The 115,343-nt window shown below is 42.2% G+C and carries 89 protein-coding genes, 2 tRNA genes and 6 pseudogenes (1 of these 97 cut by a window edge); 56 read left to right on the top strand and 41 right to left on the bottom strand.

What is annotated here, in order from left to right:
• Together cmr6 and RAM70_RS06100 are read left to right on the top strand one after the other, a co-directional pair.
• Positions 1-1,542: the 3' portion of a type III-B CRISPR module RAMP protein Cmr6 gene (cmr6, locus tag RAM70_RS06105; RefSeq protein ID WP_312672800.1), read on the top strand. It extends 441 nt beyond the left edge of the window; 1,542 of the gene's 1,983 nt are visible here — the last part of the coding sequence; the start codon falls outside the window, past its left edge; its stop codon occupies positions 1,540-1,542.
• Positions 1,543-1,636: 94 nt separating this feature from the next.
• Positions 1,637-3,022: a hypothetical protein gene (locus RAM70_RS06100; RefSeq protein WP_312672799.1), complete on the top strand. Its 1,386-nt coding sequence runs from the start codon at positions 1,637-1,639 to the stop codon at positions 3,020-3,022.
• Positions 3,023-3,272: 250 nt separating this feature from the next.
• Here the strand turns inward: RAM70_RS06100 and RAM70_RS06095 are convergent, their stop codons facing one another.
• On the bottom strand, positions 3,273-3,545 hold the full coding sequence (locus RAM70_RS06095) for a lipopolysaccharide assembly protein LapA domain-containing protein (protein WP_045359525.1): 273 nt from the start codon (positions 3,543-3,545) through the stop codon (positions 3,273-3,275).
• A complete protein-coding gene (locus RAM70_RS06090; RefSeq protein WP_045359524.1) occupies positions 3,542-5,098 on the bottom strand; it encodes an endo-1,4-beta-xylanase in 1,557 nt (518 codons plus the stop codon). Before RAM70_RS06090 ends, RAM70_RS06095 begins: the two co-directional genes overlap by 4 nt.
• 158 nt (positions 5,099-5,256) lie before the next feature.
• Here RAM70_RS06090 and RAM70_RS06085 point away from each other — a divergent pair, with 158 nt between their 5' ends.
• Entirely contained in the window at positions 5,257-7,722 is a 2,466-nt protein-coding gene (locus RAM70_RS06085) for an O-antigen ligase family protein (protein ID WP_045359522.1), read from the top strand.
• Positions 7,723-7,757: 35 nt separating this feature from the next.
• Here RAM70_RS06085 and RAM70_RS06080 read toward each other — a convergent pair whose 3' ends face one another.
• The gene (locus RAM70_RS06080) at positions 7,758-8,210 is read right to left on the bottom strand and encodes a hypothetical protein (protein ID WP_312675824.1); all 453 of its coding nucleotides are present in this window, start codon (positions 8,208-8,210) and stop codon (positions 7,758-7,760) included.
• Between the two features lie 231 nt (positions 8,211-8,441).
• Between RAM70_RS06080 and RAM70_RS06075 the strand changes: the two genes are divergently transcribed.
• The 5 genes from RAM70_RS06075 (at position 8,442) to RAM70_RS06055 (ending at position 13,472) form a co-directional block, all read left to right on the top strand.
• Positions 8,442-9,293, top strand: coding sequence for an alpha/beta fold hydrolase (locus RAM70_RS06075; protein ID WP_045359519.1), 852 nt, complete (start codon positions 8,442-8,444; stop codon positions 9,291-9,293).
• A 377-nt stretch (positions 9,294-9,670) separates the two neighbouring features.
• Positions 9,671-9,979, top strand: a complete 309-nt coding sequence (locus RAM70_RS06070) for a DUF6679 family protein (protein WP_002735547.1) — start codon at positions 9,671-9,673, stop codon at positions 9,977-9,979.
• Between the two features lie 286 nt (positions 9,980-10,265).
• A complete protein-coding gene (locus tag RAM70_RS06065) occupies positions 10,266-10,727 on the top strand; it encodes a cupredoxin domain-containing protein (protein WP_002741915.1) in 462 nt (153 codons plus the stop codon).
• On the top strand, positions 10,724-11,809 hold the full coding sequence (cax, locus tag RAM70_RS06060; protein WP_288002120.1) for a calcium/proton exchanger: 1,086 nt from the start codon (positions 10,724-10,726) through the stop codon (positions 11,807-11,809). Before RAM70_RS06065 ends, cax begins: the two co-directional genes overlap by 4 nt.
• Before the next feature lie 43 nt (positions 11,810-11,852).
• Positions 11,853-13,472 carry a S8 family serine peptidase gene (locus tag RAM70_RS06055; RefSeq protein WP_312672793.1) on the top strand — a complete coding sequence of 540 codons (1,620 nt, stop codon included), beginning with the start codon at positions 11,853-11,855 and terminating at the stop codon, positions 13,470-13,472.
• A gap of 88 nt (positions 13,473-13,560) precedes the next feature.
• Here the strand turns inward: RAM70_RS06055 and RAM70_RS06050 are convergent, their stop codons facing one another.
• From RAM70_RS06050 to RAM70_RS06020, 7 genes and pseudogenes are all read right to left on the bottom strand, one after another.
• Positions 13,561-14,829, bottom strand: coding sequence for a DNA cytosine methyltransferase (locus RAM70_RS06050; RefSeq protein WP_045359514.1), 1,269 nt, complete (start codon positions 14,827-14,829; stop codon positions 13,561-13,563).
• 85 nt (positions 14,830-14,914) lie between these two features.
• The gene (locus tag RAM70_RS06045) at positions 14,915-15,553 is read right to left on the bottom strand and encodes a HEPN domain-containing protein (RefSeq protein ID WP_312672790.1); all 639 of its coding nucleotides are present in this window, start codon (positions 15,551-15,553) and stop codon (positions 14,915-14,917) included.
• 14 nt (positions 15,554-15,567) lie between these two features.
• Positions 15,568-16,809 (bottom strand): GmrSD restriction endonuclease domain-containing protein, encoded by a 1,242-nt coding sequence (locus RAM70_RS06040; RefSeq protein WP_312672788.1) that lies wholly within the window; start codon positions 16,807-16,809, stop codon positions 15,568-15,570.
• An 88-nt stretch (positions 16,810-16,897) separates the two neighbouring features.
• Positions 16,898-18,523 carry a glutamine-hydrolyzing GMP synthase gene (gene guaA, locus RAM70_RS06035; protein ID WP_045359561.1) on the bottom strand — a complete coding sequence of 542 codons (1,626 nt, stop codon included), beginning with the start codon at positions 18,521-18,523 and terminating at the stop codon, positions 16,898-16,900.
• A 140-nt stretch (positions 18,524-18,663) separates the two neighbouring features.
• Positions 18,664-19,791: a cobalt-precorrin-5B (C(1))-methyltransferase CbiD gene (gene cbiD / locus RAM70_RS06030; protein WP_190380980.1), complete on the bottom strand. Its 1,128-nt coding sequence runs from the start codon at positions 19,789-19,791 to the stop codon at positions 18,664-18,666.
• Positions 19,792-19,849: 58 nt separating this feature from the next.
• Positions 19,850-20,987: pseudogene (locus tag RAM70_RS06025) on the bottom strand (IS630 family transposase).
• Positions 20,988-21,265: 278 nt separating this feature from the next.
• Positions 21,266-22,510 (bottom strand): annotated as a pseudogene (locus tag RAM70_RS06020) (type ISP restriction/modification enzyme); the annotation flags it as partial.
• A 108-nt stretch (positions 22,511-22,618) separates the two neighbouring features.
• Here RAM70_RS06020 and RAM70_RS06015 point away from each other — a divergent pair.
• On the top strand, positions 22,619-23,635 hold the full coding sequence (locus tag RAM70_RS06015) for an IS4 family transposase (protein ID WP_288016859.1): 1,017 nt from the start codon (positions 22,619-22,621) through the stop codon (positions 23,633-23,635).
• 83 nt (positions 23,636-23,718) lie between these two features.
• Here RAM70_RS06015 and RAM70_RS06010 read toward each other — a convergent pair.
• A pseudogene (locus RAM70_RS06010) lies at positions 23,719-25,461 on the bottom strand (N-6 DNA methylase); the annotation flags it as partial.
• Between the two features lie 128 nt (positions 25,462-25,589).
• A tRNA-Pro gene (locus RAM70_RS06005) sits at positions 25,590-25,663 on the bottom strand.
• A gap of 71 nt (positions 25,664-25,734) precedes the next feature.
• On the opposite strand from RAM70_RS06005, the gene lipA reads away from it, so the two are divergent.
• Positions 25,735-26,640: a lipoyl synthase gene (lipA, locus tag RAM70_RS06000; protein ID WP_312675822.1), complete on the top strand. Its 906-nt coding sequence runs from the start codon at positions 25,735-25,737 to the stop codon at positions 26,638-26,640.
• Here lipA and rdgB read toward each other — a convergent pair.
• Together rdgB and RAM70_RS05990 are read right to left on the bottom strand one after the other, a co-directional pair.
• Complete coding sequence (rdgB, locus tag RAM70_RS05995) at positions 26,603-27,196, bottom strand: RdgB/HAM1 family non-canonical purine NTP pyrophosphatase (protein ID WP_108935505.1); 594 nt, start codon at positions 27,194-27,196, stop codon at positions 26,603-26,605. The genes lipA and rdgB overlap by 38 nt on opposite strands.
• Positions 27,197-27,382: 186 nt before the next feature.
• Complete coding sequence (locus RAM70_RS05990) at positions 27,383-28,288, bottom strand: class II fructose-bisphosphate aldolase (protein WP_288016615.1); 906 nt, start codon at positions 28,286-28,288, stop codon at positions 27,383-27,385.
• A gap of 210 nt (positions 28,289-28,498) precedes the next feature.
• Here RAM70_RS05990 and hflX point away from each other — a divergent pair, with 210 nt between their 5' ends.
• Entirely contained in the window at positions 28,499-30,202 is a 1,704-nt protein-coding gene (gene hflX / locus RAM70_RS05985; protein WP_312672784.1) for a GTPase HflX, read from the top strand.
• A 200-nt stretch (positions 30,203-30,402) separates the two neighbouring features.
• Here hflX and RAM70_RS05980 read toward each other — a convergent pair whose 3' ends face one another.
• On the bottom strand, positions 30,403-31,515 hold the full coding sequence (locus RAM70_RS05980; protein WP_190381520.1) for an aminotransferase class I/II-fold pyridoxal phosphate-dependent enzyme: 1,113 nt from the start codon (positions 31,513-31,515) through the stop codon (positions 30,403-30,405).
• Positions 31,516-31,641: 126 nt separating this feature from the next.
• Here RAM70_RS05980 and RAM70_RS05975 point away from each other — a divergent pair, with 126 nt between their 5' ends.
• Positions 31,642-32,418, top strand: coding sequence for an ABC transporter permease (locus RAM70_RS05975; protein WP_045359500.1), 777 nt, complete (start codon positions 31,642-31,644; stop codon positions 32,416-32,418).
• Between the two features lie 5 nt (positions 32,419-32,423).
• Here the strand turns inward: RAM70_RS05975 and RAM70_RS05970 are convergent, their stop codons facing one another.
• Complete coding sequence (locus RAM70_RS05970) at positions 32,424-33,440, bottom strand: type I glyceraldehyde-3-phosphate dehydrogenase (RefSeq protein WP_312672779.1); 1,017 nt, start codon at positions 33,438-33,440, stop codon at positions 32,424-32,426.
• 456 nt (positions 33,441-33,896) lie between these two features.
• Here RAM70_RS05970 and murC point away from each other — a divergent pair, with 456 nt between their 5' ends.
• Both murC and murB read left to right on the top strand, forming a co-directional pair.
• The gene (gene murC / locus RAM70_RS05965) at positions 33,897-35,324 is read left to right on the top strand and encodes a UDP-N-acetylmuramate--L-alanine ligase (protein WP_045359496.1); all 1,428 of its coding nucleotides are present in this window, start codon (positions 33,897-33,899) and stop codon (positions 35,322-35,324) included.
• A 113-nt stretch (positions 35,325-35,437) separates the two neighbouring features.
• Positions 35,438-36,316, top strand: coding sequence for a UDP-N-acetylmuramate dehydrogenase (gene murB / locus RAM70_RS05960; protein WP_288001243.1), 879 nt, complete (start codon positions 35,438-35,440; stop codon positions 36,314-36,316).
• A 214-nt stretch (positions 36,317-36,530) separates the two neighbouring features.
• On the opposite strand, the gene RAM70_RS05955 is transcribed toward murB, so the two are convergent.
• From RAM70_RS05955 to RAM70_RS05940, 4 genes are read right to left on the bottom strand one after another with little or no spacing between them, the layout of a single operon-like run.
• The gene (locus RAM70_RS05955; RefSeq protein ID WP_002767514.1) at positions 36,531-36,818 is read right to left on the bottom strand and encodes a HigA family addiction module antitoxin; all 288 of its coding nucleotides are present in this window, start codon (positions 36,816-36,818) and stop codon (positions 36,531-36,533) included.
• Positions 36,818-37,096 (bottom strand): type II toxin-antitoxin system RelE/ParE family toxin, encoded by a 279-nt coding sequence (locus RAM70_RS05950; protein WP_002803252.1) that lies wholly within the window; start codon positions 37,094-37,096, stop codon positions 36,818-36,820. The genes RAM70_RS05955 and RAM70_RS05950 overlap by 1 nt, the downstream gene beginning before the upstream one ends.
• Positions 37,097-37,148: 52 nt before the next feature.
• Entirely contained in the window at positions 37,149-38,258 is a 1,110-nt protein-coding gene (locus RAM70_RS05945; RefSeq protein ID WP_045359490.1) for a hypothetical protein, read from the bottom strand.
• Positions 38,242-39,363, bottom strand: coding sequence for a DNA cytosine methyltransferase (locus RAM70_RS05940; RefSeq protein ID WP_149039030.1), 1,122 nt, complete (start codon positions 39,361-39,363; stop codon positions 38,242-38,244). The genes RAM70_RS05945 and RAM70_RS05940 overlap by 17 nt, the downstream gene beginning before the upstream one ends.
• Positions 39,364-40,045: 682 nt before the next feature.
• On the opposite strand from RAM70_RS05940, the gene RAM70_RS05935 reads away from it, so the two are divergent.
• The 9 genes from RAM70_RS05935 (at position 40,046) to RAM70_RS05895 (ending at position 48,970) form a co-directional block, all read left to right on the top strand.
• A complete protein-coding gene (locus tag RAM70_RS05935; RefSeq protein ID WP_312672768.1) occupies positions 40,046-41,779 on the top strand; it encodes a peptide ABC transporter substrate-binding protein in 1,734 nt (577 codons plus the stop codon).
• Positions 41,780-42,736, top strand: coding sequence for an ABC transporter permease (locus RAM70_RS05930; protein ID WP_312672766.1), 957 nt, complete (start codon positions 41,780-41,782; stop codon positions 42,734-42,736).
• 2 nt (positions 42,737-42,738) lie between these two features.
• Positions 42,739-43,101 carry a VOC family protein gene (locus tag RAM70_RS05925; RefSeq protein ID WP_288001254.1) on the top strand — a complete coding sequence of 121 codons (363 nt, stop codon included), beginning with the start codon at positions 42,739-42,741 and terminating at the stop codon, positions 43,099-43,101.
• 18 nt (positions 43,102-43,119) lie between these two features.
• Positions 43,120-43,848, top strand: a complete 729-nt coding sequence (locus RAM70_RS05920) for a cytochrome c biogenesis protein CcdA (protein ID WP_002736734.1) — start codon at positions 43,120-43,122, stop codon at positions 43,846-43,848.
• Between the two features lie 50 nt (positions 43,849-43,898).
• Entirely contained in the window at positions 43,899-45,242 is a 1,344-nt protein-coding gene (locus RAM70_RS05915; RefSeq protein ID WP_312672763.1) for a cytochrome c biogenesis protein, read from the top strand.
• A 222-nt stretch (positions 45,243-45,464) separates the two neighbouring features.
• Complete coding sequence (locus RAM70_RS05910; RefSeq protein WP_045359483.1) at positions 45,465-46,319, top strand: DNA-formamidopyrimidine glycosylase; 855 nt, start codon at positions 45,465-45,467, stop codon at positions 46,317-46,319.
• 397 nt (positions 46,320-46,716) lie between these two features.
• Complete coding sequence (locus tag RAM70_RS05905; protein WP_312672761.1) at positions 46,717-47,772, top strand: potassium channel family protein; 1,056 nt, start codon at positions 46,717-46,719, stop codon at positions 47,770-47,772.
• A gap of 93 nt (positions 47,773-47,865) precedes the next feature.
• Positions 47,866-48,087, top strand: a complete 222-nt coding sequence (locus RAM70_RS05900; RefSeq protein WP_312672759.1) for a DUF4278 domain-containing protein — start codon at positions 47,866-47,868, stop codon at positions 48,085-48,087.
• Between the two features lie 421 nt (positions 48,088-48,508).
• Entirely contained in the window at positions 48,509-48,970 is a 462-nt protein-coding gene (locus RAM70_RS05895; RefSeq protein WP_045359480.1) for a PPC domain-containing protein, read from the top strand.
• On the opposite strand, the gene cobS is transcribed toward RAM70_RS05895, so the two are convergent.
• The gene (gene cobS / locus RAM70_RS05890; RefSeq protein ID WP_045359478.1) at positions 48,967-49,725 is read right to left on the bottom strand and encodes an adenosylcobinamide-GDP ribazoletransferase; all 759 of its coding nucleotides are present in this window, start codon (positions 49,723-49,725) and stop codon (positions 48,967-48,969) included. The genes RAM70_RS05895 and cobS overlap by 4 nt on opposite strands.
• Positions 49,726-50,228: 503 nt before the next feature.
• Between cobS and RAM70_RS05885 the strand changes: the two genes are divergently transcribed.
• Positions 50,229-50,885, top strand: a complete 657-nt coding sequence (locus tag RAM70_RS05885) for a nuclear transport factor 2 family protein (RefSeq protein ID WP_288001262.1) — start codon at positions 50,229-50,231, stop codon at positions 50,883-50,885.
• A gap of 459 nt (positions 50,886-51,344) precedes the next feature.
• Here RAM70_RS05885 and RAM70_RS05880 read toward each other — a convergent pair whose 3' ends face one another.
• The 4 genes from RAM70_RS05880 to RAM70_RS05865 form a co-directional block, all read right to left on the bottom strand.
• Positions 51,345-54,044 (bottom strand): DNA methyltransferase, encoded by a 2,700-nt coding sequence (locus RAM70_RS05880; RefSeq protein ID WP_312672758.1) that lies wholly within the window; start codon positions 54,042-54,044, stop codon positions 51,345-51,347.
• Positions 54,045-54,328: 284 nt separating this feature from the next.
• Positions 54,329-55,144: a mechanosensitive ion channel family protein gene (locus RAM70_RS05875; RefSeq protein ID WP_045359474.1), complete on the bottom strand. Its 816-nt coding sequence runs from the start codon at positions 55,142-55,144 to the stop codon at positions 54,329-54,331.
• 198 nt (positions 55,145-55,342) lie between these two features.
• Complete coding sequence (locus tag RAM70_RS05870; RefSeq protein ID WP_045359472.1) at positions 55,343-56,512, bottom strand: HhoA/HhoB/HtrA family serine endopeptidase; 1,170 nt, start codon at positions 56,510-56,512, stop codon at positions 55,343-55,345.
• A gap of 295 nt (positions 56,513-56,807) precedes the next feature.
• The gene (locus tag RAM70_RS05865) at positions 56,808-57,476 is read right to left on the bottom strand and encodes a hypothetical protein (RefSeq protein ID WP_312672756.1); all 669 of its coding nucleotides are present in this window, start codon (positions 57,474-57,476) and stop codon (positions 56,808-56,810) included.
• Between the two features lie 208 nt (positions 57,477-57,684).
• On the opposite strand from RAM70_RS05865, the gene RAM70_RS05860 reads away from it, so the two are divergent.
• The gene (locus RAM70_RS05860) at positions 57,685-59,805 is read left to right on the top strand and encodes a tetratricopeptide repeat protein (protein ID WP_312675820.1); all 2,121 of its coding nucleotides are present in this window, start codon (positions 57,685-57,687) and stop codon (positions 59,803-59,805) included.
• 22 nt (positions 59,806-59,827) lie between these two features.
• Here RAM70_RS05860 and RAM70_RS05855 read toward each other — a convergent pair whose 3' ends face one another.
• Positions 59,828-61,210: an aromatic ring-hydroxylating dioxygenase subunit alpha gene (locus tag RAM70_RS05855; protein WP_312672754.1), complete on the bottom strand. Its 1,383-nt coding sequence runs from the start codon at positions 61,208-61,210 to the stop codon at positions 59,828-59,830.
• Positions 61,211-61,404: 194 nt separating this feature from the next.
• On the opposite strand from RAM70_RS05855, the gene RAM70_RS05850 reads away from it, so the two are divergent.
• On the top strand, positions 61,405-61,869 hold the full coding sequence (locus tag RAM70_RS05850) for a hypothetical protein (protein WP_002797922.1): 465 nt from the start codon (positions 61,405-61,407) through the stop codon (positions 61,867-61,869).
• Positions 61,870-61,910: 41 nt separating this feature from the next.
• Complete coding sequence (gene aroQ, locus RAM70_RS05845; protein ID WP_045359462.1) at positions 61,911-62,366, top strand: type II 3-dehydroquinate dehydratase; 456 nt, start codon at positions 61,911-61,913, stop codon at positions 62,364-62,366.
• Between the two features lie 220 nt (positions 62,367-62,586).
• Here aroQ and RAM70_RS05840 read toward each other — a convergent pair whose 3' ends face one another.
• On the bottom strand, positions 62,587-63,168 hold the full coding sequence (locus RAM70_RS05840; RefSeq protein ID WP_312672748.1) for a hypothetical protein: 582 nt from the start codon (positions 63,166-63,168) through the stop codon (positions 62,587-62,589).
• Between the two features lie 205 nt (positions 63,169-63,373).
• Between RAM70_RS05840 and pyrH the strand changes: the two genes are divergently transcribed.
• The 9 genes and pseudogenes from pyrH to RAM70_RS05795 all read left to right on the top strand — a co-directional run bounded on the left by pyrH (position 63,374) and on the right by RAM70_RS05795 (position 68,797).
• A complete protein-coding gene (pyrH, locus tag RAM70_RS05835) occupies positions 63,374-64,096 on the top strand; it encodes a UMP kinase (protein WP_045359458.1) in 723 nt (240 codons plus the stop codon).
• A 13-nt stretch (positions 64,097-64,109) separates the two neighbouring features.
• Entirely contained in the window at positions 64,110-64,631 is a 522-nt protein-coding gene (gene frr, locus RAM70_RS05830; protein WP_221634908.1) for a ribosome recycling factor, read from the top strand.
• Positions 64,632-64,973: 342 nt separating this feature from the next.
• Positions 64,974-65,270 carry a nucleotidyltransferase family protein gene (locus tag RAM70_RS05825; protein ID WP_502572677.1) on the top strand — a complete coding sequence of 99 codons (297 nt, stop codon included), beginning with the start codon at positions 64,974-64,976 and terminating at the stop codon, positions 65,268-65,270.
• Positions 65,267-65,494, top strand: coding sequence for a HepT-like ribonuclease domain-containing protein (locus RAM70_RS05820; protein ID WP_312672743.1), 228 nt, complete (start codon positions 65,267-65,269; stop codon positions 65,492-65,494). The genes RAM70_RS05825 and RAM70_RS05820 overlap by 4 nt, the downstream gene beginning before the upstream one ends.
• Positions 65,495-65,558: 64 nt before the next feature.
• Positions 65,559-65,714 (top strand): annotated as a pseudogene (locus tag RAM70_RS05815) (cobalt-precorrin-5B (C(1))-methyltransferase); the annotation flags it as partial.
• A 43-nt stretch (positions 65,715-65,757) separates the two neighbouring features.
• A pseudogene (locus RAM70_RS05810) lies at positions 65,758-66,330 on the top strand (IS1634 family transposase); the annotation flags it as partial.
• 155 nt (positions 66,331-66,485) lie between these two features.
• Positions 66,486-67,448: a capsular polysaccharide synthesis protein gene (locus RAM70_RS05805; RefSeq protein WP_312672741.1), complete on the top strand. Its 963-nt coding sequence runs from the start codon at positions 66,486-66,488 to the stop codon at positions 67,446-67,448.
• Between the two features lie 120 nt (positions 67,449-67,568).
• A pseudogene (locus tag RAM70_RS05800) lies at positions 67,569-68,536 on the top strand (IS30 family transposase).
• A gap of 111 nt (positions 68,537-68,647) precedes the next feature.
• The gene (locus RAM70_RS05795; RefSeq protein ID WP_190381201.1) at positions 68,648-68,797 is read left to right on the top strand and encodes a hypothetical protein; all 150 of its coding nucleotides are present in this window, start codon (positions 68,648-68,650) and stop codon (positions 68,795-68,797) included.
• Between the two features lie 513 nt (positions 68,798-69,310).
• On the opposite strand, the gene RAM70_RS05790 is transcribed toward RAM70_RS05795, so the two are convergent.
• The 3 genes from RAM70_RS05790 to RAM70_RS05780 all read right to left on the bottom strand — a co-directional run bounded on the left by RAM70_RS05790 (position 69,311) and on the right by RAM70_RS05780 (position 71,943).
• Positions 69,311-70,663: a TIGR03279 family radical SAM protein gene (locus tag RAM70_RS05790; RefSeq protein ID WP_045361962.1), complete on the bottom strand. Its 1,353-nt coding sequence runs from the start codon at positions 70,661-70,663 to the stop codon at positions 69,311-69,313.
• 293 nt (positions 70,664-70,956) lie between these two features.
• Positions 70,957-71,523 carry a Uma2 family endonuclease gene (locus tag RAM70_RS05785; protein WP_312672740.1) on the bottom strand — a complete coding sequence of 189 codons (567 nt, stop codon included), beginning with the start codon at positions 71,521-71,523 and terminating at the stop codon, positions 70,957-70,959.
• A gap of 171 nt (positions 71,524-71,694) precedes the next feature.
• Positions 71,695-71,943 carry a hypothetical protein gene (locus RAM70_RS05780; RefSeq protein WP_045361956.1) on the bottom strand — a complete coding sequence of 83 codons (249 nt, stop codon included), beginning with the start codon at positions 71,941-71,943 and terminating at the stop codon, positions 71,695-71,697.
• An 8-nt stretch (positions 71,944-71,951) separates the two neighbouring features.
• Between RAM70_RS05780 and fni the strand changes: the two genes are divergently transcribed.
• Positions 71,952-73,007 (top strand): type 2 isopentenyl-diphosphate Delta-isomerase, encoded by a 1,056-nt coding sequence (gene fni, locus RAM70_RS05775; RefSeq protein WP_045361953.1) that lies wholly within the window; start codon positions 71,952-71,954, stop codon positions 73,005-73,007.
• Positions 73,008-73,017: 10 nt separating this feature from the next.
• Here the strand turns inward: fni and RAM70_RS05770 are convergent, their stop codons facing one another.
• Positions 73,018-73,488: a pyroglutamyl-peptidase I family protein gene (locus RAM70_RS05770; protein WP_190381199.1), complete on the bottom strand. Its 471-nt coding sequence runs from the start codon at positions 73,486-73,488 to the stop codon at positions 73,018-73,020.
• Positions 73,489-73,596: 108 nt separating this feature from the next.
• On the opposite strand from RAM70_RS05770, the gene RAM70_RS05765 reads away from it, so the two are divergent.
• The 5 genes from RAM70_RS05765 to RAM70_RS05745 all read left to right on the top strand — a co-directional run bounded on the left by RAM70_RS05765 (position 73,597) and on the right by RAM70_RS05745 (position 78,068).
• Positions 73,597-74,652 carry a metallophosphoesterase family protein gene (locus tag RAM70_RS05765; protein ID WP_190381198.1) on the top strand — a complete coding sequence of 352 codons (1,056 nt, stop codon included), beginning with the start codon at positions 73,597-73,599 and terminating at the stop codon, positions 74,650-74,652.
• 15 nt (positions 74,653-74,667) lie between these two features.
• Positions 74,668-75,555 (top strand): ParA family protein, encoded by an 888-nt coding sequence (locus RAM70_RS05760; protein ID WP_045361944.1) that lies wholly within the window; start codon positions 74,668-74,670, stop codon positions 75,553-75,555.
• Between the two features lie 12 nt (positions 75,556-75,567).
• The gene (locus RAM70_RS05755) at positions 75,568-75,912 is read left to right on the top strand and encodes a TIGR03792 family protein (protein WP_045361941.1); all 345 of its coding nucleotides are present in this window, start codon (positions 75,568-75,570) and stop codon (positions 75,910-75,912) included.
• A 122-nt stretch (positions 75,913-76,034) separates the two neighbouring features.
• Entirely contained in the window at positions 76,035-77,117 is a 1,083-nt protein-coding gene (gmd, locus tag RAM70_RS05750; RefSeq protein ID WP_312672735.1) for a GDP-mannose 4,6-dehydratase, read from the top strand.
• A gap of 12 nt (positions 77,118-77,129) precedes the next feature.
• Positions 77,130-78,068: a GDP-L-fucose synthase family protein gene (locus RAM70_RS05745; protein WP_312672733.1), complete on the top strand. Its 939-nt coding sequence runs from the start codon at positions 77,130-77,132 to the stop codon at positions 78,066-78,068.
• 122 nt (positions 78,069-78,190) lie between these two features.
• Here the strand turns inward: RAM70_RS05745 and RAM70_RS05740 are convergent, their stop codons facing one another.
• Entirely contained in the window at positions 78,191-78,865 is a 675-nt protein-coding gene (locus RAM70_RS05740) for a hypothetical protein (protein WP_312672731.1), read from the bottom strand.
• A gap of 455 nt (positions 78,866-79,320) precedes the next feature.
• Between RAM70_RS05740 and RAM70_RS05735 the strand changes: the two genes are divergently transcribed.
• Together RAM70_RS05735 and RAM70_RS05730 are read left to right on the top strand one after the other, a co-directional pair.
• Positions 79,321-80,505, top strand: a complete 1,185-nt coding sequence (locus RAM70_RS05735) for an ATP-grasp domain-containing protein (protein ID WP_312672729.1) — start codon at positions 79,321-79,323, stop codon at positions 80,503-80,505.
• A 283-nt stretch (positions 80,506-80,788) separates the two neighbouring features.
• Positions 80,789-81,676 (top strand): succinate--CoA ligase subunit alpha, encoded by an 888-nt coding sequence (locus tag RAM70_RS05730; RefSeq protein ID WP_312672727.1) that lies wholly within the window; start codon positions 80,789-80,791, stop codon positions 81,674-81,676.
• A gap of 317 nt (positions 81,677-81,993) precedes the next feature.
• Here the strand turns inward: RAM70_RS05730 and RAM70_RS05725 are convergent, their stop codons facing one another.
• Entirely contained in the window at positions 81,994-82,686 is a 693-nt protein-coding gene (locus tag RAM70_RS05725) for a class I SAM-dependent methyltransferase (protein ID WP_312672725.1), read from the bottom strand.
• Positions 82,687-83,179: 493 nt separating this feature from the next.
• On the opposite strand from RAM70_RS05725, the gene RAM70_RS05720 reads away from it, so the two are divergent.
• The 9 genes from RAM70_RS05720 to RAM70_RS05680 all read left to right on the top strand — a co-directional run bounded on the left by RAM70_RS05720 (position 83,180) and on the right by RAM70_RS05680 (position 100,760).
• Entirely contained in the window at positions 83,180-84,103 is a 924-nt protein-coding gene (locus RAM70_RS05720) for a glycosyltransferase family 2 protein (RefSeq protein ID WP_312672723.1), read from the top strand.
• A 328-nt stretch (positions 84,104-84,431) separates the two neighbouring features.
• Positions 84,432-86,195: a hypothetical protein gene (locus tag RAM70_RS05715; RefSeq protein WP_312672721.1), complete on the top strand. Its 1,764-nt coding sequence runs from the start codon at positions 84,432-84,434 to the stop codon at positions 86,193-86,195.
• A gap of 245 nt (positions 86,196-86,440) precedes the next feature.
• Positions 86,441-86,608 carry a hypothetical protein gene (locus tag RAM70_RS05710; RefSeq protein WP_190380833.1) on the top strand — a complete coding sequence of 56 codons (168 nt, stop codon included), beginning with the start codon at positions 86,441-86,443 and terminating at the stop codon, positions 86,606-86,608.
• A 353-nt stretch (positions 86,609-86,961) separates the two neighbouring features.
• Complete coding sequence (gltB, locus tag RAM70_RS05705) at positions 86,962-91,566, top strand: glutamate synthase large subunit (RefSeq protein WP_312672718.1); 4,605 nt, start codon at positions 86,962-86,964, stop codon at positions 91,564-91,566.
• A gap of 68 nt (positions 91,567-91,634) precedes the next feature.
• Positions 91,635-91,967 carry a type II toxin-antitoxin system Phd/YefM family antitoxin gene (locus tag RAM70_RS05700; protein ID WP_002763237.1) on the top strand — a complete coding sequence of 111 codons (333 nt, stop codon included), beginning with the start codon at positions 91,635-91,637 and terminating at the stop codon, positions 91,965-91,967.
• Positions 91,968-92,146: 179 nt separating this feature from the next.
• On the top strand, positions 92,147-94,333 hold the full coding sequence (locus RAM70_RS05695; protein WP_312672716.1) for a DNA cytosine methyltransferase: 2,187 nt from the start codon (positions 92,147-92,149) through the stop codon (positions 94,331-94,333).
• A 241-nt stretch (positions 94,334-94,574) separates the two neighbouring features.
• Positions 94,575-98,042: a type ISP restriction/modification enzyme gene (locus RAM70_RS05690; protein ID WP_312672715.1), complete on the top strand. Its 3,468-nt coding sequence runs from the start codon at positions 94,575-94,577 to the stop codon at positions 98,040-98,042.
• Positions 98,043-98,768: 726 nt separating this feature from the next.
• The gene (locus RAM70_RS05685) at positions 98,769-100,595 is read left to right on the top strand and encodes a peptidoglycan DD-metalloendopeptidase family protein (protein WP_312675818.1); all 1,827 of its coding nucleotides are present in this window, start codon (positions 98,769-98,771) and stop codon (positions 100,593-100,595) included.
• A gap of 91 nt (positions 100,596-100,686) precedes the next feature.
• A tRNA-Met gene (locus RAM70_RS05680) sits at positions 100,687-100,760 on the top strand.
• Positions 100,761-101,564: 804 nt separating this feature from the next.
• On the opposite strand, the gene RAM70_RS05675 is transcribed toward RAM70_RS05680, so the two are convergent.
• A complete protein-coding gene (locus RAM70_RS05675) occupies positions 101,565-101,738 on the bottom strand; it encodes a hypothetical protein (protein ID WP_002748305.1) in 174 nt (57 codons plus the stop codon).
• Between the two features lie 164 nt (positions 101,739-101,902).
• Here RAM70_RS05675 and RAM70_RS05670 point away from each other — a divergent pair, with 164 nt between their 5' ends.
• Complete coding sequence (locus tag RAM70_RS05670; protein ID WP_312672711.1) at positions 101,903-103,000, top strand: pentapeptide repeat-containing protein; 1,098 nt, start codon at positions 101,903-101,905, stop codon at positions 102,998-103,000.
• Positions 103,001-103,145: 145 nt separating this feature from the next.
• Here RAM70_RS05670 and RAM70_RS05665 read toward each other — a convergent pair whose 3' ends face one another.
• Both RAM70_RS05665 and RAM70_RS05660 read right to left on the bottom strand, forming a co-directional pair.
• Positions 103,146-103,271, bottom strand: a complete 126-nt coding sequence (locus tag RAM70_RS05665) for a hypothetical protein (RefSeq protein WP_312672709.1) — start codon at positions 103,269-103,271, stop codon at positions 103,146-103,148.
• 295 nt (positions 103,272-103,566) lie between these two features.
• Entirely contained in the window at positions 103,567-104,775 is a 1,209-nt protein-coding gene (locus tag RAM70_RS05660) for an RNA-guided endonuclease InsQ/TnpB family protein (protein WP_045361903.1), read from the bottom strand.
• A gap of 340 nt (positions 104,776-105,115) precedes the next feature.
• Between RAM70_RS05660 and RAM70_RS05655 the strand changes: the two genes are divergently transcribed.
• Both RAM70_RS05655 and RAM70_RS05650 read left to right on the top strand, forming a co-directional pair.
• Positions 105,116-105,841: a 2-phosphosulfolactate phosphatase family protein gene (locus RAM70_RS05655; RefSeq protein ID WP_312672705.1), complete on the top strand. Its 726-nt coding sequence runs from the start codon at positions 105,116-105,118 to the stop codon at positions 105,839-105,841.
• 304 nt (positions 105,842-106,145) lie between these two features.
• Positions 106,146-107,384, top strand: a complete 1,239-nt coding sequence (locus RAM70_RS05650) for a bifunctional folylpolyglutamate synthase/dihydrofolate synthase (protein ID WP_045361999.1) — start codon at positions 106,146-106,148, stop codon at positions 107,382-107,384.
• Here RAM70_RS05650 and RAM70_RS05645 read toward each other — a convergent pair.
• The 5 genes from RAM70_RS05645 to RAM70_RS05620 form a co-directional block, all read right to left on the bottom strand.
• Complete coding sequence (locus tag RAM70_RS05645) at positions 107,367-108,956, bottom strand: DUF3352 domain-containing protein (protein ID WP_045361899.1); 1,590 nt, start codon at positions 108,954-108,956, stop codon at positions 107,367-107,369. The genes RAM70_RS05650 and RAM70_RS05645 overlap by 18 nt on opposite strands.
• A gap of 175 nt (positions 108,957-109,131) precedes the next feature.
• Positions 109,132-110,280: a quinone-dependent dihydroorotate dehydrogenase gene (locus RAM70_RS05640; protein ID WP_045361897.1), complete on the bottom strand. Its 1,149-nt coding sequence runs from the start codon at positions 110,278-110,280 to the stop codon at positions 109,132-109,134.
• A 105-nt stretch (positions 110,281-110,385) separates the two neighbouring features.
• On the bottom strand, positions 110,386-111,255 hold the full coding sequence (locus RAM70_RS05635) for a DnaJ C-terminal domain-containing protein (protein ID WP_312672701.1): 870 nt from the start codon (positions 111,253-111,255) through the stop codon (positions 110,386-110,388).
• A gap of 204 nt (positions 111,256-111,459) precedes the next feature.
• Positions 111,460-113,622, bottom strand: a complete 2,163-nt coding sequence (gene dnaK / locus RAM70_RS05630) for a molecular chaperone DnaK (RefSeq protein ID WP_312672699.1) — start codon at positions 113,620-113,622, stop codon at positions 111,460-111,462.
• A 507-nt stretch (positions 113,623-114,129) separates the two neighbouring features.
• Positions 114,130-115,077: an RluA family pseudouridine synthase gene (locus tag RAM70_RS05620; RefSeq protein WP_312675816.1), complete on the bottom strand. Its 948-nt coding sequence runs from the start codon at positions 115,075-115,077 to the stop codon at positions 114,130-114,132.
• Positions 115,078-115,343: the final 266 nt, after the last annotated feature.

Genomic DNA, 115,343 nt, shown 5'->3' with positions numbered 1-115,343 from the left:
GCCTTTGATGCCCTCGGAATGCCCTATATTCCATCTAGTACATTGCGCGGTGTTGCCAGAAACCAAGCCATCCGAGAAATCATGGCGGAAAATAATCTGGAATGGAAAGACGCGGAAAAAGAAATCGCTCCCTATTTTGGTGATATAAACGCCAAAGAGGAAAAAAATAAAACGGGTAAAGTTGTCTTTTTTGATGCCTATCCTTTACCTTCTAAAAACGGGGGGTTAGAAATGGACATGGCTAATAATATTTGGTCATGGAAAGATGATTCTATGGAATATTCTCCTAACCCTAATCCTTTTTTCTCTCTCAAAGAATCAACTTTTTTAATTGGTTTACGTCTAGCTAGTAACTGTCAAGATGAAAAGATACTTGAACAGGTAAAACAATGGCTGAAAAAAGGTTTACAGCTTGGCATAGGTTCACAAGTAAATAGTGGTTACGGTGAATTAAAGCCAATTAATGATAATATTCATCCTGATAATAATAAAAATGGCCACGATTCGGGGTTTTATCGCTTGGATTTCGAGCTAGAAGGTCAATTAATTCATGGTTATCAAAGATTCACCCAATGGCAATGGAATGACCGACGCAATGAATGGCAAATGCGGAGCGCACCCGTTGCAGAAGTTCGTCCGACAGCCTTTAAATCGATGATGCGATACTGGTTTCGTGTTTTTGCATCCGGAGTTTTACCTATTAACGAAGTTCAAGAGATTGAAGCTAAATTATTTGGAGGTATTAATCCTAAAAAATACGGTGTTCAAGAGATTGAAGCTAAATTATTTGGAAGTATTAATCCTAAAAATAAAAAATACGGTTATCTCAAAGTTAATACTACCGAAACTCCTAGTCATCACAACAATGAGCAACATGGTAGTGTAATTTTATCTCTATCGACCGAGACACCGACAAGTCAAATAAATTCCCTAAAAAAATTGTACAAACATTTACTTTGGTTCATTGTGAATATGGGTGGTATAGGTCAGGGTGCAAGACGACCGAAATACAAAAGAAGCAGTAATCCCCAAATTCGCGGTTGTACGATTTATATTAATAACGATGAAGAATTTTGGGAAACTCCCAATAGTATTCAGCGTGTGCAAAGACAATTTCAAGCTCGTTTAAGAGATTTTTATAACTCTCTAGGGCAAGTTGTCGGCGCTGACATCGATCCTAATAATCTTAGAACAGTGGGTCAAGTATCCCAAAATTTTTGGAATGATGTAGCGGATAGTAATTGTAAAATTTTGGTTTGTAAGGGTGAAAATAGTAGTAATAAAGTTTATGCGTTAAAAGTTCTTCATTCTCCAGAATTTAACCCTAACGGTAACTATAATCCAGACCTTTGTGGCAAAGTAGGTAGAAAAAAGGAAGACACTAAACCATCTCCAGTCTGGATTGCGAATGTAGGAGATGATCATTTTAGCTGTCAGATAGTTACTGTATTCGGTGCTAATCTGAATCCCCGTCAAGAGTTTATCAAACAATTAAGAAGTAATACAAGTCCTCAAAATTTTGCTCAAATATTCCCTTTATAATCTCATGAAATCAATTTTAGTTGCAACGATCGGAACCAGAGATTTAATGTTTCAAGTCACCACTGGTGACTGGTATAATATTGGCGATGATCGCATGAAAGGTGATATTCTCGGAGAACAGATAGAAGTAGTGTCTGATTTAGCTCTGACCGAAAAATCATCTTTTCGAGAAATATCCCAATACCTTTGGGAAAACATTGAATATTATGGCGATCGAGTAAAACCAGTCATTCTGGGTAAGCTTTTGGAAGATAAAATCAATGATCTCGAAAAAGTTTATTTAGTAGTAACTGATCAAAATGAAACAGTAAAAGAAAGAGAAAAAGATACTCTTTACTCAGGAGAATTAATTAAGTATTGGCTAAATAAATTAAATTCTGATTTGGTAGTAAATATTCTCTATATAGGTAGAAATGATGAAAACCCTTCTAACTTCGAGGAAATGTTCCGTTGGTGGCAACAAGTATGGAAAGAAAATATAAAACCTCAACCCGATCAACCCATTTTATTGTGCCTAAAAGGTGGGGTGGGGCAAGCTTCAGAAGCGTCGAGAATTTCGGGATTGAGTTTTTATGGAAACGATATTAAATTCTATGAATTTATTCCCACCCCTTCTAACAATCAAAAGGGAATTTCTTCAGATTACACAGGGCCTTTTTTAGGGACTAACTATCTTTGGGATCGCACTCGACAACAAGCCCTACAATTATTAGAACGCTATGATTATGCTGGTCTTCAGAACTTAGTTAAACCTTACTATGAACAAAATAAACAAAAATGGAAAGAAACTTATGCTCTAATTAAATCTGGAGTAAGCTGGAATCAAGGACAATTTGAAGATTTTTTTCAATCCGCTTCTTTTAGTTTCAATAATCAACAAAAAGAGCAGCATCAACAATATTGGTGGATGGCCTATGAACAAGCTTATACCGCAGTAGTTAGACTAAAACAAAAAAATACAACCGAGGCTATGCTTCATAGTTTCCGAGCGGTAGAAGGCTTAATTTATGAGTGTTTAAAACATGAATTTAAAGACTATATGGTTAATTCTGAATATACTTATTCATCTTTACAATCATCTGTGTTGAATAAATATCCTGCTCTTAAAGAACTTTTTGTTAATAATGGCAATCCTGTCCCTGAAATTAAGCTAGATAGTCGCACTCAACAGAGATTAATAGAGAAGTATATTGCTCTCACTTCTCCCCAGGCAAACTTTAAGGATTTAAAAGCTTGGGGTTCTGAAGAATTGCGTAATCATAGAAATCGATTATCTCATAAATTAGGTGGCATTAGTGAGAAGGAATTATTTCAAGCTTGGGGAAATAACATTCACAATCAACAGGACTGGAAAAAGCGAATTTTAAATTGTCTCAATCTAATCACAGAAAAGAAATTTAATTATTTATGGCAAGGAAGTTTATTTGCTTCTATTCATCAGAGAGTCCTAACAGCTATCAAAAATTGTAATCTTGTTTAAAGTACAAAATGCAATTAGCTCCTACAATATACACCCGGGATGCTGCCGATAAATGGCTCTCTTATTCTTGGTGTGATCTCGCGTAGCGAGCGCGTTGCGACCAGTTTAACTTATATAAGACCGATCGATCTTCGTGTCCTTTGTGTCTTTGTGGTTCTTTCCAGTCGCTCGCTGGCAAGACTGTATCTTAGAACACATTTTACCCACCAAACCCTAAGAGAGCCGATAAATTAGCCAGTCAAAAGACTATTTAAAAATCAAACTCGTCTAACCCCGATTCTGGGGGAGAAAAGCGACTGCGAGGAGATTTTTTCGACTTTCTCAAAAAAGCGGGAATAACTGCGGCGATAAAAAATCCCATTGCCAAAGAAAAAGCCAATAAAATGCCGATAGGTACTTTAATTGACTCAAATTGTAGAAACTTTAAAGAAACTGGTTGGATATTTTGGATAACAAAAACCGCCATAGTCATAATCCAACCGCCGACAATAGCACTAGCTAAAAAATTACTAATTGTATTCATGCTTGTCCTCGCCAGGTTTGTAGGAGATTTTTTAACCTTTTGTAGGCTAATTTCGGAGTTAGATCCCTATTAACTAAACCTCCGTGGGGCCAGAAATTACCGTTATCGGTTAAATCCCACCAACTAATTGCTTTGATATAGGATTTACTATAACAAAGGCTGTAGAATTGTTCCACCCAATCGGCTTGAATTGCCTCACTCCAGTCATCGCGCCACCGTCCTAGGGGTTCCTTTAAATAGGATAATTCATCGACGGTGGTGGCGGAAGAAATGCCTAATTCCGTGATATGAATTGGTTTTCCTAATTGACTAAAACGTTCCAATTGTCGATCGATCTCGAATAAATCTCGATCGGGATAATATAATTGTAGTCCGATCGCCTCAAATTCAATACCTGCCTCTAGACAAGTTTGCAGATATTCTAAAGGACTATGTTGGGGCGGTTGATGGTATGCCACATTTTCGCCCCAAGTGCAACAACTATTAACAATTCTATACACTTGCGGATTGCCGCGACGGGATTCTTGACAGGCAATCTCGGTTAATTCGATCAACTGGTTGAGGGAGAAATTTAAATCATTTGCCCATTTAATGCCGTTAGCCTCGTTAATCACGTCAAAATGGCTGATTTTTCCCCGATAATATGCCGTAACTTCCCTAACTCGCGTTGCCACTAATTTTTTAATCTCTGCAAAGGGTTGATTGCGGATAAAGTCGGGAATGCCCACGGGATGAAACCAGACGAGAGGATGACCTTTCGGGGTAATATTATGATTAAGTAGCCAATCAACTCGTTTATCCGTCTCATTTTGCTGAAAATATCGCCAATAAAAGGGTATTGTTGCAAAATTAAAGACTGCTTGGAATAATTCTTGGTATTTTTCTCCCTGTTGGGGATAGCCAAAAAAATTACAACCAAAGAGAAAGTCTGGTTTTAGAGAATTTTGGGCGATAATTTGGGTTGCTTTACTGATAACTGCCATTTCCCCCGCCCAGAGACTCTCAGTTAAGCTTTTATCACAGTACTGCACCCTTTCTCTATTATTATCGCTGGCATTGGCTAAATCGAGATAGCTTTTCGCTGTTTCCAGACGTTGCCAAATAGCGGGGGAAAATTGCCCCCCCTGTTGCTGCCAGACTTCGAGAGACTGTTTAACCCGATAAAAATGGGAGTCAGCGGCAGCTAAATTAAAATTTAAGGGAAAATCGGCAGCAGAGTAACCGAAACCCCGATTATCTGCCTCTAGGAACATTTCCCCGAAACCCTTCACCGGTAACTTAAGAGTTATCGCTACAGGGGAGGGGGGAAGGGAAGAAAATAATTTTCCCTCCTCCAGATTGCGGGGAGGATTTGGTAAAGGTTGGGCAGCAAGGGTGAGAAAATAGAGTTGATTGAGGGCTTTTTTATTTAAAGGTTGACCATCGGGGCTAAAAGCCTCTATTTCTATTTTTTTTGGCAATATTTCGGCTTTTAAACCGGTATTAATTGCTAAGGTGACAGTGAATCCCCCTGTTAGATAGAGAAATTGTCGTCGCGGAAACTGATTAAACATCTATTTAATTTCTAACCATCATTGGGGAATAGTAAGAATAAGAATCCTAACTCTATTGACTTGACTATCACTAATTTAAACCTGGAAACTGGCCGAGGTGGTTTTCAATAGAGAATAATTGAGATAACTTATTAATTTTAATCCTCGATCCACCCGCTATGACTGAGACGACTAACGATATTGCCACTTCCCGTCTGTGGTTACTGCTTACCGCTTTTCTCTACGCAATTTTCACCCTGATGGCCGATAGTCATAGTCTCATGGTACAGTGGCCTTGGGTCGCTATCTGGCAAATCGGTTTACTCTGTCCGATTTTATGGTTATTATCCCAGATTTGGCACCATAAAAGCTTGACTGGTTTGGGTAATGGTTTTGATCTGATAACTGGGATTATAGTTTTGGGATTAATTATTTCTAGTCTTTTCTCCCCATTTCCCAATCAAGCGCGCTGGTATAGTTGGGCAGCTATTGGTATTATCTGCGCTTTATACGCCCTGCATCAATGGATTATCACTGATAATTCTCCCCAGCGACGCTATGCTATCCTCAGTTTTCAAGGTTATCTCAGTCTGGCTTTTATTATTATCAGTCTTTTTTTGTGGACAAGCCAAACTTTATCACCGGAATTAGCAAGGATTAGGGAATTACAGCAAAATGGAGTCGAGATTTCTTTTGATTTTTCAGTCTTAGAGTTACGCAATTGGGCGCCCTTGGGTCATCAAAATTATGTGGCGGGTTTTCTCGTTCTTGCCTTACCTTTACTATTGGGATTAGCTATATTGGCTAAAAATTGGCAGCGTTGGCTATGGTTTACCGGTATTGGTTTAGGCATTCTCGATCTCTACACTACCAGTTCTCGGGGTGGTTGGCTAGGATTAATCGGGGTTTGTGTAATAGGATTAGGAATTTTAATTTTTAGAAGTCAAATTCCCCGACTCTGGTTAGGATTAGGAGGATTAGCCACTTTGCTGTTTTTATTTATTGTTATCTTCGCTAATAATCGTCTAAAAACCGTGATAACTTCCCTAGTACAGGGAGGAGGAGATAACGAATTTTCCTATCGTTGGATTAATACCCTTATCGGTTGGCAGATGGGCAGTGAAAATCTTTTGACGGGGATTGGTTTAGGCAATGTTCCTATCACTTATCAGCACTACCGTCCCCTGATAGCGGGAAGGGCATCAGAATTGATTTATCAACTGCATAGCACCCCCGCTCAATTATTTGCTGAATTAGGCATTTGGGGCATTTTAGCAGGGATTGGACTGGTTATAGTCCTGATTTTTCATTTTTTTCGTTCTCCCGCCCCTGACAATTTCAGCGATCAAATTTTACTGCCCTGTGTTTATACAGGATTATTCGGCTACGGATTAATGAGTTTAACCGATTATCAATTAGATAATATTGCTATTGCCGGAACCTTAACTATTTACCTAGCTTGTCTGACTTCTTCCTTACCTAGAAAAGAAACTAAGTTTTTAGCTATTCCCCCAAAAGGTATCTTTTTTACAGGATTGGGAATTGTGTTAGTCATGATAATTTGGTTACTTCCTATTCATCGCGCTTGGCAACTTTCTAGTTATGGCTTCGATTTTTTGGCAGAAAAAAAGATCGCACCTTTTCACGATACTCTGATTAAAGCCCATCAATTAGCCCCCTGGGAACCCTATTATCCCTATCAATTAGGTTGGAATTTAGGCGATTTAGCTATTAATACCAATAATCTTCAGGCTTTAAACGAGGGAATTAAATATTTTCAAGTAGGAAATCAGGTTTCTCCCTATCAAGAATTCGGCCACAGTAATCTGGGATGGTTGCAACTGAGGCAAAATCCCAGCGCAGCAACTAAATCCTTTATCGAATCAATAAAATTAATCCCCGCTAAAAGAGGAGTGTTTCAGGGTTTGGCCGTCAGTTTACTGGCCCAAAATCAACCCGATTTAGCTATAGAAGCTTTTGCTTTAGAAGCTGTGCGTGATCCTTTATTTATTACCAGTTCCCTCTGGCGTTTACCCAGCCTACAACCAATATACACAAAAATGTTAGACAGGGTTGATTCAATTTATAGTCAGCTTTTGCAAAGTAACCCTTCCGAGAATTTGAAAAATAATCTGCATTTTTATCGTGGGAGTTTGTCCTGGTGGCGCGGGGATGAACTGAAAGCGGCCCAAGATTGGCAAAAATCCGGGAAAGAAGTGGGAAAAGCTTTATTAAATCCCTCCCTAAAAAATCCCTTACCCGGAGTAGATTTACTGAAACAAGCTTGGTTAAATCCCCCTGAAAGAGGGAAGCTTTTACCACAAGCATGGTTACAATCTCAAAAAAGTTTTTTACCGACCGAGATAGAGAAAAATTTAGCCGATTCCATGGCCAAATCTGCTAACTTTGACCTCTGGTTAAGAGAAAAGGCAACCCCTTGGCCATATCGTCGTCAAAGGGCAGGTTTTGGGGTAAACAGTCGTCATATCGATGGGGTTCAACCGTTTGATTTTACTCCCGTGGTCGATAATATTGCCGTCACTACATGGTTTAATAATCTGTTTGCTACTCCCGATTATTTCCCCGAATTCGATACTCTCCTACAACCCCTGCGGGAGGAATTAATTAAGAAAGTGCAGGGATAATTATCGGGGTGGCTCCACAACAGTTTAAGCTAGAGCTAGTAAATATAAATAGCACCCTGTTGATTGATGTTAAAGGTGGTATAACCGGGGGTACTCCCCGGAACTTTGGTGACAGTAATCGTGACTAAATTATCATCACTGACCTCTACGGCATAGATTAAACTAGAAGAATAGCGATCCGCGGCGGCATTAGCCCGATTAATCAGAATATATGCTGGAATTACGAAACCTCTTAGGGTTGTCTCCGTACCCGGAGATAATAATTGGGGAGAAGAATTAATATTGGCCGATAGGTCATAATTGAGGTCAATATCGGTTTGATTGATAATTTTGATCTCCACGGGACGACTCATATTCACCCTAGCAACAGGCTGCCAAGGACCCGGTTGAAAGGTGGTAGCGGGGGGATTTTGTGCGGGTAAAGAGGGGGGAAAAACTAATCCCAGACTTAACACTAGGGAAAGAGTTAAAAAGCGATCGCATTTCATAGATAAATCCTGGTCTAGGGTTGTCATCCTATTTTAGGGAGGTATCCCCAGTGTTTTATACTTAAAGTAGAAGCTTTTGAAATTGTCTATAGCATTGATTGATCAGCTATCAGGGAAAATCCTAAGCTTCCCTGATTCTGCTCTGTAAACAAGGCTAAATACACCGATTTTTCTCTAGAAGTTTCCCTAGTAACCCCTATCAACGGTTTAACTTAGGTTGAGATTGATTATATGCCTACCATCGACATATCGGGAGTATCCCACAGTTACGAGTTATTTTCGCCCCGAGCGGATAAACCGGTTTTAGTCTTTATACACGGTTGGCTGCTGAGTCGTCACTACTGGCAGCCTTTGGTAGATATTCTCTCCCCGGATTATCCCTGTCTAGTTTACGATCTCCGGGGCTTCGGCGACTCCCAAAAAATCACCTCTAACAGTCCTCCTAGTAGTTATAACCTTGAATCCTACTCCCAAGACGTTATTACCCTTCTTAACCGCTTAAACCTCGATGCTGCTTGGTTAGTTGGTCATTCCCTCGGTGGTAGTGTGGCTTTGTGGTCCGCGGATATCTGTCCTGAACGGATTAAAGGGGTAATCTGTATGAATGCCGGCGGTGGCATCTATCTAAAGGAGGAATTTGAGCGCTTTCGGGAAGCCGGAAGACAGATTTTACAGAGAAGACCGCCTTGGTTGCCCGGTGTTCCCTTGATTGATGTTTTATTCTCGCGGATGATGGTCAAGCAACCCCTAAGTAAAAAATGGGGCAAACAGCGAGTGATTGATTTTGTCCGGGCCGATTACCAAGCGGCCCTAGGGTCACTTTTGGAAACCACCACTATCGGCGAAGTTCATCTTTTACCCCAGATTGTCTCCCGTCTCCCGCAGCCGGTCTATTTTCTGGCGGGGAAAGAGGACACGATTATGGAAGTTAAGTACGTTAACCATCTGGCGAGTTTTCATCCCTTGTTTGAAACTGGCGGCAACGTGATTGAGTTGTCCGATTGCGGTCATTTTGCCATGCTCGAACAAACAGCAGCGGTGGCCCAAAAGATGATGGCTATTTTAAATCAGCATCGGGGTTAGGTGTTGGGGTTTTAGGGTTTTAGTTGAAATTCCCCCATCTCCCCATCTCCCCATCTCCCCATCACCTCATCACCCCATCACCCCATCACCCCATTCCATCCACAGATGCTGTTATCAGGTGAAAATTTATGTAACAATGACTCTATAAGGGCGATTTTTTAGTGAATCGCCGAAGCCGTCTATTAATCGAATCGATGTCTTTGAAGAACGTAGCCCCAAACTGGAAACCTGACTTTTCTTTCCCATTCTTGCCACTACTATCGGAATTTTTCTCCCTTTTGTGTTATCCACGGGAATTTTTGAGCTATTGCTAAGATTGGCATTTTGTCACTTCCCGTTAGTTAAATCCAACAAAAGAAGCTGTTTAGGAGCAATTTATGTTACACCGCAAGATTTATCAATTCTGTATGGATGGTCAGGAAGTCTGCATTTTCTTGCGCGATCAGCAAAGATGGATTGATAATGCTCGTATTATCGATCTAGAAAGCGATCTCGTCACCATTCGCTACGAAACAGAAGAAGAAGACGAAATTTCTTCTTGGGAAGAAATGGTGCGTTTAGAAAGTATTGGTGCGGTTAGCAGAAAACTGGCCTCGGTGTCGCGGACGAATCCTGATATTAATGTCTCGGAAGATTGTCCGGAAGCCGAACAACTTTATCCCCATTCTCCCGATAGCTTAGATTAATTTTGTCGATTTAACTGAGAGTGGCTAGAAGTCCCGAGGTTTGAACAGTGGCCAAGGGACTTTTAGGGAATGGAAGGGAAGACAGCCGGTCAGAATCACCACTTGTTGTAAAGTTATCGTCAAAGCCGCCAGATTTTCTCTAAGCTGTACTGCATTTAAACTGCATATTGGAAATTTTAGTACAAATGCTAAAACTTCCTCTCCCTGCTCCCAACTCCGGCACTCCGGTTCAGTCTTAACGAGCAATTTAGATAGTCAACAGCTTATTATAAGCTGCAGGAGCAAAATGAATTCTAATCCCTACTTCGCTGGCAAGGATATCTACCAAAAATTTGTGGCAGTAGTAATAGTTTTAATTAGTTGTTGGTTAGTGACTTTTCCGGCCTTCGCCGGCTCCGCCCCTCTAGAAGTTAAAATTAGTCTAGGCTCCGGGCAAGGAGAATTAAAATTCTTTCCTAGTCAACTAGACTTTATTGCTGGACAAAAATACAAATTAATCCTCGATAATCCCAGTCCCACTAAACATTATTTTACCGCTAAAGACTTCGCCGATGCTAGTTGGACGCAGAAAGTTGAAGCGGGAAAAGTGGAGATTAAAGGGGCAATTCACGAACTAGAATTAAAACCTAATGCACAGGCAGAATGGGTAATAGTTCCTCTCAAAACTGGTAAGTATAAATTAATCTGTACTATTCCAGGTCATGCTGAAGCGGGAATGGTGGGAGAAATCGCCATTAATAACCCATGAATTTAAGAAAAATTGTCTCCTTTGCTTTCCTATTATTTATTCCCCTATCGGTGGTCGCTAGTCGTCTTAATTGGGGAGATCAAGCTATTTTTATCACTGCCGCTTTATCGATCATTCCCCTGTCAATTTGGTTAAGTACGTCTGTGGAAAGAGTTGCCGTAGTCACTGGGCCAACTTTGGGAGGATTAGTTAATGCTATCTTTGGCAATACTACCACTTTAGTTATTGCCTTAATTGCCCTAAAAAAAGGCTTGGTGGACATCGTACAAGCCAGTATTACCGGTAGTATTCTCAGCGATTTATTATTATTTATGGGCATGGGAATGCTCACGGGAGGAATTCGCTACAAAGAGCAAGAATTTAAACCGATTTTAGCGCGGGTAAATGGTTCTTCCATGACTTTAGCAGTAATAGCGATCGCTTTACCAACTTTGGTAATATATACTTCTAACGTGGTGGAAGTTGCCGATATTCTCAGTCTTTCCCTAGTCACCGCCACGGTTTTATTAATAGTTTACGGGTTAACTTTATTATTTTCCCTCAAAACCCATAGCTATCTCTACGAAGTGGGATTAAGTAATGAAAATACCCCCGACAATCAGGTTAGTGAGGAAGAAAAAGCTCAAGTCTGGATTTGGTTACTTGTGCTGCTTACTTCCACCGTAGCTGTAGCTTATGAGTCGGATTTATTTGTTGATGTAGTGGAATCGGTGATGGAAGGATTTCATCTCACTCCTCTCTTTATCGGGGTGATTTTCATCCCTTTAATTAGCGATGTTTCTGGAATAGTTACCGTCATTCAATTAGCCCTAAAAAATCAGATGGATTTAACGGTTTCCGTGGCGATGGGTGATAGTTTATTGGTGGCTTTATTCGTAGCACCTTTATTAGTTTTTATCGGTCAATTTTGGCAGCAACCCATGGATTTAAATTTTAATCCCTTTAACGTGGTGGCTTTGATTGTAGCGGTGGTTGTCACTAATTTAATCAGCTTTACCGGTCGTTCCAATTGGTTAGATGGAACCCTATTACTAGCCACCTATTTAATCTTGGCAGTGGCTTTTTATTACCATCCCGCCTAGCCAAAAAAGAGATTTAGGTATTTTCTGAGATTTCTGTCCTAGAATGGATCGGTATCACCTTACTGCCGCAGGATTGCTGATGATGAAAAGAGGGTTTTGGTTTGTCGTCGGGTTAGTAGTAACGATAATTCTCCTTCCTTCCCTAGTTCTTTCTAATTCCATCGGTGAACAGGGAATTTATGCCGATCGCCTGCGGGCAGAACCCTATAATTTATTAGGGCGAAAAATTGCCATCGGTCAAGTGGAAATCGGCCGACCGGCTCAGTTCGGTTATGATAAAGTGGCAGCTTGGCGACCCCCCTATAAATTAGCCGGTGTTTTTTTTCGCGATCAAATTGCCAAACCCAACACCTATCTAGATAATCACGCCGCTATGGTGGCGACGGTGATGGTCAGTGATGATAAAAAAATCCCCGGAGTGGCCCCAAAAGCGAGATTATATTCGGGGGCGGTGGGTTCTTTGCGACGCGGCGGACAACCGGAAGAATGTCTTACCAGTCAAAATATTGCCCGACAAAATAGCGGTGATGTGCGAGCAATTAACTTTAGTTTTGGGGAATCTTTGCAAAGAGATCAACGACAGGAACCAAAATTAGATGGTCAAGCTTTATTAACTCAATGTGTTGATTGGTCATCGCGAGTTGATGATGTTCTTTATGTAATTGCCGGTAATCAAGGTAAGGGAGGAATTCCCATTCCCACCGATCATTTTAACGGCATTACTACCGCTTATACAGCGAAAAGAGAAGGAAAATTTACTAAAGTTGATTTTGCTAATATTAGTGCTTTGCCAGTGGGTATTGGTCGCAGTTTAATTAAACGGGAAATTAATGATGGTTCGCGACGGTCGATTAATTTAGTTGCCCCCGGCAATAAAATAGAGCTTTATGATCTCAAAGGTAAATTAAATACTGTTAGTGGCACCAGTTTCGCTGCCCCTCATATTACGGCATCCGTGGCGCTTTTACAAGAATACGGCGATCAACAAATTAATCAAAAAAATCCCCATTGGAGTCTCGATTCTCGTCATCATCAAGTAATGAAGGCAGTGATGCTTAATGCTGCCGATAAAATTAAAGATACGGGGGATGGGTTACGGTTAGGTATGAGACGGACAGTCTTAACTAAGGACCAAAAAACTTGGTTAGAGTCCGATGCTTATAAAGACCCGAAAATTCCTTTAGATATTCAGATGGGGACGGGACATCTTAACACTTTTCGCGCCTACCAACAGTTTAGTAATGGTCAATGGTCCGCCGCAGAATCTATTCCTCCTATTGGTTGGGATTACGCTACAGTTACCGCTAATAGTTATCAAGATTATGCCCTAGAGAAGCCCTTAAAAGCTAATAGTTTTGTTTCGATAACTTTAGCTTGGGATCGTTTGGTAGAACTAATCGATACTAATGGCAATAATCTCTATGATCTCGATGAAAGTTTCCGAGATCGCGGCCTGAATAATTTAGATGTTTATCTTTTACCTGACCAGGAGGATAATAATACTAAATACACCTGCGCTTCCCTGAGTGATAGTGATAGTTTAGAGCATATTTTTTGTCCTGTCCCCATCTCTGGAAAGTATAAAATTCGGGTTCAATATCGTCAACAAGTTAACGAGAAAGAACAAGCTTTTGCTCTCGCTTGGTGGACGGTTACCGAATAATAAAAATGATAGTAAATCCTGTTTAAAAAGTATAGGAGAGTGAGAAGATGGGAGCGAGTTTTTCAAGTTCGATTGGCAGTTAATCGTACTATCTCTGAGAGACACCTCGTTTTCTTTTCGCGATAACATCGTCAGGGATTCCCCAATAGTTTGATGCCTGAGACATATTATATAGCAATAAGTCTTCGGGCATTTTTTCTAAAATAACTCGGTTGAGATTAGCGGTATTGATATTCATTGCTCCCATCACAGAAGAGCCAAGTTCTTTCGATAATAGCGGAATAACCGCATTACCAATCTCACGAAAACCATGCCATATTGTGCGGTGAAACTGAAACCAATCGGGGAATGTATGTAATCTGGCGGCTTCTCGTACAGTAATACAACGAGGAATAGAATAGTGAATGGGTCTAGGAGCAGTATAGGCCCCTTTGTCACTATTAGTTCCGGCCCGGAGAGTATTGCATAAACCAGTGGGAGAAAGCTTGAAAAAGCGACTTTTTGGTTCCACTGTACCCGGTTCGGTTACGATAAATCTATTAATTGATCTTTGGGTATGAACTGAGCCTATATGTCCATAGATTTTTGTATCTACTGTTCTTTGATGGCAAAGTTTAAAAATATCCCTTGGCTGCACTGAATATTTTTTCCTCTTACCACTATAATCTAATTTTGATGCGGGTATGCCTAAATCAGTATCGATAAAGGCTGGTATTAATTCTAAATCTGAAATCGCATCATAGACGCTGGTAAAAGCTGATTTTTTGGCTGAGTTCAAATCGACGGTCTTTGCCAGGGGATATTTAGCCATCGTCACGTCTTTTCGACTACCAATTAAGATTAATCTTCTGCGCTTTTGTGGTGCGCCGTATTCACTGGCATCAAGGATTTTAATTGGCTGATTGATTGTATAGCCAATAGCTTCAAATTCAGAGATTAACTCCTCTAAAAATTGTTTATGTTTACCCGTAGCCATGCCGGGAACATTTTCAAAGATAAAATACTTGGGTTTAATTTCCCCTACAATCCGCAGATATTCAAATACAAGAGAATTTCTAGGATCATCTATTTGTCGTTTACCAATCAGTGAAAAACCTTGGCACGGCGGACCACCAGCAATTAAACTAACATCAGTGGCATAGCCTTTTAGTTTTAATAATTCCCATATTTCTCTACTTGTTACTTTGGCTATATCCCGGCAGATAGTTTGACAATAGGGAAAGTTAAAATGATGAACCAAGGAATGGACTGCATCAAACTCCACCGCTACAGCAATATCAAATCCCGCCGCTTCTAGACCAAGGGACATCCCACCGCAGCCGGCAAATAAATCGATCGCAATTGGTCTATGTTTCACTTTGATGATTAGCTCTCTATTCTCTGCATTTCATTATACTGTATTTCTGATATAATTAAAAATTTAAGTTTTATTAAGAGTGCAATTACTTGAGCAAATTAGTAATCAATTGATCGACTTTCTCTAATTCTTGAATAATTTGTTTAACTCTTTCTAATTCGTCGGCAGGGTTAGGCGTTTTTTTCGTTTTTATTGCCGAAGAATGAGCGATTTCACCGCGTTCTTCTCCAAAAGTATTCATATTGGCTAACCAAACTTTATCTAAGTCATCACTATCGATGCCGATTGGTAAGAGTAATTTTAATAGGTTAGTTTCCTTAATCCCATGATTTTGATCGATAACTGATTTAAAACATCTAATCACTATGTCAATTTTTTTAGTTATTTTCAGTTTGTCTAGGGAGACATTTTTGTTACCTTTAAGAGGAGTAATGGTATCGGGAGGATTTTCCATTTCTTGACCAGAAAAAGCGATTACACATAACAAAACTCGACCAGCTTTACCTTGATTATCCCAGATATTTTTTGCTGTCTGTACTGTATCCCAAACTCGATCTTCAAGATAAGATTCAATCTCAGCATGAGCAAAAACTCGATAGGCAAAAGTTAAAGCTAATTGTCTTTCAGAATATTCATTTATCTCGCTAAATTTACGAGGTAGGAATTGTTTTTTTAGTCGATTCAATTCTTTGGTTAGTTGTCTAAATCTTAGAGATTTCGGCATAGTAAAAAAACTAACTATCTTAACCCCTTAAAAATAATACGATTGTCTTCCATCTGAGGAATATTGAAGTTAATATCTAATACTTTTGATAAAGCTTGACCCCATAAATTAAAACGATTGTAAGTTGCTCTAATACTTTTAGTAGTTTTTTCTACTGAGTTCCTAAATTCATTGTCAGGGTTAGATAATAATTCTTTAAAAGCATTTTCTATCTGTTCTTTGTTTTTCTCGGCAGCTGCTCTAATTAGATCATCGCAAAAGTAAAAAACCATCACATCTAAAATTGCTCGATTGAACTGACTTCGATACTTTTTTTCTTTATATAACCAGAGACGAGAAAAGTTTTTCTCTCCAAAAATATTAATCGTTGTCTGGACAGCTTTTTCAAATTGATCAACAACATTGATAATTTCATCTGAGCGTTTTTCCCATTCTTGATTGAAATTTTGACAGGTTTTATCTAGAAGCATCTGAACATCACCGCGATAATCGGATAAATAATAATGAAAAGCTACATAACGCAATAATATATCAGTGTCGCGCATCCGGAAATCGGGATAGGAAGATTTAAATATTTTCTTTAATGCTTGACTTTCGATCGCTCGATCATCTAAAAAATTAATAAAACCCCCTGGGTGTAATGCTTGTCTTAATTCTTGAGAAGACAAAGGGGTATTTTCCACATTGAGACGCAGAAAAATTTTATGGAGGAAACTCTCCGTTTTCCAATTACGGATAACAATCGTGCGGATAGTTTGATTATCCAGTTGGTCTAAGAAATCATTTAAATTGAAGTCATTTTCTAGATCCTGATATTGGCAGCCATTGAGATTATCTAGAAATTCTAAATCTTTTAAAGTAAAACTATTATTAGGTGTGGCACTGTCACCATAAAACTGTAAAATTGTTAGTAGGCGTTGTTTGCCATCAAGAACGATAAATTTCCCTTTTTCCTTATTATTAGTAGCTAAGACAATCAGTGGGACTGGAAACCCTAGAATTAGGGATTCAATAAATCGACTTTTACGAGTAATATTCCAAGCATCTCGTCTTTGAAAGCGCGGATTGAGTTGAATATTTTCTCGAATTAATTGATCGCGGATCGTTGCGGTAGTCCAATCACTTCCAGCAACAACAGTCTCGGAGATTTCTTTGAGTTGTAGCTTTTTTTGGTTTGCTGATTCTCCTGCAATATCTTCTTCTTCTTCCGCAAAATCCACCGCTTCTATTTCTTCTAAAATCTCTAACTGTGTCATGGTAGTAATTAATCTCCTCAATTGTCTATTCTGCAAAAATCCCGCCCCAATATTTGGACGGGACTAACAATCAATCAATAATTCAATACTACTCCCATTCTATAGTTCCGGGTGGCTTAGAAGTAATATCATAAACCACGCGGTTAACTCCCTTAACTTCATTGACAATGCGATTAGAAATTGTCTCCAATAAATCATAGGGAACCCGCGACCAATCGGCAGTCATTCCGTCTTCACTGCTGACTAAACGTAGGACAATAGGATAAGCGTAGGTGCGTTGATCTCCCATCACTCCCACACTGCGGACAGGCAATAAAACCGCGAAAGCTTGCCAGAAATCGTGATACATTCCCTGCTTATTAATCTCATCGCGCACCACCCAATCTGCATCGCGCAAAATATTTAATTTATCTGCGGTGACTTCCCCTAAAATGCGAATCGCTAAACCGGGGCCGGGGAAAGGTTGACGACGAACAATTTCTTCTGGAAGACCGATCGATCGACCTAATTTTCTCACCTCATCCTTAAATAATTTTCGCAGGGGTTCGACTAATTTAAACCGGAGATTTTTCGGCAGTCCACCAACGTTATGATGACTTTTAATTTTAACCGCTACTCTTTCCCCGGTTTTGGGATCCACATTACTATCGGCCGATTCAATCACATCGGGATATAAAGTTCCTTGGGCCAGATAATCAAAGGGTCCCAAACGATTCGATTCTTCTTCAAAGACCTGAATAAATTCATGGCCGATACGACGGCGCTTTTCTTCGGGATCGGTGACACCGGCCACTTGCGCTAAAAATCGCTCTCTAGCGTTGACATACTCGACTCTAATATGGAATTGCTCGTTAAATATCTGCATTAATCGTTCTGGTTCACCCTTACGCATGAATCCCTGATCGATAAACATACAGGTTAGTTGATCACCGATCGCTCGATGCAAGAGGAATGCTAAGGTAGAGGAGTCCACACCGCCGGATAAAGCCAATAAAACTCGCTTATCGCCCACTTTTGCCCTAATTTCTCGGATCGATTCCTCGACAAAAGCTGCCGTGGTCCAAGTGGGTTCGCATTTGCAGATATGATAGACGAAATTGCGAATTAAGGCGATTCCTCCCACAGAATGGACAACTTCCGGGTGAAACTGCACTCCAAAGAGTTTTTTCTCGTGATCGGCAATGGCCGCACAATCGGTATTATCGGTATGAGCGAGAATTTCAAAACCCGCGGGCAATTCCACGCAGGAATCTCCGTGACTCATCCATGCGGTGGAGCCGTTCTCGACATTGGTTAATAAATCGGTAGGATCGTTGATAAATAGGGATGCTTTGCCGTATTCGGCCCGTTTTGCCCGTTCTACCCTGCCCCCTAACTGCTGTACCATCAATTGCATCCCGTAGCAAACTCCGAGGACGGGTACACCTAAATTCCAAATTTCGGGATCACAGTGGGGCGCTCCAGGATCATAGACGGAATTGGGACCGCCCGAAAGAATTATTCCTTTCGGGTTGATTTGGGCCAATTGTTCGGCACTGGTACGATAGGAGAGAACTTCGGAGTAAACGTTCGTTTCCCGGATTCTGCGGGCGATTAATTCAGAATACTGGGAGCCAAAGTCAAGAATGATGATTATTTGACGATTAAGGCTATTAGTGAAGGACTCTGAGGGCAAAGTCTCTTCAGGGGTAGGAAGGGGGGTTTGAGTTGTCACTGCGATCAAAAAAAGAAACTGGCAGGAAAAGGTTAAAGATTTGTGAACTAAATCGGCTATTGTTCTGGAAATAAGCTACAATAGTATGGCCTTATTAGTTTCATTTTTTAAGACTAAATATTCCCACGATCATAGCACGGTCACTGGGGAGTAACTGGTAGATTTTGCAAAAATTTAAGGCCATTTTCGCTTTTGCTGATCAAAGAACGAGAGCGATCGAATAAAATACAACCGACCCCAAGATGACCGTTACTGTGGTTATAAACGTATTCTTGGCAACGGCGATCAATCGTATTAGCCATTTCTCCATAGATGCGTTCCACCCAATTATCTCCCGTTTGCCGGTCTAATTGACGCAGATATTCCAGACCGTTTTCGCTGGTGCTACTGTCAAAAATTTGCTGGAGATGGGGGGTAGCTAAACCCATTTTAGCGGCGTAGGCGGTAAGAATTTCCCGACGACCATCGGCGAGATGATGGTGAGTCTGAAAGATTCCCCCGGCAAGTTTAATTAATTTACCGTGATAACCAAACAAAAGAATTTCAGAGATTCCCTGTAATTGTGCCTCTAATAACATCGGCCCGATCCAATTGGCTGTTTTTACCAAAATATCAGGATTAATCCCCATTTGAGGGGCTAAATCTAAGCCATTTTCCCCGATACAAAACACCAAGCGATCGAAACGACGGGATAAAATTTTTAATTGCTCGCGAAAGATTTCTAACTGTCCGGGGGCGCTCAGGGGTTGGGAAATGCCAGTAGTACCCAACAAAGATAATCCCTCTACCACCCCAAAAGCGGCGTTAGAAGTCCTTGTGGCCAGTTTTTTGCCTTCTGGAAGGATAATCGTCACTTTGATGCTTTCTTGGGGCAGTAACAGGGGTCTGAGGTTTTCTTGCAGCAGACGCTGGGCATAACTATAAATAGCTGATTTTCCGCCATTATCAACCTGTAGGCCGATTCCTTCGCCGCCTTGAATCTCTATCTCTTGATTACCCGTTTTTCTTTCTACTAACGCCCATATAGGGGTATTTCTAGTTAAATCTAAATTGTCCCCCGGATCGCTGCGGGTGATAGCTAGGGCAGCATCGGGGTTAAGTCGGGCAACTTGTTCGATGGCAATAGTAACGGCTTCTGGCGGTTCTAAAAGATTAAAAGTAACGGAATTTAGCTCATTTTCGCCGTGGAGATGCTGGAGAGATGCGATCGCACTGGCACAGGCAAAAACTGGTAAAGTGTAACCGGAACGGGGTGGGGAGATAGACATGAATAGGGTCGATAGCCAATCAAATTAGCCGTGATCTGATTATAGAACTAGTAGGTCATCAAGTTTGTATTGAGGGATAAAGTCGCTTTAGTTTGATCCGGGAATCTGCTGTGGTAAATCGCCAATTAACAGAACTAGATTTTTGATTTCTCTCTTCTTCCCAAGCAGTAATTTCTAATTTGAGAGCATCTCGATCCGGGATACGACGATTAAGACACTGACGATTTAAAACACTCAATTCAATTTCTGCCATATTCAACCAACTGCCATGTTTAGGAGGATAATGAAACTCTAATTTATCCAAAATTCGTTTGGCTTCTTCTGGAGGAAAAGCTTTGTATAAAGATGCTTTAACATGAGTATTCAATTGAGCTTGAATTACTCCAATTTTTTCAGCTTGAGGATAACGCTTATCTACTAAATATTTCATTTGATGAGCATAATCAATGGCTGTTCTTTGGTCAGTTACGAGGTATGTCTCCACCCTGTTAACGGCTCAAAAAACATAAAGAGATTAGCCACTCCATTCCGTTCATATTGATAGTCATAACGTTCTAATTGACCAGGTTCTGGAGGAATTACTTCCCGGGTTTCTTTCCCTAACTGTTTACAACTTTCATCAAAACAAACCCAAGGATTTTTTTCGTCGTAAGGACGTTGATAAATATCTAAAACTTCTTCCATGCCGCAGACAAATTCGGCGTTTGATTGTGGCGGAATTACCCAACATTCATGGAGCCAAGGTTTAAGTTCGTTTTTTTTAAGCTTTGTCTAATCGTCTCAATCGACACTTGTTCAACTACTTTTAGTTCTACCATTTTATCCGCCAGCATTTGAAGAGTCCAACTCCTTTTTTTCCTTGGGGTTTCACTACAAGCAATCGCCATTAGATCGGCTTCTTTTTCCCCATCAATTATTCTCGGACGACGTTTTTTTTGCTCTCGTCGATTTAGGGCTGATTCTATCCCTTCTTCAACAAACCTTTTTCTGATCCTTTCAATAGTCGCATGACCAATATTTAATGATTCACTAATCTTACTATCTGTCCATCCTCCTCCTTCTTGATTAATATCTGCCTTCAGTAAAATTCGGGCATGATTTATTTTATAAGCTGCCGTTTTCCCTTTGTTAGTTATTTTTGACCGATCGCTTCTTTCTGATGGGGTTAAATCCACAATATATTTTTTAGATGGCATTTTTTGGTCGCTCAGTTTTAGTTAACAATACAGGGAGCATCTCATTTATGCAAGTGAGTAATTATACTTGTCCCTAAAACTGGTTTCTAGCAAGACTTTCAAACTAAGTAGTCGTGCAAAATAAATTTCCTAGTGAAGAAAGGCACTCATGCAAAAGGCAGATATGTGTAATTAATTTTGCTTAGGTACTTAGGAGCCATAAAAGGTGAAAGTCTCATGTACGGTTCTGAATGGGAGGGAAGGTCCGAGAATAAGAGGGACGAAAAGCCGCAATCTTTTTAATGTCTCATCGCTTCTATTATTTTCATGGTTTCGACGCTGACAGTACAGACTCTTTGTAGTAAGTCAATTACTGTTTCTTTATAATCGGCAAAGCGATAATGATTAAATCTTTCGGCGATGGTTTGATCTTTGGGTTTCTTTTCCTTATATTGATCTAATATCCATTCTAGGGCCGAACGATTACCGAGTTTATATTCCCAGGCAATTTTGGGAATATCTTGTAGGAAAGTGACATCATCGAGGTTGATGGAATTTTTTTCTCGGTCAGCTTTTAGTTTAGTTTTTGGTTTGAGGTTATTATTAGTATCAATGCGGGTTAGTGGGTAGGGTGCGACGGTTTCATAGTTGATATGTAATTCCATTAGTTTGCTTCCCCATTCTACCCATTGAGAGAAGTTATCGTAAAAGGGAAGCCGGGGAAATTCTCGCTTGAGGTTTAATTCATATTTACTGCGATATTCCGGGTAGTGGAGGACTGCATAAGTGTAGTGGAAGATATCGAGTTTGGTGATGGTTTTATCGTTGTAATGGTTTTGGAATTGTTGCAATCCCCAATCGGTGATATTATCGATACGGTTTCCTTCTTTGTCGTAGCGGTAGAGGGGGAGACATTGTGTAGCATTAGGCAAGAATATATCTAAGCTAAATACTTTATTGATTGATAATAAAGCAAAATTAGATCTCTTACCAAAAGAATAGATTATGACTATGTTTTGAGTATTTATTTTAGGAAAAATTTGTGGAAGTTGATATTGCATTTCATTGACACATTTATCCCAGTAAATATATTTTGAGACAAAACTTCTATATAGAGATGGTAATATGCAATTCTCATCAAAACTTATTTTACTATTATTTGTTAATTGTTTTTTTAAGTCTCTTGTCCACTTAATCTCAGTGGATAATTTTTCTTCTAAAACATTTGCTGTTTTTGATATTTTTTCTAATTGTTTATTATAGATTTCTAAAAAATAAGACATTTTGTATGATAAATTTTTCTCAGAATAATCATACACCCATTCATCTCGATTGGTTACTACACCCAATGAAAATAGTTTAAAAACTGCCATTTCTTCTGCATCAGACTTGGCTAGTTTAGTATTCTTATTTACCAATGGTATCAGACAATCAAAATCATTCTGACTTAAATTAATCCAATTATAATGATTGTCAGGAAAAATATGTTGAAAGCTTAAGTCAGATATTTTTGTTCGAGAAATATAACCAAGTTTAGCATTAGCTGTATCTAAGTTTGACCAGAAGTGTTGAACGTTGAGAAAAGTCAGAAAAAAAATGCTATTATAGATAGAATCTAGACAACTTATTCCCCTCACAATAGGGAGTTTGCCCTGATGACGAATTTTTCAAAACTCATAAAAGAGCTTCTCAAACCACTGCCTAAAAATGACTACCCCGCTTTAGATACTTTTACATTTTTGTCCTGTTGGATTGGTTTTGCTTTAGATAAAAGCATCGTCAGTATGAGGGACTTATGCAGTAGAATGGTACTTCAAGGAATTAATGTAAATTTATCCACATTTTCTAAGGCAAGCAAAATTAGAGAAACAAGTCCATTTGAGAAAGTCATTGTCGAATTAAATAAGCGTTTAGTTGCCAAAAAAGGAATAGAGAATGCGCGAGCTTTATTTCCTATTGACTCAACAATAATTAGCTTAACCAGTAAATTACTATGGTCCCAGGGATGGCATCAAGTAAAACTATTCTCTGGTCTTAATAGTATCACAACAGAGGTGGTCGGAATACTCATCCATTTTGGTCAAGGTCATGACTCAAAAGAAGGAGGAAAAACGATAGAAGCAATTCCTGTAAATGGAGTTGGAGCAATGGATAGAGGATTTGCGTCTAATCAAAGAATCACCGAATTATTAGAGAGTAGTGACAAGCATTTTGTCTTGAGAGTGAAAAATAATATTAGCCTAGAGATGCTCGAAAATGGCAAGTGTAAACTCGGAAAAGATAAAAGACAAATAGAAGTAAGAGTAGTCGCTTTTTGCGACCTAGAAAGTCAAACAGAATTTCGGCTGGCGACAGATTTACCTCTAGAAGGAGAAGGAGCAGTTAGTAATGAAGAAGTTGCCGAAATTTACATCCAAAGATGGCAAATAGAACTGCTGTGGAAATTTTTAAAAATGCATCTAAAGTTGGATAATCTAATCACTAAAAACGAGAACGGAATCCGCCTACAGATCTATAGTTGCATTATCGCTTATCTGATTCTACAGCTAATAGATATTGAAGAAGGATTTGGGAAAAGCTTATTAGACAAACTGCGCTATTTACAGAGTTTCATGTGTCAACATATTAGCTATGTACACTGGTTCCGGAGGATTGTCTATTCAATTTAAAATTTGATGTTATAGGGGTATTATGCTTGTCAATGTAAAGTTTTATTACAGGATTCAACGTTTCTGAAGTTTGACAATTCATGATAAAAAATTTTGCAAGGTGATTTATCGGTATTTTCTTTTTTTATCAAAAAAGTGATTGCAACCCCCACCATAATATTAAAGACATTTCCTGTTTTATCTCCTTCTCTAATATTTCCACCTAAATCAATGATATAAATTTCACTAAACTCATTCTCTACTACTTTTCTAAAACCGTCAAATGTTCTCGCATTAATAAAAGACGAATTAGTGACAAATGCTATTATACCATTTTCACCTAACCTATCTGTAGCCCAACGAAAGAAGCGAGAATACATATCATATAGCTTTGTCTTCTGCGCTGTACTCTCTTCGATGTAAGTATCCTTAATGCGCTTATCAATAGCAGGATACTTCCGATTTTTATTATTGTCATTCTCATTTTGCTGATTAGCATTATAAGGAGGATTCCCAATAATTACAGAAATATTGCGGTCATTTTGATTTTGAATGCGTTGGGTATTCTCCACCGACATGGCAAACAAATCCATCTGCTTGAGATGAAAAGCAGCATGGTCCAGGGTATCCACAAAACAGATATGCTCAAACTCCTCATACTCACCCATCTTCTGCTTGTAGGTGAACTCAATATTTAAATTAGCAATATAATAAGGCAGAATTGCCACCTCATTACAGTGCATCTCATGCTTATACTTGTACCGTAACTTATCCTTCGGTAAATACTCAATTAACTCCGTTACAAAAGTTCCTGTACCCGTCGCTGGATCTAAAATTTCTACTCCTGGATCCGCCAACAACTTACCAAAATGCTTGTGGACTAAATAATCGACACTTTCAATCATAAAACGGACAATTTCATTGGGTGTATAGACAATTCCCAACCGGTCCGCCGCTTTCGGATTGTATGCTTTATAAAAATTCTCATAAATCGCCTTGAGAAACTTCTGCTTCTCGTGGTGGTTATAAATATTCGCCGCTGTCCGCCGAATTACCGCATAATAACGTTCAATTGTCCCTAAAGTATTGCGCTTGGTATTACCAGTAAAGAAAGTTTCAATCACTCCCTGTAATTCCCTAGCGATATTATTTTCCCGGTGAAACTGAGACTCATTAAAAATATTGATAAAAATATCCTCTGTCAGGATGTGCTGAATAATCATCTCTCGCACATCTTCCAGACTAATTTCTGGATTGATTGACTTGCGACAAATCTCTAAAAATTTGTCCCGCGCTGTCACAAAATTCCGATTCGTCTCCGACTGCCGCGCAATTAAACCCCGCAACGCTTCCAAAATTGTTGGTAAATCTTCCTTAAAACTATCAATCGCCTCTCGAAAATCCTCAACCTCCGGACGTACATAATTGATAAAAGCATTAATAATCCCATCCAAAGCCTCATCATCGCGCATCGAGACGCGCAGTCTTTCCTCTCCTCCTTGAATTAAAACCGCCGTCTGGGAGTCTTCAAATAAAATATTGTCATTAGGGTAGCCTTTCGCTAACTTCTTCTCTATTTCCTCGTCTAAATTATCGTATTGATCCTTACTTTCCCAATATCCCCAATCTAACCGTAAAGCATCCTTTACCGTCCCGTCAGGATAGACAACTTTTCCCGACTTAGTGCGATAATCCAACTCCGGAATTAACAAAAAATCCCGCGCCTTGCAATAGTCATTTAATAAATTCTGAAAAGCGACTCTAATCGAAGTTTCCTTGCGACTGCCGCCATACTGGACAATCTTTTCAACTTCCGCCTGATACTGGCTGATTAATAATCTAGACATGGGCTTAGAGGAGGTAAATTAAGTAGTTATAATCAAATAGAAGATAGATTTTGGACTCTGATCCCCCCTGCCCCCCTTATTAAGGGGGGTGCCGATAGGCGGGGGGATCTACCCTTGATTGTCTTTAATCGGGATGACAGGATTCGAACCTGCGGCCCCTTCGTCCCGAACGAAGTGCGCTACCAAGCTGCGCTACATCCCGAAAGTTTTTAGCTAAATTATCATAGCATATTCTGCCTTGAGTGGGTCGAGACTTGCTAGGATATTACAGATATAGGCAAAAATTATCGGAGTAGTTCAGGCGTGACGGTCAAACCAGAGTGGTTACGGGTAAAAGCACCGCAATGGCAGCGAGTCGGCAGTGTTAAGGAAGTTTTACGCGATTTAGGCTTAAATACCGTTTGTGAGGAGGCTTCCTGTCCCAATATCGGCGAATGTTTCCACGCGGGGACGGCTACCTTTTTAATTATGGGTCCTGCTTGCACTCGCGCCTGTCCTTACTGTGATATAGATTTTGAGAAAAAACCCCAACCTTTAGACTCCACGGAACCCCTGCGACTAGCGGCAGCCGTGCAACGTCTCGATCTTAATCATGTAGTGATCACTTCTGTCAATCGCGATGATTTGGCTGATGGGGGTGCTAGTCAATTTGTCCGTTGTATCGAGGAAATTCGCCGCATTTCCCAAAAAACCACCATCGAAGTGCTGATTCCCGATCTTTGCGGCAATTGGCAGGCTTTAGCTTTAATTCTTGCCGCTAAACCTGAAGTTTTAAACCACAATACCGAAACTGTTCCCCGTCTCTACCGTCGTGTGCGTCCCCAGGGTGATTACCAGCGTTCTCTAGAATTATTGCAGCGCGCTCGCGCCATTGTTCCCGCTACCTACACAAAATCGGGCATTATGGTGGGATTGGGGGAAACCGACGAGGAAGTGCGGCAAGTGATGGACGATTTACGGGCCGTTGATTGTGATATTCTCACCATCGGGCAGTATCTGCAACCATCGCCAAAACATCTCGGTGTACAGGAATTTATCACCCCCGAACAGTTCCAAGCTTGGCGCGAATACGGGGAGTCTCTGGGATTTTTACAAATTGTTGCGAGTCCCTTGACAAGAAGCTCTTATCATGCTGAACAAGTCAGGGCTTTAATGAATTTGTACCCGCGAGAGTCTTGAGATGGGGCAGCAATTGCTCAAAAGCTCGTCCTCGATGGCTAATTTTTCTTTTTAATTCGGGAGACATTTCCGCAAAGGTTAAAGCGTATTCGGGGACATAAAAAATCGGATCGTAACCAAAACCACCTTTACCCCTAGGACTGGTGAGAATTTCTCCCGTGCAGATTCCTGTGGCGCTCAAGGCAATCTCACCATCGGGACGGGCGATCGCAATTACACAGACAAAACGGGCCGAACGATCCTGATTATCTCCTAATTCTCTGACGAGGCGATCGATTCTTTCTCGATCATTTTTACCATAGCGGGCCGAGTAAATCCCCGGGGCATTTCCTAACCCGGTTACTTCCAATCCCGAATCATCGGCGATCGACCATTCTCCCAATGTTAGGGCAATTTGAGCAGCTTTTAAATAGGCATTTTCGGCAAAAGTCGCCCCTGTTTCCTCTATCTCTAAATCATCGGGTTTTAACTGCAATTCTAGGTCGATATCGGTTAAGTATTCCCCTATCTCTGCTAATTTACCCGGGTTACTCGTGGCTAGAATTAATTTTTTCATCGGCATTTTATCTCAGTGATCAGTGATCAGTTACCAGTTATCAAATGTGAGGTTTCAGCTTACTAGACCTCCAGCTACTATTATCTCAAGACTAAAAGTCTTTCTGGTTGATTAACCCGTATTTTTTCAGTGAATTGCAGATATCTACTGATAACTGATAACTGTTTACTGATAACTGATAACTGATTACTGTTTACTGATAACTGATAGTCCCGCTAACATTTGAGCGTAGGGAGTTTCGTGGAGATGGGCCTTATTGACAGCACCAAAAAGGGTTAATTTGTCGATAATTACCGATTTCATTGCGGAAATTGCCTCTCCTGCGATTTCTAATAAATCCTTATCCTCTGGCCCGCAAATTTCCCGTTTCAGGGACTGCATATAGGCTTGACGCACTTCCGTATTAACATTAAATTTGCAGACTCCTAACTGGATCGATCGCCCGATCATTTCTGGGGGTAAACCGGAAGCACCGTGTAAAACTAGGGGAATAGACAGAAGTTGTCGAATCCGGTCCAGGCGATCGAAATCGAGACGGGGCGGACTTTTGTACTCGCCATGGACATTACCGATAGTTACGGCCAGAGAATCCACTCCCGTCGCTTCCACAAATTGCACTGCTTGCTCTGGATCTGTCATTTTAGCCTCTTTTTCGGCAATAGTTAACCCGTCCTCAGTGCCGCTAATTCGGCCGATTTCTGCCTCCACCACAGCCCCGTATTCGTGAGCTAGACGAGTCATTTCTTTGGTAAAAGCGAGATTATCTTGGTAGGGAAGATGAGAGCCATCGGCCATAATTGAGGTCATCCCCGCTTCTAGGGCCTCGTAGATATCGCTGGCTTTAGTGCTATGGTCAAGATGGACCGAGATAGGAACCTTGGCCGAGCGAGCAGCCTCTAAACAGAGAGCGACGAGGGTGGAACTGCCATAACGCAAAGCGCTGGGGTGAATTTGCAACATAGCGGGACTACGACAATCCTCGGCGGCACTAATCACCGCTTTGACCCCTTCTAGGTTATAAACATTAAAAGCCCCGATCGCATAGATATTTTTGCGAGCGGTTTCGAGGAGTTCCTGAGTAGAAGCGAGCATAATATGGAAAATAACCATTGATACTGCCCAATTTTACCCCAATTAGGGCGGGCTTCTGAGTAACGCACAGAAAACGGGTTTCTCCGAGAAACCCGTTTTCTACTCATGCAATAGGCAATAGGAGGAATAGATAATCAGTTTTTAATAACTGGATTTAGTATAAAAGGGCAGCGATGGTCAAAATCGCTACAATAATACATAAAATCCTAATTGCGAGGAAAGCCTATCGATACCATCTTCGGCAATACCCAGGGACTGAAAGCCAGTCAGATGAAACAGCTACAAAGGCTGTACCATGAACGCTTACCCATCGATACTCTCACCACCCCAGAATTCGCCCAAAGACTGGCGGCTATTAGTACCGATATTCATCAACCCCTCTGCACCTATATCAACCGTCGCGGCCAGGTAATTCGTGTGGGAGTGGGAACCCCCCGACAAACCCAATTTTCCCTCTTGGAACTACCCCGCTACGGGTCCGAACGTCTTTGCGGAATTCGTTGTATCGCCACGGAACTCAAGCAGGAACCGCCAAAAGAATCCAGTTTAACCGCCATGGCTCTGCAAAGATTAGACGCACTGGTGATCTTAACCCTAACCGGCACAGGCATGATCCGTCGCGGTGGTGGGGCGACCGGTTATGTGGAGCAGGTCTATCTGGCGCATCTCATACCACAAAGTCAAACAAATGTCAATAGTAATATATACTGGTCTGTCTCCCCGCCCTTAAATCTAGAGGATTTAAGCAAACAGGACTTTTTAGAGTTAGTGGAAGGACTAGAGGCGGAGTTTCAGCGAGAATTTACCGCTATAACCGTTGATACAGCCGAAGATCGGGTGCTATTGGTTGGTTTAATCACCGACGGTATGAGCGATCGCCAGTTCGAGGACGGTTTAAGCGAATTAGAACGTTTAGTTGATACCGCCGGGGGCAAAGTTTTGCAAGTCACCCGACAAAAACGGGATCATCCCCATCCTCAAACAGTGATCGGTTCGGGAAAAGTGGCAGAAATCGCCCTACAGGTGCAAACTTCCGGGGCTAATTTAGTTGTATTCAATCGGGATCTTTCTCCCGCCCAAATTCGCAATCTAGAGAACCAAATCGGGGTGAGAGTGGTCGATCGCACCGAGGTGATCCTGGACATTTTCGCCCAACGGGCCCAATCCCAAGCGGGTAAACTACAGGTAGAATTAGCCCAATTAGAATACACTTTACCGCGTCTCACCGGGCGCGGATTAGCCATGTCGAGATTAGGGGGAGGAATTGGCACTCGCGGACCGGGGGAGACAAAATTAGAAACAGAACGCCGAACTATTCAACGTCGTTTATCCCGTCTCCAGGATGAGGTGGATCAACTGCAAGCTCATCGTTCCCGTTTACGCAAACAACGGCAAAAACAAGAGGTAGCCAGTGTGGCGATCGTCGGTTACACCAATGCGGGAAAATCTACTTTAATTAATGCTCTCACCGCTGCCGAAGTTTATACCGCCGATCAACTGTTTGCTACCCTCGATCCCACCACCCGACGCTTAACTATTACCGATCCCCTCACCCAAGCATCTCACCCCCTCTTACTAACCGATACGGTGGGTTTTATCCATGAATTACCCCCCTCGCTGGTGGATGCTTTTCGGGCAACTTTGGAGGAAGTAACGGAAGCAGACGCCTTACTCCATCTGGTGGATCTCTCCCATCCAGCTTGGGAAAGTCAGATTGCCTCGGTGTTAAAAATCCTCTCGGAGATGCCGATTCAAACTGGTCCAATGTTAATGGTGTTTAATAAGTTGGATCAGGTAAAAAGCGACGATTTGGAAATAGCTAAGGAAAAATATCCCCAAGCTGTTTTTATCTCGGCTATTCGGCGGCTAGGATTGGAAACTTTAAAACAAAAGTTAATCGATTTAACCGCTTAATTATTGATACTAAATCCGTTGAGTATAGGCTACTTGTGAGGACAGGCAAAAGGCAACCCCCCCTGCCCCCCCGACATCGGGGGGGTGGAGGGAATAAATAATCAGTTTTTAATAACCAGATTTAGTATCAGGAGATTATTTTTATTTATTCTTCCCACTTGATAATTCCTAATTCATCATTCATAATTCCTACTGATAAATCAGGAACTATGCAAACAATCTTTCAGCGCATAGGCTACCTGTTGTTGTTCCTCAAAGCTTAAATCGGGAAACATAGGTAAAGATAACACTTTTTCACTGGCCAATTCAGCCACGGGTAAATCACCTTTTTTATAGCCTAAATACTGATAAACCGGCTGTAAATGTAGGGGAATCGGATAATAAACCATAGATAAGACATCTTTTTCCTGCAAAGCCGCCCGAATTTGGTCACGATTTTCCGTTAGGATTGTGTACTGATTCCAAACGTGCTTACCCCCGGCTAAAGCAGCAGGTAAAGTGATATTAGGCAAAGGTTGCAGTAATTCCCGATAACGTTGGGCAATCTCGATCCGTTGATTATTCCAAAAATCGAGGTATTTCAGCTTAATTTGCAAAATAACCGCTTGAATGGCATCTAAGCGGCTATTCACCCCGATTACCTCGTGGAGATAACGCACCTTGCTGCCGTGTTCTTTAATCATGCGAATTTGTGCCGCTAACTCAGGGTTATTAGTGGTGACAGCCCCACCATCGCCACAACCGCCTAAATTTTTGGTGGGAAAGAAGCTAAAACAGCCAATATCGCCGATACTCCCCACTTTCTGCCCATGCCATTCTGCTCCCGTTGCCTGAGCGCAATCCTCAATCACCAATAAATTATGAGAACGAGCGAAATTTACCACCTCAGACATATTGACAGATTGCCCAAAAAGGTGTACTGGAATAATAGCCTTAGTTTGGGGAGTAAGCGCTTTTTCCAACAGTGCCACATCGAGGTTAAAAGTATTAATATCGATATCGACAAAAACCGGCACTGCCCCGACTAAATTAATCGCTTCGGCGGTGGCAATAAACGAAAAAGTAGAAGTAATTACTTCATCCCCCGCTTGAATACCGAGGGCGCGCAGTGCCAGATAAAGGGCATCGGTTCCCGAATTACAGGCGACACAATCGCTAACACCATGATAGAGGGCAAATTGTCGTTCTAATTCGCTCACAGCTTCGCCACCAATATAGCGCCCAGAACGGAGGATTTCTAAAACGGCATGGTTAGCTTCTTGGCTGATGACTTGGTATTGACGGGATAAATCGACGGGGGGAATTGTACTCACGCGCTTTCACTCAAATTAGAGACTAATCGGGATTTGTCGGCGAAAAAAAGCAATAATTAGTCAAAAATAATTATAAACTTGCTATTTATAGATGAAGTGTCCTTTTAATTTGTTTCTTTTATTTTTATGGATGGATTAGTAGAACTAAATCTGGTGGATTTGGGTTGGGCTTTGGGGATGATGGGTATTTGTTTACTCCTCTCCCGTTGGTCAAATTTAGCTCTAGAGGGACAATTATTATTAGCGACCGGTCGATCGATCCTGCAATTATTAGTGGTAGGCTACGTTATCGCCGTTATTTTTTCCCTCGATAATCCTCTAGCAGTGCTGGGGATTTTGGCAGTGATGATGACTATTGCGACTATTGTTGCTAAAAATCGCATCGATAGCCGGGATAAAGCCCTATTACCGCTAGTTTTCGGCTCTTTATTAATTAGTAGCTGTCTAACTTTAGGTTATGCGATCGCTTTAATTATTCAACCAGAACAATGGTACTCACCCCAATACTTGATTCCCTTGACGGGAATGGTGTTAGGGCAAGCGATGAACAGTGCCTCTTTAGCCGGGGAAAGATTAAGCAGTACGATTAAAAGTCACCGTTTGGAAATCGAAACCCATCTTTGTTTAGGGGCAACCCCTCAACAAGCGATCGCATCTTACCAAAAAGAAGCGATTCGAGCTAGTTTAATCCCCACCCTCAATCAGATGATGGTAGTGGGTTTAGTCAGTTTACCCGGAATGTTCACCGGACAGGTATTGGCAGGAAGTGAACCTTTAAACGCCGCTTCCTACCAGATACTGATCCTGTTTATGATTGCCCTAGCTAACCTAATCACCGCTCAATTGGTGACAGAGGGAATCTATCGGCGCTTTTTCAGTGAGAATTTGTCACTGCTCAGTTAACTGATTTAGCCTTTCCACTTGCTGGCGACGACTTCAGCGAGATCAACCACCCGTTGGGAGTAACCCCATTCGTTATCGTACCAAGCGATAACTTTCACCATATCGCCACCCATCACCATCGTTAGACTAGCATCGATGATCGAGGAAGCATCAACACCGCGATAATCAGAGGAAACGAGGGGTAAATCATTATATTCGAGAATTCCTTTCAAAGAATTTTCCGAAGCTTCTTTGAGGACTTCGTTTACCTGTTCCGCGATCGTGCTTTTTTCCACTTGCGCCACTAAATCCACCACAGAAACGTTAGGAGTGGGTACACGCAGAGCGATACCGTTAAGTTTCCCTTTCATTTCCGGGATAACTAAGGCTACAGCCTTGGCGGCACCGGTGGAGGTGGGAACGATGTTAACGGCAGCGGCGCGGGCGCGACGCAGATCCCGGTGACTAGCATCCAGAATCCGTTGATCACCAGTGTAACTGTGGGTGGTGGTCATCGTCCCTTTGATGATGCCGAAGTTTTCGTGAATCACTTTGACGACAGGAGCAAGACAGTTGGTGGTACAACTGGCATTACTGATGACGTTGTATTTATCGTGTTCGTATTCGTGAGCGTTGACACCGACGACATAGGTTCCCACACCCGCACCCTTACCCGGTGCGGTAATGAGGACTTTTTTAGCTCCTGCGACAATATGCTTAGAAGCGCCCTCTTCATCGACGAAAACACCGGTAGCTTCGATCACTAAATCTACACCCCATTCTGCCCAGGGCAGATTGAGGGGATTGCGATCGGAATAACATTTAATGGTTTTACCGTTAACAATTAAAGAATTATCATCGGCATCGATATTAGCGTTAAGTTTGCCTAACATCGAGTCATATTTGAGCAGGTGAGCGTTACTACGGGGATCGGATGTATCATTGATCCCCACTACCTCCAAGCCACTATTAGTCCGTCCTAACCAACATCTTAGGAAATTACGTCCAATCCGTCCGAAACCATTGATCGCTACTCTAATCACTGCTGCTTGCCCTCTACGTTTTAGTGCAATACATAAAAAAATAATTAATGTTCCCAATCATACCTTAAAGGTTGAACTTTACGATCCCGATCGGAAATAATTTATTAGCTCACCATTCAGGAGACAGGAGATAGGAGACAGGAGACTCCGAGACAGGAGACTCCGAGACAGGAGACTCCGAGACAGGAGATTATTTTTATTGATTCTCCCCACACCCCACACCCCACACCCACACTCCACACCCTACACCCCACACCCAAACCCCACACCCCACTTCCCACTTCCCACTCCCAAAAAAAAGGAATTGGGAGAAAAAAAATTAATTCTGCGTCAAGGATTTTGCAAGGTGACTGGGCAACATTTTGGCATTCTGCTCAAATGCCCCTATCATGAGGTTGACTTTACTACCGATCGAGTTTAAAACTTATATAATCGTGGGTCTGAGGAGTGAAAACAGTGAAAAAAGTTAATTTTAACGGCCAACCTTTCCATTTTATCGGTATTGGCGGCATTGGGATGTCAGCCCTCGCTTATATCTTAGCCAAACGCAATTTACCCGTGTCTGGCTCCGATTTACGTCCTACTCATATCACCCAAAGGCTACAGGGAGCGGGAGCGCACATTTTCCACCGTCAAGAGGCCAATAATTTAGCTGTATTTCATTCTCCGGTCCCTCAAAACAGTAGCCAAACAGTTCCGCAAGTAATCTGCTCCACGGCGATTAATGACCATAACAAGGAATATCAAGCGGCCAGAGACTTAGGATACCCAATTTTTCACCGTAGCGACGTTTTAGCGGCTTTAATAGCTGATTACGACAGTATCGCCGTCGCTGGCACCCACGGCAAAACCACCACTAGCAGCCTAATCGGTTACGTTTTGTTAGAAGCGGGATTAGACCCCACGATCATTGTCGGTGGTGAGGTGGACGCTTGGGAAGGTAACGCTCGTCTTGGTCAAGGTCGTTTTTTGGTGGCAGAGGCCGATGAGTCCGATGGTTCCCTAACCAAACACGCCCCGAAAATCGGCGTAATCACTAATATTGAGCTAGATCACCCGGATCATTACCATAATTTAAGCGAAGTTATCGATACTTTCCATGAATTTGCCAATCAGTGCCAGATTTTAGTCGCTTGTTTAGATTGTGACACGATCGCCGAGCATTTCCGTCCGACAATCAGTTATAGTCTCGATCCCGAAAAAGGTGCCGATTACACCGTCAGCGAGATTATCTATGAACAGGGAATGATGAAAGCTGCCGTCTGGGAAAAGGGCAGTTATCTGGGACAAATGGAAGTGAAAATCCCAGGGCAACATAATATTAGCAATGCTTTGGCAGTGGTGGCCATCGGACGTTATCTCGGTTTAGAATTTGCTGTTATTGCCGATGCGATCGCTACTTTTGCCGGAGCAAAACGCCGTTTTGAACACAAGGGAGAAGCAAACGGCATCACCTTTATCGATGATTATGCCCACCATCCTAGCGAATTGTTGGCCACGTTAGCGGCGGCAAAATTGAAGGTAGAAGGCAAACAGTACCAACGTTCGATCGCTATTTTCCAACCCCATCGCTACAGTCGCACCACTGCCTTTTTAGAGGAATTCGGCTCCGCTTTCAGTTCCGCCGATGTGGTAGTCTTAACGGATATTTATAGTGCTGGGGAAGTGAATATCAATCACGTCACCGGGCAGCAAGTGGTCGAACAGGTGAGAAAACACCATAAAAACGCCTACTATCACCCTGAATTGAGTTCTTTAGGTCAATTCCTGCTAGAAATTCTCCAACCAGGGGATCTAGCCCTCTTCCTCGGTGCTGGCAATCTCAATCAAGTTATCCCCGAAATGCTCTCTCTTTACCGCGAACAATTAGCAGTTAGAGTATAGGAGTCAGTTATCAGTTATCAGTTATCAGTTATCAGTTATTAGTTATCAGTTATTATGTTTACTGATTACTGATTACTGTTCACTGAAAATGCTCCCCAACCCCCTAAAACCCTATGATTAAATCCTCTGTTTCTCTAGCTGATTTCACTTCCTACCGGGTGGGGGGAAGAGCGCAATGGTATGCCGAACCAGTTAATCTAGAGGAATTAAGAGAAGTGTTCGCTTGGGTGCGATCGCAAGATTTACCCTTGACTGTTTTGGGGGCTGGTTCAAATTTACTAATCAGCGATCGAGGTTTACCCGGACTTGTTCTCAATACTCGCCATCTGCGATCGAGTTGTTTTGATGCCGAAACTGCTACGATTACAGCAGCGGCGGGGGAACCCCTGCCAAAAATAGCTTGGAGAGCGGCAAAAAGGGGCTGGAGGGGCCTAGAATGGGCGGTGGGTATCCCCGGTACGGTGGGGGGGGCTGTGGTGATGAATGCGGGGGCGCACACCTCCTGTGTGGCGGATCGATTAGTGCGGGCGCTGGTATTAAATCCCGATGGTCAGTTAGAAACTTTAAGCAAAGAAGATTTAAATTATAGTTATCGCAGTTCTTCTCTGCAAGGGAATCAACGTTTAGTTGTCGAAGCTACATTTCAGTTAGAAGCTACCGATAATCGCGAGGAAATAATGGCAATTACTACCCATAATTTACTCCATCGCAAAAGTACCCAACCCTATGATCGTCCTAGTTGTGGTAGTGTTTTCCGCAATCCTAAACCGCAATTTGCCGGGGCTTTAATTGAGGAAATGGGATTAAAAGGTTATCAAATTGGTGGGGCGCAAGTATCAGAGTTACACGCTAATTTTATCCTGAATATTGGTTCAGCAAAAGCCTCGGATATTCTGCGTTTAATTCGCCATGTGCAGGAACAAGTGTTCGATCGCTGGTCCCTCTGGTTAGAACCAGAGGTGAAAGTTTTAGGGGAATTTGACGGGATTTAACTATTTTTCTCGATAACGGTTGAACTCAGCCGCGATGGGTTGGAGTGCGACGGCAAATATTTTTATAATCCTCTAGCATGGTGCGTTCCCCAAAAATCTATTGGTGGAGCAGTAGAAGTTGCATTAGGGAACGCACCCTACGCGATCGGCGATCTGCTATGCAGTGACTTCGGCATCGCACTGGGGTGTTGAGTCCGTCGGCTGCAAACCCTGGTTAGACAACTGATAGCCGTTTGACTTTGATATTGCCAATTGTCTGCTCTGCTTGCCATAGATCGTATTGCATTTGCTGATTGAGCCAACTTTCAGGAGATGTATCGAAAGCTTTCCCTAAGCGAATTGCCATTTCGGGGCTAATACCTGCCCTACCATTTAAGATGGCAGATAGGGTTTTTCGACTTACACCCAATGCTTCAGCAGCCTCAGTCACAGTCAGATTTAAAGGTTCGAGACAAAGTTCTTTAAGAACTTCACCAGGATGTGGTGGATTATGCATTTTCATCAGTGGTAGTCCTCAAGATCGACATCACAAGCATCAACACCGTCAAAGGTGAAAGTGATCCGCCAGTTTCCAGATACTCTCACCGTCCAGGTTCCTTTACGTTGCCCTGCCAGTTCATGAAGTACCAATCCGGGCAAGTTCATGTCTTGCGGTGAAGTTGCAGCACTGAGACGAGCCAGAATCAGCCGAATTCGTTTGGCATGATTTGCCTGAATGCCTCGGGTGGTTCCCGACTCAAAGAACTGCTCTAGTCCTCGATGCTTGAAACTGACTATCATCCATTAAGTGTAACCCATAACGTTACTGGTTACAACCCTAGCTGCTTTTTCTTCATTTCCATGTGATGTTTCCACATGGTGCCTTCTTGAACAAAGAACGCCATAGATGCTCTTTATCCGGCGGAGCACCAATTTTTACAATCTCGACGAAGCCCTTAGAAACTGAATTGTCGGCATTCTCGGTTATAGGCCCAGCATAAAAAGTAGAGTCACTGAGTTCTATGATCGGTGAAGTAGGTTCTGCATCAATTTCGCCGTATCCGAATGCAAGAATATTCACCTCATCAGGATGTTGAGCAATGTATTTTGACAAGTCCAATGCTGTGGTAGAGGAGATGTATTGAGCAAGAAGATCCTGAAGAAGCCAGAAGGTTTTGCCATTCCAAGCAAGACCAACTTGGGATTTTACAATCAATTGGCTAACCATTCGTGCCCATACTTGGCGATAGTTAATTCCTGGGCCGTTATGAGTTTCTGGAGAAACGATAGCATCCTCACAAGCCATAGCAATCTGGGTTCGTTTATTTTTGTCGCCCCCTGACGTGCTTGATGTCATGATTTCAACAATGACAATTGGATCAGAAGGAAAATCGTCAATCCAAAGCTCTCCGTTTCGGGATGCTAAAGTATATTGATTTTCTTCAGCAATTTTTTGAGTTGCGCGAACTCCTTTCCCAACCAGTACGGCTACTTCAGATAGTTTTTTTCGGCTCGCACCTGCTATGACATAATCAAACGTATAGTCGAAGGATTTTGCCTCATCATCATCATTCGTGGTATTTACTTTCATTTTAACTTCAGACCATGCCCGGTAGAGCTTTCCTTGTTCAAGATTTGAATATTTGACCAATTGCTCCCGAACATGGGCTTGATAGTTTTCTTGTTGTCCTTTCAAGGACAATAGACGGCGTGGACAAACAATCCATGGCTGCTCAGAATCTCGCAAACGTAACGAGCAAACACCTGATTGGACTATTTTCTTTCCTGGAAAAAACTTTTCTAGTGTTGGATTCTTGTTGATGTCTAATGCCGAAAGGTAACGGTTTCCGCCACCGTCACACTCGGCATCCATAAAAGGACACCATGCTTTTTCTCTATTGGCAGAGGCTTCTGCATTCCAGCAGTCAAGACGATATCCATACAGTTCAAATATTTTGCTCATCTAAAAATCCTTTGATTTGGAGTGCCATTGCCTTAGCTAAGGGAGGGGGAACAGAATTAGCAATTTGCCTGTGCTGATCCAAGTTCGGAACCGATCCTGTTCTTGATCGAATTGGCCCCTTCAATATGTAGCTGTCAGGATAACCATGTATCCTCATATATTCTCTAGGAGTCAAGTATCGACTTTCAGTAGGATGATAAAATATTTCCCCGCACCGCAATGTGTTTGATGGGCGTTTTCGATGAAGACGCAAATATTTGGTTGTATCTTTTGGTGATAATCCGCAGCGGAGTTCTTCCCCAAGGTGGGTTTGGGCTGCCAGATAAGAGCCTTCAGTGACTTGAGCAATTCTCTCACGATCTCGTGGTGGAGTTACATCAACATGGCTATCCGCTCTATCGTAAACAGTCTTGCCTTTAATTTTTTGATCTGGCTCTGACAATCCATTTAGGACTTCACCTATTCCGATATATGGCTTGTACGAAAATAACCCATTGCATTCCTCTATAGGCGCATGTGTTCTCTCTGGAAAATAAAATCCGTTACGCCCTCTGGTGGCTATAACAAAAAGCCGTTCCCTTAATTGAGGAACACCATAATCGGCTGCCATAATTACGCGCCATTTCGGTGTGTAGTCTATAGCCTCCAGTTCTTCCAAGAATTTTTCAAATACTTCGCCGCGCCTATTGTTTTCGCCCTTTGAGGAAAGCAACCCTTTGACTTGCTCAAGAAAAATTACTTTGGGCTGTAACTCTTTCGCAAATCTAATTATTTCAAAAAGGAGCAGTCCTCGTTCATCTTCCAAACCACGCTGTTTACCTGCTAAAGAGAAGGATTGACAAGGCGGACCACCGAAAAGCAAATCTAGCTCACCCTTCTTTAAAAATAAATCGTTCAACAATTGCTTTGGAGCAATCGTTCGTATGTCCGCATGAATGACTTTTGTGTTGTATCCATGAGTTTCTGCATTAGCCACTAAAGTTGCACAGCAGTGTTGATCGAATTCAATCTCTGCAAGAATATTGAAGCCAGCATCCCGTACACCTACGTCCATGCCGCCTGCCCCTGAAAAAAGGCTGATGGCTTGTCGCTTTTGATTCTTCAAACTTTGACTCCGTAAGGTTTTGGTTTCATGCAGCTAACTATTAATTATACGGAAATTTTCTGTATAACACTCCTAAAAGTAATGATATGGGTCAACTTTCGGCATATCACCCCATTTAGGCGCGATCGCCAGAACTTTTCCCTATATCACGCCCAAAAGCGTGTTAGCCAGATTAGCCTACTGCTAGTGGAGCAGTAGGAGCCACATTAGGGAACGCACCCTACAGCGATGGCTACCACACCAATTATATACTAGACGGATTTTTTCCATACAACACCCCAAATACGGATTTTCTGGCTCTTCGTTACTTTTTATGGTTCGATAGGGTGGCATAAATCGACTAAATCCTTATCTGGCAAGAGATTTAATTGATTAGTTCGCTCTAGATCAAAAACAATTGACAAAAATCGCCAAACGTTTTTCTCTATAAGGGTTCCGTCCCTTATAACCCCCGTACATTGCATAACACAAACCGAAGAACCCATTTCGTCGCCGTGCCTAAGATTTTCTTGTCTAGTACAGCATCGCTACTATAGCACGATCGATTTAACTTGACTAGGAATGGATAAAGGCAAATAATCAATTAATCGATCGAGATCAAGACTCAATGTCTGATAACTTGTTATTGGTGGGTTAGGGAATCACCTAAGTCACCCTGTTGAATTATTGATTGTCATTAAAAATGTTTAAGCGATCGCTTTTCTTGCCCCTGTTAATTTTATCCCTTAGTTGTACGCTGCTTTTTAGTGCTTGTCGTCAACAAACAGCTAATAATCCTCCGGCAACGACCAATAATAATTCAGAAACTTTAAAACTTTTATATTGGCAAGCGCCGACGATTTTAAATCCTCATCTCTCCACGGGATTTAAAGACTCAGAAGCGAGTCGCATTACCTTAGAACCTTTGGCTAGTTTTAATGAAAAAGGGGAATTAGTTCCTTTTTTAGCGGCGGAAATTCCTACTATTGAAAATGGGGGAGTTGCCCGGGATGGTAAATCGGTGACATGGAAGCTAAAAAAAGATATTAAATGGTCAGATGGTACTCCTTTTACTGCCAAAGATGTCATCGCTACCTATAATTTTATTACCAATCCGAAAACTGGTTCTACTAGCGCTGGCAATTATGAAATAGTTAAAAGTGTGGAAGCGATCAATCCCCATACGGTTAAAATAACTTTTAAACAAGTTAATCCCGCTTGGTCATTAGTTTTTGTGGGAACAGAAGGGATGATTTTACCCGCTCATCTCTATGAAAAGTATAGCAATGAAACGGCACGCCAGGCCCCCGCTAATTTATTACCAGTGGGAACTGGACCCTATAAAGTGGTAGAATTTAAACCGGGAGATACGGCGGTTTATGAACCAAATTCTTTCTTTAGAGAAGCAGATAAATTAGGTTTTCAAAGAATAGAATTAAAAGGAGGAGGTGATGCAACTTCTGCGGCACGAGCGGTTTTACAGACAGAGGAGGCGGATTATGCCTATAATTTGCAAGTAGAGGCCAAGGTTTTAAGTGATTTAGAAAAAGCGGGTCGGGGTCAGTTAATATCTAATTTCGGTTCTTTGATTGAACGAGTGTTATTTAATTTGAGTGATCCTAATCAAGCTACGGCTGAAGGTGAGAGGTCTAGTATTAAGTTTCCCCATCCTTTTTTGAGTGATGTGAAAGTAAGAGAAGCTTTATCTTTAGCCGTTGACAGAGATACTATTGCCACGCAACTTTATGGTATTACTGGGAAAACAACTCCTAATTTTATTGTGATGCCATCGGAATATAATTCCCCCAATACTAGCTATGAATTTAATCTAGAAAAGGCTAAGAAATTACTAGATGATGCGGGATGGAAAGATAGTAATGGTGATGGCACTAGGGATAAAAATGGGGTAGAAATGAAATTAGTTTTTCAAACTACCGTCAATCCTCTCCGTCAGAAAACCCAAGAAATTATCAAACAAAGTTTACAAGCGATCGGGGTAGGAGTAGAATTAAAAACTGTTGATGCCAGTATTTTCTTTTCTAGCGATCCTGCTAACGATGACACGGTAGAAAAGTTTTATGCTGACCTACAAATGTACACTACAGGTAATAATAGTCCTGATCCAAAAGCCTATTTTAAAACCTTTACTTGTAGCGAAATTCCTCAAAAAGCTGATGGTTGGGCCGGGGATAATTATGCTCGTTATTGTAATCCTGAATACGATAAATTATGGCAAGCTTTTAGTCAAGAATTAAACCCAGAAAAACGGCGAGAAATAGCGATTAAAATGAATGATATGTTAATTAATGATTTTGTGATTATTCCCCTAGTTCATCGTGCCGATGTGGTGGCAATTAGTAATAGTTTGTCGGGGTTTGAATTAACTCCCTGGGATAGAAATACTTGGAACATCAAAGACTGGAAGCGTAGTAAATAAATGCTCAAATATTTTCTGAGAAGATTATTATTTTCGATTCCCACTCTTTTAGCCATTAGTATGGTGGTTTTTGGCATTTTGGCCCTAGCGCCGGGGGATCCGATGGGGGAATTTGCCGCTAATCCAGCTATTACGGAAGCGGTGCGAGAAAATATTCGCAAAAGTCTCGGATTAGATCAACCCCTTCCCGTGCGTTATATCAAGTGGTTGTTAGCATTTCTTCAAGGAGATATGGGCTATTCTTTCACCAGTCGCAGCCCAGTTTTTACCCTCATTTGGCAGCGTTTACCCACAACCCTCTGGATTGTCGGTATTGCCTATATTTTCGGGGTTTTAATTGCTTTTCCTTTGGGCGTAATTTCAGCAGTCAAGCGCTATTCTTGGTTAGACAAAATCATCTCTACTTTTTCCCTGCTGGGCTTTTCTTTACCCACCTTTGTGACGGGATTATTATTAATTATTATCTTTAGTGTGCAGTTAAACTGGCTACCATCTTTTTATAACAGTACCCTAGAAATCCGCGATTTTAATAGTTTGATCGAGCAGGTTAAACAGTCAATTATGCCCGTAACCGTATTAAGCTTATATCAAGGGGCGATGTTGATGCGTTTCGTGCGTTCTTCCGTAACTGAAGAAATTCACCAAGAGTACGTTAAAACTGCCTTAGCCAAGGGACTAACTAATTTTTCTGTCCTAACTAAGCATATAGTGCGTAATGCTTTAATCCCCGTTGTCACCCTGATTGCTCTCGATATTCCCTCAATTTTTACCGGTGCTTTAGTTACAGAACAAGTGTTTCGTGTGCCGGGTATCGGTGCTTTATTAATTGATTCTATTTCCCGCAGTGATACCCCCGTAGTGATGGCGATTACCTTTATCTATGGGATTTTAATTGTTATCTTTAACTTAATTGCCGATTTAACCTATAGTTGGCTCGATCCGCGAGTCAGATATTAACTATGAACATCACCAAATCCTTACACACGGCGATTTTAGTCACGGAGCTAGAAAAAGCCGTTAACTTTTACGAAAATGTTCTAGGATTGACTAGAATTGATCGCCCTTTTCAATACGATGGGGTTTGGTATCAAGTGGGAGATTATCAAATTCATTTAATTGTCGATACCAATTACCAAAACTACCGTCCCAATCCCGAAAAATGGGGACGCAATCCTCATATTGCCTTCGCTATTGATGACGTGGCAGCCATGGGTAACTATCTAGAAAGTCAAGGTTATACAATTCAAATGAGTGCCTCGGGTAGAAAGGCATTATTTGTCAGTGATCCCGATGGTAATATCCTAGAAATGAGCCAAATTTAGCCTGAAAAATTCCCCGATATGTTAGACCAATTACAGACTCAACTCTATCACCTTGAACAATACGCCGATCGCTTAGTGACTTCCCAACTAACTCACCTTAGTTTTGTCAGTATTGCCGTGATTTTTCTAGCCGGTTTACTCACCAGTCTTACCCCCTGTATGCTGTCGATGTTGCCGATTACCGTCGCTTATATCGGGGGTTACGAAAATCAAGGTCGTTTAGCGGCTTTTTGGCAGTCCACATGGTTTTCTCTGGGATTAGCCACCACCTTAGCGGGATTGGGACTAATTGCCGCTACTTTAGGAAAAGTCTATGGACAGGTGGGGATCGGTTTACCAATTATCGTCAGTGCGATCGCTATTTTGATGGGGTTAAACCTCTTGGAATTATTACCCCTGCGCTTCCCCTCCCTTGGCGCTACCGATTGGATTACCGGGGATTTTCCTCCGATTTTGCGGTCCTATCTTCTTGGTTTAACATTTGGTTTAATCGCCTCTCCTTGCAGTACACCTGTTCTAGCAACTTTATTGGCATGGGTGGCAAATACGGGGGATTTAAGCTTAGGAGGGGGATTATTGTTATCCTACACTGCTGGCTATGTTTTACCCCTAATTATCGTCGGTTCTTTTACTGCCTCGCTGAAAAGCTTTCTTTCCCTGCGTCAATGGTCCGGTTGGATTAATCCTGTCAGTGGGGTTTTATTAATCGGTTTTGGAGTTTTTTCTTTATTATCCCGTCTGCTGTGATGGTGGAGAGTTATGATAGATAATTGGCTAAAATGACAAAACTTTTAACTATGACTATATCGGAAACTTCCTCAAATTTAAAGAATAGACCGCCTCAATGGGGACGTAAATTTATCCAGACTATTGCCGATCTGCGATTGGCAATTATCCTCTTACTTTTAATCGCTATTTTTAGCATTTCTGGGACGGTAATCGAACAGGGCCAATCTCTATCTTTCTACCAAGTTAATTATCCTGAAAAACCCGCTTTATTTGGCTTTCTGACTTGGAAAGTTTTATTACTATTGGGATTAAATCATGTTTATAGCACTTGGTGGTATCTATCATTATTAATTCTCTTTGGTTCCAGTTTAACCGCTTGTACCTTCCGACGACAATTACCCGCTTTAAAGGCGGCAAGAAACTGGCAATTTTATCAACAATCTCGCCAATTTCAAAAACTAGCTTTAAGTGCTGAATTAGAAACCGGTTCCCTAGAATCACTAACCCCCTTATTAGAAAAAAAAGGCTACAAAGTTTTTCTAGAAAATAACAGTCTTTATGCTCGTAAAGGTCTGATTGGTAAAATCGGTCCGATTATCGTTCATGCAGCCATGTTAATTATTTTAGCGGGAGCGATCTGGGGAGCGTTAACCGGCTTTTTCGCTCAAGAAATGGTAGCTAGTGGCGATAGTTTTCAGGTTAAAAATATTATTGAAGCCGGACCATTATCTAAAAATTCTCTCCCTAAAGATTGGGGGATTAAAGTTAATCGTTTTTGGATTGATTATAGTCCTAAAGGTGACGTAGAACAATTTTATTCTGATCTGTCGGTAATCGATAATCAAGGACAGCAGATCGATCGCAAAACTATTCAAGTTAATCAACCTTTGCACCATAAAGGGGTGACTTTTTATCAAACCAGTTGGGGAATTGCTGGGGTAAAAGTACAGGTGAATAATAGTCCAATCCTACAGCTACCGATGGCTAGTTTAGACACGAAAGGTAATGGACAAATCTGGGGAACTTGGATTCCGACTAAAACCGATCTTAGTGAGGGAGTTTCTCTTTTAGCCAGAGATTTACAAGGTACGTTAGTTGTCTATGATGCTAAGGGAGATTTAACCTCTGCTGTACGAGAAGGAATGACGATTCCTATCAATGGAGTTAATCTAAAAATAGTCGAATTAGTGGGCAGTACAGGTTTACAAATTAAGGCAGATCCGGGAGTCCCGATTGTCTATTTAGGTTTTGCTTTATTGATGATGGGAGTAGTAATGAGTTACTTTTCCCATTCCCAAATTTGGGCTTTACAATCGGGTGATCGCTTTTATATTGGTGGTAAAACTAATCGCGCTCAAGTCAGTTTTGAACGGGAAATAATTGATACTATCGAAATGTTAAAGTTAAAGTAGAATTGACGTTAATCTGGTGTCGTTTCCCGATCAGTAGGTAGGTGTTAAAAATTTTCTGATCCCCCCACCTATCGGCACCCCCCTTATCAAGGGGGGCAGGGGGGATCAGAGGCAAAATCTATCTTATATTTAATTAGAATCACTTACTTAAAAAGTTCTGTTTATCTATCTTTTGCCTTTTGCCTACCCTAACCAAGAACTTAATTTTGTTCAATCACTTATATGCCAGAATTGCCAGAAGTAGAAACGGTGCGTCGCGGGTTAAATCAAGTTACCCAGGGCAAAAAAATTATCGGTGGGGAAGTATTATTACAGCGTACCCTAGCCTATCCTAATTGCGAGGCAACTTTTCTGCAAGGAATTGCTCAGACCACGATTAGCAATTGGCAGCGCCGGGGCAAATATCTCCTCGCCAATTTAGATAATGGTAGCAGTATCGGGGTTCATCTGCGTATGACCGGACAATTGCTCTGGGTAAAAGATACCACTCCCCTGCCGATTCATACGCGCTTACGCTTCTTTTTTGCTAATCAGCAAGAATTGCGCTTTATCGATACCCGCACTTTCGGGAAAATTTGGTGGATTGCCGCCGATAAAACCCCAGAAACTGTGATTACTGGTCTCAAAAAACTGGGACTAGAACCCTTCGATCGCAATTTTACCCCCGATTACCTCTATAGTCACTGTCAAAAAAGTCGTCGTCCGATTAAAACTTTTCTCCTCGATCAAAATGTGGTGGCAGGAATTGGCAATATCTACGCGGATGAAGTTCTTTTTAAAAGTGGTATCCATCCCCAAACTGCCGCTAATCTCTTAAAAATTGAGCAAATAGACTTATTGACAAAAAACATTATTTCTGTATTGGAAACCGCGATCGCTGAAGGCGGCACCAGTTTTAGCGATTTTCTCCACGTTACGGGAGTTAACGGCAATTATGGGGCGATGGCCTGGGTTTATGGTCGTACTGGCGAAAATTGTCGTCTTTGCGGTGCAACTATTGCCAGAATTAAATTAAGTGGGCGCTCCTCTCATTTTTGTCCCCAATGTCAAGTCTCAACAGTAATCAGTAAACAGTAATCAGTAAACATCTCCAAAAATTATAACTCAATCACAGCTTGCTTTTATGCTATGTACTGATTAAGTAGGGTTTGCTGAATATCAGTATAATCCTTGCTAGAAAAGGTTTTTGGGACTTTTTTAACCAAAAAAGTGCAAGAAACAAACGTTGAGAAATCGATCCGAGGGACTCAAAACCCTTGCACTTTTATTGGCTATCGCCAGATAAAATTCAGAAACTAAGCGACGAAATTACCATTTTGCCAACTGTGTGGCTCCTAGATTCCCTCTGGGGACTTATTCTGCAAACCCTAAGTAGTTCGATAGCTAAAAACTCACATCCGATAACTGATAACTGATAACTGATAACTGATAACTGTTGTAAGCTGATAGCTAGATGGTCAGGTCACGGAAATCGATGCAAAGTTCACTGAAAAGGATTATCATCGGTGCGAGTTTTTTTCTCGCTACGGTAGTCGGAGCAACTATCGGTTATATGGCCTACGGTTGGAGTTTTCTCGATGCCGTTTATATGGTGATTATCACCATATTTGGGGTAGGTTTCGGGGAAGTTAAACCGATTAACACTCCCAGTCTGAGAGCTTTTACCATGTTAGTTATCATCTGTGGGACCACCTCGGCCGTTTATGTGGTGGGAGGGTTTTTTCAGATGCTGACCGAGGGAGAAATTAACAGAGCTTTTAGCGATCGCCGGATGAATAAAGAGATGGAATGCTTAGAAAATCACGTCATAATCTGCGGTTTTGGGCGCATAGGACGCATCCTAACGACTAAATTGGCAAAAACAGCCCAATCTTTTATTATCGTCGATAATAACCCCGATCGCATTGGATTAGCTCAGGAAAAAGGTTACATAACTCTTAATGGTAACGCCACCGATGAAAGTATTCTCCAGAAAGCCGGTATCGACAAAGCGCGAGTTTTAGCGACGGTGTTGCCCGATGATGCCTTAAATGTCTTCATCACTTTAACCGCAAGAGAACTCAGTCCGCAACTATACATCATCGCTAGGGGAGAATATCCCAGCACCGAGAAAAAATTAAAACTAGCCGGGGCCGATCAAGTGGTCTTACCTGCTACCATTGGAGCAGAGAGAATGGCCCATTTAATCACCCATCCGGCCGCGATTGATTTTTTACAGGAAGATGAAGGTAGGCGCAATCTCAACGAATTATTAGCCGATATCGACCTGCAATTTGAAGAATACTCGATTTTAAGCGATTCGCCCTTTTTGGGACAACCTATCAGTCAGATGGAAGTGCGGGGACAGGGTGCTTTTATTATCGTCGCTGTCCGTCAATTTGATGGTCGTGTCATCACCCATCCCGACAATTCCACCATTCTACAGCAAGGCGATACGGTCATTTTATTAGGTCATCGGGGCGATGTTCCCAATTTTGCCCGTCGTTATGCCTTGCGTCGAGAAATGCGCTATCGAGGGTCTTCTTGGTAGGATATTTACCCAGAAAAAAGTTTAGCTTTTCTGGAATTAATTTCGCCGCAGATGGAGATAGGAATGGCTCACTAATTATCTCCAGGGACAGCTATGAAATTAACCTATCGCGGCATTGCTTACGAGAAAAATCCCACTGCCACCGTTGCTTCCAGTCCGATGATTTTAAGCTATCGTGGTGTTCCCTATTTAAAAAACCGTGGTGTCGTTCAACCCATTCAGAAACTGGTAGCCGTTACCTATCGCGGTCAAGCCTATCATATCACTCAGTCTTTAGCTTCTTTGCCCATGGAAGAACCCCCTTTAAGTTTTTAACTTCTAGTTCATTTTTTAATTAATCTCCTTTAAATATTGTCAATTAATAATCACAGCAATTACCTTATACTAAATCCGTTGAGTATAGGCTACATATCAGGACAGGCACTCATGCAAGAGGCAACCCCCCCGACGTCGGGGGGGCAAGGGGGGGTAGGGGAGAATAAATAATCAGTTTTTAATAACAGGATTTAGTATTAAACGGGTTTTATCTTCCCTCTTACTCCCTTGCTCAAAGGGAGATTTTTCACTCGTTTTTGCCAACAAGGAATATATATTCATAGTTAAGCAAATTAATTACAGGCAGTTCCGCAGTTCTGTTGTTCCCCCTTTCCAGATTCTGAATTTAATTTTGTCGAACTGCTGATAGTTATCAGTTTTTTGTAGAATAGGGAGATTGAGAAAACGAACATCTGCCATTATGACAAGATTTCCTTTGACTGGTCGCTATTCTGGTTTATGCGTCTTGCTCACTTTATTCTGGTTAAGCGGTCAATCTTTGCCGGTGCGAGCGGAAAAAATCTATAATCCCGTCCCCCTCATCCTCAATAAAGAAATTAACGATACTCTCACCGACAAAGATATTCCCACGGGGGAGGGGGGGTTTGCTAGGGATTATACCGTAGATTTGGACAAGGACGATCAGGTGGCCATCGATCTCAAATCGGAAAATTTTGATGGAGTTTTAATTCTCCTGGCCGACGATGGTTCCACTGTAGCGGAAAATGATGATGGTCCCGATGGTGGCACTAATGCCCTCCTCTTTGCGCGCATTACCGAGTCGGGTAAATATATTATTCGGGTGAGAGCTTTCGGAGAAACCGGTGGGGGAAATTTTACCCTGAAATTAACCCGTTTACGGGCCGTGGAGGGCAAAAATTAGGTAATTATTGTCAAAAAAACCAAGAATAGAGCCTCTGTCCACTCCACCACCGCACCGTAGGTATCGCCGGTATGACCCCGAAGACGACGATATAACCAGTAACCAGTAAGCAGAGCGAGGGCGATTCCGGCACTAATGGCGATTATTCCCCACCTTAGACCGCCAAATAGGGCGATTAACCCCAAAATTACTCCCCCACAGTCCCAAGGCAGACAAAAAGCCACTTTATGAAAGGCTCCCTTACCGGTGGGTTTGAGGTAGGGATAAAGAGCGATCGCCATTACTTGCCCCCAACGTCCCCAAATTGGTGCTAAAATTAGGGCTAAGGCTCGATTATCGCTTAAATCTGTCAAAGCGGCGATTTTTAACAGCAAAACCATGATCACGGCCATGACTCCAAAGGCCCCGGTAACACTATCGGCCATGACCGCTAAACGACGCTGGGGGTCAGTGACAGCTAAACCATCGGCCGTGTCACTAACTCCATCAAGGTGTAGTCCTCCCGTTAGATAAACCCAAACTGCCACAAGGACAACCGCACGAGTTAAGGGGGGCATTCCCAGACCAGCTAGAGTTATATCGAGCAAAACTAGAATTAAACCCAAAAATAAGCCCACTAAGGGAATCCATCGGGCAATTCTGCCAAAATCAGGCCAGGCAATCGGAACCGGAATAATTGTGTAAAAAGCGATCGCACCTAAAAATGAGCGAATTTCTTGACAAATGAACTTAAATATGGTAATCAATCTCCCCAAAATTAGATTCCGGTATGGCAGCTTTTCTCATAAAGATGAAGTATAACCTAATTTTGTATCAGCCACCCTGTGGGATTTTCAAAATAACACGGTTACTTGTAATTTTATTAGGGAAAGTTTCTTGCGATCGCTTTATAGGAGAGTAATATACGGAAAGATTTTTTAAAAAATGTGTATTTAGCGTGATATGTGGAAAGTTTCCGTATAATCCATAGTTAGGCCAAACAGTGAAGTCCGTCAAGGTTGCCTGTTTCAATTAGAGATTAGGTGATCGCAAAATGGTTCGCTTCCTTGTTCAGTCCACAGGGGTTATTCGCGATCATGGAAATTAAGAATAGTTAAGTGATCGGGCATAACACACCATTGGAGCGGACAATATTAATGGGTTTTTGTTGGGGGGGAAATACGATCATTTACCGCTCAATTAAACCTTTGGGTAAACACGAGGTATTCGTTTTTTAGGTAAGTTTCAGCAATTTTAAAGATCACAGAAGGAGTTAAATATGTCAGCAGAGAATATTCCTATTCAAATACAAGATAGAGATAATGTACTTGTGGCTGATGACGGCATAGAATGGCGTTATGGAAAACGCCCTGATTATTCAGGAACGAATAAAACATTAAGGGCGCAAAGCGAAAAACACCATCCAACTGGCTCATTAGAAGCTATTGCACAAAATTTAGTAAGAACATTTGAAATGGAAGCCACTTATAAGCTAAATCCAAATCAATGGACATCGGTGGATATACATCGATTTAGAATGCGTACTAACCACGGTCCGGAATATACGGTACAAGACATTATAGAACGCGGAACTTATAATTTATTTTTAGGCGAAACACCGGTTTATAGTTCAAAAGCAGAAGATTTTGAATCAGGTGCAGCAAGTTTTATGAATGCTTTTAAAACTGGCTTTGTTTGGGAAGTTATTGAAGCTTATAGCGGTCCGCCAAGAGTTATTTTTAAATGGAGGCATTGGGGAACACATCAAGGAGAATTTAAAGGTCACGCGCCTACCAACAAACTAATTGAGGTATATGGCATTACAATTGCTGATGTAAATGCAGATTTAAAACTGACTTATGTCGAACATTTTTTTGATAATAGCCAATTTTTAGAAAAATTGGTTTCTGGCGGAAAGTGTCCAATGCACGGTTAGGAGAGGATAACTAAGTGCGGTGGCGAAGGCACTGCGTAGCAGATGATCTTGTAGGGTGTGTTCCCTAATGTGGCTCCTACTGCTCCAGCGATCGATTTTTGGGGAACGCACCATGCAGATTAAGTAGCTGGTTATAATTAAATTTAAAATGGATTTTAGGTTCGATCCCCCCTGCCCCCCTTGATAAGGGGGGTGCCGATCCCCCCTGCCCCCCTGATAAGGTAGGGTTGATTCATGAATCAACCCTACCCTTGATAAAGGTGGTGTCTGACAATTTTTAACGCCTACCTACTTAATTGCAGCTGTGGGTTTAAGTGCGATGGCGAAGGCACTGGGTAGCAGAGCGCATCGCCCCATAGTTTGAGTTGAGCGCAACAATACGAAGTCGAAAATAGCTCAATTCGCTTGAAAAAGCGCAACCCAATAACTTCGACGATTACTCTTTACCAATTCTACAATCTAAGAGTAAGGAGACCAGGGACCGATGACGGTTTCTCCTCGCTTCTCTTTTTCTGCTAATTCTAGGTTTAAGGTTAATAGTTTCTCTAAGATGTCGTCGTCAGCTTGGAAGTGATAGGCTTCCATCACTAGCTTGTCTAATTTCTGATGGAGTTGATACAGTTGGCTACTGGGTTCGTTAAAGAATTGGTTATATAGTTTGGTGATTCCCCATTGTTTTTTCTCCATCTGTTGGCTGCGGTATTCGTGTAATTCCCCGGCGGTTTGACGGATTTTTTCGACAAGTTCCTGTGAAGGTGTCTGGGGAAAGGGGAAGGTTTCAAAACAGGTTGTATTGGTATAGCGAGTATCGCCTTTTAAAGTTGAACTTTGAGCTTTTACCCAGAGGCGATGAATGTTAGATGTTAGGATACCGAGAATATAGAAATCATCAGAAGAAACGACAGTAGTTGAGTCAGCAGGAAGCCATTCTTTTTTAGCCGGAAGGAAAATAAACCATTTAGAGACTCGTGGGACAGTGAAATAGCATGAAATGGAAGTGATTGCTGTTCTCATTCCTTCGTTAGTTCGTTTAAATCGCCACCACTTTTCTCTCATAATAGGCTCACGATTTATTTCTCTTTCCGGCTTAACAGTTAATTTAATATGCTCAAAAGGTAGTTTATACTCACTAGCATCTTCTAAACTCATATTGTTAAAATCAATAATCCATCGGCTAGGTTTTCCATGAGGATTGTCAGTTAAATCACTAGCAGAGGATGATAATTTTAAAACCTCTTTATTCTTAAGATCATTTTCGATCCATTTTTCCGCTTGCTCACTCTTAATATAAAATCCCTTACCAACTGGTATCACTCCTTGAAAACTAATATTTTTGTTTGCCAATAGTCTAACTGCTTTGGAAATATCTACTGTGGTCGTCAAAGAAGAATTAATCTGAGAAACTGAATGATTATCTAAATAATAACTTACTGGTTCAACTTTACTCCAATTGACAATACTAACATGAACATTAGCTTCACCAGACCAAGGCTGAGTAGAAATCGCCTCATGAATGTGTCCACCATTGTGAGTAATATAATCCAACGCCGCTACACGACTTTTCCCTTGACTAATAGAATTAGTTCCGACTAAACCCGCTCTTCCTTTCTCATCTAATTGATTATGTGCTAGACGAAACCAATAGGAACAAAAATCAACCGAGTCTTTAACCTCAGAAAACCTCGCAAACACTTTATTAACATAATCATCACTGAGATTTAATCTCATGTGTTTACCTCCCAAAAATGGAGGATTACCGATAATTGCGTCTGCTTTTTGCCAATCCGTAAACAAAGCATCAGCACAAATAATATTACTATCCAAAGTATCCAAAGGTAAAGAAGCTTCCGTCAAATTAAACTTATCAATCGCCACCTTTCTGGCAATCATTAAAGTCACCCGCGCCAACTCTACAGCAAAAGGATTAATATCCATTCCATAAAACTGTTTAGGCGTAACAAAACTAATCTGTAACTGGTCACTAGAAGAACGACGACGGTTAGCAATCTTTTCAATTAATAACTGTTCAATGCGCTTTAATTCTTGATAGGCGACATAGAGAAAATTACCCGAACCGCAAGCCGGATCTAATACCTTATACTGCTGTAATTCTAACTGAAGTGTATTTAACTCACCAATCGTCCCAGCTTGCTCAATTCTCTCCTCCCAATAGCGGCTAATAGTTGGGCGAACAATTTTCATAATATCCGCTTCTGAGGTAAAGTGCATTCCGTAGGTGTGGCGTTCTTCAGCATTAGCCGTCCCCTCAAAAATATTACCAAAAATTGCCGGACGGATCTTACTCCAATCCTGACGCGCCGCCACATCCAGAAACTCTAATTCTTTATTAGTTAATTCAATTGGATGAATTATACTAAACAGTCCCCCATTAAAATAATCCACTCCCTGATACTTGCCAGCGGGGGTAATTCCGGGTTGGTTCATCTGTTGAAATAATCCCCCCAAGACATCATAGGAATTGCCCCCATTTAGACACTCTTGTACACAAGAAATAAATAAATCTCTTGGTAACAATCCTCGATCCTCGGCAAACATTGCTAATACACACTGCAAAATAAATCGCTGGGCCGTCAACTCATCAAAACCGCTTTTATGACTGCGTTTTTTTAACAGTTGAAATAACTCACCCATCCGCCGCGCTGCCGTTTCTGTAATCTCGACTTGATTATTCTGAAAGATAGGGGTACGATTCCCTACTTCCATAAAATTGAAGGCACTCACCCGATTTTTCAAATCGTTGAGATTTACTCGATCTACCGGTTCATCTATTTGAAGATCAAAATCAAAAATCCAGAACTGATCAAAATTACATAATAAGACATAGCGAGGGCGATTAGGAACCAATCGACTCCAGTATTCAAAAGCTTGGGGATAGTGCTTACTTAAATCTTCTCCTCGCTTTTTCATTTCAATTAAAACACGAGGTTTCCAAACTAAATCAGCAAATCCTGTTTTACCTTTCTTGCTACCTTTAGTAATCGCCTCCTCATAGGTTGCACCCGCTTCTAACGCACCTTTATGACCAAAAGCTCGAAAGAAACGGTCTAGGAAAATCTGAGCTTCTTTCCTTTCTTTGCCAGTAATATGCTGTTGACAGAAATCAATAAATTCCTGTAAGCTTTCAAGGGTAGTAGTCATCTTTTGCTTCACTCGCTAATAGGAAATGCCCCCGATAATTTTCCAGAAATATAGTCTTTAAAGCCTTGTGGCAAGACTCCTACGAATGATAAGCACTGATTATCCCACAAAGTCGAGGAGAGCCGAAAATATGCCTCAGAAAATAGGATTGTGACCTTCAAAAACCTTGCATTATCCTTCTTTTAGTACACAAACTGGTGGGAAAAAGGAGGACAACAAAGCCTGAAACGACCGACGGCCGAAGCCTGACTCCTAACCCCACCAACAGACTTTTTCAGCAAACCCTATTGATTGTGTAAAACCGTGTGGGTAGCAGGAATAGGATAGCCCGCTTCACCGAAGGATTCATAGATAACCTTATTAGTGTCAAAATAGACCTGCCAATAGTTGTCGTTACTGCAATAGGAACGCACTGCCAAGAGAAGTCCGGAGGGATTAAATTCTAAAATTTCCACATCGGGGGTGGGATTAGTCAAAACATTGGGGATACGGCTAATTTTAGCCTTTAACAGGGCGATCGCTTCTGGGACATTTACCCCGTGACTTAATTGAGCGGTCAACTCCACACGACGATAGGGATTAGCGGAAAAATTTTGAATATTTCCAGAAAAAATGCTGTTATTGCCGACTACAGTTCTAATATTGTCAGGAGTGTTGATAGTAGTGGCAAATAAACCCAATTCCTCCACCGTGCCAGTTATACCTGCCGCAGAGACAAAATCGCCCACCTTGAAGGGACGGAACATGACTAAAAAAGCCCCGGCGGCAAAATTGGCCAACAGCCCCCCCCAAGCGGCCCCGATCGCAATACCAGTAGCGGCTAAAAGTGCGGCAAAAGAAGTGGTTTCAACGCCAAAAAAGCCCAAAATCGCCACGATCAGGACAACTTGCAGGGCAATGAGGATGAAAGAAATGATATATCTAACGATGGTAGGATCGACGTTGCCCTTGGCTAAACTGGTTTTGAGCAGATTAATCGCTAGATTAATCAACCATTTACCAATAAACCAGAGTACGATCGCCCCGATTAATTTCGCCCCGAAGCTAATCGCTAAATCCCTGATAAAGTACACTTGATTGCTAACTTGAGCCGGATCCATAGTTATTATCCTCGCAAAGAAATAAAGCTAATTTACACACAGATTATAGGGGCGAGAGGAAAAACCGAGAACGCTCTCAAGGAAAAAAACCGATTTGGTGATGGGGGGATTTTTCTTCAGTGAACAGTGAACAGTGAACAGTAAACAGTGAACTGAAAACTTACATCTGATCACTGATAACTGACTCTGGACTGCCGATTACTGATTCGACATTTGGGCGGTGATTACGGTGAGATCGATCGCCCTTTCACCCCTTCTGATTCTTAAGGGTAAAGATTGACCGATTCCAGTTTTTTCCACCATTTCCTGTAACTCACCGCCATCGCTAACCGGTTGATTATTAGCTTTGACAATCACATCCCCGCGACGGATCCCGGCTTTTTCGGCGGGGGTATTGGGTAAGACTTTCACCACCAAAATTCCCGACACTTCCGGCACGATCATGGCAGAATTGGGGTTTTGATTATTAGCCCGGGCTAAATCGGGAGTTAGATTAACCATCTGCACACCGATATAGGGATGGGCCACCTTTTGACCTGATTCTAGGGTCGCTTGTAACTGCTTGGCCCGGTCGATGGGAATGGCAAAACCGATGCCCATGGCATCAGCACGAATGGCCGTATTGATGCCGATGACTTCCCCTTGGGCGTTGAGTAAAGGACCGCCGGAATTACCCGGGTTAATAGCGGCATCGGTTTGGATAAAATCAATGCGTTTATCGGGAATACCCGCCTTAGCCGCCGAGCGCCCGATCGTGCTAATAATTCCTAAAGTTACCGTATTATCTAGACCGACGGGATTGCCTACTGCGATCGCCCAGTCCCCCACTTGTATGGATGCGGAATTGCCGAGGACTGCTACAGGTAAATTTTCCCCTTGGGGATTAATTTTCACCACGGCTAAATCAGTGATCTCATCAGTACCGCGTACTTCTCCTTTGAAGCTACGACCATCTTTTAAAGTTACCGTTACCTTATCGGCATTATCCACCACATGGGCATTAGTTAAGATTAAACCACTGCCATCGATAATAAAACCCGATCCCTGGCCCGCCACTCGCTGCTGGGTGGGAACACGAAACTGTTCCCCAAAAAACTCCTGAAAAAAAGGATCATCAAAAAAGGGGCTATTGGTACGAGTGATAATCGCTTCGGTGTCAATTCGCACCACTGCCGCACCTGTGCGGGCCACTGCCTTAGCGACAAAACTTTCCGCCGTCATCTCTGGGGGGATTCTGACCAGATCGGCGGCAGCAGTGGGCAGATTTTGAGCATTTACCGCCGCTAAACTGCTAAAACCGAGCATAACTCCCAGAAAAGTTGCCAAAGCGTGGGTAATAGTTCGCCGTAACCCTGTAGGAAGTTTCATACTTTGATCTCTGAATTCTGATCTTTTAACTGTTTTTGTCCATCGGTTGACAGACCGACTATTAAAAATCTAACAAATCGACCATTCCAATTAAACTAAGACGCATCTTAACCGCCTATCCTTAGATTAGCTAACCCCCCCTTGCCGCCCCCTGCCCCCCGACATCGGGGGGGTCGGGGGGCAGGGGGGGTGGGGGTTGGGGGGGTAGGGTTGATTCATGAATCAACCCTACCCAACCCTAGGGGTTGGGGGGCCACACCCTGCCCCCACGAAAAACTTTTTCAGCAGACCCTAACTAATCTCTGATCACTAGGGGCGATTGCAGGGTAATATTTAAATCTCGATCGGGGTTAACAGAGTATAACTGCACGGAACTACCACCGACAATTCCCGCCGTCGGTAAACCCCATCCTGCAAGGGTTCCCACGGCTGCCCCCGCTAAAACGTCGAGAACTTCAATCTTGCGATCGCCCGTAAGAGCAGCGATCGCTGTAGCTGCCCCCGCACCGGCGACGGTTCCCCCTAAGATATCTTGAGTTTTTGCCCCTTTACGCACGGTTTCAGTGGTAGTAATTAATCGCGAAGTGCCATTGAGGGGAATGGTGCGACTACCCCCATCGAGGCGAATTTCATCGGCAATAAACCGCACACCTCGGCCCGCCGCTTCTAAAGTACCCTTGACTTCACTTCCCGCTGCAATCACCACACTCCCATTCCGGTTACGAATATCTCTGGCTACGGTTAAAGTCAGAGGAATAACATCACTTTTAGAAACTAAAATTTTATCGGCTTTCTCGTAATTCAGGGGGATAACTGTTCCTGCCGGAATCGAGATTTGTTGAGCGATGAGACTTTGCCGATTAATATTACTTTGAGCGAGGACGGGAAAAGTACCGGACATGGAACCCATGAGCAGGGTAATCAGTAAAGCTGTGCTGGCTCTAGTAACAGGATTCATAGACATAGCGGTTATCCTCTCAAAAAACAACAGTGAACTTTCTCTATTTCTAGATTATTTTTTTCTGTCTGTCATGTCAGTCCCCTCCACAGGGAATTTTTTCCCTCTCTATAGGGAAAAAAGTGGAATAGGGGAATTTCCCCATTTTGTCCAGCGACCGCAAAAGAGAGCCGAAAAGCCTAGAATGGTAAAAAACCTCGGATTGCCATCGTCTATGGAACTCGCTGCCGGAAACATCCTTAGTCATCGCTACCAAATTATCCGTCAATTGGGAAAAGGGGGATTCGGACAGACTTTCTTGGCCTGCGATCGCCAGTTACCTAATCAAAATCGCTGTGTGATCAAACAATTTCAACCCCAGTGCCGGAATGCCGAAACTGTAGCCATCGCTAGACGACTGTTTGAAACCGAGGCGAAAATCCTGCAAGAATTGGGCATTCATCGCCATATTCCCCGTTTATTTGCTTATTTTGAGGAAAATGGGCAATTTTTCCTCGTGCAAGAATACATTGAGGGGGAAGATTTAGCCACAGAAATTACTGCCGGTGTCTATAGGCAAAATGAAGAGAAAGTGGTGGCTTTATTAACAGAAATTCTCTCAATTCTGGAATTTGTCCATCACAAACAGGTGATCCATCGCGATGTTAATCCCTTCAATCTTATTCGTCGCCGTCAAGATAATCAATTGGTTTTAATTGATTTTGGTGCTGTCAAACAAATTAGCACGCAAGTAGTTAAAGAAGGTAAAACCGTTTCCACGGTCGCTATCGGTACCCCCGGTTATTTCCCCAGTGAACAGGCCCAGGGTTATCCCCGTTTTAGTAGCGATATCTATGCCACTGGTATGATTGGATTACAAGCTTTAACCGGTAAAAATCCCGAAGATATTCCATTGGATGCTCGCACGGGAGAAATTCTCTGGCAACATTTGGCCATGACTAGCGCCGAGTTTAGTGATGTTATCGAGCGCATGATCCGCTATGATTTTCGTCAGCGTTATACCAGTGCCAGTGAAGCATTAATCGCTCTGAGAAAATTAGGTAAAATTCATCATCTCGATCCGAAAACTACCTATGTGAAACCTCAAGGTCGGGTTGCTCGTCAAGGGAAATCTTGGCTAACAAAAATCTTGTTTGTATCGGGGACAATTGGCTTAATAGCTGGTGCTTATCTGGGTTTTGACTATTGGCAAAATTCTCGTAATTCTCTTAGTTACTATCAACAAGGTCAGACTTTTTATCAACTTAAACGCTATACTGATGCCCTTAATTCCTATGGTCAAGCCTTAAAAATTAATCCCGATTATCTTGAGGCATTGCAAGGAAAAGCCGATGCTTTATTGGCTTTACAAAGATACTCGGAAGCTTTAAATACCTACGAAAAAGCTATTCAAATTAACCCAGATTCCGCTTGGCAAGCTTGGCTCGGTCGCGGGGAAGCTTTAGATAAATTAGATAAAAATCAGGAGGCTTTAGAAAGTTTTGAGCGAGTCCTATCTATTAATGCTGCCGCTAGTCAAGCTTGGCAAGGTAAGGCCGATATTTATCTAGAACTACAACAATATTCCGCCGCCCAAAAAGCTCTTGACAAATTGTTAACTTTTCAACAAAATGATGCCAAAATATGGTATAAAAAAGGCTGGTCATTACAGAATCTTGAGGATTATGAAGGGGCAGTTAAAGCCTACGATCAGGCTCTAGCGATCGAGTCAGATAATGCCTTAATTTGGTATCAAAAAGGTAATAGTTTCTATCAATTAAATAAAATTAATGATGCCTTAGAAAGTTATAGCAAAGCCGGACAATTTAATCCCCAATTTTCCCAAGCTCACTATAGTCAAGGGATAATTCTGCAAAAGTTAGGCCGCAAGTCAGAAGCTTTGGAGGCATTTACTCAAGCAACTCAAGCCAATTCTAATTATTATCAAGCTTGGTTAAATCAAGGGGCATTACTTCATCAAATGGAAAGATTTCAAGAAGCGATCGCATCCTACGAAAAAGCTCGCCGCATTTCTTCCCAAAAAGCCGAAGTTTTTATCGGTATCGGTAACGCTTGGTATCGTTTAGGCGACTATTCCCAAGCCATAAACGCCTATCAACAGGCGATTCAAAGACAAAAAGATAACCCCGAAACCTGGAAAAGTTTAGGCAATAGTTGCTTTAAACTCGGTCAATACGAGCGAGCGATTCAAGCTTATCAAGAATCACTTCGTTATCGTTCCAATGACCGAGAAGTGCAAACACAAAAACAACTGGCAGAAACTCGCTGGCAAGAACTTCAGCAATCTCTCCAAAACCAAACCCCCAAAGTGGATAGTGAGGAACCGGTTCCCTAACTTCCGCTCTTTTTCGGCAGCTTTATCGCTTTTTACCGGTATTTCTCGGCAATAGTTCCCGTCCTTGATAAAACTGTTTTTTCAGTTCTCCCAAGCGCCAATAAACTGCCACCATAATTACAGTTAATACTGTCAGCACTGTCACGGGAATGAGGGCTGATTGACCGAAAATTAGGGCTAAAAGTGGTAAAGATAGACCAAGAATAATAGCGATCGCTAATGTTAACCCCTGAAGACGATTAATATTTTTTAAAGCCCCTTGACAAACAGCACAATTTTTGGTATGGGAGTGATAGCGTTCGAGGAGAATCTCTTTTGATTGTAGGGGGGGAAAGGGTTGACCGGCAAAAGGATCAGCTTGGTATTGATTAACCCAATTGCGATACTCGAACACAAATAAATCCGCTTTCGTGGGGAGATAACAAGCTTGACTAAAATTCCGACTATCCCCCCGAGCTTGCAGATAACGCTCTTGATAGTAGAGAAAAATCTGATCATCTTCGAGAATAGCGTTTTGATTGATGTGGGAATACCAAGTGGGGGTAAGCTTAATGAAGAATTTCGGCAGCTTAGAGTTAAATTTAAAAGGAAAACGAGCAAAGAGACGACATTCTCCCTGACGGATGGGGGTTGCATAGACAGCTGTTAAAGTCCTTCCAAACTTTTCCGAGGTGAGATCGTGGTAAATTAATCCGGGGGCGATAAAATTGCTGTATTGCTGACCTAATTGACCTTTACGCGGTCCTTCGGGCCAAATTCCCTTAAATCCCTGACGATTGGACTCGATAATTTCTAATTCCATAGGAGCGGCATTGGCCCGATTACCGATGGTGAGATGATGGGTATAGGGAACATGACTAGAATCAATAATATTTTCGATTAAAGTGACGGCCGAGTAGGGTAGATCTCGGAAGGTATCCAAACAAATCCAAGCATCAGCATCCTCCTCCAGGGGTTCAATAATTGGAATCGCAGTCAGGGGAGCATTTTCGGGATTACCCGCATAAACGAATAATAATCCCTGACGGATAGCCGTGGGTAAAGACCGCACACAAGCGCGTCGAGAGGTGTTAGCTTGACTGTTTTCCGGTTGTTGGGGAATAAATTCACAGTTTCCTCCTCCGGAAAAAGACCAACCGTGATAGGGACATTCTAGATGTCCGCTTTCGTTAAGACGACCTTCTGAGAGAGGAGCGAGACGATGGGGACATTTATCCTCAAAAACTCGCCATTCTTGCTGATTTTTGTCCCACCAAATCACTAAATCCTCTTCTAGTAGGGTAAAGCGTTGGGGCTGCTTTTTGTCTAAATCTTTGACGTAGTAGATAGGATACCAAACTTGACGACAATCAAAGCGATCGATATCTGTTCCCCCGACGGGATGGGTAGCAGTGCTGGTCAGCATAAATTTTAAAATAAGTTAACATTTCTCCTCCAAAATCTAACAAATTTAATCGACAAAAGGGGGACAGATGCCGGTATCTGCTGGGGAAACAAACACCGGCGCTATATTTTGGGGTGATAATTAAAGGGTAGTTTCCCATCGATAAAGCGAGCATGGGAGAAGGATCAAGATAAAACTAAGGGGAGTTTACCAGAATGTCCGGAGAAACCGTCACTTATTCCCTAGAAACCGTCTTAAAGGATATCAAAGACAGCGTTAAGGATGTTAGTCAAAAAATAGATAATCTACAAAGGGACGTTAATCAAAAATTTGACAAGATTGATGAGCGCTTTGACAGAATCGATGAAAGATTAAATAAAGTAGAGATAGGATTAGCTACTTTGACCGAGAAAGTAGTAGGGATGGATAAACGACTGGAAAAGGTGGAAAACGAACAAGTTAAATCGATAGGATTGGTCGCTTTAACCGAGAAAGTCGGGGGGATGGATAAACGACTCGAAAAGGTGGAAAGTGAACAGGCTACCATGATTAAAGCGATTTCTGACCTCCAGGGATTCCGAGGTCTGATTCTGCCGATCATTGTCGGTGCGCTCAGTGCTACTATTGGTGCGGTGATTACCGTAGCGGCAAAAATGTTGTTGATCGGCAATAGTCCCTGATCGAGATAAGATTAATTCTCGTGGTGATAGGGAGGACATTTGTGAATAAACTAAGCATTCTGGTTCTGCACGGGCCGAATTTAAACCTATTGGGGAAAAGAGAGCCAAATCTCTACGGTAACGTCAATTTAGAGACGATTAACCAGTTTTTAAGCGAAGAAGCTACCCGTTTAGGGGTGAATTTAACCGCGCACCAGTCCAATCAGGAAGGGCAATTAGTGGACTGGATTCAGCAAGCATGGGGTCAGCAGGACGGTATTTTGATTAATGCGGGAGCTTATACTCACACCAGTATCGCCATCCGCGACGCACTGTTAGGCACAAAAATGGCCTGTGTGGAAGTACACTTAAGCAATATTTACAAACGCGAGTCTTTTCGTCATCATTCCTACATTGCCGATATAGCCATCGGACAGATTAGCGGTTTTGGGGCCGAAAGTTATCGCCTAGGATTATGGGCATTAGTCGATTATTTGCAAAAGAATAGAGAAGGCTAATTAGGGCTTGCTCAATAAATCTAAAAACCTTGTTGGGTAAGACTTTTAGACTTTTTGGTTTCCAAAAAGTACCGTATCTGGGAGTGATCGGGTGGAAAATTCAGGTACTTTTTCCCTGAAAATTAGGTAATTGACCCCCTCAAAATCGCTAAAACCCTACACCCTACACCCTACACCCCACACCCTGCCCCCAGGAAAAACTTTTTGCCGCAAACCCTAATTAGGCCAGGGATTCTCCCACTTCTAAGAGGGGACAAAAGGGAAAATAGGGGGAAACCGTCCAACGATAGAATTTTTTGCTGCTGGTGGACTGAAGATTAAAACGCAGGGAAACAAAGGGGAAAAAGGGAGATACGGAACAATTCCAACTGAAAGCCGGCTTAGAAGTGCTATTATCGCCCTGCAAAGACCAAGCAGGGTATTGAAAAACCTCCAGGGCGAGGGATTTTCCTTCATCGCTAACTTGGGCGCAGCTGCGACTAATGCCCGAAACCAAACAGAGACTATTACTGACACAATTATCATTAGAAGCCACGATCAGGATATCTTCCCCGGTGGTGGTTAGTTCAAAAGCGATAAAATCTTCAGCTTGCCAACGACTAAGGACTTGTCCCCGGGCATTCTGGTAGATAGCGCTGCAGTTTTCGGGATCGAGAAGACGATTACTATCGGGAGCTAAGTAACCGCAAACCTTGCCCATCAGACGAGTTCCATCCTGAAACCCATACACCCAATCAAAGGTATCGATTTTAGCGGCCCTTTGATTGCTTTTGTTGACCAATAGTAATCGATCGCTGACCACGGTTATTAATTCTCAATAAAACTAAGCTTCCCCTAGTAACAAAGGTATCACTAAATACTAATTTCCCAAGGAAAAGATTTATTAATCTTAACTTGTCGGTACCGGGGGAGAGTGAACTGGTCAGCTTAAATCAAGGCCAAAACCTGCTATCTTATGGGGAGACAAAAATTATCTAGATCTTGTTTTAGCGAGTGGTAGTAAGGGCATGGCGTACAAGCGGGTATTATTAAAACTGAGTGGGGAGGCCCTGATGGGCAATCTCGGCTATGGGATCGACCCGATGGTGGTTTCCGCTATCGCCCAGGAAATCTCCGAAGTGGTTGACCAAGGCATCCAATTGGCGATCGTGGTCGGTGGGGGCAATATTTTTCGCGGGGTGAAAGCCGCCTCGGCCGGCATGGATCGGGCCACGGCCGATTATATTGGTATGATAGCAACAGTCATGAACGCTATGACCTTGCAGGATGCCCTAGAACGAGCGCAAGTATCGACTAGGGTATTAACAGCGATCGCGATGCAGGAATTAGCTGAACCCTACATCCGCCGGCGGGCAATCCGTCATCTGGAAAAAGGTCGGGTGGTGGTTTTCGGTGCGGGATCGGGTAATCCTTTCTTTACCACCGATACCACGGCGGCCCTGCGCGCTGCCGAAATCGATGCGGAAGTGGTGTTTAAAGCGACGAAAGTGGATGGAGTTTATGATTCCGATCCCTCCCATAACCCTAAGGCGCGACGCTTTCAAAGTCTCACCTACGGTCATGTGCTGACTCATGATCTGCGGGTGATGGACGGAACAGCGATCGCTCTGTGCAAGGAAAATAATATCCCGATAGTTGTTTTCGATCTGTCGGTAGCAGGTAATATTGTTCGCGCTGTCAAAGGTGAACCCGTTGGAACATTGGTAGGAGGATTCTGTGAAGTTAGCTGAAGTTCAAGACCACATGCAGAAAACCGTCGAATCAACCCAGAGAGCTTTTAATACGATTCGTACCGGCCGCGCAAATGCTTCTCTTTTAGATCGGATCGTGGTGGAGTATTATGGCATGGAAACTCCTCTGAAGTCCCTAGCGACAATTAGCACTCCCGACGCAACCACGATCGCCATTCAACCCTTCGATCGTACCAGTATGGGGGCGATCGAAAAGGCGATTTCTCTCTCGGACGTGGGTTTAACCCCCAGTAATGACGGTCAGATCATTCGTTTGAATATCCCTCCCCTCACCAGTGATCGCCGCAAGGAATTGGTCAAATTGGCGGCGAAATTGGCCGAAGAAGGAAAGGTGGCGATCCGCAATATTCGCCGGGATGCGATCGATGCTATCCGTAAACAGGAGAAAAGTCACGAAATTTCTGAGGATGAATCCAGGGATTTACAGGATCAAGTCCAGAAATCCACCGATAAATTTATCGCCAAAATCGAGGATTTATTAACGACAAAAGAAAAAGATATCATGACCGTTTAAGTTTTTTTCTCCTAAGGGATAGAACAGGCTTTTTGTCTGTTCTATTTGGCTTTTTATCCCTATGGAAAAGGTATAGGGTAGTGGGAAGGTTTGGGGGTGAAGTCTTTCAGTTACTTATACCATTTTTCACAAGTAATGGCAGAAATGGTTAATTGCCCTCACCCCCAACCCCCCACCCCCCCCGACATCGGGGGGGTCGGGGAGGGTGGGGGGTTGGGAGAGGGGAGTAAGATACCTGCCACGAATAAAGAAAAATGGTATTATGTACGGGTAAAATGCTATAATTATTGTGGGAAAAACTCATCTTGCTTGAAAAAAATTTATTGAGCGATTCAGGAAATTATGAAAATGAAACGCTATCAACTTCTTCAAGAAAAACGAGAGAATATTATAAAAATTGATCGAAAACATGGGGCATTTAATGTTCTAATATTTGGACCAGTTGCTAGAGGCGAAGACAGCAATGACAGTGATGTTGACTTTTTAGTAGAAATGGAACAAGGGCGCAACTTATTAGATAGAATTGGTTTAATTCAAGACTTAGAAGATTATTTAGGCTGTAAAGTTGATGTGGCTACTATTAACAGTTTACGAGATTGTTTTCGGGAAAGAATCATGAAAGAGGTGATTCCTTTATGAATGGTGATTTAATTTATTTAGGTGATATTTTAGATAGAATTGAACGAATCGAATCTTATACACAGGGGGGAAAAGACAGATTCTATCAATCTTTATTAATTCAAGATGCAGTGATTCGCTGTTTTGAAGTCATTGGAGAAGCTGTTAAACAACTCTCTCCTGAGATTAGAAAAAAATATCCTGAAATTACTTGGCGTAAAATTGCAGGGTTTCGAGAAAAATAGCAGCGGTTGCCCCTTGGTTCTATAATCAGATCACGGCTAATTTGATTGGCTATCGACCCTATTCATGTCTATCTCCCCACCCCGTTCGGGTTACACTTTACCGGTTTTTGCCTGTGCCAGTGCGATCGCATCTCTCCAGCATCTCCACGGCGAAAATGCGCTAAATTCCGTTACTTTTAATCTTTTAGAACCGCCAGAAACCGTTACAATTGCCAAAGAACCCTGGCCAACCTCTCAAAATTACCCGATGATATTATCGACAAGAAGAAGGCTTTTCCTATCAGCGTAAGGTGGAATTAATCGCTCAAGAAACGGCATTGGATGGTGTATATGTGTTAAGAACTTCTGTTGAGTTAACGTTGATGGATGCAGCGACAACGGTTAAGGCTTATAAAAGTTTATCTCAAGTGGAGGAGGCATTTCGCTGTTATAAGTCAATTGATTTAAAGGTACGTCCTATCTATCATTATCAGGGTGATAGAGTCAAGGCTCATATCTTTTTATGTATGTTAGCTTACTATGTAGAATGGCATTTAAAACAATCTTTAGCTCCTTTACTCTTTGAGGATGAAGAAATTGATGATAGCTCTCTTAATGTCATTAAAGCGAATCCCAGTGAATCGGGGCAATCTAAAGAGAGAAAAAAAGCAATTAAGAAAACTTTACCGTGTCTAGTTTTCGGACTTTATTGGAGGACTTGGGGACAATTTGCTTGAATACAGTAGAATGTACGATTAGAGAGGGAAGTTATCGTTTTTCTAAGATAACTCGACCGACTTCTCTGCAACAATCATGCGTTAGATTTATTGGGGGTTTCCTTAATTTGTACCCAGTAACGGGGCAGCAGAAATTCTCTTAATCCCTCCTACAGCAGATGTTATGGCCTTTTGTCAACGGGGAAGTCCAGGTATAGAAACACGATTGACAAAATTAGCAAGGTCAATTACAATATCAAAGGTTACATATTTTAGCTGGCAGTAAAAGTTATTTTATGAGTTATGTTATCCCTAAAACTATCTGGATGTTCTGGGCGCAGGGTTATGAAAATGCCCCTAATATCATTAAAAAATGTCGAGAATCTTGGGAAAAATACAATCCTGACTGGACAATTAATGTTTTGGATATGGAAAACTTGACAAATTTTTTACCAGATTTCTGGATAAATTTTTCTAAAAATATTGACTTTCTAAAATCAAATTTAGCTGCTTTAGCTGACCTTCTCAGAGTTAATTTACTCCGTCAACATGGAGGAGTTTGGGTAGATGCAACTTGCTTTTGTTGTCTTTCCCTAGATGATTGGTTAACCGAATATACAAAACAGGGTTTTTTTGCTTTAAATCATATCAATAAAAATAAATTAATGGACAATTGGTTCATGGCTGCTGACAAAGAATCTTATCTGATTCAACAATGGTGTGCTTATATGAATTCTGACTTTATTACTAATCGATATAAGGCTTATTGGCATAATTTTTACAGATATGAAAATAATCTGATTCAGTCAAAAAACTTTAAATTTTTCAGAACAATTCTCCTAAAGATAGGCAACAAACTGAGAGAGGGACTATTAAAATACTCTCTGCGTGATCCCAAATCGACCCTAACTCTTGTGAATCCTTTCATCCAAAAATTTCAGTATCTTTACTATTTTCATTACTCTTTCCATTTTACTAAACTTGTTTTTCGTGACTCAAAAGCAAAAACCATTTGGGACAGTACCCCTCATCTTCCCTGTAATGAAATGTTAGTATTGGGAGGTAGTGAGTTAGTAAAAATTCCCCTATCAGAAACCCTGAAAATCAAGGAACATATTGACCAAAAAAAAGCCCCACTTTATAAGTTAACCTATAAATCTCAACATCTAAGTTCTGATTTGGATATAAAAGAGACTGCTTTGTACTATCTAATCGGCCATCATCTGGGGTCTGATCAGGCAAATAACTTTAGTATATAGCGCCAATTCAAAAATGAAACGCATCAACCTCAAGAGTTGACAAAGAAAGGCTCATCAGGTACTGTCTGATCATTAACAAAAACAAATCAGACCCAAAAACGAAGCCCCCAACATCTTAACATAGAACAAAGAAACTTACTCTACCAACTTAGTCAAGAGGGAAATTTATCTCAACGGCAAATGGCCGTCTGGCTCGGATGTCATCAAAGCACGATAGCACGAGAATTAAGAAGGAATCAAAGTTGCCTCGGCTGCTATCTACCTGACACAGCACAAGCTCAAAGCGAGACGCGCCGAAAAAATGCCAAACAACCCTTTAAAAATGTCAGCGAGTCAGCCTTAGAGTTGGTGAAAAAAGGATTGAAATATTATCATAGTCCCGAACAAATAGCAGGTCGTCTGAAAAAAGCTGGTCAAGAATCTCTCAGTCACGAAACTATCTATCAAATGATCTATCAGAACTATCAAGACTGTGGAAAGTATCAAGAATACCTACGCGGCTGGACGAGGAAAAAGAAAGAGTCGATACGGTGGGAAAAGTAAGCGTGGAGGGATTCTGTGGCGTGTAGATAGCTGCGAGCGACCAGCAATTGCTGACCAGAAAACCGAAATCGGTCATTGGGAAAGTGACACAATGATTGGAGGAAATCATCTAGGAGTTCTCGTTACATATATGGACAAAGGCTCGAAATTTTTAGTAGCAGGATTAGCCAAAAACAAAACCGCATCGGAAATCAACCCTTGTCACAGAAAAACTTTTCCAAGAGATTCACCCTGACCAAAGAAAAACCTTTACTTGTGACCAGGTCAAAGAATTTTGTGGACATCAAGAGTTGAGTCAGAAACTAGGAGCAGATTTTTATTTTGCTACTCCTTATCATTCTTGAGAGAGGGGATTAAACGAGCCTACCAATGGACTGTTAAGACAATTTTTTGCCAAGGGAACGAATTTCAAAATTGTTAAGCCAGAGCAGCTAGAAAGAGCCGTAAACTTGATTAACAATCGTCCTCGAAAATGTCTTGACTATCGTACCCCGAATGAGGTATTCTATGAAGGTAGATCAGACAGTGATGCAATTCAGACTTGAATTGGCCTAGTTACCTTATATTATACCGATGGTAAAGGAACGTCAGTTCCCGTTAATTATCGAATCGTTAATAAACAGGAGGGTCAGACAAAACATGAATATTTCTTAGAAATGTTGGACGAAGTAAAAGCTTGGGGATTGAAACCAGAGACAGTCACAGGAGACAGTTGGTATGCTGCCAAAGAAACCATGAATACCCTTAAAGACAAGGGCTTTCGGGGTTTGTTTACTCCTCATGTGAATCGGGCGCGTCTCGGTTGAAATAGGAACTAAATATGTTCAAGTTCAAACCTTAGATATCCCGACCGATGGATTAATTGTTTATCTGAAACAAGTGGGATGAGTCAAGGTATTTAGAACGGTCTTCAAAAACGAATTCCGTTACTACGTTGTGTTCGTCTCTAACTCAGAGAAACTCCCCTCAATCACCAGGACAGAATTCCAGAAAATTCATGACCAACATTGGGGAATTGAGCAGTACCATCGTGCCTTAAAACCATTGTGTAATATTGAAGGGTTTCAAGTAAGAGAAAGTCAGGCGATCAGGACTCACATATTTTGTGCCATTCGCAGATTTATTCAGTTAGAATTTCTCCGATTTAAAGCGCAAATTGTTAATTGGTATTCCTGACAAAGGGAGTTATTTACTGAGGTCATCCGCTCTTTTATTGTCAATAATTTAGCATCCAACTTCCTTGACCTCAATAACTTGGAAGCCATAGTCTGAAGTTCAAAGGCATACTACGGAAATTCTGTCAATGCGTAAGTCCTATATTACTTAGGTAGAGGTCTATTGAGCGTCAGACAAGTTTTAATTAATTCCTCCACTCCTAGGATTGGATAAATAGGGACTCCTAACTGATTAATAACAGTTTCTAGGGTTAGATCATCTAAAAATACCGCTTCCCCATGCTTGAGCATGAGGGAGGGTAATAAAACCCCATCCCCAAGATTTTTACCTTGTAATCCTTTGAGAATATCTTGGCCAGTTAATAAACCCGTAACCGTGATTTCCTGTCCCCAATAATCACTATTTAAAGCCACTAATTCCACGGTTAAACCCTGCACCTTATTTAACTGTTTAACTAGGGGTTGAAAAGCTTGTTCTACCGCATTTCCCACTACCCATATCAACCGTCTATACGGAGTAATTTGAGCAGGTAATAACTTCTTGGCTGTCTTCTGAAAATCCCTAATAAATTGACGAATTGAGCCAACTCCGTTACCGATTTGGGGATAGTCTTCGTAGTGAGATTGGGGTGGTAAATCGACTCGGGCAATTAAAAACCATTCATCGGCTAACCACACCACATTACTGCCAAATTCTTGGCGAAATTTTTTCTGTAAAATTTGGACTTGTTCAATCACTTCTCGCGCCTTTTCTTGGCTAACGGGAATTAATTCATCTTCTTGGGGACGAAAGCGGGTTAATCCCACGGGAACCACGGCAACCGACTCCACACAGGGAATATCCCCCCGATGAAAAGAAACCAAATCTAATAGGGTTCTTTGCAGATGAATTCCATCATTAATATTGGGACAAACTACCACTTGGGCGTGAATTTGTAATTGTCTCGCTTGTAGCCATTTTAAATGGTCTAAAATTTGACCAGCGCGGGGATTTTTTAAGAGACGAATCCTCAGATCTGGTTCCGTGGCATGAACGGATACAAAAAGCGGTGAGATGTGCATCTTTTCGATCCGCTGCCATTCTTTTGATGTGAGATTAGTTAAGGTTAAATAACTGCCATAGAGAAAACTTAAACGATAGTCATCATCTTTATGGTACAAAGTTTCTCTTTTGCCCTCTGGTTGTTGATCGATAAAGCAAAAAGGACATTTATTATTACACTGAATTAAGCCATCAAAAAGGGCAGTTTCAAACTCTAAACCTAAGTCTTCATGATAATCTTTTTCGATGTCTATCCGGTGAGTTTTGCCCTGACTATCAAGCACTTCTAGGGTTAAAAATTCATCGGCACATAAAAATTGATAATCGATTAAGTCCCGGGGACGATTACCATTGATAGAGACGAGCGCATCCCCAATTTCAAAACCTACCTCGGCGGCGATCGAATCCGGGATGACACCAGTAATTTTAGCGGGACGAATAGTTAATTCACTCATGTTTTTAGGTCGCCATCCAATTATTTAACTGCAAGTCTTTGGCTGCATCTCACTTTTGTTAAACTAATTCTACAGCAGCTTAGAGCGATCGCTCCATAAAACTGCTCCCAAAATGATCATGAGCGAAACATTACAAGAATGTTAAAACCGTAAACGCTATGCCTAGGGGTTGACTTTTAGGGTTTTTGATCGTTCCTGTTTTCGTTAACTTTTTAATCCGTTCTAATCTATCCGCTGCCGTTAATCAGTACAGGTGTTCGCAGAAGGTGGAATCGATCGCGGGGTGTAGGGCATTAACTTAATCGGGCCCTGGCAAAAATTTGTCCGGGGGTTAGGGTTAAATCGGGGAGGAGAATATCGCTAATCTCGTCATCGCCTTTTTTAATCGCCGGGGGCGCATCGGGATAGAAAATTGTGATCTGCTTGGCCCGGGGATCGACGATCCAGACGCGACTGACTCCCGCTTTTAGGTAGTCCACGGCTTTTTCGCTCAGGCTGCTGAAGGATTGTTCGGGAGAAATAATTTCGATGACTAATTCCGGGGGAACGGGACAAGCTTCATCGGTGAGGGTAATATCTCCTAACCTTTCCAAGGAAATGTAGAGGAGATCGGGAACGGGACACCAATCTCGATCGTTTTTGCTTAGGACGATCGCCCATTCGATTCCCACCTCTCCCCGTCCTTGATTCCAGTGATCGAGTATAGAAGATAAAGCCAGAGTTAAACGAGAATGAAAGAATTTCGGTGACATTTTTGCGATCGCTTCTCCATCGACTAATTCATAGGTAATATCGCCATCGGCATCGGTTAGCGAGAGAAATTCCGGTAAAGTGAGGGATTTAGAAGAGATAAGAGTCATGGTCAATTTTCAACCGAAGCAATAGGAAAATCGAGCGGGAATTTTCAGATCGGGGCGATCGCTTATTAGCTAATCTTCCCCAGGCATTCGTAGCAGCAACGGATTAAACTAACGGGCGGCCTATTGATCATGTCGTAGCCAATCACCTGATGGGTAAAAATAAATCTCAGATTATGACCATCTCAAAGCATACACGAACCAGTTAATCTGTTGCCAATCTTTTAGCTCTTTCTCTTGATTTATTTGACTTGTTAATCTAATATAGCGCGTGGAAAGAACCACAAAGACACAAAGGACAAAAAGATCGATCGCTCCTATGGCTGAATTTGTTTCCATTGCTGACGACCAACCACCGCCTTCGTTAACAACTGGAACAATTGACTCAATATCCTGTATAGTCAACTGTGTAGCGATCGTCATCCTCACCTATGACCACTCTCCCCCCTGTTAATGCCTCTAGTGACATAGAAAATCGTAAAGCCGAACATTTGCGAGTTTGTCTGGAAGAAGACGTAGAATTTAGCGAAATTAGCAGCGGATTAGAGAAATATCGCTTTAATCACTGCTGTTTGCCAGAACTAGACCGTAGTGATATTAATATCGGTACTAGCTTTTTAGGCAAAAGCCTCGGCGCGCCTCTATTGATTTCTTCGATGACGGGGGGAACTACCTTAGCCCATCTAGTCAATACTCGACTGGCAACCGTCGCCCAACGTTACCGTTTAGCGATGGGGGTTGGGTCCCAACGTATCGCCCTCGAACAACCGGAATTAGCCGCCACTTTTTCCGTTCGCCATCTCGCCCCCGATATCCTACTTTTGGCTAATTTAGGGGCAGTGCAGTTAAATTATGGCTGTGGTGTGGAAGAATGCCTTAAATTAGTCGATTTATTGGAGGCTGATGCCCTGATTCTTCATCTTAATCCCCTGCAAGAATGGGTACAATCGGGAGGCGATAAAAATTTTCGAGGAATCCTTGACAAAATCGCCCTCGTCTGCTCTAAATTGCCCGTTCCTGTGGTGGCTAAGGAAGTGGGTAACGGGATTTCCGGGGCAATGGCTAAAAAGTTAATAGAGGCGGGGGTGGCGGCGATTGATGTGGCAGGGGCTGGCGGCACTTCTTGGGCAAAGGTGGAAAGTCAAAGGGCAAAAGACAAAAAACAGCGTCATTTAGGTCAAGTTTTTGCCGATTGGGGTTTACCCACCGCCGATTGTATTACCTCTATCCGGGCGATTAATTCTACTATTCCTCTCATCGCTTCCGGGGGTTTGAAAAATGGGGTCGATATTGGCAAAGCTATCGCTTTAGGGGCGGATTTAGGCGGTTTAGCCCGGCCTTTTCTCACCGCAGCCGTGGCATCGGAGGCGGCGGTAGATGAGTTGGTGACTTTTTTGATTGCTGAATTAGAAATTGCTTTATTCTGTACGGGTAATGCTAATTTATCGGCCTTAAAAAATTCCGGTTCTTTAAGCTTGGGAAATTAATTTTGTCCGACTAATTACTGATAATTTTTTGAAAATCCCTTTGAATAATGACAAAATTTTTGTCAGTTAAAAGCGGCACATGAACGAATAAAGCTCTCGGATGATGTTTTAAGACTTGAAAATATAATTCTTCGCAGACAAACTGACCGGCATTATCGCTGATATAACTATAGTCAAGGTTTTTAATTAAATCTGGCAAGGGAATTGGTGTAAATAACTGTTTTGTGCTACTCCTAGCATGAGATTCTAAACTTAAACGATAACGACTTTCTGCCATGCCACAACAAATAACGAAATCGGGGTTTTTGTCTTGAATAGCTTTGATAACTCGTTCACTGGCTCGATGGGTATTAACGGGAAGTTGACGCAAAAATAAAAGCTTTTTTGCATAATTATCTTGAATAGATACTAACAAATCATCGGAGGAATTACTCGGTTGATGGCATAACCAAGGCGCAAAAGAAGTTAAGAGAATTGTCAAGTTATCTCCTGAGGGTTAATTGGGATGATGGAGAAAAAAAGCGATCGAAGGGACAAAAATTGCTACACTAACTGACGTGACCTCAATTAAAGACGAGATTGATATTCTATGCAACGCCGTAAATTTTTGCTTATTAGTGGCAGTTTAGGCGGTTTTAGCTTGGCAGCTTGCGCTCATCAGATTTTACAGCCCGTTACTTCCCAAAATACCCCTGAGTCTCCCGTTAAACAAGCACAAAAAGCGAAAAAAGTCAAGATAATCGTGATTAGTGACCTTAATAGTCAATACGGTTCCACTACTTACGATCCCGAAATCGATCGAGCTATCCCTTTAATTATCAATCATAAACCCGATCTGGTTCTCTGTGGTGGCGACATGGTGGCAGGACAAAAAAGCAGCTTGACAGAGGCAGCAATTAACGCCATGTGGTCAGCCTTTGATCGCCATATCGCTGCGCCCCTGCGAGCTGCTAAAATACCTTTTGCTTTTACCATCGGTAATCATGACGCTTCTGGAGCTTTATCCGCAGGAAAATTTATCTATGCTAAAGAGAGAAAATTAGCCCAAGATTATTGGCAAAATCCCCAACATGAGACAAGTTTAAATTTTATCGATAAAACCGGCTTTCCTTTTTATTATACTTTCACTCAAAATGGTATATTCTATCTAGTTTGGGATGCCTCCACTCATTTAATCTCTGGGGAACAACTAAATTGGGCGGCAAAAAACTTGAGTAGTACCGACGCTAAAAATGCTAAAATGCGGCTAGTAATCGGTCATTTACCCCTCTACGGTATTGCCGTGGGCAGAAATCGACCGGGGGATTATTTAGCCGATGCCGAGCAATTAAGAGCGTTTTTAGAAGGCTATCAGGTGCATACTTATATTAGTGGCCACGCTCACGCTTACTATCCGGGTAAACGGGGGCAATTACAATTATTACACTCAGGAGCTTTAGGCAGTGGACCGCGACGGTTGTTGAACAGTGAACAAGCACCTAGAAAAACCCTAACAATTGTCGATATTAATCCCCATCAACAGGAAACATTTTACACCACCTACGACATGAAAACCCAAGAGGCGATCGATATTACCAGTTTACCTCCTTTGATTATGGCTCCCAACGGGCAGGTTTTACGTCGAGATATTCCATCGGTTAACTAGAAAGGAATTCCCATCATGGCCACTGTCATCAGCACCGTTAATATGAAAGGAGGAGTAGGAAAAACTACCCTTACCGTCAACCTTGCCACCTGTTTAGCTAAATTTCAGCAAAAACGAGTCCTTGTCCTTGATTTAGACGCTCAAATCAGTGCGACTCTTAGCTTAATGTCCCCCCATGAATTCGCTCAACTGCGTCGCAAAAAACGCACTTTAAGCTATTTATTAGAAGCAATTATCAAACCCAATCCCTACAATAAATTAACTATTGATGATATTATTGTCCCTTCAGTATGTGAAATTAAAGGCTTAGATTTACTGCCAGGAGACATCGAACTTTATGATGAATATGTCGTCTCAGAAACCCTGCACCACCAAGCAATTTTACAGGAAGATTTAGGCTTTGATTATGCTTGGAATAACCTCGAAAGAATCTTAATTAAAAAAATCATTGATCCCATTCAAGACCGTTACGATTATATTATCATGGACTGCGCTCCAGGCTATAATCTTTTAACTCGTAGTGGTCTCTGTAGCAGTCATTTTTATTTACTACCCGCCCGTCCCGAACCTTTATCGATTGTCGGCATTCAGCTATTAGAAAGAAGAATAGTTAAACTGAAAGCTAGTCATCAAGAAACCCAACCGATTAACCCTGGTTTACTCGGTATAGTTTTTATTCTTTCCGGTGGTGGTTTACTCAGTCGCTACTATAATCAAGTCATGCGCCGGGTACAACAGGATTTTCAAGCCCATCAAATTTTTGCTAATGCGATTCCTATGGATGTTAATGTAGCTAAAGCTGTTGATATGTTCGTGCCTGTGGTGGCAGCCATGCCCTCTTCTAGTGGTTCCAAAGCTTTTATGAAACTCACAGAAGAATTCTTGATGAAAGCCAAAAAATAGGAGATAATTACTATGGTCATTGAGTGGTTAGAATTTCAAGTTAAACCCGAAGCTAGGGAAAAATTTATCCAAAAAGATGAAGAAATTTGGACAAAGTTTTTAGCAAAACAAGCGGGTTTTTTAGGTAAAGAAATTTGGATTAATCCCGCTATCGAGGAGGAATTAATTATCGTTGCCCATTGGCAAACGCAAGAACAGTGGAAAGCTATCTCCAAAAATTTACTTGATGACACCGAAGCCAAATTTTCCCTCGCCATGGGAAAAGATAATTATCGATTAATCAAAGTCAAGGAATTTCAAGTCAGAAAATTTCGAGAAAATTGTCAGAACCATTTAGAATCTATGCAGCCCGGATAAAAAATCAATTCATCTTTTTGTCCCCTCTCAACCTAGCCAAACTTGTCCTAAGGGGCTAAAGTGTGCTATAAGCAGTCAGACCCTGCCCTGGTCTTTATTCTTCCCGATTAGGTAAATTACTGATGACTCAACCGAAACGCGCCCTGATTACTGGCATCACCGGTCAAGATGGTTCCTATCTGAGCGAATTATTATTAGAAAAAGGTTACGAAGTCCACGGTATCATCCGTCGTACTTCAACTTTTAACACCGATCGCATCGATCATATCTACACTGACCCCCACCAGCCCGATACTAAATTATTTCTTCATTATGGCGACCTCACCGACGGGACGACCCTGCGGCGTATCCTTGAACAAGTGCAACCGGTAGAAGTGTATAATTTAGGGGCCCAATCCCATGTGCGGGTTAGTTTTGATGCCCCAGAATACACCGTTGATGCTGTGGGGGTGGGGGTCTTAAGATTACTAGAAGCAATTCGGGATTACCAAAAAAGAACCGGCATCGAAGTGCGTTTCTATCAAGCAGGTTCCTCGGAAATGTTTGGGAAAGTCATGGAAGTTCCCCAAAAAGAAACCACGCCATTTTATCCCCGCAGTCCCTACGCTTGTGCGAAAGTTTACGGTCACTGGCAAACAATCAACTATCGGGAATCCTACGACTTATTTGCCTGTAACGGCATTTTATTTAACCATGAATCCCCCCGGCGTGGAGAAACTTTTGTCACGCGCAAAATTACCCGCGCCTTGGCCCGAATTATTGCCGGACAACAGAAAAAACTCTATTTAGGAAATCTTGATTCTAAACGGGATTGGGGTTATGCTAAGGATTATGTGCGGGCGATGTGGTTAATGTTACAACAGGAAGAACCGGATGATTATGTGGTGGCGACCAATGAAACCTATTCTATCCGGGAGTTTCTCGATATTTCTTTCCAATACGTTAATTTAAATTGGCAGGATTATGTGGAGTTTGATGAACGTTATTTGCGTCCAGCGGAAGTGGATTTATTAATAGGAGATTCCACAAAAGCCAGGGAGAAATTAGGCTGGCAGCCGTCGGTAACGTTCGAGGGACTGGTAAAATTAATGGTAGATGCGGATTTAGCGGCTTTGGGGATTAATCTTAATAACGGTGGTGATAGCGGACAGTTATTAAAAGATTTGGCTTATCTTCGCAATCGTTCAATGACAACTGTGGATTAAAGAGGTAAAAATATGCTGAATTTAAGCGAACAAAGAATCGTCGTCACCGGGGGGGCCGGATTTTTAGGTCGGCAAGTAGTTAATCAATTAATTGCAGCAGGGGCAAATCCCGAAAAAATTACAATTCCTCGGTCCAAAGATTGTGATTTAAGAGTTTGGGAAAACTGTCAACGTTTAGCCGACGAAGAAGATTTAATTATCCATTTGGCGGCCCATGTGGGAGGCATCGGTCTCAATCGGGAAAAACCCGCAGAATTATTCTATGATAATTTGATGATGGGAACCCAATTAATTCACGCTGCCTATCTAGCAGGAGTGCAAAAATTTGTCTGTGTGGGGACAATTTGTGCCTATCCAAAATTTACTCCAGTACCTTTCCATGAAGACGATTTATGGTCAGGATATCCCGAAGAAACCAATGCGCCTTATGGTATCGCTAAAAAGGCTTTATTGGTACAATTAGAGTCTTATCGTTTGCAGTATGGTTTCAACGGAATTTATCTTTTACCGGTGAATTTATACGGGCCAGAGGATAATTTTGATCCGGGTAGTTCCCATGTAATTCCTGCTTTAATTCGCAAGGTTTATGAGGCACAACAACGGGGAGATAAACAACTTCCTGTCTGGGGAGATGGTAGTCCAACCCGGGAGTTTCTCTACTCCACCGATGCAGCACGAGGCATTGTCATGGCCAGCCAATTCTATAATGAATCAGACCCGGTTAATCTTGGTACAAATTATGAGATTTCTATCAAAGATTTAGTCGAATTAATCTGTGATTTAATGGGTTTTGATGGCGAAATTGTTTGGGAAATAGATAAACCGAATGGTCAACCGCGACGCTGTTTAGATACAACCCGCGCTCAGGAAAAATTCGGTTTTGTTGCTCAAATGGAATTTAAAGAAGGTTTGCAAAAAACCATTGAATGGTATCGGCAAAACGCCGCTTAGTCTCGATAGCTGGTGTGTTAGATTAATAACTAACACACCTGATTTTTCTCAGCTTACACTAACTTTTGCCTTTTGCCTTTTGCCTGTCCTGATATGTAGCCTATACTCAACAGATTTAGTAGTTACTGACCGGTAAAATCAGAACGAAGGGTTAATTTTAAATCTTCCTTGGGGTTAATTGACAATAATTCCACCGATTCTCCTCGTAATAACCAACCGGCTAATACTTCTAATCCTCCTCCTCGTATAATCTCGCTAACCGGTTGGTCAGAAGTAAAAGAAGCGAGGACAGAAGCGGCGGATTTTCCTAATACTGCACCCTGAATAATTTTATCGGGGTTAACTCCCTTAATTAGCCTTTCTAGACGGGTGAAAACTGCCGAAATAGCATCAATAGATTTTTCTTGGGGTTGATGGGTTTTTAAAAAGATTTTTTGGGATAAAAAACGCGAACCTTGACCATCAGGTTTAATTTCTCCGATAATCTGACTACCATCGGGAATAATTGTCTGTCCTTGGGAATTTTTGATATTATCGGTGACGGTCAGAGATAAAGAAAAAGTTTCTTGTTTGGTTAAAAGAATTTTTTCCCCTTGCTCGTATTTTACAGGGATGTCTGTGCCGGCAGGAATTAATTGATCATTCCCCAAAGGAATTGGTTTAATCGGGTTAATTGGGGCGAATTGACGTGCGATCGCAGGAGTCAAGGAAAGGCAGACCACAACGAAAGAAGCACTTAAAAGCATTGTTAATAGAGTCAAAGGATGATGACGACCCTGCTTTTGAAAATTTAGCATCTTACCCTTGAGTTTCCTAGTGGGAGCGAATTAAAAATAGAGACGAAAGGGGAAAAAAGTTTGTTTCCAAGCAGGAAAATGCGGAAAAAAGGAGAATTTTAGCAAAAAATAACTGATATTTTCGAGTAATTGCCAGTTATTAGTTTATTTGGTCTATTGAAACGCCAAAACTCTTGATTTGTCCGCAGTTCTTAGTTTGGCACGGTTAATGGGGAACAAGAACTATTTATGGGAAAATTATAGGTTCAATCCTATCAAAAAAAAAATCACCCGATCGAATTAACTTTAAGTTTTGCGATCGAGATTGACGTCACGACAAGTCCCCCATCCCTATCAACCAAGAATATTCTCCCCGATCACCCGTGAACTGGATGCTGTTGCTAAAATAATCTTCATAGTCCCCAAGCTACCGAAACGAGCAGAGAGAGAACCGCCACTTTATCAATTAATCAATTATGGATTTACTCGAATACCAAGCCAAGGAAATATTTGCTCAAGTAGGTATCCCCATTTTACCTTCCCAACCAATCCACGAACCGGGGGGACTAAAAAGATTAAACATTCCCTATCCTATCGTGCTGAAATCCCAGGTACGCACGGGAGGCCGGGGAAAAGCAGGAGGAGTGAGATTTGTCGCTAATACCATTGATGCGATCGCTGCTGCCCATGCTATCTTTCATTTACCGATCGCCGGAGAATATCCAGAGGTAATCCTAGCAGAAGCCAGGTATAATCCGCAACAGGAGATATTTTTAGCCATTTTACTCGATTATCATCTGCAAAGACCAGTTTTACTGGGTGCGAGTCAAGGGGGGATGGATGTGGACAGTTTACTGGCAACCATGCAAAAAGTGGTCATCGAAGCGAGATTTTCCCCCTATCTCTGTCGGCAATTAGCCGTATCTATGGGTTTAAGAGGGTCTTTGATCGAGTCTATCAGTCAAATTCTCGAAAAAATGTATAGTCTCTTTGTCAGCAAAGATCTCGATATTATCGAGATTAATCCCTTGGGTATCAACGAAGCCGGGGAAGTGATGGCCCTAGATGGCAAAATAACTGTTAATGATGCCGCTTTAGCTAGACATCTCGATCTCCTAGCCTTGACCCCACCCCAATTACAATCCCCTTGGTCGATAATTGATCAAACTGGCCGAATAGCCGTGATTAGCAATGGCCAGGGTTTGATGTCCACTGTCTGGGATGCCTTAGCCAGCAAAGGGGCAAAACTGGCGGCATGGCTTATACTGGAGGAAAGACTAGAATTAGAGCAATTAAACGAGCAAATAGAGGCCGGTCTGCAACAATTCCAACTATTGCCTAATTTAAAAGTGGTTATCGTTGATATTATCAGTTATCCCGACTTTGGCCAAAAAGCGATCGAGAGTATTAGCAATTACTACCGCAGTTATAGCCCATTATCACCCGGCCCTGGCAGCGGCGAAAGAACGATCCGGGCCACCCGACAGGAAAGACAAACCTTGGAACCCCGATCTTTTCTCAATCCCACCCCACCACAAATAATTTTTCGCGTCCTAGCTGACAGCAAAGCGATCGATCTCAGTCAGAGTTTAGCTGATGTTAACTTTCATTGGTTAGAGTCTTTAGAAGAGGTGGTCACTGCAGCCATTAAATTAGCCTAGAATCAGTGATCAGTGATCAGTGATCAGATGTGAGTTTTCAGTTCACAAGGGCCCAATCTAAGTACCTAAGCAAAATTAATTACACATATCTAACCCCCTCTTGCCGTTCGGCTGATCTCACGGCCGAAGCCTTTTGCCTCTTGCCTTTTGCCTATCTTCACTAGGAAATTAATTTTGCACGACTACTTAAAACCTTTGACTCTTGCCTTCAGAAGCTGATTACTGATTACTGTTTACTGTTTACTGTTTACTGATAACTGAAACAACTCCCAACACTTAATATATGAAATGGACAGATAAAGATCAGATAATTATGCAAGGGATCGATCGACCCCTTGGCAAATATTATGCAGCAAGATTGAAAACCCAAGGAACCTGTTTAGTAGCGGGAGTGGCTAGTGGCTGCAGTGGTGAGATAATCGCAGAGATACCAGTGTTTGATCTAGTGGCCGAGGCCGTTGCTGAAGCAGGAGAAATCCAAACCAGTTTAATTTTAGTCCCCCCCAATCAAGTCCTAGATGCGGCCTTAGAAGCGATCGCATCAGGTATTCCCCAATTAATTATCGTCACCCCCAAAGTTCCCCCCTTGGATCTGGTGGAATTATTAAAGATAGCTAGTACCACCGGGACATTAATTCTCGGACCCGGCAGCCAAGGTGTAATTATTCCCAATTATCTTTGGTTGGGTATTTGTGAACCGAACTTTTATCAATCGGGGACAATCGGTCTGATCACACGCGGCGATCGCATAGGGGATGAGGTGGCGAAAACTTTAACAGCAGCGGGGTATGGTGAATCTATGGCGGTAAATTTGGGTACTGATGGCATTATTGGCTCCAATTTGTCCCAATGGTTGCAGGTTTTTGAGGAAGATGACAATACCGAGGCGATTCTCCTCGTCAGTCAGGTGGGAGGAAAGGCCGAAATCGAGGCTGCCAAATATATTGCCTCGGCGATCGAAAAACCAGTGATTGCCTATCTTGTGGGATTAAATGCAGCGATTGAAACCAATTTCGGCGATACAGAAACAATTATTTCTAACCAACTTTCCTACTCTGTTGCCGCTAAGAATACCAGAAAAGATAGCTTACGTCATTTTCAAGAAGCTGGGGTGACAGTGGTAGAAAAATTGGCCGATTTACCCGCCTGTTTAGGGAAAGTCTTGTCCTGAATTTGTCCCCATTGCCTCAATAGTAAGCCGTTGACTACCTAAATTACTCGTTAAGACTGCACTGGAGTTGGGGGTACTGGAACTATCGAGGATATGGTTATATATTTTTCAGCTTACTAGCCGCCCTCTTTTCCTTCCCCCCTTATCCCGAACTGACGTTAATCATTAATCAGTAATCAGTGCCAAGAAAGAAGATCAAAGGGCAGGTCTAACTCTGCCCTTTATTATCGGAAAAAGTCCCTTCTTTTCGTCTTTTTTTGATAACTTATTTTCTGTTTGTGGCCAGGAATAGATTTGTGGTTTTAGGACTGACAGCCTTAGTTAACTAAAACGCAGAGATTAGACACTAAGCCCAGAAATTTCGGCTTATACCAGTGGAGAGTAACTTTTAAACCATTAATTCGGGCAGCTTGTTCAATAATACGGGCAAATTCATCTTCCGCAAGCAAGCGCAGATTTTTTTCACTAGCCCAAAACTTCATCCCAATTAAGTTTAAGACAGCGCGATGCCAACTTCTCGGCAGCCAGTGCAAGAGGGGCAAGCGCGTATGAAATTCTAGCCAGTGGTAGCGATTAGGAGTGGTGATAAATAAGCGGGGACATAATCGCAGCAGGCTGCTGACGTATTCAATCTGCGATTGTTCATTGCCGACGTGTTCGATAACCGCCGATGAGATGATATAGTCAATTCCTTCTACTTGGGAAGGTGTGGGAGGCCAATCAAGGACAACTAATCCGGGGAAAAATGCCGCTAAATGGCTAATTTCTTCGGGAGAACAGGCATAAACCTTAGCATCATCTTCCAGCAACCAGCGGATAAAGCAGTTACTCGCTTGTCTGGTGGTTTCCGGTGTGGAACCATGGTCTAAAAATTTTTTTCCCCTCACACCATCCACGGCATTCTCTAAAAAATCATACATTTTGCGGCGCATTTGCAGGGTGGTCTTGCCGTGAAGTTTCGCCAGGGGGCGGTTTTTGTCAAAATAATCGATGCCTAATTTTTCTGCCATAAATCTATTGCTTAATTTTTTTTGAAGGACTTGACAACTGTCCAATATACACTGATATACTGGATAGGTAGGGTAAAGTTCTGAAATATTGGGGACTTAATCGCTGTTCAGCAGAGATTAAATATACTACCTAGACACAGACAAAAAGTTCTAGACGGTTGAGGAAGAGTTTTTCCTGAGTTCTTCTGGCATTTGACTAAATATGATTATGTAACTAAGTAAAAGTCATTACACATCTAAGCCCCTACTCTGTCAGACTTCGTGGTTCTCTAGTTCGAAAGCTTTTTAGGTCTGTCACCAGTAAATATTGATCGGTAATCGGTAATCAGTGAAAAGACAGTCAGACCAATGATAACTGATGGCTGTCGACCGTCTCCCGTCTCGACTAGGAAATTGATTTAGCCCGATTACTTATGGTTAACCCTGACGAGGATATCTCTGAAGAAACCAGTCATAATAAGCCGCTAAACTAATAACAGTTCACCTAGAAATAATGGAAAGCAGTACAAAATTGGAGAGTAAATTATCGTCAAGTTCAGCAAGAAAGAAGATCAGTGATGCTTTTTCTATTGTCATTCCCGTCTACAATGAGGAAAAGGGTATTACTCCGACTTTAGAACTTCTCCAAGAACAACTAAAACTCTCTAATTGTACCTATGAGATTGTGGTGGTTAATGATGGTTCTAAGGATCGAACGGGTGAAATCTTGCGAGAACTTCAGGAATTGATGACATTTAGGGTAATCGAACATCCCAGAAATCGTGGCTATGGTGCGGCGCTAAAAACGGGAATTAGACAGGCTAAATATGGGGCAATCGTGATTACGGATGGGGATGGAACCTATCCTAACGAAAGAATTCCCCAATTAGTTGCCCTGCTAGAGAATGCCGATATGGTGGTCGGGGCGCGCACTGGTGCTAATGTCGTTTATCCAACAATTCGCAAAATTCCTAAGTGGTTTCTTGTCCGTTTTGCCGAATGGATTACCAATAGTCGCATTCTGGATCTTAATAGTGGCTTACGGGTTTTTCGTAAGAGCGTGGTAGAGAGATTTTTTACTATCTTACCCGATACTTTTAGTTTTACCACTACGATTACCCTAGCCATGTTAACTAATGGTTATTTAGTCCATTATGAACCGATTGACTATTTTGCTCGCCAAGGCAACAGTAAAATTAAGCCTATCCGCGATACTTTGCGCTTTGTCCAGTTAATCCTCAGGGTGGGAATGTATTTTGCACCACTTCGGGTTTTTCTACCGATTTCTGGGTTTTTTTTCCTTTGGTTTTTATTTACCTTAATTCAAGATCTTGTTGTTTATCAAGATCTCACAGAAAGAACTATACTGCTATTAATAGCGACAACCCAAACAGGAATGTTTGCTCTTTTAGCAGACATGATTGATAAACGAACTTGATAATAAATATCGGGATAGTCAGCATTTTTTGTGACAATTTGGTTAAGTACACAAGCCATAATAAGTAAAGTTAGAGTAGAAATTAAATGTCAAGTCGTGTGGAAAATTTTTGCCAATTATTTTGACTTTAATTTGTTTAATTAAACTATTCTTAACGAGAACCAGTGAAATAGTGGCCTCTCCCACTGATACTCACTACAGGCGAAATAAACACCCCAGTAACTCAACACAGTTATGCTTGTCCTTATTTATAGTGGCGGATATTGCTTGTTAAAATCGCACTTTGTTTGAGAGAATTTTAACCTGTTATCCCAATCTAAAAAACATCATGCTAATTTCTTTTATCCATAGATGGTTAACTGGCCCCACCGAAAAATTCTTCAGTGCCAGAAATTTATTTTGGTTCAGTTTAAGTTTAATTTTTGCAATAATTAACATTATTGTTTTAGTAAAAGCTGGTTTTAATAGTGAATATTCTATCCAAGAAGATGCCAGATTTCATGTAACTTGGCTATTGCGTTTTTGGCAATCATCTCTATTCCCTCAAGATTTTATAGGGGACTACTTTTTATCATCTCTACCAGCCGGCTATACTGCACTTTATCGTACCTTTGCTAGTCTAGGAATCAACCCCATCCTTTTGAGTAAATTGTTGCCTATCCCCTTGCTTTTGCTGACAACAAGCTATGGCTTTGTTTCAGCACGACAGTTGTTACCTGTGCCAGCAGTGGGATTTATTTTTACCGTTTTACTCAATCAAAAAATTACCGGGGTCTTACTGTCTGGTAGTACACCAAGAGCTTTTGGTCCTTTACTATTTTTAGCATTTTTATACTATCTACTACGCCGCTCTTTCTGGCCTTGCTTAGTGACTATTGTCCTGCAAGGTTTATTTTATCCACCCTATCTTCTTGTAAGTGGTGGAATTTTAGTTTTAAGATTATTAAGTTGGCGAAAAGGATGGCCGCATCCGTCCCTAGAGCCAAGTAATTTTCTTTTATGCGGTGCAGGATTAGTTGTCACTTTTTTGGTGCTTTTACCCTATGTTTTGAGTTCTTCCGAATATGGACCAATGATTACGGTCGCACAGGCTAAAAGTTTGCCACAGTTTCAGACCAGAGGTTCAGTAGTGTTTTTTGGTCAAAACTGGTGGAATTACTGGTTTGCTAGTAGAAATAGTCGCAGTAGTTTACAACTTAATTGGCTTTTTTCTAGTCAAATTTTATTCTTAGGCTTATTCTTACCGATTTTACTACGCTATCCATCTCGTTTTCCTTTAGCCAATCGGGTTACTTCTGCCACTACAATTCTGAGCCAAATCATTTTTGTATCTTTATTTCTATTCTTTTTAGCCCATGCCTTGCTATTCAAGCTTTATCTTCCCAGTCGCTATGCCCACTCACTTTTGTATGTTATTTGTCTGGCTAGTGCCATGACTTTAATTATAGTTGTAGATGCTTTTATTTGCTTCCTAGAAAAATGGGTATCTCAGGGTAATAATAAAAACCAAAAACTCCAGAATAAAAAACAAATATTAGCTCAGGTAATTGTATTACTCCTAGCCATAATTTTTCTACTCTATCCCAGTCGTTTTTTAAATCTCACCTCTACTCATGGTTATAACTATGGAATGGAAAAAGAACTATATCAGTTTTTGGCACAACAACCAAAAGATATACTAATTGCTTCCCTGTCCAACGAAGCATCTAATTTACCAAGCTTTGCCCAACGTTCAGTTTTAGCTGCCCCCAAATTTGATGTTCCTTATGAGCTAGGCTATTACAATCAGTTTCGTTCACGAGTAACTGATTCTATTAACTCTCAATATAGCGATAATTTAGAAGTAGTCAAAACTTTTATCAATAAGTATGGAATAGATTTTTGGTTATTAGACAAGGGGTCTTTAACTTCTGATTATGTTCGTAACAATTCTTGGCTAAAACAGTTTCAGCCTGCCACCGAAGAAGCTTTACAAAAGTTAGAACAAGGTTCTGTTCCTGTCCTTACTAATCTCAAGGAACAATGCACGGTTTTTGAGAATGAAAAATTGCTGTTATTGGAAGCAAAATGTATTCTTCAATCTTCTTTGTGATTCAGGACTATTGCGTTCTAAATGCTATGATATCTATTGAAGTAAAGGCAAATAAAATAAATGACTGAAATAGCTATTACAGCGTTTCTCAGATTGTGCTTCACCTTGACGAGAAAGGCTGTAGAAGGAGTGCCAGATTACAGGCGAAACAGTTATGCTTATCCTTATTTATAGTGGATATTACTTGTCAAAATTGCCCTTAGTTTTAGAGAATCTTAACCTTTTATCCCAATCTAAAAAACATCATGCTAATTTCTTTTCTCCATAGATGGTTAACTGGCCCCACCGAAAAACTTTTCAGTTCCAGAAATTTATCAGGAATTTCTCCAGGAAGTATTGCCAGAGTTACAGGTGTAAGTTGGTCATGGTTACAAAATTACGCCAACAATAAATTGGTGGCTGTCCCCCGTTAAGTAAAGGTTTGTTGAAAAATCAAAAGGCCAATTAGTTATAGAGTGTGATCAAATGTGGTCTTTGGTTTATTGTAAGAAGATAAGGTTGTGCATTTGGCTGGCAATTGATAGAACAGGGAAATTTAGATGTTTCACCCCCATCTTGCCTAGGGGATTTTCGATGACAATTCCTGAGAGCTACTATATCATGGTAGATCACCTGTGATTCCCTCGACGGGCCGGGTAAGGATCGTAACGGCTAAAAATCAGCGACAATCGAAACGGCAAGATCAAAAAAATTTCTATTCTAGATTGACCCTTTCAGCAGACCAACTATCCCACCCTTCTAGACAACGACCCTAAGGATAACTTCTATGGCGCAACAAAATAACCTAAAAACCGACAATATACACCAAATCGATCCCTATTGGGGTCCCCGATGGCTCGTAGAGGAACGGGACGCTTGTGGAGTCGGTTTTATTGCCGATGTGCGCGGTTCCGGCAGCCATCAACTGATTGAACAGGCCCTTTTAGCCTTAGGTTGTTTGGAACACCGGGGCGGCTGCAGCGCCGATCAGGATTCCGGTGACGGTTCCGGTATGATGACCGCTATCCCCAGAGATGTCCTCGCGCCTTGGTTCGCCGAAAATGGCTTAAATATGCCAGAATCTGAGCGACTAGGGGTGGGGATGGTCTTTCTTCCCCAAGCGGCCCAAGAACGCGCCGACGCTAAAGCACACATCGAGGAAATTGTCAATAAATATAATATTAAGATTTTAGGTTGGCGTGCTGTTCCCGTCCGTCCCCAAGTCCTCGGCAGACAAGCAAGGGAAAATCAACCCTACGTCGAGCAAATTCTGGTTACTTCCCCCGATTTAGCCGGTTCTCAATTTGATCGCCTACTCTATATTGCCCGTTCTGAAGTCGGTAAGCAACTGGCCGATGATTTCTATTTCTGTTCCTTTTCCTGTCGCACCATTGTCTATAAAGGCATGGTACGGGGCGAAATCCTGCGAGAATTCTATCTAGACCTGCAAAATCCCGACTATAGCAGTCAATTCGCTATTTATCACCGACGTTTTAGCACCAACACCCAACCAAAATGGCCTCTCGCTCAACCGATGCGCTTATTGGGTCATAACGGCGAAATTAACACCCTTTTGGGCAATATTAACTGGATGTCGGCCCGGGAACCCGCTTTAGAAACCCAAGGTTGGACCCACGAAGAATTACAATCCCTGACCCCCATTGTTAACCCCGCTAACAGCGACTCCTATAACCTCGATAGCGCCCTAGAATTATTGGTGAGAACCGGCCGCAGTCCCCTAGAAGCAGCTATGATCCTAGTGCCGGAGGCCTACAATAATCAGCCGGATTTACAGGATTATCCCGAAATTATCGACTTCTACGAATACTATAGCGGTTTACAGGAACCCTGGGACGGTCCGGCTTTACTGGTATTCAGTGACGGGGGAATCGTCGGCGCTTGTTTGGATCGCAACGGTTTGCGACCGGCCCGTTATAGCATTACTAACAACGGTTATATTGTCGTTTCTTCGGAAGCGGGAACTATTCCCCTCGATGAAACCACCATTATGGAAAAAGGTCGTCTCGGCCCCGGTCAAATGATCGCAGTTGACCTAGAAAAAGGCGAAATTAAGCGGAATTGGCCGATTAAACAGGAAATTGCTGGAGCTAATCCCTACGGTGAATGGGTGAAATCCCAACGCACCTTGATTGACAAAGAAACAGCGCTCGACATTCCCGCTCCTAGTAATCTTCTTCCCCTGCAAACCGCTTTCGGTTATACATCCGAAGATGTGGATATGATTATCGTTCCCATGGCAGAACAGGGAAAAGAACCGACTTTCTGTATGGGTGATGACACTCCCCTAGCAGTCCTCTCCAGTAAACCCCATCTTCTCTACGATTACTTTAAACAACGTTTTGCCCAAGTTACTAACCCCCCCATCGATCCCTTACGGGAAAGTTTAGTCATGTCCTTGACTATGTATCTGGGACGACGGGGCAATATCCTTAAATTAGGGGTTGATGACGCACATTTACTGAAATTAGACTCTCCCCTGCTCAATAATGCGGAATTAGCCAAAGTTAAAACCTCTAGCTACAAAACAGCCGAACTTTCTACCCTTTATGATCTGACCACCGGCCCCCGGGGATTAGAAACCGCGATCGCTAATTTGTGTGCTGAGGCCGCCAAGAAAGTAGCATCGGGAGCAGAAATTTTAATTCTCAGTGACAGAACTGCTCCTATTGACGAAAAAACTAGCTATATTCCCCCTTTATTGGCCGTTGGTGCCGTCCATCATCACCTGATTCGCTCACACTTGCGTTTAAAAGCTTCGATCGTGATCGACACGGCCCAATGTTGGAGTACTCATCACTTCGCTTGTCTAATTGGTTATGGTGCTTCCGCAGTCTGTCCCTATCTGGCCCTAGAAACGATCGCCCAGTGGTGGATCGAGCCAAAAACTCAGAAATTGATGGAAAATGGCAAATTAGAAGCTATTAGCCTCGAAAAAGCCCTAATTAATTACCGCAAATCCGTAGAAGCAGGATTACTGAAAATCCTCTCGAAAATGGGTATTTCTCTCCTATCTTCCTACCATGGGGCGCAAATTTTCGAGGCGATCGGATTATCGGCAGATTTAGTTAAACTAGCTTTTAACGGTACTACCAGTCGCGTCGGGGGTTTAAGCATTGCTGAGGTGGCCCAAGAAGCGATCGCATTCCACAGTAAAGCTTTCCCCAATCTTACCGCTAAAAAACTAGAAAACTACGGTTTTGTCAACTACCGTCCGGGGGGAGAATACCACATGAATTCCCCGGAAATGGCGAAAGCACTCCATAAAGCCGTGGCCGCTCACTCCCAAGGTGAAGGATATGACCATTACGAAACCTATCGTCAAATCTTGCAGCAAAGACCTGTCACCGCTTTACGCGACTTATTAGAATTTAACAGCGATCGAGCCTCAATTCCCCTCGAAGCAGTAGAATCGATCGAAAGTATCCTGCAACGCTTCTGCACAGGGGGAATGTCCCTCGGTGCCTTGGGCCGGGAAGCACACGAAACCCTAGCGATCGCCATGAATCGCATCGGAGGTAAGTCCAATTCCGGAGAAGGGGGAGAAGATCCGATCCGTTACACCAGCTTAAGCGATGTGGATGCCGAGGGACATTCCGTGACCATGCCCCACCTAAACGGCTTAAAAAACGGTGATACAGCCAATTCTGCCATTAAACAGATAGCTTCGGGTCGTTTTGGAGTCACTCCCGAATACTTAATGAGTGGAAAACAGCTAGAGATTAAAATGGCCCAGGGAGCAAAACCGGGAGAAGGAGGTCAATTACCCGGGAAAAAAGTCAGTCCCTATATTGCCATGTTACGGCGATCAAAACCTGGTGTTACCTTGATTTCTCCCCCTCCTCACCACGATATCTACTCGATCGAAGATTTAGCGCAATTAATCTACGATTTACACCAAATTAACCCCCGGGCCAAAGTTTCCGTCAAATTAGTGGCCGAGATCGGTATCGGTACAATTGCGGCCGGAGTTGCCAAAGCTAACGCTGATATTATCCAGATTTCGGGCCACGATGGTGGTACAGGTGCATCACCCCTAAGTTCGATCAAACACGCGGGTAGTCCCTGGGAATTGGGAGTAACGGAAGTGCATCGGATGTTAATGGAAAATCAACTGCGTCATCGGGTGATTTTGCGCGCAGATGGGGGACTGAAAACCGGTTGGGATATCCTCATGGCTGCTCTCATGGGTGCGGAGGAATTCGGTTTTGGTTCCATTTCCATGATTGCCGAGGGGTGTATCATGGCCCGCGTCTGTCACACGAATAATTGCCCTGTGGGAGTCGCTACTCAGCAGGAACGTCTCCGCGCTCGTTTTCCTGGAATTCCCGCTCATGTGGTCAATTTCTTCACTTTGGTGGCTGAGGAAACGCGGCAATTATTGGCGAAATTAGGCTATCACAGTTTAAATGAGGTGATTGGCCGAGCAGATCTGTTAAAAGTGCGCTCCGATGCTCGTTTAACTAAGACAGAATCCCTCAATCTTGATTGTTTATTGAATTTACCCGATGGACGTGGCGATCGCTCTTGGTTGCAGCACGAGGAAGTACATAGTAACGGTGCTGTTCTCGATGACGATATTCTAGCCGATAGCGAGATTAAACAAGCGATCGAGCAACAGGGAACCGTCAGCAAAACCTACAGGATTGTCAATACCGATCGCTCTGTCGGGGCGAGAATTGCGGGGGTAATTGCCCAAAAATACGGGAATGACGGCTTTGAAGGCGAAATTAAGCTCAATTTCCAGGGTGCGGCCGGTCAAAGTTTCGGAGCCTTTAATTTACCCGGTGTCAATCTCCATTTAGAGGGAGAAGCTAACGATTATGTGGGTAAAGGCATCTACGGCGGCGAAATTGTCATCGTACCGCCCCAAAACGCCAATTATCAGCCCGAAGATAACGCTATTATCGGTAATACCTGTCTCTACGGGGCTACCGGTGGGGTATTATACGTTAATGGTCGCGCTGGTGAACGCTTTGCTGTCCGCAATTCCACCGCGAAAGCGGTTATCGAAGGGGCCGGGGACCACCTCTGTGAATACATGACCGGTGGGGTAATTGTCGTGCTTGGTTCCGTCGGTCGCAACGTCGGCGCCGGGATGACAGGAGGATTAGCTTATATCCTCGATCCGTCCCTACCGGAGAAACTTAACCCCGAAATTGTCAAGATTCAACGGGTTGCCACGGCTGCCGGTGCGGAACAGTTAAAATCTTTAATTGAGGCCCATGTAGAACGCACTAATAGCCCCAAAGGTAAGTTAATTTTAGCTAATTGGGATAGCTATCTCGGTCAATTCTGGCAAGTAGTCCCTCCCTCGGAAGCGGATAGTCCCGAAGCGCAAATTAGCGCGGAGAAAACCTTAACTTCGGTGTAATTTCCTCGGGGTGCGTTACTCTTGGTTAACGCACCCATTGATTAATTTTTTGACTGCGGAGTTGATTAATGGCCATGCTGCCCATCCCCACCACCTATACTAGCTATACCCAAGCACAGGAACATTTTCTTCAGGTTTTAGAACAAGTAGAACTGGGAAACTCGATCGTTATTGTCCAACGTCAGGGTCATCATGATGTGGCCTTGATTGCTGCTGACGAATTATCCGCTTTATTAGAAGAAGTTTATCTTTTGCGCTCTCCAGCTAACGCTCAACGACTTTTTCAGTCCTTAAATTGGTCACAAGAAAGATTATCTCAGACAGCTGCCACCACTTCTCTAGAAGAATTACGTCAAGAATTGGAGACCGAGATTGAGCAAGAAAAAGCCGCAGAAGTCTGAAACCGAAATTGTGCGAGTTTTTACTCAATTATACCTAATCTAGTATCTCCAAATTGATTATATGGGGACATATTAACCTTAATTATTTAGACTACAGTTTTTATCGCTGCATAAGTCGGAACATTTGCTAAAATTTAGGATATATTCACTTTGGCTATCTCTGGTGTCATAATTTGGCAATGACAAACGAAAAACTCAGATTTATCGATCTTTTTGCTGGTATTGGAGGATTTAGATTAGCTTTCGAGAGCGTTGGTTATGACTGTGTATATTCTTGTGAAATAGACGAAAACTGTCGAAAAGTATATTTCAATAATTTTCAAGAAATTCCCGATCAAGATATTAGAAAAATTGCTATCCATGACCTGCCTGATTTTGAAGTGTTGACAGCAGGATTTCCCTGTCAACCCTTTAGCATTTCTGGAAAACGAGCCGGATTTAGAGATACAAGGGGAACTCTATTTTTTCACATCTGCGAAATAGTAGAATTAAAAAAGCCGAAAATAATTCTTCTGGAAAATGTTAAACACCTAATTCACCTCGACAAAGGCAAAAACTTAGATATTATTTTGCATTCTTTGGAAGAACTGGGTTATTTAGTTGATTATAAGCTCTTAAATGCCAAGGATTTTGGTGTGCCGCAAAATCGAGAAAGAATTATTATTATTGCTACCCAAAATAAAAAATTTAATTTCAACTCATTAAAATATACTTCACCAATACCTAAGTTACGCGATTTTCTGTCTCCTCAAGGCAATTTTGAATACTTAGATAAAAAAGAATATACTCTCATTGATAATCCTACCTTACAACCATCAGGATTAATTTTTGTCGGTTATCGCAATAAAACTATCTGGAAAAAAGGTATCAGACCAAATACAGAACATTTATCCCGGGTTCATCATCAACCTAACCGAATTTATTCGATCGATGGAGTACATCCTACTATACCATCTCAGGAAACATCTGGACGTTTTTTTATTTATATACCCGAACAAGATCAGGTGCGTAAATTAACTATACAAGAATGCTATCGACTGATGAAGTTTCCCGATAGTTTTCAAATTCATCCTAACTTAGCTGAGTCTTATAAACAGGTGGGTAATTCGGTTTGTATTCCCATGATTCAAGAGTTGGCTATTGCCATTAAGAAACATATTTTTGAAAACAATTCTAGAGTATCCTTAAAGGAGTTTTCTTTTTCTCGTCAGAATATTCAATTGGAAATTATCGGATTAGATTTTATGAACCATAAAGAAAAGTTATTAGACATTTATGACCAATCCTTAAATTTAGATGATCGGCAACCACTGCCCCCTCAACCCTATCAAAACTATATCCAACAAATTGCTACTAATTGCTCAAAAAAAAAGGGAGTTTATACGGTTTTAATAACTTTATTAGTTCATAAAATTCTCTATCCTAATCAAGATATTAGATACCATCAAACTAATTTACCTGGAGGATTTTCAGGAAGAACTATTGATACTCAGTATATTACTCCCACCTTGAAACAATTGGGATTACCAGCTATGGCAGAAAGTGGCTGGCTAACTCGTTCTTTAGAACAACCCTTTCCCTATACTTTAGATTATCAAGGTAAAATTAGTAATCAAAAAACCAAAGATGCTTTTCTGGGTTTAATTGATTTTATTGAAACTAATCCTCAACAAGCTGAAGTTATTTTAAGGCTTTTACTTCATCAAGTTAATCAGATTATCCAGACTCAAAAGATTAAAATTTTGAGTCTGGATAATCCTGAACCTTTTGATATCAACACTTTGAGCAGTTGCCTAGAAAATCATTTTAGTTTCAATTATCAAACTCGCGGAGCTTCCAAATTACCTGTTTTAGCACTATCTGCAATTTATCAAAGGTTAATTATAGAAGTAGAAAGATACAAATCCTGCACATTAAAACCTCTAGGCAGTCACACAGCTTCTGATCTAACTTCTGGTAGTGCAGGAGATATTGAGATTTTTGATAAAAATAAACAATTAGTAGAAGTTATTGAAATTAAGCATGGTAAGTACATTGATTTACAAATTCTCCGAATTGCCAAAGATAAAATTATTAAATTTAATCCGAGAAGATATTATATCCTATCATCGTTTGATGTTAAACCCACAGAAGTGGAGTTAATCATGTCTGAGATTCAAACTATCAACAACAACCATGGTTGTCAAATAATCACCAATGGTATTATACCGACAATTAAATATTATCTGAGACTGATATCATCTCCAGAAGAATTTGTCAATAGCTATTCCCATCTAATTGAAATAGATTCGGAATTACAAACTATTCATAAATTAAAATGGAACGAAATTTTATCTAATCTTATTTCTCCAATTGAACAAATCTAAACTAGCGAGCTATACTATGGCCAAAATATACCATCGCTGGTGACAGCCTTTCTTAAGATGAAGTGTAACCTAATTGGGTATCGACGACCGACACCCCACAATCTGTCCCCACGAAAAACTTTTTCGGCCAACCCTATCTAGACTACACTTTTTAAGTAGCTAGACACAATTAATTACACATACTTTTGCCTTTTGCCTATCCTAACCAAGAAGTTAATTTTGTCCTATTACTTTATTACTCATGAATCCCCTCGTCAATTATTTTCGCAACCTGCACGAAATCCACTCCTCCCAAGCAGCAGTAAAAGAAACCTCCTACTACGGCACTCTCGAAACTCTCCTTAACGAAATCGGTAAAACCCTAAAACCGCGAGTGCGCTGCATTATCAACCTCAGAAATCAGGGTGCGGGATTGCCGGACGGGGGACTTTTTAACGTCGATCAATTCCCCAAAAATCAAGAATTAGAACCTTTTACGGCGATTTTTCCCGAAAGAGGCGCGATCGAGATTAAGGGAACCAAAGAAGATATCAAAAAAATCGCCGCCAGCGAACAAGTACAAAAATACTGGCAAAAATACGGTCAAGTATTAGTCAGCAATTATCGCGATTTTCTGCTCATCGGTCGCAATAGCCAAGGTCAACCGGTAGAATTAGAAGCCTATAGTTTAGCCCCGTCAGAAGCCGAGTTTTGGCTAAAAACCTCAAATCCATCCAAATTTGCCGCCGAACACGGTGATAGCCTCTTAGAATACCTAAAGAGAGTGCTTTTACAGGCGGCTCCTATCACCTCACCGGCCGATGTTGCTTGGTTTCTTGCTTCCTATGCGCGGGACGCAAAAGCACGCTTAGAACATCATTCCGATCTTCCCGCTCTGGCCAATATTCGTCAAGCTTTAGAAAATGCCCTAGGTATCAAATTTGAACGGGAACAGGGAAATAAATTTTTTCGTTCTACCCTCGTGCAAACCCTCTTTTATGGTTTATTCTCCGCTTGGGTATTATGGCACAAGCAAAACCTCAATCGCGAGGATAAAGAGGATAAGTTCGATTGGAAATCCGCAGCCCACCATCTCCATGTTCCCATGTTAGCGATCCTATTTGAGCAGATCGCCGCACCGAGTAAGTTAAAATCTTTGGGATTAATAGAAGTTTTGAATTGGACCGGTGCAGCTTTAAATCGAGTGCGACGAGAGGAATTTTTTCGTCAATTCGATGAGGGACAAGCGGTACAGTATTTCTATGAACCATTTTTGCAAGCTTTTGATCCCGATTTACGCAAAGAATTGGGAGTTTGGTACACTCCTCCGGAAATTGTTCGCTATATGGTAGCGCGAGTCGATCGAGTTTTACGAGAAGAATTAAATATTGAGGACGGTTTAGCTAATCCCGATGTTTATATTCTCGATCCTTGCTGTGGCACCGGTGCTTATTTAGTCGAGGTTTTGCGCTATATTACCGATACTTTACAGGAAAATGGCGCGGGTGCTTTAGCCATGGCTTTGGTGAAAAAGGCAGCCATAGAAAGAATTTTCGGTTTCGAGATTTTAACCGCTCCTTTTGTCGTCGCTCATCTACAATTAGGTTTATTCCTGCAAAGTTTGGGTGTACCTTTAATAGAAGATAGTGAACGGGTGGGGATTTATCTGACTAATGCTTTAACCGGTTGGCAACCTCCCGATGAGGAAAGTAAACAGAAAATTCAACAGCTACAATTGAGTTTTCCGGAGTTAAATAAGGAACGAGAGGCAGCTGATGAAGTTAAGCGCGGTAAACCGATTTTAGTTATTCTCGGTAATCCTCCCTACAATGCTTTTGCTGGAACCAGTCCCGCAGAAGAAGCAGGTTTAGTGGAAGTGTATAAACAGGGTTTAATCTCCGATTGGGGGATTAAAAAGTTTAATTTGGATGAGTTATATGTGCGCTTTTTTCGTTTAGCGGAAAGATGTATTTCAGAAAATACCGGTAAAGGGGTTGTTTGTTATATTTCTAATTTTTCCTATCTCGGTGATCCTTCTTTTGTGGTGATGCGTCAAAGATTTTTACAAGAATTTGATCGTCTTTGGTTTGATTGTCTCAATGGGGATAGTCGCGAAACAGGAAAGTTAACCCCTGAAGGTAATCCCGATCCTAGTGTTTTTTCTACTCAATACAATAAGGAAGGGATTCGAGTCGGGACAACTATCGGACTAATGGTAAGAAAGGAAGTAAGGAATAAAAATGTTGATGTCTATTTTCGCCATTTCTGGGGAGTTGCTAAACGAGAACAGTTATTAGATAGTTTAAATAATCAAGATTTTGATTCTTTGTATCAAGTCTCTAACCCAGAACAATCTAATCGTTATTCTTTCCGTCCCTCCGATGTTTCCTCTCACTATTTAGCATGGCCAAAGTTAACAGATTTATGTAAAATAATGCCTTTCAATGGACCAGTAGAAAGGAGAGGTAATTCTTTAATTGTCTATAAGACAGATCGTAATCAACTGGAATTAATCGAATTATATTTAGACCCCAATAAAACCGATCAAGAGATAGAAGCTATAGCCCCTCGTTGGATGAAGTCTTCAGGTGAGTTTAAAGCCGAAAAAAGCAGAAAAGCAAAGTTGAGAGATAATGTTAGTTATAAACCAGATAAAATAATTCCCTATCCTTTTAAGCCTTTTGATATTCGCCTAGCCTATTTAGATAGTGAAATTCAACCTCTTTTTTCACGTCCCAGTCCTGAATTATTAGCACAAAAAGAGATTATTTTAAATTCGTTTTTAATATCTCGTGATACTGCGGATAAATCTCCAGAAGGTTCTCCATTTTATTTTTCTAAGTTAGTTTGTGACTATGATTGTATATCTGGACACGCAAGACATTTTCCAATTTTACTTAAACCCGAAAGTAAGCAAAAAACACAAAAATATTCAAAGCAACTATTCAATACACAAGAATTTATCGACACCACTCTAACAGCCAATCTTTCAGAAAAATCTCGTCAATACTTAAATGAACTGGGTATTAATAATCTTGATGAAAATATCGAGAATGCCTCCTTAATTTGGCTGCACTCGTTAGCGATTGGGTACTCCCCCTTGTATCTTGGGGAAAATGCCGACGGTATTCGTCAAGACTTCCCAAGGATTCCCCTTCCCAATAGCCAAGAATTATTAATTAAATCTGCCCAACTAGGACAATTGATCGCCTCTCTTTTAGACACAGAAAACCCCGTTATAGGAGTCACCAAAAAACCGACCCCTGCACTGCAAAAAATCGCCTTGATTTCCTGCACTGATGGGGGAAATTTAAACCCAGATAAGGGGGATTTAATTATTAACCTCGGTTGGGGACACGGGGGTAAAAATGGCGTGACAATGCCGGGTAAAGGAAAAGCGATCGCCAGACAATATACAACCGCAGAAATGAGCGTAATTAGCCCAGAAATGCGAAAATTATTAGGAACGACCACCTATGATATTTATCTCAATGATCGAGCCTATTGGCAAAATATACCGGCCCAGGTTTGGGAATATACCATCGGGGGTTATCAAGTCATTAAAAAATGGCTAAGTTATCGCGAGGAAAAATTATTAGGACGGGGATTAACTATCGCAGAAGTGCAGGAAGTCAGCGAGATGACTAGAAGAATTACTGCGATTATTCTCCTAGAATCAGACCTAGATGATAACTACCAAAATATCAAAACAGCCGTGTATTCTTTTTAATTAGGGTTGGCTGATTAAATCTAAAAACCTTGTGGGAGGCGAAATTTTGACTTTTTCCCTGAAAATCGGTAAAATCCCACACCCCACACCCCACACCCCACACCCCACACCCCACACCCCACACCCCACACCCCACACCCCACACCCCACACCCCACACCCCACACCCCACACCCCACACCCCACACCCCACACCCCACACCCCACACCCCACACCCCACACCCCACACCCTACACCCTACACCCCACACCCCACACCCCACACCCCACACCCACGAAAAACTTTTTGCCGCAAACCCTAATTATTGCCCCCCCAATAGCTATCGTTGCTCTTTTCGAGCAGCGAATCATTAATAATTTCTTTCTAAACGGCAAAACCGATAAAAAATTTCTATCAAAAAACTGGCAAAAATTGGCAAGACGAAAAATGCTGATCAGCTTGGAACATCTGAGATAGAGCATCGTCTATCTGGACATTCAAAATGTCACCAACTTGCCGTGATCCCGGTGCTAATGGTCAGAGGGAGACTTGCATGATTGCAAAATCTAAGTTAGTCTCTCTTAAAAGTCACCTTTAGGTATTTTGACTAAAAAGAAAGTGGCCTAACTTCTACTCTAGCCTCAAGGCTAATGCTGAAAGCTAGAATCATCGGCTCAATCGACTGGCTCTAGCTAACTCTTTACACCACAGGAGGTCTGTTTGAAAGAGACTTTTATCCACCACCCCATCACATCCGCTACCCCAGAACAGAATTGCACCGCTGAGTCTAACCGAGTCCGTTACTCAGCTGCCCTGCTGGGATTAGCACTCTCTCTGGGAGTACCTAGCATTCTCAACTCCACCTCAGAATCAGCCCAGGCCGCCAATTCTCTACCCTTGGCATGGGAAGTGATCGACCTGTCCCAAAAAGCCAAGGATGCGGGTAAAAAACTCAAAGAACCGCAGATAATCCAATCCCAAGCACTTGCTACCGTCAAATTCATCGCCACATCAGTAGTTGAGCATCAGGTAAAACCGGGAGAATCCCTGTGGAGTTTAGCCGACACCTATCAAACCACCCCCACAGCGATCGCTACCCGCAATAATCTCTCCCCCCATTCCGATCTGATTATCGGACAAACCTTAAAAATTCCCACTCCTGAGCAGTTGCCCCCGGCAGCCCCGGCAGCAACTCCTGAGCAGTTGGATAGTTCCTCTGCTAGTCTCCGTCAAACCCGTCAACGTCTCCAAGAAAGTTTGGCCGCCTTACGGACCGAGGAAACCCCCCATCAGTCCGATTCTGGGGAAACGGTAATCGTTACCGAAACTACCGCTCTCGTTCCCGATAATTCGCCAACTAGCGTCGAGATTCCCGTTATTGCTCCCGAAGAATCCCCCCGACCAACCGGCCAGGTGATCCCGATTCCCGTTCCCACCCCTGAAAGCGATCGCCCGATAGCCACAATTCCCCTTAATCCTCCCTTGACAAGCAGACCGGAAATTCCCAGCGTCACCCTAGGAAATCCGGCTCCTGTTAATGAAATTCCCGCCGTTCCGACCCCTCGCGTCATAGTTCCCCCAGAAAACCAAGTTTATCGGGTTCGGCCCGGGGATACCTTAAACACGATCGCTCGCGCTCTCGGCATCACCCCCGCCGAATTAGCTAGGGAAAACGGCATTGACAACCCCAATCAGATTAAAGTTAATCAAACCCTAGTGATTCCCGATCACTCTGCCAACGCTAGAGTTAATCAAAATCTTACCCCCTTAGTCGGCGATCGCCCGAGATTGTCCTTTAACCCCAGCAATCAGCAAAATCTGCCCCCAGCAACTGCCAGCACGGGGACGGAAGAATTCCCCGAAAATATCACTGGAAACTATCGGGAAAGATTGCGCCAAGAGGTGGCTAATCTGCGGGAAACTAATCTTTCGGAAACCCAGAAAAGTATCGCTATTCCCGTCGATAATCCCACAGAAACCCTCGATGAGCCGCAAATAACCCCTAATCCCCAATGGACCGCCATTCGTTCGCGTTCTAACCAAAGCACCCCCCCCCAGATTATCGGTTCGGCTCCTACCAATGTGGAAGAATATAATGACCGCCTCCGAATTCCCGTCGGCGAAACCGTAGAACCTTCCCTTCCTCCCCTCACTAATCCCGATGAGCATTTACCCAATCCCGCCCCTATTTTTACCGGCTTTATCTGGCCCACTAGGGGGGTGTTAACCTCCGGTTTCGGTTGGCGCTGGGGCAGACCTCATCGCGGCATCGATATCGCCGGTCCAGTGGGTACACCAATTGTGGCGGCGGCAGCCGGTGAAGTAATCGCCTCCGGTTGGAATTCGGGCGGCTATGGCAATCTGGTGAAACTTCGTCACCCCGATGGTAGCACCACTCTCTATGCCCATAACAGCCGTCTTTTAGTGCGTCGCGGCCAAACTGTTCAGCAAGGCGAACCAATCGCCCAGATGGGCAGCACCGGCTTTAGCACCGGCCCCCACCTACATTTCGAGGTTCACCCCTCCGGCCAGGGCGCAGTTAATCCCATCGCTTTCCTGCCAGGCAGACGTTAAAGATGCCCGCAAAGGGAAGAAAAAATCTTCCCTTTTTTGCTCTTGTGCAATTGGGTGATTGTGTGTTATGATTGATAACTGTGTAAACAACGGCTTAGTAGCTCAGTTGGTCAGAGCAGGGGACTCATAAGCCCAAGGTCGGCAGTTCAAATCTGCCCTGAGCCATTCGATTGGGGTTTGGTTTGAAATTCTAAGTGGAGAATTTTGGGAATACAGAATTTTGCTTGAAGATTGTAAAAAAAAATATAAAGATTTCGCTTTTAGGGAGAAAATGTAGCTTAGGATACAATTTATCCCTGCTCACTTATAACTGTTCACCGAACAGAGCAAAATCTCCCCAACACCCGGCCCCCACTAACGCCCTTTTTTACTTCCTGGAAATTCGCACCCATAAGTAATGGGAAAGGACTTGACTTTGCCGGCGACTTGCGCTATGCTTTTCTTATAATGGGAATCAGTGCAAATTTTTTTAAAACTCCAAGATTCCCATTATGAATAAAATCTTTTAAAAATATTATCGCAAAATCTGCCGACAAAAGCAAGCGAAATTTTGCCGATAATTGTTAAGTTTTGTATCTGGTTCCCCGGTTCTACCTGATAACTGTTCACCGGACACAGCAAAATCTCCCCAACACCCGGCCCCCACTAACGCCCTTTTTTACTTCCTGGAAATTCGCACCCATAAGTAATGGGAAAGGACTTGACTTTGCCGGCGACTTGCGCTATGCTTTTCTTATAATGGGAATCAGTGCAAATTTTTTTAAAACTCCAAGATTCCCATTATGAATAAAATCTTTTAAAAATATTATCGCAAAATCTGCCGACAAAAGCAAGCGAAATTTTGCCGATAATTGTTAAGTTTTGTTAACAAAGAAATACAGAGATCAGCAAGGTCAAAAAATCGAAATCCCTTGCTGATCCTGTTTGTCGCCTAAGCTATGATTAGGTTAGGCGAATTTTGCGCTTTGACTAATTGTTAGTGCTAACTTCCGTGGTTTCAACAATTGCCGTCGGTTGGCAGGGAGTAGGTTGAAATTTCTCTGGAAAAGAGAAGCCTAAAAATGATGCGATCGCAAATATGGTGCTGATAATTTTGGCAAGACTAACAACGTCTTCTCTGTACTTTAACCAATATTTATACATAATCATCAATCCTTTTACTTAGGAGGTGAACTATCTTTAGATTAAAAAAATTCTGATTATTTGTCGTTACTCAAAAGTCATGAAAATGGTACTTTTTTTTAGGTACTCTCAAGTAACCTGACAGGGTACTGAAAAGTAATCTTAAGTCCTGCAACCCTTAAAAAATGATGATAAATGAACTAAAAATGACTGAAATTAAAACCCTTTCATGGACTGAATTAGAAATGCTGGTTAATGATCTGAAAAAAAAGCATACAAACAAGGGATTAACAGACTTGGAGACAACAATATTAAGAGGTATTTTTGATGATAAAAAATATGCTGATCTAGCGGAAGAAATTAGTCAAGAAGAACAGTCAATCAAGAATGCGGCTCATAAGTTATGGAAAATCTTGTCAGAGCAAATGGGTGAAAAGATTGACAGTAACAATCTGATTACTGCTTTGGCAAGGTATAGAGATAATTCCCAGACATTTGCTCATAACAATAAACCGCAAACTCAGCAATCAGATAAAGTTTTTGAATTAGTTATTGAGGTAGGGATAGACGACCTGACACCAGAGAAAATTGATAAGATTAACAACCTTATTCAAAAAATCGCCAGAGACAACACGATCAAGCCTATTATGAAACTTAAAGGCAGTATTCGGCTATTTTTAGAAGGTTCAGAAGATGGACTACAGCGCCTAGCAGATTTACATCAATCGGGGGAATTGCAAGCCCTTCTCAATGAACTTAAATCAGACGATATACCCGAAATTATCGTCACAAAAGCAGAGTTCACTACAGATGCAAAAGTTATTGAAAAAGCCGAATTAATTAAGGCAATTCGAGAGGGAACAATCGATAAGACAACTCTACAACAAGTTGATTTAAGTGGGGCTATCCTGAGAAGGGTTGACCTGAGAAGGGCTGACCTCAGTGAAGCTGACCTCAGTGATGCTGACCTCAGTGATGCTATCCTGATTGAAGCTAACCTGAGTAAGGCTAACCTGAGTGGGGCTAACCTGAGTGGGGCTGACCTGAGAAAGGCTAACCTGAGTAAGGCTAGACTGAGTGCCGCATTATTAAAGCGATGGCCCGCAGGAGTAGGGAAACTGAGTAAGGCTAGACTGAGTGGGGCTAACCTGAGTGGGGCTGACGTTAAAAACGCTATCTTTATCGGTGCAACGGGGATCACCCGTGAACAAAAACAGGATTTAATTCGACGAGGGGCAATTTTTGGGGATACTTCTAACGATCGCAGTAAAGTATTAGTTTAAAACAGCCTTTGATCTCCACCTTCAGCAGAGATTTAGGTAGGGTTGGCTGAATAAATGTGAAATATAGACGAGATAAGGGGTTTAGGGGCCTGTTTGACCAAGCAGCTGCAAGATTTTCAAGCTGGTGGCTCAAAAACCTTGTATCTTAACCAGCGATCGCCCCTACTTTTTCAGCCAACCCATAATTAATGGGAAAGGACTTGACTTTGCCGGCGGCTTGCGCTATGCTTTTCTTATAATGGGAATCTGTGCAAAATTTTTTTAGACGCAAAGATTTTCATTATGAATAAAATCTTTTAAAAATATTATCCCAAAATCTGCCGAGAAAAGCAAGCAAAATTTTGCCGATAATTGTTAAGTTTTGTTAACAAAAAAATACAGAAAGGTAAAAAAATCGAAATCTCTTGCTGATTTTGAAGGACGAAGCATTCGGACAATAACCTATCGCTGAAACCGTAGATTTTCTATCCGAATGCTTCGCCCCTACTTTTTCAGCCAACCCTAGGTAACTAGCTGACATCCATCGTGTTGACACTCCCATCGCGCTCATGCGAGGGATTCTTGGTTCACTGAGTTTCCTTAATCTGGCAGGACGTATCCAGCCAAACCAGAGGGAATCTCTCCCCAAGCGTATTAGTTTCGGTATGCCCTACCGTACTTAGTCCCTTTTTGAGAATATTGATAGCGGCGTTAATATCTCTATCTTCTACATAGCCACAATGGGGACAAGTATGGGTTCTCGTAGATAGAGATTTAGGGACTTTTTGACCACAATTAGAGCAATTTTGACTCGTGTTATGAGGCGGTACTGCTACCGTAGCCTTACCATATTTAAAACCAAAATATTCTAACCATTGTCGAAAAGTTGACCAAGCAACATCATTGATAGATTTAGCTAGTCTAGAGTTTTTTACCATGCCTTGAATATTTAAGTTTTCGTAAGCGATGAAATCGTTAGATTTAATGACGCGCAATGCCTCTTTTTCGACAAAGCCTTTACGTTGCCTACTTACTCTTAAATGCTTTTTAGCATATCTCTTTCTAGCTTTTTGGTAGTTGTTTGATTGGGGTTGACCTTTTCTAAACTTTTTAGATTTCTTCCGATTCAGTCGGTTTAATCTTTTTTCCGCCTTACGATAGTATTGCGGTATTTCTACCGTTTCCCCATCACTGTTAGCGTAGAAAACTTTTAAGCCTACATCCAATCCTACACATCTTTTTGTTGGTTCTAGGGGTTTAGCATATTCCCGAATATCAACACTTAGACAAAATTGGACATAATAACCATCTGCTCGTTTAACAATCCTAACTCGTTTAATTTGGTCTAGAGGGTAAAAGTTTAGGTCTCTAGTTCCTTTTAGTTTAACCGTGCCAATGTTTTTCTTATCTGTGAAAGTAATTTGCTTTCTATCCTCCGATAGTTTCCATCCGGAGTTTTTGTATTCCACAGAACGATTATTTTTCTGAAACTTGGGATAACCTTTTTTACCTTTAACCTTTTTCTTACAATTGTCATAGAAACGAGCAATAGCTGACCATGCCCGTTCAGCCGATGCTTGTCTAGCAGTAGAATTTAGAGTATCGACAAACTTGAACTGTTTAGCGAGAACTGCACAATATTTATTGAGAGAATATTTATCGATTTTGTCTTCTCTCTTGGCATCCATCCAAAGCCTTAAAGCCTTATTACGGATGAATTGTACTGTACGAATAGCTTCATCAATGGCAGAACACTGACTTGGTTTAACCACGGCTTTCATTTCTAAGACAATCATTGTTTATCGACCTCAAACAACTTATTTTATTCTAACCTGTAGAGCATCGGATTATCAAGATTTTAGTGAACACTGAGATTGTCGAAATTTGAACACTGAGATTTTACATTGAGCCTTTACATTGAAGCCCCTCGAAATGTGTCGAAATGTCGTGCTTCGTGTCACTGAGCTTGTCGAAGTGCTGTTTTGTAATGGTCGGGGTTTCATCCCGTCTCTAAAAGCGAGGGTCTTTACCCCGACATCTGTGATAAAATCGGCCTTGTCTTTCTTCTGCCAGCGCAACGCCGAGCGGCGGTATGTTGAGCTTATTTCCCCTTTTACTTTTTACTTGGTATAAATCGTGCAGGTTTTCATTTATCATACTCCCGAACTTACCCCCGTCCATACTCTACCCGATTGCGCCGTCGTTATCGATGTTTTAAGAGCGACAACCACGATCGCCACTGCCCTTAATGCCGGTGCAGAAGCAGTGCAAACCTTCAGCGATCTGAAAACCCTGATGCAGGTGAGTGATACCTGGCAACCGGCAAAACGTCTCCGGGCAGGAGAAAGAGGCGGCGCAAAAGTGGAAGGCTGCGATCTGGGCAATTCTCCCCTCGATTGTACCCCTGATTTAATGAAAGGTCGTCGTCTGTTTATCAGCACCACTAACGGCACCCGCGCTCTGCAAAGAGTGGAAGAATCCCCAATCGTGATTACTGCGGCCATGATCAATCGGCAAGCTGCCGTTAATTACTTATTGGATAGGCAGCCCGAAACCGTCTGGATTGTTGGCTCTGGTTGGGAAGGGGGTTATTCTCTGGAAGATACAGCCTGTGCTGGAGCGATCGCCGATGCACTACAAGAACAATCGGGGCAAATGGCGATCGGGAATGATGAGGTTATCGCCGCAATCGCTCTTTATCGTCAATGGCAAAATGATCTTTTAGGAATGTTCCACAGTTGTAGTCACGGTCAGCGCCTCTTGCGTCTCCACTGTCAAGAAGATTTAAAATACTGCGCTAATATTGACTCTCTTGATGTTTTACCGATCCAAAAAGAACCGAGCATTTTAGTCAAACTTTAGACATTATCACCCAGAGAAAGGGTCCTCCGTGCCGGTAGGAGTATCGATCCTAGCCGGATTCCTTTATTTAGGGTCTGCTGAATAAATCTAAAAACCTTGTTGGATAAAACTTTTAGACCTTTTTGAAATCCAAAAGTGCCTCGTCTGAGAGTGATCAGGGGGAAAATTCAGGTACTTTTTCCCTGAAAATTAGGTAATTGAGCAGATGAAAATCGGTAAAACCCTACACCCCACACCCCACACCCCACACCCTACCCCCACCGAAAAACTTTTTGCCGCAAACCCTATTTATAGTTTGCCAACCATGACTATCGATTCTTTACTGCAACCTTTTCAGCGTTTTGGTGTCAATCTCGGTTTAGAAAGAATAAAAAATCTGCTGGAGATTTTAGGCAATCCCCAAGATAAAATTCCGATTATTCATGTCACGGGAACTAATGGCAAAGGTTCGGTTTGTGCCTATCTATCCTCTATTCTCAGCACCGCTGATTACAAAGTCGGACGTTATATTTCTCCCCATTTAATTGATTGGACAGAAAGAATCTCTATCAATGGCGAAAATATTGAAACCGCGACTTTAGAAAACCTGCTTAAATATATAAAATCGCTTATCGATCCCCAGCAGGAAAGTCCTACTCAATTTGAGGTAATTACTGCCGCTGCTTGGCTGTATTTTGCCCGGGAAAAGGTGGATATTGCCGTGATGGAAGTGGGTTTAGGAGGAAGATTAGATGCGACTAATGTCTGCGCTCAACCTTTAGTTACTGTCATCACTTCTATTAGTCGGGAACATTGGCAAAATTTAGGACCGACGGTTGCCGATATTGCCGGGGAGAAAGCGGGGATATTAAAAGCGAATTGTCCCGCAGTTATCGGACAATTACCGGAATCAGCGCAGGGGGTAGTTAGGGAGAGAATCAAGCTGTTAAATTGTCCGACGGTATGGGTAGAAGCTGCCGAAAAAATTGCCGATAATCGGGCTAAATATCAAGGGTTAGAATACCCTTTATCCTTAGCGGGAGATTTTCAATTAACTAATTCCGCTCTAGCGATCGCTGTTGTTAATATTTTACGTCAGCAAGGTTGGCAAATTAGCGATGAAGTCGTGCAAGAAGGAATGGCAAAAACTCGCTGGTTAGGACGTTTACAAACCGTTAGTTGGTGTCAGCGAGAAATTTTAATAGATGGCGCTCATAATCCCGCTGCTGCTATTGGTTTAAGGCAGTATGTAGATAGTTTAAAGGCTCCAAAAATTATCTGGGTGATGGGTATTTTATCGACTAAAGATCATCGAGAAATATTCCAAGCTTTATTAAGAAAAGGCGATAGTTTATATTTAGTTCCTGTCCCAGATCATAGCAGTGCCAATCCTGAAACCTTAGCGGAATTAGCGGCTTCAATTTGTCCAGAATTATCTCACCTAGAGACTTGTTCCGATGTATTTTTAGGACTAAAAAAAGCAATCCAAGAATCTGCCGATAGTCAGATAATTCTCTGTGGATCGCTTTATCTAGTCGGTTACTTTTTAGGGAGTTTGCTTTAGGGAAAATAAAACATCAATTTTACTGGTGGTTTTATCAGGCATAGTGGCAGTAATTCCGATCCCGCGTACCGATTCTAAAAAGGCCTTTGCTTCCGGGGTTAATTCCGTGGCCGGAAGATTATTAATTCCCCCTGCTTTAGCGATAATTTGCTCCACATCGATGAAGAAATAACCGAGATTATTTTTAGGCAAATTTGCGATCGATGCTTGGAAATTCTCACTTTGGCTAATCGGTTGATTCGGTTGGGGTTGATAGGGAATTCCGACGGTCATTTTTAGGGTATCATTATTAGGCCAAGCATAGGTTAAAATCGCTTGTTCTTCCGCTTTCCATTCAGTCACATTTTGACCGGAAATTTGACTGTTTTTTATGGTGATAAAGGGAAAAGTTTTTACCAATTGATTTAACTTATCGAGGGTAGTTTTTGCCGCTTTATAATCGCCGGTTTGCCAGATCATCATTCCCCCAAAACCTAACCCTCCCAGCGCTTGCTGGTTGGGGATAATTCCGAAGGCAAATTCTCGATCCATCCAGTTAAAAACTTCTTTATCCGCGTCAAGAGTTGCCATCTGAAAATTCTCACGGATCTGACGCAGAAAAACTTGTAATTCTGGGTTAGTTTGGGACTGTTTTTCTGCTTCTTCCCATCCCTGTTTAAGATTATTACCACTCCAAAGTGCGATGGTATCTCCGGGTAAATAATTTAAAACTTGATTTCTGCTGGGGGAAGGTAGATTAGAAATAGTTTCAGGGGCAAGTTTAGCCACCATTTGTAATTGTAATCCCGTATCGGTGACACCCACTCCCGCGACAATATCCTTAATTTTTGCTAATTCTTGCCGACTTTGGGGAGATAAATTAGCATCTGCTCCCAAGATTTTGGCATAATCATCGATATAAATTGTTGCTAGGGTATTGGGTAGGTTGAGGGATTGGGAAAGCAGTTTTCTCACTTCCGGTTTACTGCTAAAAGATGGCTGTCCTCGGTAGGTATTGATCGCCGATTCTAACACCTTTTTATCGTAGGATATCAACAAAAAATCGCCAGTAACGGCAGTATAAATGGTGGTGTTATCCTGCCAATCTATAGCAGTAATTTTAATATCTTTGTAGTCACTGGTGCTAGTTTTGCGATTAACTTGTTGTCCTAGTTTTTTCTCGAATTCCGACGCTTTAATTTTATCTTTGATCCCGATAACCGTTAATAATCCCGATTGTCCGGGAGTAGCTGCGGGAAGGAAAGCAAAGCTGATACTACCGATCCAAGGTTCGATATCCCGTTGATAATTAATCTTATCGGTGAAAATATTTTTTTGTAATTCTTCTAGTCCTTGACTAACCGCAGTTCGCGATTCTGGTGTACCATATTTAGCTAACACTGACCAAGCTTTTGCATCCGTGGAGACAAAACTACTAGCGAAGGCAGTTTCTGGGATAACTTTTGCCGATTCTAAGGGGGTGAATCTTTGCCAAGGTAGTTGTCCTCGTAGATAAAGATAGACACCTCCTGCGGTTACTGCTGTTAGTCCTAAGACGACTAAACAACCGGGTAAAAATGATTTTTTTGACATATAATTGTGGTTTGGTTAAAAAGTTCAATACTTGGCGATCAATTTTTATCTAGCTGTAGTCTCTAGATCAGTTCTATTGTAGTTATCTTAATTATATTATCTTATCCCCAAAGGGAACAGATAACATTTTAGCTAATTTTTCCGACATTCTTGCTAATTACCGGAGAAAATTGGCTCATTCTTGGTTAGCCTGCCAACCCACCGCTTGATTAATATTAGTCAACCCATTGGCCTCTAATTTTTCTGTTAATCCTTGTAAAATATTTGATACTAGCCAAGGTCCCTGATATAACCAACCAGTATAAATCTGTAATAAACTCGCACCGGCGGTCATTTTTTCCCAAGCATCATCGAGAGAAAAAATGCCTCCCACTCCAATTATCGGTAAATTGCCTTGGGTTTGCCGATAGATAAAACGGATCACTTCCGTGGCACGTTCCCGCAAAGGTTGCCCACTAATTCCCCCTGCTTCTTCAGTGATTGGTTTACCAGTTTCAGGCAGAATTGTAGTTTTTAATCCCGTGCGTTTAGTGGTGGTATTAGTAGCGACAATTCCGGCTAACTGATAGGAGAAAGCTAACTCAACAATCGTTATGATATCTTCCCATTCCAAATCGGGAGAAATTTTCACTAATAGGGGTTTTCTGCCTTGATTTTCTGTTTGTAAAATGTCGAGGATTTTATCGAGTTGTTCACCACTTTGCAGGGAACGCAAACCGGGAGTATTGGGAGAACTAACATTAACGACAAAATAATCAGCATGGGGGAATAAATAGCGAAAACTGCCTAAATAGTCCTCCGGGGCCTTTTCTAGGGGCGTATTTTTCGATTTACAGAGGTTAATGCCGATGGGAATCTGTCGGGGTTGTCGTTGCCAAGATTGCTGGAGAGTTGCCGCTAGAACCGGCGCGCCGAGGTTATTTGCTCCCATACGGTTTAATCCAGCCAAATCTTCCGGTAAACGAAATAATCTCGGTTTTGGGTTGCCCGGTTGCCCTTCTAGGGTGACAGCACCCACCTCGGCAAAACCAAAGCCGAAACTAGGCCAAAGTCCTGCCCCTAAACCGTCTTTATCGAATCCTGCCGCTAATCCGACGGGATTGGGGAAATTTAACCCCCAGAGGCTTTGAGATAGGCGAGAATCGCTAAAACTGAGGGATTCTGATAATTGTGAGATTAACCATTGTCCCCAAAATTCCCCTCGCGAGCGATCGATTTTTTGCAGAGTATTTAATAATTGTTTTTGTGTTCCCTCTAAATTGCCCCGAATAGCCTTGAAAGCTAGAGGATAAAAGGGTTTAATTGTATCAATTATATTTGTCATAAGAAGACAGGAATTAGGGGTTGGAGAATTATTAAGTATTTAATGACTAAAGTGATCAAGTTTTTATTAACTAAATTTGCTTTCCCTATTCTCCACTCCCCAAGACTATAAACCTTGACGAGGATTAAAAGTTTCAATCGCCCGTATTTTTTTATAAAGTTCTAATTCTTCAGGGCTAGGATAGGGAGGATTAACTAATTGAATTTCCACTAATTGATCGCCCCTTTCTCCTTGGAAATTTGGATAACCTTTATTAGCCAAACGTAATCTTTGACCGCTTTTAACTCCATTAGGAATCATCATTTTAACTAAACCGTCAATGGTAGGAATTTCCACAAAACCGCCCACAATTGCCTCGCTAGGAGTAATCGGTACTTGACAGACAATATCAGAACCTTGAATCCTAAAAAAAGGATGCCTAGCGATAGTTATTTTTAAATATAAATCACCCCCTTCAAGACCCTGACCTTTGAGACGAATTTTCTGCCCATCGATCATGGCTGCTGGCATATCAACCTCAATCGAACGGCCATCTTCCAGACGAATTCTTTGTCTACCACCTTGATAAGCTTTCTCCAACGGTAAAGTCAATTTCGCCTCCACATCTCGACGATTTAAACGGGTAGAGGAGGTAATTTTAGCGCGTTTAGCATTAGCGTTATCTTTAAACTTCCATAAATCCTCTTCTGTACGGGGTGCTTTCCCATTACCGTTACTATTCCCTTTTTCCCCCACACGCTTCTCACTGCGCTTATTCTCCTTCAAGGTACTATTATACTCAATTCGCCTTTGTTCATCGGAGAGAACATGATAAGCTTCATTAATATCTTTGAATTTTTCCTCTGCGGATTTATTCCCCGGATTGAGATCGGGGTGATATAGGCGCGCCAGTCGTCGAAAAGACTTTTTGATCTCGTCACCGGTAGCCGTGCGAGATACTCCTAAAACATCATAATAATTAACTAATTGTGGCATATATTCAGTTATCAGTTTTCAGTTTTCAGTTTTCAGTTATCAGTTATCAGTTTTCAGTTTTCAGTTTTCAGTTTTCAGTTATCAGTTTTCAGTTTTCAGTTTTCAGTCAATAGTATTAAGCGATAAGCTCGGAGCTGCTTTTCACTGTTTACTGCTCACTGTTTACTGCTCACTGTTTACTGCTCACTGTTTACTGCTCACTGATTAGAACCAATCGTCATCATCATCATCCCAGTTATTTTGGGAGGGAATATTGCGGGAACGATTGCCGCCGCTGCGGCTACTTTTACTATTGTTATAACTTTTTTCCTCCGAACGGGGGGGACTTGGCCAATCGCTATCGCGGCCATTGTCGTAATTGTCCTGACCGCGGGGGCGATAACTCTCTTGATTAGCCGAATAATTGGGTCGATAATCACTCTGATAACCCGGTGTACCCGGACGATAATCCTGGCGATAACGATCGCGGCGCGGTTCGGAGGGAAGATCATCTTCCTTGTCCCCGGTAAAAGTCTTGCGAATAGCGCTAAAAAAGCCCTCATCTTCCTCGTCGTATTGTAGCCGTACCTCGCGATTTAATTCATAGATAACATCCTGTAGGTCCGCTTGGGCGCGATCGATGCGACGGTCATCATTTTTCTCCAAAGCGTCGATAATTTCCGTACTCAAAGACTCAATTTGACGACGATAGGAACGGGTAAACTCATTACCAAAATCGAGAGTAACATCTTTTAAGCGTCGTTGGGATTGATCCACCAGAGAGCGGGCGCGATTGCGTTTATCCACCTTTTCGCGACGGGTACGATCTGCTTCCGCAAATCGGGCAGCATCGCCGATCATGCGGTTAATTTCCCCTTCGCTGAGGGTAGAAGCGCCTTGAATGGTGACACTTTGCTCCCGTCCGGTCATTTTATCCCTAGCGGTGACTTGTAGAATACCGTTAGCATCGATATCGAGGGACACCTGCACTTGCGGAATACCCCGGGGTGCGGGGGGAATACCGGTTAATTTAAAACGTCCCAAGGATTTATTATCGCTGGCCATTTCCCTTTCCCCCTGCAAAACGTGAATTTCCACCACAGTTTGATTATTTTCGGAAGTGGAAAAAAGGTCAGATCTGCGGACGGGAATAGTGGTATTGCGGGGGATTAACTTTTTCATCACACCGCCGATGGTTTCTAAACCCAAGGATAAAGGGGTCACATCGAGGAGCAGCACGTCTTTGACCTCGCCGCCCAAAATTCCCGCTTGAATAGCCGCCCCGACCGCTACAACCTCATCAGGGTTAACATTTTGATTGGGTTCCCTATCGATAAAACTCCGCACTAAATCCTTCACCACCGGCATCCGCGTGCCGCCGCCCACCAGTACCACTTCATCTAGTTGGACGGGGGACAAACCGGCATCAGAAAGGGCCCGTTTGAGAGGACGACGGAGACGACTGATTAAATCGCCGCATAATTCCTCAAATTGGGCCCGACTCAGGCGAGTTTCAATGTGTTTTGGTCCGTCTTCCGTGGCGATGATAAAGGGTAGATTAATATCGGTGACACTGACCCCAGACAGTTCAATTTTGGCTTTTTCTGCCGCTTCTGTCAGTCTTTGTAGTGCTTGCCGGTCTTGGCGCAGCTCCACGCCTTCCTGTTCCAAAAATTGATTGGCTAACCAATCGACGATTCTTTTATCGAAATCATTACCGCCTAATTGGGTGTCGCCACTGGTGGCCTTCACCTCAAAAACGCCGTCACCTACTTCCAGGATAGAAACATCAAAAGTACCGCCCCCCAGGTCAAAAACGAGGATTTTCTTGCTTTCCTGTTCATCGAGACCGTAGGCTAGGGCGGCGGCGGTGGGTTCGTTGAGAATCCGCATCACTTCTAACCCCGCGATTCGGCCCGCATCCCGGGTGGCTTGACGTTGGGAGTCGTTAAAATAGGCGGGGACGGTGATTACGGCCCCGGTCACTTCTTCCCCTAGATAACGGCCGGCTTCTTCGGCTAATCGGCGTAAAACTAGGGCGGAAATTTCTTCGGGGGCGAATTCTTTTTGCAGACGGGGGCATTTAATTTTGATATTGCCCATCTCATCCCGGCGGATGGTGTAGGGGACGCGCTTCGATTCGGGGTTTAATTCCGTGTAGCGACGACCTATGTAGCGTTTGACTCCATAGTAGGTGTTTTGGGGATTGAGTACCCCTTGTCGCCGGGCCATTTGACCGACCACTAACTCCCCATCTTTATTAAAACCGACCACAGAAGGGGTGGTTCTCATGCCCTCCGAGTTGGCGATGACCACTGGCTTTCCGCCTTCCATCACGGCGACGACGGAGTTAGTTGTTCCTAGATCAATGCCTACTACTCTACCCATGCTTGTTTTTGTCTCCCCCTAGATTTCGATAACTTCGGGACTTTTACCTTCGATCGATAGTTTAAATCGCTTAATGCTTGTTGACAATATTGTATCGAATTGTCTTAGGTTCTCGCTCTCGCTTCGGGGGGATTGAGGGCGTGATTACCGAAGTGGTCTTTTAGCGACTCTGGCGATCCGGCTTGGGGGGTTTTAAATAGGGTCTGCGGCAAAAAGTTTTTCCTGGGGGCAGGGTGTGGGGTGTAGGGTGTGGGGTGTAGGGTGTGGGGTGTGGGGTTTTACCCATTTTCAGACGGTCAATTACCTAATTTTTAGGGAAAAAGTCCCGGAATTTTCGCCCCGATGACTCCCGTCTGGCACTTTTTGAGGTCAAAAAAGTCTAAAAGTCTTATCCAACAAGGTTTTTAGATTTGTTCAGCCAACCCTAAATATTGCTAGATTTGGAGATTTGCGCTCTTAAACCTCTTGCAAAAGTCAAAAAGTAATCAATCCTGATGCTGAAAGCATCTATTCTTCTTTCTGTTGCCTGTTGCCTGTTGCCTGTTGCCTGACTTCTGCAAGAAGTCTATTGACTAATTCGGGTGGCGGCTGACAGGAAATAGAGATTATTCTGCCCGTACTGGGATGATTAAAAAGGATTTGATTGGCATGGAGATAATAACCACAATCTCCCGGGACTGCATCCGGTCGCGGTAATCCTCCCAGACCATACAAGGGATCACCGATTAAGGGATAGCCAAAAAAGGCCAGATGAATGCGAATTTGATGGGGTCTGCCCGTAAAAATTTGTACTTCTAATAGGGTACTATCGGGATGTTTTTTTAAGACTCGACCATCGCTGCGGGCCGATAACCCATCTGTGAGCGCACCGTAAACGTAGCCTAAAATGGGATGGGCGATTTTCCCGATCGCTTGATTAATAGTAAAGTTATCCGGTATGTCGCCCCGACCCACTAAAGCTCGATATATTTTGGTAATTTTCCCCTCTCGCATCTGTTGACTCAATTTAGCTCTGGCGGGCTTTGATTTCGCCATTAAGACTATGCCCGAAGTGCCGCGACCAAGACGATGAATTGGATAGGGAGTGACCTCGGTATAATGCTGATGTACCAAATGGATAAGAGTATGTTCGAGAAATCCACCCCCCGCTAACACCGGTAATCCCGAAGGTTTCGCCACCACTAACACCTCGGCATCCTCGTAGAGTACCTCAAAAAAGAGCGGTACATCCGGTTCTGTCCAAGGCGGGCGCTGATAGGTCAATTGCTGCCCGATTTCTAAGACTGTATCGGGGCAAGCGGGACGACCGTTGACTAGAATTGCTCCTGATAAAATGCGATCGAGCCATTCTTCTGGGCTAGAATGGGGATATTTGCCCGTATAGTAAGCTAATAGGCTTAATCCTGCCTGATTTTTGCTAATTTTATCTCGATAAATCCAACCTTGATTGGCCATTGGGGAAGTGGGTGTGGGGTGTGGGGTGTGGGGTGTGGGGTGTGGGGAGAATAAATAAAAAAGTCTCCTATCTCCTGAATACTGACGACCGACTCCTGACTCCTGACTTCTAACCCAATCTTCGACAAAGATAAGCAAAAATTATTTATTGACTCCAAAAGCTTGAGAATATTTAAATTAACATTCCGCAATATTTACAAATTCTTAAGAATTAATTGAGAAAGATTTTTATTTAACAACGATGTTACAATGGTAACAGCGATTTT

Origin of the sequence: Microcystis wesenbergii NRERC-220 (assembly GCF_032027425.1) — a bacterium.
Classification (GTDB): Bacteria; Cyanobacteriota; Cyanobacteriia; order Cyanobacteriales; family Microcystaceae; genus Microcystis; species Microcystis wesenbergii_A.
The sequence above is the reverse complement of the archived record's forward strand: the minus strand, read 5'-3'. Positions and strand labels throughout refer to the sequence as shown.

Coding starts and splice junctions, on each gene's coding strand:
- RAM70_RS06100 (WP_312672799.1), top strand. CDS start 1,637: ATGAAAGGTGATATTCTCGGAGAACAGATAGAAGTAGTGTCTGATTTA.
- RAM70_RS06095 (WP_045359525.1), bottom strand. CDS start 3,545: ATGAATACAATTAGTAATTTTTTAGCTAGTGCTATTGTCGGCGGTTGG.
- RAM70_RS06090 (WP_045359524.1), bottom strand. CDS start 5,098: ATGTTTAATCAGTTTCCGCGACGACAATTTCTCTATCTAACAGGGGGA.
- RAM70_RS06085 (WP_045359522.1), top strand. CDS start 5,257: ATGACTGAGACGACTAACGATATTGCCACTTCCCGTCTGTGGTTACTG.
- RAM70_RS06080 (WP_312675824.1), bottom strand. CDS start 8,210: ATGAAATGCGATCGCTTTTTAACTCTTTCCCTAGTGTTAAGTCTGGGA.
- RAM70_RS06075 (WP_045359519.1), top strand. CDS start 8,442: ATGCCTACCATCGACATATCGGGAGTATCCCACAGTTACGAGTTATTT.
- RAM70_RS06070 (WP_002735547.1), top strand. CDS start 9,671: ATGTTACACCGCAAGATTTATCAATTCTGTATGGATGGTCAGGAAGTC.
- RAM70_RS06065 (WP_002741915.1), top strand. CDS start 10,266: ATGAATTCTAATCCCTACTTCGCTGGCAAGGATATCTACCAAAAATTT.
- cax (WP_288002120.1), top strand. CDS start 10,724: ATGAATTTAAGAAAAATTGTCTCCTTTGCTTTCCTATTATTTATTCCC.
- RAM70_RS06055 (WP_312672793.1), top strand. CDS start 11,853: ATGGATCGGTATCACCTTACTGCCGCAGGATTGCTGATGATGAAAAGA.
- RAM70_RS06045 (WP_312672790.1), bottom strand. CDS start 15,553: ATGCCGAAATCTCTAAGATTTAGACAACTAACCAAAGAATTGAATCGA.
- RAM70_RS06040 (WP_312672788.1), bottom strand. CDS start 16,809: ATGACACAGTTAGAGATTTTAGAAGAAATAGAAGCGGTGGATTTTGCG.
- cbiD (WP_190380980.1), bottom strand. CDS start 19,791: ATGTCTATCTCCCCACCCCGTTCCGGTTACACTTTACCAGTTTTTGCC.
- rdgB (WP_108935505.1), bottom strand. CDS start 27,196: ATGAAAAAATTAATTCTAGCCACGAGTAACCCGGGTAAATTAGCAGAG.
- RAM70_RS05990 (WP_288016615.1), bottom strand. CDS start 28,288: ATGCTCGCTTCTACTCAGGAACTCCTCGAAACCGCTCGCAAAAATATC.
- RAM70_RS05975 (WP_045359500.1), top strand. CDS start 31,642: ATGGATGGATTAGTAGAACTAAATCTGGTGGATTTGGGTTGGGCTTTG.
- murB (WP_288001243.1), top strand. CDS start 35,438: ATGATTAAATCCTCTGTTTCTCTAGCTGATTTCACTTCCTACCGGGTG.
- RAM70_RS05955 (WP_002767514.1), bottom strand. CDS start 36,818: ATGAAAATGCATAATCCACCACATCCTGGTGAAGTTCTTAAAGAACTT.
- RAM70_RS05950 (WP_002803252.1), bottom strand. CDS start 37,096: ATGATAGTCAGTTTCAAGCATCGAGGACTAGAGCAGTTCTTTGAGTCG.
- RAM70_RS05945 (WP_045359490.1), bottom strand. CDS start 38,258: ATGAGCAAAATATTTGAACTGTATGGATATCGTCTTGACTGCTGGAAT.
- RAM70_RS05935 (WP_312672768.1), top strand. CDS start 40,046: ATGTTTAAGCGATCGCTTTTCTTGCCCCTGTTAATTTTATCCCTTAGT.
- RAM70_RS05930 (WP_312672766.1), top strand. CDS start 41,780: ATGCTCAAATATTTTCTGAGAAGATTATTATTTTCGATTCCCACTCTT.
- RAM70_RS05925 (WP_288001254.1), top strand. CDS start 42,739: ATGAACATCACCAAATCCTTACACACGGCGATTTTAGTCACGGAGCTA.
- RAM70_RS05920 (WP_002736734.1), top strand. CDS start 43,120: ATGTTAGACCAATTACAGACTCAACTCTATCACCTTGAACAATACGCC.
- RAM70_RS05915 (WP_312672763.1), top strand. CDS start 43,899: ATGACTATATCGGAAACTTCCTCAAATTTAAAGAATAGACCGCCTCAA.
- RAM70_RS05910 (WP_045359483.1), top strand. CDS start 45,465: ATGCCAGAATTGCCAGAAGTAGAAACGGTGCGTCGCGGGTTAAATCAA.
- RAM70_RS05905 (WP_312672761.1), top strand. CDS start 46,717: ATGCAAAGTTCACTGAAAAGGATTATCATCGGTGCGAGTTTTTTTCTC.
- RAM70_RS05900 (WP_312672759.1), top strand. CDS start 47,866: ATGAAATTAACCTATCGCGGCATTGCTTACGAGAAAAATCCCACTGCC.
- RAM70_RS05895 (WP_045359480.1), top strand. CDS start 48,509: ATGACAAGATTTCCTTTGACTGGTCGCTATTCTGGTTTATGCGTCTTG.
- RAM70_RS05885 (WP_288001262.1), top strand. CDS start 50,229: ATGTCAGCAGAGAATATTCCTATTCAAATACAAGATAGAGATAATGTA.
- RAM70_RS05880 (WP_312672758.1), bottom strand. CDS start 54,044: ATGACTACTACCCTTGAAAGCTTACAGGAATTTATTGATTTCTGTCAA.
- RAM70_RS05875 (WP_045359474.1), bottom strand. CDS start 55,144: ATGGATCCGGCTCAAGTTAGCAATCAAGTGTACTTTATCAGGGATTTA.
- RAM70_RS05870 (WP_045359472.1), bottom strand. CDS start 56,512: ATGAAACTTCCTACAGGGTTACGGCGAACTATTACCCACGCTTTGGCA.
- RAM70_RS05865 (WP_312672756.1), bottom strand. CDS start 57,476: ATGTCTATGAATCCTGTTACTAGAGCCAGCACAGCTTTACTGATTACC.
- RAM70_RS05860 (WP_312675820.1), top strand. CDS start 57,685: ATGGAACTCGCTGCCGGAAACATCCTTAGTCATCGCTACCAAATTATC.
- RAM70_RS05855 (WP_312672754.1), bottom strand. CDS start 61,210: ATGCTGACCAGCACTGCTACCCATCCCGTCGGGGGAACAGATATCGAT.
- RAM70_RS05850 (WP_002797922.1), top strand. CDS start 61,405: ATGTCCGGAGAAACCGTCACTTATTCCCTAGAAACCGTCTTAAAGGAT.
- pyrH (WP_045359458.1), top strand. CDS start 63,374: ATGGCGTACAAGCGGGTATTATTAAAACTGAGTGGGGAGGCCCTGATG.
- frr (WP_221634908.1), top strand. CDS start 64,110: ATGCAGAAAACCGTCGAATCAACCCAGAGAGCTTTTAATACGATTCGT.
- RAM70_RS05825 (WP_502572677.1), top strand. CDS start 64,974: ATGAAAATGAAACGCTATCAACTTCTTCAAGAAAAACGAGAGAATATT.
- RAM70_RS05820 (WP_312672743.1), top strand. CDS start 65,267: ATGAATGGTGATTTAATTTATTTAGGTGATATTTTAGATAGAATTGAA.
- RAM70_RS05805 (WP_312672741.1), top strand. CDS start 66,486: ATGAGTTATGTTATCCCTAAAACTATCTGGATGTTCTGGGCGCAGGGT.
- RAM70_RS05795 (WP_190381201.1), top strand. CDS start 68,648: ATGTTGGACGAAGTAAAAGCTTGGGGATTGAAACCAGAGACAGTCACA.
- RAM70_RS05790 (WP_045361962.1), bottom strand. CDS start 70,663: ATGAGTGAATTAACTATTCGTCCCGCTAAAATTACTGGTGTCATCCCG.
- RAM70_RS05785 (WP_312672740.1), bottom strand. CDS start 71,523: ATGACTCTTATCTCTTCTAAATCCCTCACTTTACCGGAATTTCTCTCG.
- RAM70_RS05780 (WP_045361956.1), bottom strand. CDS start 71,943: ATGACGATCGCTACACAGTTGACTATACAGGATATTGAGTCAATTGTT.
- fni (WP_045361953.1), top strand. CDS start 71,952: ATGACCACTCTCCCCCCTGTTAATGCCTCTAGTGACATAGAAAATCGT.
- RAM70_RS05765 (WP_190381198.1), top strand. CDS start 73,597: ATGCAACGCCGTAAATTTTTGCTTATTAGTGGCAGTTTAGGCGGTTTT.
- RAM70_RS05760 (WP_045361944.1), top strand. CDS start 74,668: ATGGCCACTGTCATCAGCACCGTTAATATGAAAGGAGGAGTAGGAAAA.
- RAM70_RS05755 (WP_045361941.1), top strand. CDS start 75,568: ATGGTCATTGAGTGGTTAGAATTTCAAGTTAAACCCGAAGCTAGGGAA.
- gmd (WP_312672735.1), top strand. CDS start 76,035: ATGACTCAACCGAAACGCGCCCTGATTACTGGCATCACCGGTCAAGAT.
- RAM70_RS05745 (WP_312672733.1), top strand. CDS start 77,130: ATGCTGAATTTAAGCGAACAAAGAATCGTCGTCACCGGGGGGGCCGGA.
- RAM70_RS05740 (WP_312672731.1), bottom strand. CDS start 78,865: ATGCTAAATTTTCAAAAGCAGGGTCGTCATCATCCTTTGACTCTATTA.
- RAM70_RS05735 (WP_312672729.1), top strand. CDS start 79,321: ATGGATTTACTCGAATACCAAGCCAAGGAAATATTTGCTCAAGTAGGT.
- RAM70_RS05730 (WP_312672727.1), top strand. CDS start 80,789: ATGAAATGGACAGATAAAGATCAGATAATTATGCAAGGGATCGATCGA.
- RAM70_RS05725 (WP_312672725.1), bottom strand. CDS start 82,686: ATGGCAGAAAAATTAGGCATCGATTATTTTGACAAAAACCGCCCCCTG.
- RAM70_RS05720 (WP_312672723.1), top strand. CDS start 83,180: ATGGAAAGCAGTACAAAATTGGAGAGTAAATTATCGTCAAGTTCAGCA.
- RAM70_RS05715 (WP_312672721.1), top strand. CDS start 84,432: ATGCTAATTTCTTTTATCCATAGATGGTTAACTGGCCCCACCGAAAAA.
- RAM70_RS05710 (WP_190380833.1), top strand. CDS start 86,441: ATGCTAATTTCTTTTCTCCATAGATGGTTAACTGGCCCCACCGAAAAA.
- gltB (WP_312672718.1), top strand. CDS start 86,962: ATGGCGCAACAAAATAACCTAAAAACCGACAATATACACCAAATCGAT.
- RAM70_RS05700 (WP_002763237.1), top strand. CDS start 91,635: ATGGCCATGCTGCCCATCCCCACCACCTATACTAGCTATACCCAAGCA.
- RAM70_RS05695 (WP_312672716.1), top strand. CDS start 92,147: ATGACAAACGAAAAACTCAGATTTATCGATCTTTTTGCTGGTATTGGA.
- RAM70_RS05690 (WP_312672715.1), top strand. CDS start 94,575: ATGAATCCCCTCGTCAATTATTTTCGCAACCTGCACGAAATCCACTCC.
- RAM70_RS05675 (WP_002748305.1), bottom strand. CDS start 101,738: ATGTATAAATATTGGTTAAAGTACAGAGAAGACGTTGTTAGTCTTGCC.
- RAM70_RS05670 (WP_312672711.1), top strand. CDS start 101,903: ATGATGATAAATGAACTAAAAATGACTGAAATTAAAACCCTTTCATGG.
- RAM70_RS05660 (WP_045361903.1), bottom strand. CDS start 104,775: ATGATTGTCTTAGAAATGAAAGCCGTGGTTAAACCAAGTCAGTGTTCT.
- RAM70_RS05650 (WP_045361999.1), top strand. CDS start 106,146: ATGACTATCGATTCTTTACTGCAACCTTTTCAGCGTTTTGGTGTCAAT.
- RAM70_RS05645 (WP_045361899.1), bottom strand. CDS start 108,956: ATGTCAAAAAAATCATTTTTACCCGGTTGTTTAGTCGTCTTAGGACTA.
- RAM70_RS05640 (WP_045361897.1), bottom strand. CDS start 110,280: ATGACAAATATAATTGATACAATTAAACCCTTTTATCCTCTAGCTTTC.
- RAM70_RS05635 (WP_312672701.1), bottom strand. CDS start 111,255: ATGCCACAATTAGTTAATTATTATGATGTTTTAGGAGTATCTCGCACG.
- dnaK (WP_312672699.1), bottom strand. CDS start 113,622: ATGGGTAGAGTAGTAGGCATTGATCTAGGAACAACTAACTCCGTCGTC.
- RAM70_RS05620 (WP_312675816.1), bottom strand. CDS start 115,077: ATGGCCAATCAAGGTTGGATTTATCGAGATAAAATTAGCAAAAATCAG.